Raw genomic sequence first — 115343 nt, forward strand, 5'->3', positions numbered from 1 at the left:
GAGTTAATTTCATAATCCCGAGCCCTTGGGGCTCAAGGCTTTCAAGACGTAAAAAAATAGGCACCTCCCCAAATCCTGTATAATGTAAGTTACCACACAAACATAACAGACTGGAGAGATGCCCTATGTCCATTATACGTCAACCAAGCCTATTTGACATGCATGAATTATATGAGTTGGAACCTACCCACCACTTTGAGGCTGTTTTTTCGACAATCGATCTGAATCCTTTTTGGAATCTTTTCGATAAACCAAAAAAAGTAGGTGCCCCAAGAGAACTGAATTATGGTGCCATGGTCTATTCACTTATCGCTCGTGTGGTGGAGCGTATCGTGACAATCAAGGACCTAATCAAACGGTTAAAACGTGACCCGGTTTTTCGATATGACTGTGGGTTTCTTCACTCGGACCAAATTCCATCTGAAGCCTCCTATTCAAGGATGATTACTGTCATCAGCGAATCAAATGTGATGACACATATCCATGATGAACTGATTCTACTTGCCATCAACGAGGGGCATATCAGCGATGAAAACATCGCCTTCGATGCCACGCATTTTGAGGCAAGAGATCGTGCGCAAGCCTCCAAAAAGAAAGAAAAGCAGACACCGAAAAAGCGCGGACGCAAGCCGAAGGTGGAACGAGAGCAATGGTTAAAGGAAAAACAGGCTGCCGAAAACGCACGCCCGATTTATGAGAAAGAGATTGTTCACCAGCTATCCGAATCAGTGGAAACGTTGTATAAAGAAGCTCCCATCGAACCAAAATGGGGAATCAAGAAAAACAGTGATGGGAAAAATACCTTCTGGTTTGGTTATAAAGGACATTTAGCCGTCAGCACAAAGAGTCAATACATTCTAACGGGTATAATGACGTCAGGAAATCTCAATGATGGGAAGGCAGCCATCCCATTATTGAAGAAAATTGATCGGGATCTTCCAGCTTTATTTACCGCCGGTCTTTTCGATGCAGGTTATGATTATGAGCCCATATATCAGCAATTAATCAATCAGAATCTACAGGCTGTCATCCCATATAACCAGCGCAATGAAAGGGAAGTAGTTGGATACGATGAACATTTCGCACCTACATGCGTCCGGGAACATTCTTATCGTTACGACAGCTTCGACCAGAAGTACAAGACACTGAAATACACACGTCCAAAAGAATGTACAGTTTGCCCATTGCGACTCGATTCCCTTTGTCAAATGACCTTTAAGATCAGGCAATCGACGGATATCCGCAAGTACACACATCCAGCTAGAGGTTCGAAAAAGTGGAATGAACTTTACAAGGAACGCACAGCTGTTGAACGGGTTAATGCGTACTTAAAGGAATTCTTTGGACTCAATAATGTCCGTCATCGGACCGGTAAGAAAGCCAGGCTTCACTTCCAATTGGTGACGCTTGTTTACAATGCCTCAAAATTAGCCGCAGACCGGATCAGACTAGAAATGGAGCAACATTCGTTAAAAACAGCGTGATTAAATCGCAATACCTTTTTAAAAAAACATTAAAAAACATCGTAGGGTAACTCAACCCATTTTCAAAAACGTCAATTATGAAATCGATTCACACAACTGAATATTAACAGTTGGGTAGAATCATTTATAATATTTAATATAAAGGACCAAAAGAAGAAATACTTTAAATGTCAAACTCTATTTTATTACAATTCCATAAAAACTGATCGAACAAAATAATGAATAATACAAAAATAAAGTTTTTTAAAGTCATTTCTTATCTGTTAAACGTAATTAAACATGAAAGGTCCAGCTAAATAAAATAGTAAGAACATAAAAAGGGAGGCTTGGGAACATGTTAGACAAAACATAGATCAAGGAGTTGTAGTAGACTTAAAGCTTGACAGTTATTACTTCACTAATAAGGTACAATTTGCTGGTCATTATGTGGCAATGTATGGATATGACGACAGTTTTGCCTACCTGATTGATACAAAGCAACAGGGGGGAATGGTAAAAACAAGTCTTGAAAATTTGGCATTGGCAAGAAACGAAAAAGGTCCAATGTCTCAAAAAATCTGTCTTATACCATTAAGAAAAAAGAGGATATGCCAAATTTAAAGGATGTGATTATAACAGCAATCAAAAATAACGCTTTAGATTATAAGAATCCTCCTATCAAAAATTTGGGCTATAAAGGTATTAAGAAAACAATTGTAGAGATTAAGAAGTGGTTTGAGAGAAGTGAAAGTATTGAGGATGATTTAGTTTTAGCAGCCACACTAATGGAGCGAGGGGGAACTGGAGAATCCCTATTTAGAAATATGTATAGAGATTTCTTAAAAGAATGTTTGAGTATAGTTGATTATACTCCTTTACAAAATGGATATATTCTATTTACTAAAATCGCACCTATGTGGGAGGAGGTATCTAAGCTTATTAATAAGGCTGGAGAGACTCATGAATTACTATTCCTAAATCAGGCTTCTGATATTCTTTTAGAGTTATCAAACAAAGAATATGAAGCAATGAATCAACTATCAAGAATCTGTTGACTGCGATGCTTTCAAAAAATGAGTTTTAGAAAAGTGGATTCATGATTCTTGTTCCATTGGGGGGGATTGGGAACGGCTTCATACTGCCTTTGTTGCACCTCCTTTGGGCTCCCGTACATCTTTCGCAGCGGCCGGATGCGGCTTCTTACCGTATTTTCCCCAACTTCAATTTCCGGATCGTGCTCCTTTAGCCAGTCCCATATTTGAGTAGCGGAGAGGTCGGGGTATTCCCTCTGATTCTGGCAATGTATTGTTAAGGTATGAGTTGAAAAAAAGATATAGAAAATATCGACTACTTGCTGTGCTAACAGGTTATGAAAATTGACTAATTCGTTTGGTTTATGTTGGTATGATTTATTACGTAAAGGCAACTGTCTGGATCGAGCGCAAAATGACAGGATTTAGAGAAGTTAATAAGGTAACATGCCATTAAAGGAGTGAACCATATGGCACTGGTAGAATCATTACAAAAGACAATCGAATACATGGAAGCTCATCTGCTGGATGACATCACGATCAAAGACATTGCTGAACAAGCTCATCTATCTCCCGAGCACTGTACTAGAACTGGTGCAGTCAGGGCGTTTTCAAAGAGGCAAATGGTTTAAAAGGTTAGATAAAGAAGATAAAGGGCATGTTCGTCGTTCCCTTGAATCAGTGGGAATGTGGGAGATGCGTCATAAAAAGATAGGGGAATTATCAGGTGGATAAAAGCAGCGGATATCAATTGCTCGTGTGTTCTCAACAGATCCAGATTTGTTTATATTAGATGAACCTACAATTGGAATGGATGTACGTTCACGTAATGAATTTTATAAATTATTGAAGCACCAATAGTACAGAGCATGACAAGGGTATCTTAATGGTTACACACGATCATGAAGAGATTCGTCACTACGCTAATAAACACATTGAGTTGATACGGAAGGAGGACTCACCTTGGAGATGTTTTTCTATGGATTGATGCAAAGAGCTTTCCAAGCTTCATTTTTAATCTCATTAATCACTCCAATATTAGGATTGTTTTTGGTATTGCGTAGGCAATCACTAATGGCAGATACTTTATCCCATGTCTCGTTATCAGGGGTAGCGCTTGGTCTGTTAATTGGCATCAATCCGACATGGACCAATATTCTCGTGGTAATCATTATCGCAACTCTGCTTGCATTTTTGCGTCAAATTTATCGCACATATTCTGAAATTTCGATTGCCATATTAATGTCTGTCGGAATGGCAGTAGCGCTTGTCCTGATGGAAATAAGTGCTGGTGGAATTACATTAAGTGTAACGCAATTTCTATTCGGTTCTATTGTTACTATTCACAAAGAACAAATATGGATGTTACTAGGATTAACGATAATTATCGGATTATTATATTTAATATATCGAAAACCTATGTATGTTCTTACATTTGATGAGGAAACAGCTTTTAAAGCTGGCCTGCCTATTAAAACGATGTCGATTTTGTTTAATGTGTTAACAGGGGTCACAATAGCAGTAATAATGCCGATTGTCGGGGCTTTACTTGTCTCAGCCATTATCATTTTACCTGCAGCTATATCGCTTCGTTTAAGCAAAAGCTTCTACGGTGTCATATTAAATGAAATGGTCATTGCACTTGTCGGCATGTTAAGTGGTTTAGTCACTTCTTATGAATTGGGTACACCACCAGGCGCTTCCATCACAATAATTTTAATGTTGATTTTTGCAATCATAACACTTGCAAAGTACATGTTACATTACTTGAAATTTGATAGACTATTTAATAAAAGTCAAGGCTAGAATGAAATAAGCAGAAAAGACAAATCGAGTTTACATCGTAGAATTGTTATTTCAAATAATAAATTCCAAAACTCTACTTAATTCACAATGTATGAAAATCATTGAAGCCTTCAAACCAAATATATAAATAATTATAAAAAAGAACTAAAAGAATATTTCTACAAGCTATTATTAGAAAGAAGGATAGGTTATAAGCTGTTATATTAAGTTGGGGGCATAGATTGACAATATCGTAGTAATGTGTCTGCATAATAATATATAAGAGAAGCATTACCATTCATAACGAGAGAAATGGGGTTTTATAGTCACGATTAGAGCATTTTCAAGAAGTTCGACTAGCTGCTATAATATAATAGCCCATGCATTATACTTGGAGTTTAACAACATTCAAGTTATTATAGATAAATAAAATCCTTAATTAGGGTGATGATGAATGAAGTTTTCAAAGGCTACAGATTATGCTCTACATACGATGCTTTTTCTTACTGCAGCGACTCCGGATAAACCTGTGGGCGTTCAGCTGCTTGCTGAGAAGCAAAAGGTGTCACCAACTTATCTGTCCAAGATACTGACCAAGCTAGTAAAGGCTGGTATGATTGAATCCATAACAGGAGTGAATGGTGGATATAGACTGAAACGAAATTGGGAGGATATTTCGTTTCTTGACATTATTCATGCGATTGAGGGATCTGCCTCTTTGTTTGATTGTAGTTTCGATCACGGACCAGATTGTCCGATTCAAAGAGTAGTATTGGAAGCAGAGGAAAAAATGGAAGAGCATTTGAGAAATAAAAAAATGTCCGATCTTGTGCGGGAAATGAACATCGTTTTCTAGCACATATTCTTTCAACCAATTATAGATAATAAGTGTCTCTATAGTCTTTAATGAAATTATAATAAAAAATTAGGAGAATCCAAAAATGAACATGTATAAAAGGACCGTATAAGTTGATTCAAGATACAGCGATTTTTAATCCGGTATTGTGAAACGATGTCCCCGGAAGATTATAGGAAAGAGATCGAAAGTTAAGGAAGAGTTTCTGTACGTAGTCTGCATATTCATATCGCTGACTGTCATCGAATTTTACTAGGGATTTATGACTGAAAAATCTATATACAGAGTAAAATCAGCGCCTATCGATGATGTTTCAAAGATGTGCAAATTATTTAAAAGTCGAATGAGCTAGTGGATAAGTTCTTATGTAAGGAGGTGATGCCAACATGTAACATCGTAGCAGAGTGAGAATACAGTATTTCAGTAGTACTGGTTAGGTCTTAACTACATATGAGATGTACAGAGTAATTATTGGGCGTATACACATTTGGAAAGTTAAACTAATAAGAGGAAGGGAGTTAATCATGAAGGAAGTTGATGTTGTTATTATTGGAGGAGGTCCTGCTGGTTTAAGCGCTGGACTTATACTAGGACGGGCTAGGAAGAAGACGTTGATTATCGATGAGGGGCAACCGCGTAATGCAGTGACTAGAGAGGCTCATGCCTTTTTAACACGTGATGGCATTAGCCCACATGAATTTAGAAATATTGCTAAATCGCAGCTTCACACTTATCCGTCAGTTTCACATTTGGAAGATACTATCGAGTTGATAGAAGGTGAAGATGGTCAATTTTTGTTGGAAACTGCTTCAGGGTTGAAGATAGCCACTAGAAAACTGTTGTTTGCTATCGGAATGAAGGATCGCGATCTTGGCATACCAGGGTTGGCGGAGGTCTATGGTAAGAGCGCATTTGTATGCCCGTATTGTGATGGCTGGGAACTAAGAGATCAGCAATTAGTTGTCATAAACAGAGGAGCAGCGCTAATGCATTTTGTCCCATTGATTTACGGGTGGACAAAGCAGTTTGTAGTTTGTACAAATGGTCCCAATGAATTAAGTGAAGCAGAACGTGAAGAATTGCGTGCGCATAATATCCCGTTATTTCATTCACCAATTCATTCCATCCAATCAAATCAAGGCATGGTAAGGCATGTTAAGCTTGAGGATGGAACAGAAATTCCATGCACAGGAATTTTCTTCAAGGCAGAATTGGTACTTGGATCGGAATTACCTGTCGCACTTGGTTGCCGGATGTTGGATACTGGAATAATTGAAGTCGATGAGTTTGGAAAAACAAGTGTACCTGGTGTTTATGCAGCTGGGGATGCAACTACACACTTGCACCAATCTATTGTTGCAGCTGCTTCAGGAGCTGTATCCGCAGCCGCAATAAACGGAGAATTAAATCGAGAAGAATGGCATAAGAACAACGTTTGATTCAAATTCTAAATATATTTATAAAGAGGACTTTAAATTTATAATGTACCCTTTATAAAAGACACTTTTATAAGGCCAAGCTACTTGAAGAAAGTGATTCCAGTACTATGAAATACTCCTCATTACCATTTATGAATCAACTCTTTAGAAAAGGTGGCAGGGTCACTCCTGCACGATTTGCCACTGTGCAAAATGGTCCTAAAACAGGTCTGTCAATAAATTTGTGGAATTGACCATAAAAATATTTAGTCGGTGTGGAGGATAATCCTGTCCACGAAGCGGATAGACAACCAGAGGTGCGATTATTTCCACAAAAAAGGAGCCATTCCTTCTTTAAACTGTACCCTTTGTAAAGGACAATCATAAAAAAGCTAGGCAGACTTAAGAAGGTGATCTCTGTATTGAATAGGGGTCATCTTTTTTAGGTTCCATTGATATCTGTAACGGTTATAGTAAATCATGTATTTTAAACATGACTTTTGATACACTGTTTCAGGAGGTGTTTTTATATGACTGCCAAGGGCAAAATAACATTGCCACAAAAAAGTACAGTTATTTTTACCGTAACTATTCTTTATACTATTTTGATACTATATTTTATTTTTTTCGCTTTCGGCAGAATAGGTGCATCTACAAGCACGACTGGGGTCACCTTTATTTTTTTTCCGATTGAGTTCTACCATTTGCCAAAGATTTCTGATTTTCTGCATCCTACTCTGATGGATTTCGTAGATCTAGGAAATGTGGCAGCCTTTATTCCATTCGGCATATTGATTCCATTGTTATTCCGTGTGAAGTTTATTCGTTTCTTTTCATTGTTCTTCCTGTCTATTCTCGTGATCGAAACCATACAGGCACTAACTTTGCTCGGAAGCTTTGATATTAACGATGCCATTCAAAACTCTCTAGGCGCAAGCATCGGATTCGGAGCGTACAAACTAGGGTATCGAACAAAAAACTTTTGGCTAAATATGGCTATTACCGGTATCACGTGTATTGTTATTCTAATCGGGGTATTAGCAATTTGCGGAATTGTGGAGAAAACGTTCACCAAAGCAGAGGGTCCCTTTATAGCTTTAAATGAACTGAAAAATAGTTCCGGGCATACAACAGCGGGAACAAAACCGTACAGCTTTAAAGTTAGCGGTCAAAACGTCGAACCTGGATATAATATATTTGGCGCCAAAGGCAAAGGAAGTGAAACCTACACTTATACGTCCAAGAAGGAGATTATTTTTTCATTTTATTATGGAATACCGGACTTAATGGATAGTGATGGAAGTATACGAGTTTTAGTCGATGGTCGTGAGGTATTATCCGGCTCTGGAACGGAGCAACTGAATTATCCGGAATTGTTTCCACAAATGTTTGAAATTCCACTTGAACGTGCAAGTAAGATTACGATAATCGTTAAGGGGAATGAAAAGCTTTGGGATGTAGGGTTTAGGGAAATGAAATATTTCTGGAAATGATCCAAACGTTTTGTTCAAGATAATGGTCTTTTTTCTTTTTCCCACCCCAAACATGTGGTGCTAGTATATTTTCATGGACACATCCTAGTTAGTTTCATAATTTTTGAGGAATAAGATTAAGAAGAGGTGTGTCCAATGAAAGGCCATAATAAAAACCAAAATAAATTTAATGAAGATTTCAAAAGGATGGTTGTGGAATTATATCAATCTGGCACTCCAGTCAAGCAATTAACCAGCGAATATGGCGTATCTGATGTCTCCATTTATAATTGGGTCAAAAAGTTTTCTCCCGTCAAATTTGAAGATGGAACCGTGGCAACGGCGGATGACTATACCAAGATTCAAAAGGAGCTTCGCCGGCTGCAGGAAGAAAATGAAATCTTAAAAAAGGCTATGGCCATATTCGCGAAAAGGTAAGCCAATCTGCAGTAGCTTCCGTGATTGATCAACATAAAGACCAACATCCCATCCAAACTATGTGCGAAGTCTTGGAATTGCCGCGAAGCTCCTACTACCTAACACTCCAAGAAACCGAATCCAAGCGTGAGCGGGAAAACAAGGAGCTGACAAAAAGGATCAAAGAGATCCACGAAGAAAGCAAAGGGCGTTATGGAGCCCCAAAAATTCACCAATATCTCTGTGCGGAAGGATATAGAGTAAGTCTGAAACGTGTACAGAGACTGATGAAAAAAGAGGGCATCCGTTCCATCGTCATTAAAAAATATCGGCCAACACCAAGCAAAGAAACAGTTATCGAACGCGAGAATATCCTGGCCAGGGACTTTTCTACGACCACCATCAATGAAAAATGGGTGGCCGATATTACGTATATCCATACATTAAAGGATGGCTGGTGCTACCTTGCTTCTGTGATGGACCTGCATTCAAAGAAAATCGTAGGCTATTCCTTTTCTTGTACAATGACAACAGACCTGGTGATTAAAGCATTGGATAACGCCTATGCCACGCAGCTACCACCAGAGGAGTTAATTCTGCACAGTGACTTGGGTTCCCAATATACGAGTGAGGCTTTCATGGAAGAGGCTGAGTCAAAAAAGATCAGACAATCATTCAGTCGAAAGGGCTGCCCGTACGATAACGCCTGTATTGAATCCTTCCATGCTATTTTGAAGAAGGAAGAAATACATCACGTAACTTATCTGGATTACGCCTCTGCAAAGATTCATCTCTTCCAATACATTGAAGGCTGGTATAATCGAAAGCGAATGCATGGCAGCCTTCAATATAAGACCCCACAACAGGTTGAAGATGAAATCCGGGTGGCGGCTTAGTCACTGCATCATGTCTGAGCACGGCGCTTTACATGGAGGGGGGCATGTTAGGCTCGTCCGCCTGCGAAAGGATTGTTTGACCCTTTCGCCCTTCGCAAGACACCCATGCCCATAGAGGCTCCATGTCAAGCGACATAGACCAACCCACTCTTATGAAATGGAGCTCTGTCCAATCCACCATCTATTTTGTGTCCAGAATATTGGCGTAGATCCAATTATACGATTTACAGTGCTATGAATATTAATTTATTTAATAGGGTTTTTCAACACTATAATCCGAATACCCAAAAGAAAAAGAAATTCAAAGAAGTTGAAGCTACTTTCATAAAATTGTTACCTGATCAATTCCCGAATTGGGGTCAAATAGGCTATGAATGGGTTTATGAAGAAATCTATGGTGCTGACTTTTCACCACTGACTAAAGCAATGGAGGAGGGTTATTTTTAACCCTCTTTCTACACTATTTTCCGATTACCCCATAAAAATATAACCAAATAAAAATCTTAAATAAAGTGTTTGAGCCTCAATTGATTTTCAAAAGTCATTGCATATGCATGTTAAAACCATGGATAATATTTCCCATACTTGGAACTGGAGATAAAAAGAGGACATATAACGTTGATTTATCGTGGTATTAATAAAACCATATTTGAAAAGTTCGATTAAAATATAATAAAAACCTGGTTATAGCTATTTTCAAGTACTTATTTTTTTATCAATTAATTCACTTACTATTGGCTATATTATTTAATATTTCTTAAGCCTTACGATAAACATTATTCTACTTGAACACCTTTAATTTGATACTATTTTCCGATTAACCAATTTCTTTAACCCCACCATTATACTTATAGATGATAATAATTTCTGATTTTTGGAAAGTGGATGATGACCTTCGTATATTTCCCATCTTCTGAATGAATGGAAAGGTCATGTCCTAATTTAAGAGCCATTTCTTTTGCAAGGTAGAGACCTAAACCGGTAGATTTGGTATGACTTCTCCCAATAGATCCTGTAAATCCTTTTTCAAATACGCGGCTGATATCCTCTGGCTTAATTCCAATGCCTGTATCTTGAATCTGTAGCCGCTTTTCTTTTAGATCTTCCTCAAATTGTACGGAGATTTCCCCGCCTTCACCTGTATATTTTAAAGAATTTGAAAAAACTTGATCCATAATAAAACCAAGCCATTTACTGTCGGTATGGACAACCTGTTCAATATTGTCCATATGAAAACGAATTTGCTTGTTAATAAAAGATTTGGCAAATTTCTTTACACTGTTTTTAGCAACTTGATCCAACACTACCTCGGAAATAAAATAATCTTTGGAAAAAGAATCAATGCGAGAATAATAAAGAGCCTGCTCCACGTAATTTTCGATTCTATCCAACTCATCTTCAAACTTGTCCACAAGGTATTCAACAGTTCTTCCATTACTGTTTTCCATAAGCAAGCGACCTGCCGCAATCGGAACCTTGACTTCATGAATCCAAGATGTAATAAAGTCTTGATGATCCATTTTTTCGTTATACAACTTTTGTAATTGATCGCCATGCACACTATTTACTTTTTTTAATAACTCAAGATATAACAGTTGTTCATCGTTTCGCGGTTTAGGCAGAGTTGCGAGAAATTCTTCATGATTACTTTCAACCAAATCATTTAATTCCCGATAAAATTCTCTATTGTAATAGTATTCGATGATTACGTATATAGCTACAATAAAAAAGATAACCACATTGGTATATACGATATTACTTACAGTGTTTCTGGAATCTGTGCTCACAATCGTCATCAAAGAAACAAAGAACATAATGATCACGTTTAATATAAAGAAATTCCGTTTATCTTTTAGATATTGAAAGAAACTCATTGGATAATATAACCTTGTCCTTTCTTAGTCATAATGAAGTGTTCTTTTCCAAGTTCAGCAAGCTTTTTACGCAGACGAGCAATATTAACCGTCAATGTATTTTCGTCTACGAAATTTTCATTCTTCCAAAGGCTACGCATCATTTTCGTACGACTGACGATGGTTCCTTTATTTTTCATCAGGATTTTCAAAATAAGAAATTCTGTTTTCGTGAGTTCCGACTTTCGATCTCCATGTAAGGCCTCTCCGTTCTCAAGGTTTAATATAATTCCATCATGTTCGATTGTCTTAGACTGTGTTTCCATGTAGGAATACGTTCTGCGGAGGAGTGCATTAATTTTTGCAATCAATACATCCATATGGAAAGGTTTTTGAATATAATCATCTCCTCCCATGTTTATCGACATCACTATATCCATTGGTGTATCACGGGAAGAGAGAAAGATCATAGGGACCTTTGAAATTTCTCTGATTTTATTACACCAGTAAAATCCGTCAAACGATGGCAAATTGATATCCATGATGACTAGGTGAGGATCATGATTAAGAAATACCTGCATGATTTGGTCAAAGTCTTCGATCTTAACGGTTTCAAAACCCCACTTTTCTAATGTTTCCCCTACCATATCACGAATGGTCAAATCATCTTCCACAATCATGATTTTCATTCCTCTTCCCTCCAAACAATCATCCTTCTTTAACATCATATTAATTGAATATCGACCAACATACAAAGAAAATATCGTGTTTAAACATATTTTTTATCAATGTGACGAAAATGTAAGGTTACGAGATCAAGCTGTAAGTTTATATAAAGGGCACCTATTGTAAAATAAAAACGTAAAACAAAACAACTCTGAATGGAGGATTTAAATATGAAAACTATTGTCGAAGCAAAACAAATAAAAAAAGTCTATGGTGCAAAGGGAAATGTATTTTCAGCTTTGGAGGATATAGACTTAACCGTCATGGAAGGTGAATTCGTCGGTATTATGGGTCCCTCGGGTGCTGGTAAATCAACTTTACTAAATATATTGGCAACAATTGACGAGCCGACTGCTGGTGACATCGTGGTTGACGGAATCAATTTGACAAAGATGAATGAAGAGCAATTATCTGCCTTTCGCCGTGACAAACTTGGTTTCCTTTTCCAAGACTATAATTTATTAGATACTCTAACTGTGAAAGAAAATATTATCTTGCCGTTAGCCTTGGCAAAATTGAACGTTAAGGAATTGGAACGAAGAGCAGATGAAGTGGCAGATAAGTTTGGCATTCGCGACATTTTAAATAAGTACCCGTATCAAATTTCTGGGGGACAAAAGCAACGCACGGCAGCATCACGCGCGATTATTTCAAAGCCAAACCTAATATTGGCAGATGAACCAACAGGTGCGTTGGATTCGAAATCAGCAACAGACTTATTAGAAAGTTTAAAGGATCTTAATGAACAAGACAAGGCAACAATTTTAATGGTTACCCATGATGCTTATGCGGCAAGTTATTGTAATCGCGTCTTATTTATTAAAGACGGTAAAATCTTCACAGAACTTGTGAAAGGGAAAAGATCCCGCAAAGAATTTTTCAACAAGGTGTTGGATGTTCTATCCGCACTGGGGGGTGGAGCAAATGACGTTATTTAGTTTAGCAAGGAAAAATATTAAAGGTAACTTCAATAATTATTTTGTCTATTTTGTTACGCTCGTCTTCAGCATGGTTATTTATTATACGTTCACTTCCTTGCAATATAGCGAAAAAATTCAGGAAAGCATTGAATTGTCGGATACAATGAGTTTCATGTTTGGGGTATCATCAATTATCTTAATTTTATTCGTAGCAATCTTTATTTTGTACTCCAATTCATTCTTCACAAGAAAAAGGAAGAAAGAAGTCGGATTGTACGCCATACTTGGTTTACGCAAGAAAACCATTGCAAAAATGTTATTTTATGAAAATTTGATTATGGGAATCATTGCAATAGTTATTGGAATTATTCTTGGAACCTTACTTTCCAAATTATTTGCAATGATTTTAATAAAACTTATGGGTTCAATTGCCGAGGTGGACTTCGGTATTTCCATTCTAGCGATTACCCAAACAGTCATAGTCTTTATGGTCATTATTTTATTCACTTCCGTTCAAGGTTACCGTTTGATTTATCGTTTTACATTAATCGAATTATTCTATGATGAGAAAAAAGGTGAACAAATTCCAAAGGTTTCACTTATATCGGCTGTTATCGGAGTTATATTGCTTGTCGTTAGTTACTGGCTGATATTAAAACCATTTCCTGACGAATTTACTACGGAATATTTAATGAAAAATTATGGTATTGCTTTTGTTGCTCTCGTCATTGGCACCCATTTATTTTTTCGATCTGTAACGGTCTATTTATTAAGATTATCACAAAAAAATAAGTCGCGTTATTACAGAGGAACTAGAATAATTGAAACATCTCGCTTACTGTTTCGTATTAGAGGGAATGCACGTACCTTTACAGTCATTGCATTGTTGAGTTCTGCAACGATCTGTTTCTTAGGTGCAACTTACAGTGGGTATTACAGCAACGAAAAAAGAGCTGAGGAAGTTGTTCCGTTCAGCTATTCGCATTTGTCAAAAGGTCCAGAATTTGATTCGCAGGTGGAGAGAATAATAAAAGCAGATCATCGACATCCAATAAAAGCCCAACTAGACATACCCGTCATTCAGGTAAAAGGAATACTCTCATTTCAACTGGATTATGACATAAATCCTGTGCAATTAATCTCAGAAAGTACATTTAATAAAGCAGCGAATGCTTTAAATAAGGATGAAACAGTCTTACTATCAAGAAATCAAGCAGCAGTAATCCAGCCAAGGTTTACTGAATATACGAAGTCGGTTTTTAAAGGAGAAAATATAACGATTCAATTGCCTCAAGGAAGCAGCGAACTGCCATTTGTTCATATGGTTGAAAGTAATGTGCTACCTTTCGATTATCCCGATTTCTTTCTCGTAGTCAGTAACGAAATGTTTGCTGAGATAGCCAAAAAAGAGGCTCCATTAACTTATAAAGTATATGAAGTGGAAAATGAAGTAACGGCACAAGCCACATCAAAGAAAGTAAATAAACTGGTTGGAAACGATTTTCAAGTTTCTTCATCATTTTATACGGAGTATAAGCAAGGTAAAGAAGGAAACGCAATTACTCTTTTTATTTTTGGATTTTTGGGGCTTGTATTTTTAGCGGCAAGTGGAAGTATCATTTATTTCAAACAGTTAACAGAAGCGAATGAGGCGAAAGGACAGTATGAAATCCTTAGAAAAATCGGTGTCAATAAAAAGGATATACGTAAATCAATCAAAAGGCAGTCATTATTTGTGTTTGGATTGCCACTAACCGTAGGAATATTGCACAGTTGTGTGGCATTGTACTTTACTAGCAACTTTATTTCTAATCTCATTGGAATCAATCTTATCTTCCCTATTCTAATGGCTATAGTCTTCTTTGTTATCATCTATGCAGTCTATTACGTATTAACTGTTAATACGTACAATCGCATTGTAAACAAATAAGAGCGAAACATCTCTCGAATGTTCGGTTCGGGGGGTGTTTTGTCATGTATTCCTTTGTTAAAAAAATCCTCATTACTCTGGAATCTAGATCGATTATATTATTGAAGATCAAATTGAACATCCTTAAATCTTCTAACAACAAAAAATGATAACTCCTATACAAAATGTATCGCCAATAGAAACACAATTCAGTCTGTAATATCAGAAATGATGCCATATTCTTTCATTAATTTATTTTTAACCATGTAATATTCTTTCTTGGTAATCAATTTACGGGTTAGCAGTTGTTTTAACATAGCAATTTGCATACTATAAGGAATCAAGTTCTGTTTCAAAAAACACGCCCCCTTATAATTAATCAATTAAGACGGCTGTTGGTACAGCTCCACGGGAATTTCACCCCTGCTGCAAGTATTCCTTCCAGCTCTACTCATAGCTTGCGACGCTTTGAACGCTCGAACCATGACGGTAGAGGAGTATCATTATCTATACTGATGGGTTATCGCCAACAATCCACCACGATTGCATTAGATTCATAGATTATCGCTCGTTTCTAACGAAAGTCATGGCGTATGAATCAAGTGGCTCGTCATCAGTAGAATGTATCTGATTTTTTAGTTTATACTGCACAGCGTTATCTTCCGTGCTTTCTTTGTCAAAGAACAAATATATGATTAATGAAAGGGAAAACCTAACCATTCTGTATTCAAATTTTGAAAGCTAAAACAGATTGCATAAGCTTCGCTCGTAAGCGTTCGCGTGTATCTTCATCGATACCCCAATAAGTGTTTCCTTGTTCATCACGGAGCTTACGCATGGATAGGCTTGTCATATAGCTACCATAATGTAGAACAACTACTTTCATTGCTTCTGGCTCACCCTTATTTGCAGCTAAAATAATTGGGTACGGCAATAAACCACGCTCGTTGTTTCCAACATTAGAATTAATCACTCCGCTCATCTGCATGTTCCTCCAAAAATCGTCTTAACCTCTTGAAAGAGCTTGTCCTCCTATACTGAACAGTACTACGTGGAATACCGAGTAGTTCAGCTATTTCTACATCTGATTTGTCAAAAAAGTAGTATAAAAGGACAGTCTTACGCTTTTCTTTTGGCAAAGTACGCAACGCTTCAGCGAGTAATTTCGGAGTTATTTTCTTTCCAGCCACTTGAAAACTTTGTCCTTCTTCTCCTTCATATTGCTTATCTAAGGTATAGAGTTGATTTTCTTCTTGTGGTGTGAGATAAGAAAATGTCATCTCCTTTGCTTGTCGTTGTTGTCTTTCATTGAAAATATTAATTGCTTCATTCTTCAATACACGTTTACAAAAAGCATTAAATGCACAGCGAACTTGCCACTCGGTACGATCTGGTTCTATCATGCATTTCCTCTCCCTTCGCAACTGCAAAGGTGGGTGATGATTTCCCCTTTCATAACCTTCAACAAGATTTTTTATGAAATGCCAAAAATAAAAGCAATATTTTTAAAAAAAATATTTAATAAATACAAAAAAGCCCAACTGAACATAAGCCAGGTGGGAGTAAAAATTTATACATATTATTAAATGGAAAATTCTATTTAAAAAGTTGAAATCCTTAGTTCAAGAAGAAAACAAATTACGACAAAACAAAAAGTAAAAGTAGTATATGAGCTAAGGCACGATTATCCTGTGAAGGCATTACTCAAACTTGCCGGTATTCCACGTAACACTTATTATTATAAAATTAATACTTTTACGCACTCAGATAAAAATCCAAAGTAGAAAAGGCTCATTAGTTCTATTTTTGAGAAGCATAAGGGCAGATATGGTTATCGTCGTATTCTCTTTTTTTCTTTAAAACTCACCATCCCTAAAGAATCTTTGACACAAAGGGAATCTGCCTAATTATATAACCTAACAAGAAGCAAAGTGGTATCGTGATCAGAATCGTAGCTAGAAATATGAAGGATGGTGGAAAGTGGATGACCTTCAATCCAGCCATAACAATAGCGATAATCGGTATATGAATGATATAAATCACGAAGGAATGGGCTGACAAGAAGCTCCAACCTTTTCCTTGATGAAAACCTCTTTTGCGAAAGAATATGATTAATCCGAGAATGATGCCAACACAAAATAGAGCTTCCCAAATAGAATAAACCAAAGATGTCCAGTTCCAGCCGCCAGAAAACTGTAATCCGTCTAATCCAAATATCAAAACTAAGGGAAGGAGAAGAATCGATGCTCCAATTGCAATTCCAAAACCCGCCCTACCCATAGAATCAGGAATATTTCGAAACCAATTGCGTTGGTAAGCGATGATGCCCAAAATGAATAGCCCGACATATTGTGGGAGATCATAGCCGCTTGCTGTAAAAAGTCCAACGAATGATTGAACCCCGGGAGATCCACCGGGTAAATCAAGAGCAGGGACCCACAGTCTTATGATGAAGTATCCTACCGCTAATATCATGACAAAGACTGTAAACATCCTGTAGGTGGGTGGCGTACTCTGACGAACTACTGATAGCTTATTTTTACTCATAAACTTCGCCCAGACTGCGTATAAACAAACGAATACGAAAAGTAGCTCGACGTACCACATCGGGCCATAGGTTAAATGTGAAAAATAGGTTTGCCATGTAAATGGCTCCTGGTTAAACATATAGACTTCAATTGATTGAACTTGGCTAAGAATGAGAACGTAGAAGATAAACGGGACTAGGAACCGGATGAATCTATCTTTGATAAATCGGATCGCTCCATTACGTTCAAAAGATGAAGGAACAAAATATCCGGAAATAAGAAAAAACATCCCCATGAAAAAAGTCTGATTAAAAGCAAGGAATAGAAGGCCCATAACAACCCCATTAGATCCTTGTTTTAATACCTCGTTATAGATGGAAAAATACACTAAATGATGTAGTACTACTAACATTGTAAGAGCTGCCCTTAGGTTATCAATAAAGTATAACCGACCTTCCTTTTGGAGAGACGAGCTCCCTATATGTCTTGAATTCATAATAATTCTTATGTTCCCCCTATTAATATTTAAAAATATATCTCAACGGAGCATCAGCCAAGCTGGACGGCTATGTATAATCCGTCCTATTTGCTCTATATTTTAATTTTCACTTTTAGTTGATCCGCCTATTTTCCAAGAGGCTAAACCTATGATCCCGCCAACTACAATAAATATAATGTCCATAACAATTTCAAATCCCTGAAACGCATCAATATAATTTACCAAAAACCAACTTTTTCCACCATTAGTCAAATGATTGATTAATCCGCCTACTCCCTGTATAACGAAAAGTAGACCAAGTCCACTGATAATTTCTTTCATGATGAACACCTCATTAATAATTTTTTAATTTAATATGCCTCTAAGACCGATGTTGAAAAAAACCGCACCTACGACTCCTATCGCTACCAAGAGTGAGGAAATCGGAGCTTCATTTAATTTTGATCTAATTTTATTTAGAAATTGTTGCAGTCTCTCTTTAAACATAATATTAACCCCTAACAAAAGAAGAGAAGGAAGCACCATTACAAGATTGTAGCCAATTATAATAAAGATAGAAGAGGAAGGCTCAATTGTTAGGTGATTCATTAACAAAATTGAATAAAAGTAAGGCAAAGCAGTTACAAATTCAATTAGAAAAACAATGATACCTAACATGATCATCCCTTTCATCGTTGTTTTTTGGGGTATAAATGAAATTAAACGTTTTTTTGTAGTATCATTTGGTTTACTGAAGCTAATTAGAACAATAACTGCTCCAAAAAGGATATAAAACCAATTGATAAAGTCAAATTCAGATAACTTTCCGATTCCTTTCAATAGTGAATCTCCACCAAAGTATAGTAATAAGCCCACTATGAAGTAGCCAAACTGCGTAATAAACAAAAAAACAAGCAAGCGAGAAGATAATTGATTAGGCTGTGTCAATAATAAATAGGCTGTTACAGCAAGTACACCAGGACTTAATATATCAATTAATGCGCAAATAGAAATAATTAGCAAAGCTATCGATGTGTCTGTTGATGAAGAAGGCATTAATGCTTCAATACTTTCGATCAAATATAGAGTCCCTCCTTTTTATATGTTATAATTTAAATAACACAGTGTGTTAAAATTATAATAACACACTGTGTTAAGAAAAAGGAAGTGATTTTTTATGCCAAGGATTGTTAATCATGAAAAAAAGAGGAAGTCAATTGCTGAAGCCGCTTGGAATATTATTAAGAAAGAGGGAATCGAAAATGCATCTATAAGAAGAGTTGCTATTGAAGCAGGCATGTCTGCTGGAGCGTTAAGACATTATTTTTCAACTAAGGATGAAATGTTATTATTTATCATGGATTATTACCTGGAAGAAGGGAAAAAACGTTCTCAAAGTAAAATTTGGTCAGACAATCCATTGCAGGCAGTCGCAGAAGTTTTATTGGAGCTTGTACCAATTGATGAAGAAAAGAAAATCGAAACGAGCGTTTGGTTGATCCTTGCACTTCAGTCACTTACAAGTGATACATTAAAAGAAAAAAAAGATGAAATGACTAACGGTATGTATGAATTAGCAAATTCAATGATCGAGATATTAGTCCTACAAGGGATTTTATCTGATTCAACTAATGTAAAATTAGAAAAAAGTAGGCTAGCGGCATTAATTGATGGATTGTCCATTCATGCTCTTTTAAGACCTGATGTCTACACTCCAGAAAAGGTGAAGGAAGTAATCCGTTATCATTTAGAAACACTCTGCGATGAAAGTAAATTGAGTTAATTGATCATGTATCTGAAGTTATAGTCCATTTGTGTTATAACGAGATGCACTTCAAAGGGGCATTTTGTTGAACAGTTGCATGAAGTAGGCTTTAGTATATTACAGCTTTTCCTTCCATTACAGGTATAGCCGTCATATTTTTAGTAAAAATACAGTTCACGGATAAGCTTGTAACTAAGTTAAAAATAAATTATTTTAGAATGGCAGTAAATTAGATGAAAAATTCACATTTTTAATCATAGGTTTAAAAAATAGTTACTTTTCAATAAAAATCTGATAGGAAGTGTGAAAATATGTTGGATACTATATGTTTTTTCTGCAAAAATAAATTTACGATTAATCATTCTGATTCACAATATTATAAAATCAAAAAAGGAGAAAATAAATATTATATATGTAAAAGTTGCAATAATTCATTTCAACAAGAAGCGATTAATAAAACTGGAATAAGTCCGGATCAAATTGATGATTATGATAAGTTTTTCCGGTATAAATAAAACTCTCTTTAATATCGCGTAAATGTCAATTTTCTCATCATTCTTACAAAACTTCCTGTAGAATATTCTCAATGAGGGGATCGGAACGAAAGCGATTAATCGTGCGATAGCTTAGTTCGTAACCCTGCACTAGCCACATCATGCGAACACTGTGGAGCAAGTGTTGGTGTTATGGGAGCAGTTGCGGATGCTGTCTTAGATGAAGGTAGACAAGTTATTGGAATTATGCCTAGTTTTTTAGAGCAGAGAGAAATATCGCATAAAAGATTATCCAAGCTGATAGTTGTCGAATCTATGCATGAGAGAAAGGCTAAAATGGAAGAGCTTGTAGATGGCTTTGTCGCTTTGCCAGGTGGACCAGGAACATTAGAATGTCACTTTAGGAGATATATTGCACACCATTTAAACGCTATTTTGCATTAAGTAAATATAAAAGCCTAATTTCTCAACATTAAAATTGAGAAATTAGGCTCATAGAAGGACATTAAGCCCTTTCGATCATGATGCATAATGTCCCAGGTTTTTCTAAACTTCATATTCCTCTTTGCTCTGGTTAAATAAACAAATAATAATTTACTCTAGAAGTTTTAGGTGACTGATTATTCACAAAGTAGCCTGTTTGTTGAACTAAGATCAATAATTAGGACTGTGAATTTATGATACCATCCAAACACAGAAATGTTGAATGGTTGTTTTAAGATTCCCTTTTTTTCGTGGACATTACCGTTTTTCTCATCTAACTCGATAAGATGAGACTTGGTCGTTCCAAGAAGTAGTACCAGACATTCCCCAAGAAGTTAAATTGGTGGTAAAGTATTTGTTTGGATAACCTACAAGAGTTAAATAACGACCACCATAATAACGATTTTGATAGAGCCTAATCCAAGAACCAGGAGCTACAGATACAGCAGATATTCTGTTATCCCATGCAGTACTCAGAGAAGTGACCTGAGTTCCAGGATACGCAATTAATGATCTTCCATATCCATGACCCGAAGTATGTTCATATAAATAAGTTGGTCTTGCCATTATACCTATTGACTGACTAGATAATCGCTCTGTAACTTTTTGATGATATGCTTCATATTTTTCTGGAGTTGAGAAGCCATGTACCTTTTCTCCTTGATCAGTTGCTTCAACTACCATTCCAACAATTTTTTTATGTTTACCTGGTGCATATTTTATTCCATCTACTGTGTCAACTTTTAGATCCTGATCTGGATTCGATGTTAAACTAGCTGCATTTGTTCTACCTTCAAAACTAAAAACTAAAGAGAAAACTCCTACTAGGGCTATTAAAGCTAAAGACAGATTACGTATCATTTTTCTTTTCATCAAAGTTCCTCCTTAAATTAAAAGTCAATCTATTGTAGTGCAACTTTTTTCAAAACGGTTAAACTTTATTTTAAATCCACAACACGATATTCTTTAACTTTTTCCGCTTGAACCTCACCTTCCTTTTTGTAATAATATGACTTAATTTTCACCTCCTTAATAATTGACTGACTCTTCTGGTAAGATATGATATTTACATAGACCTGCATCTACTTGTCCCATGTTTTTAAAAGTGATTTCAACATATGAATGGCATGTTTCTGCTTTTTAGGATCCAACGGTTTCTGCCATCGAAGTTGCCCTTCTAATAAAAGCATCATTTGGAAAGCAATGTCTTCACATTGCATAAGGACCTCTTCGATTAGTTGTTCCTTTGATGTAAAGTGGTTTTGTATAACATCATAGTAGCTACATTTGCTTCCTCAATAATTTTCTTTATTCCAACAGCATGAAAACCGTGATAGTTTCGAGCAATCATAAACACTCCTTATTAATAGGAAATCCTTTAATCTCTTTTAATGTATAAAAAAGAAACAGTGGTGCCACTGGCTCTAGTCATGCTGTTTGAGAATAGCCATTACTTTTGTCATTTAATTTCTCACCAACTGATATAAAGACGTGAAGGTGTCATAAGTTATCAATATTCTTTAGGTGGAGACAGCCCCATGGATTCATTGACTGGAACAGGGGTAACATGGCACTCTATTTTATTGAGTATGATAAAAATTTTAAAAACTTCAATGAAGAAAATATAAAAATCATAGATATACTTAATGAAAATACAGAATCAGGTAAATGGAAAACCTTAGATTTTGCTAGTTTTGACGCAAGTGGTTTAGAATTATTTGTCTATGGTGATAAGATGTCATTTCTGATTACCATTCTGGTAACCTCAAAAAAAGACTGATATGGTCGGAAACCTCCTTAGGGTGGGTCAAAGTGATGATGTGATTAGCACCAGGTATACGCACAAAGTTAATATTGGGAACTTCCTTATATAATTGTGCGATTTTAAAGAGATCTCCTGAGTCCTTCTCGCCTATGATAAAAAGTGTCTTCGTTTTAATTTCTCCCAATCTTTCCATCGCTGAATTGGAGGAAACAGTTTCGAATGTTTTCCAATCAAAGGTTTTTTGAATATTGTGTATCATCATTTCGCGCAATAAATCGTATGCTTTTCCAAAAGAAACGCTCCAGGAAGGCTCGCTTAATATTATATTAGTCATTTTCTCGACATCTGGTGCAGCTTTAGAAACTCGGCTCTCTAATTCCGCATGTTCGGAAGAAAATTTAAACCCCGACAGGCCTGGAGCGACCAATACCAGTTGAGACACCCTTTTTGGATAGGTCAGAGTAAAATCAGTTGCAATTTGTCCACCTAGGGAATGTCCAACGAGGGCACCTTTCTTAATTTTAAGATGATCCAAGAGTTTTCTAAGATCCTTAACATAATCAATGGGTTCATTCGGAACAGGTGACTTCCCTGCACCCCGGACATCAAGAGTGATTACTTTGAACGATTTTGAAAGATGTGGTGTGATGAATTCCCAGTCACGTGAATCCATAGCTCCACTATGAAGTAGTATAACTGGCTTTCCTCTTCCTTTAATTTCGTAATGAAGATCCATCTATTTCAATCTCCTTTCCCTGAAAAAAGTAGGCATTGCCCATGACTATCTTCGTTTCATTTCTAAGGTTCCTTTTCTTATCTCCCAAACTGTTCACAAAACCATTTAATAAACTTGTTCGGTTAAAAAGAAAGTTTAATGTACCATTACAAATGATTTAATTGTTCAAGAAGGTCCTATTTCACCACTTTTATAATGCCCATCCGCTTTAATGTTCCAATAAGTGATTTCAAGAATTTAAACATCCCCCCTTATTTATTTCACACACTGTGATGAAATGATAATAACACAGTGTGCGAAATAAAAGCAAGAGGTGATTTGAGTGCCGAAAATAGTTGATCATGATCACAAAAGAAAAATGATCGCTGAAACAGCTTGGAAAATAATTGAAACGGAAGGCATTGAAAAAGCATCTATCCGAAGAATTGCATCTGAAGCTGGAATGTCTACCGGAGCAATTGATCAAACCTTTATTCTAAAGCTACAGTAAATAAACTAAATCATTTTTACTCGACAATCATCCAATTTGTATCTTTTTCTAACGTGAGTATATATTGCGAATACTGTGTGGCTTTTGTTGCTTCGTCAATATATTTAACAGTAACCCATACTTTTATTTGGTTCTCTATTGTCTGGAATACTGGCTTGACTAACCCTGAAAATAGATAATCCTTACCAATCGGTGGTAAAGCATTATTTTTCACATAATAATCAAGTTCCTGTTCTGTTGCAGTCGGATAAAATGTAAAGAATGTCTCCAAAAACTCTGTCACTTCTTGCACCGTATCAGAGTCAACTGTTCCATTACTTTCAGGTTGTTGTGGCTCATAATCTGATTTATTCGGTAAGCTCCACAAGGTAGGGCTTTGTATAATTACTAAGTTTCCTACATTATCTTGATGTAATAAGATTCGATAGGTGGATCGGACCATTTTGCTATTTTTATCTTCCATAATTTTTTGATCTACCGAATAAACAACCGCATAGGTATTATCATTTTCTGGTGACACTGACCAGATATCAATATTACCTACGCTGGAACTAGTAGGAATATCGTCTCTTACGGTATCGGTATTTAATGCTTGTAATTCCTCTGTCAAATAGTGACTGATCTTTTCCACCCGTTGTTCAGTGGAATCTTTTTCATTTTGCCATGTGTAGTAATCTTTCACAAAGTTTTTCGTAAAGCTCTCAATCGCATTCATATCCATGATCTTGGTTTCAATGATTTCTCTTTCATGAACGGTATGTTGATCAATTGCTGTAAAGTTTTTATAGATTCCAAAGGCTAGGCTACCAATAAGTAATATCCATAAAAGAGTTACTGTTTTTTTACGTGTACCGACAGTCCGTACTTTCATTTTTCTGGATTTTGTTTCGGTCGTTTGTTTTTCTTTTCTTTTAAAAAATCTTCTCATCTGATTCAAACCTTTCTATTGTTTAATACGTCCAGCTCCAATTAAGTGCTTTTGCCAGTAGGCAGTAGTTAAATCTGCATAACCGATTGGATCGCCAGCATTATACATTTGGTTGTTCCCAGTGTAGATACCAACGTGAGTGACATAAGTTCCTGCATTATATGTTGAGTGAAAAAACACTAAATCCCCAGGTTTTGCTTCCGATAAAGGAATCGACTCGGTTGCGTCATATTGCTGCTGTGCTGTACGTGGTAAGTTAATCCCAGCTTTCCGATAACTCCATTGTGTTAATCCACTACAATCAAAAGATGTATTCGGATTCGCACCACCAAAAACATAGGGGAAACCTTCATACTTTAGGGCTTCATCCATAACAATCTGAACCATTTCATCATCAAACTGAGGGGAAATAAAATACTGACTCACTAAATCGACATAAAACATATTTCCGTAAAGATAACGCCAGCCACCGTTTTTCTTTACGGCTATCGGATTGGAATAAGTGATTTTACTGCCGCCTGACCGTTCCTTTGCAAAGCTTTCAGCTAGTTCAAAAGAGTAAGAGCTTCCTCGTTTTGCGACATAATCAATAAAAGCACCGCCATAGTTGTAGCCTTGAATAGCTGTATTGCCATCAACACCATTTCTTTCTGCGGAGTGTAATAAATCAGAAAAGTATTTTGTTCCTTGTTTAATAGAAGCTTCGGTATCTAAAGAATTGGGCGGAAGCCCCAACGATTCACTACTCTGCATCACATCTTTTAACTTTCCACCACTTTCTACTTGGATAATGGCAAGTAGGGTAGAGACATATTCACTAATTCCGTATTCTTGTGCATATTTTTCTACCATTGGCTGATGTTTTAACACATCTTCGGAGACCGATACATTACCTATATCATGAATGAAATCCCCGCTATCTGATGAATGTTCTTCATTTGATATAAAAATAGCTACAAATGCTAATAGCCCTAAAAAAGCAAGAAAGCCTAATCCCCCAGCAATTAACATGATTTTTATTCTCATAACCTTCATTGGCGTTTCCTCCTAGTTGCATGGATTGGACGCTTACTAATTTGTTTCCGATTTGTACGTTTTAAAGGTTTAGAGAGACGCCTAATGATTTTCCGACTATTTTTTGGTAGAGAACGTTCTTCATTGAGAGATCGGTTTTCTTTTTTAACAGGTTGTTTGGGATTATCTGTAAAATGCTTTTTTCTGTCTGGACTCGATAACTGTCGTTGTAATTTGAATTGCTTCATATGCTCGCTTTTTGTGACAGGTCTTGTCTTTTCTTTTTGTTGAACAGTTGGGTTCTTTAATCTATCTTGATGTGCAGATTCATTGACATCATGTGTGACTGGTCGTTCATAATTAGCAGTCTTTCGAGAAGGGGTACGTTTTTTATCCAATGCTTGCCGCCTATCTGCAATGGTTTGACGATGTTTTGCTTGACGGTCTGCATCTTTTTTTTGTCTCTTTTCCTTTGCTTGCTTCATGCCTTCTTTAAAATCACGGGCGGGTTTTGTAAGCTGTTCTTTTCCTTGCATCACCGCATATTGAGCAGTAGTAGGTAAATCATGTAGTTGTTCTTTACGATGATCTATATTTGCACGGAACTGACTTTTCGCACCAAGCACTTTTCCTGTGACTTGACCTACTTTCTGACTTAAAGATGTTGATTTCGTGCGATCAGTTGGCCGTTCTTTGTTATTTTTTGTAGTCGATGTTAACTGTTGCAATGGACGTAGGGGAGAGAACGAAACTTTTGTTTGCTTTGATTTTCCAACCATTGCCCCGACCGTTGCTCCAGCTGTTGCCCCTGCAAGGGTACGTCCGATTGTTCGCTGTAATCGCCGGCTGCCACGAGTAAACATTCGGTAAGGGCGACGCATAACTTGACGTCCAACTTGTTGCGAGTCACTACTTTGCAGTTTAAACATGCTCATAATGTCACCAAGTTTCATGTAAATGCCTGCAAACGTCACGATCTGCAAAAAGGCAATCAAGAAAAATGGATAACTTGTTGTTAAGCTGTAAAGCATGGATAAAACACTAAAGGCAACTGTAATAATGAGCGTAATACCAGCCCGAAGCATAATCACATTAAATAGTTTCATAATCGCCTGTTTTCCCATGTTTTCAAAAGTCGGTATCATCGACAGTAAAAAACTGATGGGTAAAAACATCGCATAGATAATAAACAGAATTTGCGAGAAGATCATAATTCCCGATAGAAGAAACACAAAAATTGAAATCCCAATATTGAATAGAAATAAAAAGAAGACCATTCCTAAGCGAGTGGTCGTTTTCGTAATCGTTAAGTTTTTATTGTCATGGTCTTCAATTTCTGCTTTGACAGCATCTTCACGATCTTTCCCGTTATTCGTATCAGGATTGATAGAAACTAAGGTTTCGACACGTTCTTCGCCAATCGTTTCTTTATCCGAATCACCAAATTGTAATAACATCCAAGGCTGTTCCACTTGAATGGAAAAGAGGTTATTCCGTATCAGATCAACGCTGTCTTTTCCTTGACTTGTAGAGTTAGGCATCAAAATTTTAGTTCCTAAATCTAAACTTGCTTGACTAATATCTGCTGAAAAATCATTGATTTTAGCAATATATGTTGGAGCGTAAGCGATAAAAGAAGCTGACAAAATAAACACGACTAAAAAGTTTAGGATTGCCCGAATCGCTTTCGTCGTTTCCCGTTTCATTAATCCTGTATATGCCACGTAAATCCCAATCACTAAAATGAAAAGAAGCAAAAAACCTACATAAAATCCAGAACTACTGAACCCACTTGCTGTAATTCCAGCTAATGTTTGCATGTTTTTCCCGATAGCGTCTGCTGTTTGGGAAATGAAGTCGAGAGAATAAGCTTGTTGGATTAAGTAGCCTGTCGCATTTGATAAATACAGGCTAATAATCCAAATGAAATTCGTGATTGTGTATAGCCCATACATCACTTGTTTTCCAATGCCATCATTCCAATTCCATGGCAGCCAATCCCAACCTGTGTCTACGTAAAAATCGAGTTGGTAATGATTAAGCGGATATTTAGAATACAGATTGTCTTCCGATACCGTATCATCAACCAATCCAGCAGCTTGGGCAAATGTTCCAAGTAAAAGAAGGCATAGAAAAACGGCAGTACCAATAAGTACCACCGTTAAGACAATCTTTTTCCATTTTTGTTTGTTCAAATTAATCGCCACCTTTCTTCTCCCGTGAAGGTGGACGCGTGTCAAAAGCATAAAATAAATCTTCAAAGACAGGATGGACTTGAATAATCCCCACACGTCCATATAAGTCTTGAATTAAACATTGTCCATTTTCTAATTCTCGTAAGCGTCGTTGATTCGATTCATCTTCCGAATCCACACCAAAGAATTGAAGAGTTTTCTTAATTTCTGTCATATCCCTGGAACGGAAAGCAAACTTCACACCGATATTATTTTTTAATTTTTCGTCGGTTAGATCATCTGCATTCTGGGTAACAAAGTAGACACCAGCATTCATGGCACGTCCTGCACGAACCAATTTATTAGAAAGTGTTTTCCCTTGTGCAACTTGCAGGAAGGACCAGGCTTCATCCAAATCCACGATTTTAAAAATACTGCGATCCGAATGAATAAAATCTAACGCAAAAGTAGAAATGACAATCAACATGGCGACACTTAATAATTCCATAGTTGTATATTCTTCAAAACTTGTTTCTGCGTCTGGTAATACTAAATCTGCCACTTGAATGATATTCAACTGTTTTTCTAAACTAATCGAATTTTCCACAGTACCATCCGAAAACAGAAGGTGGGCAAAGTCATAATCCGTAAAACTTTCGATATGGTCAGCGATGGGACCAGCTAATGGATTGGGATCACTTCTTAATTCATGAATCACAAGGAGTAAACCACGTTCTTCCTGTTGACCAACAGCTCGTATCGCTCGTCGTAATACAGGGAATTTATCTCCATCCCGACTTGATATTCCTGTAAGAAAGGCAAGAATATCAATCGCAAGACTTTCTGAATCCTTTTTCTTTTTCATGATGACAAAAGGATCAAGAAGTCCTTTATTGCTTTCTTCACTCGTTAAATTGACAATATTTATTTCATGAGCAATTTCGGGCAATGTTTCTTTCCAGTTTCCTCGTTCCGCCTTGGGATCAACAATGAGTGCTTGACCACCAAATAATACCGAATAATAGACAAGAAGGTTATTACTAAAGGATTTCCCACCACCAAGTGAACCTAAGAATGCAGAAGCTAACGCATTGGTGATAGAACCTTTCACGCCTTGACTGGCTAGACTTGGATTGAGATAGACATTTCTTCCTGTGTCCAAGTTATAGCCAAAATAAATCCCTTCCGTTTCTCCTAACATTTGTGTTGCACCAAACCCAAGTCCTGCTAAAAAGTCAGAAGTCACGTATTGGATATAATCATTCATATACCGTTTACTGGCTGGGATAAATTCACTGTGTAAACCAATCATATCTCCAAATGGACGAACCAGTTTTACGTTCAAATCATCATAAAAATCTTTGACTTCATTACAACGCTGTTTGAGTTCGTCTTCATTAGAAGCAGATACGCGAATAACGTAGCTTAACTTATACATCGATTCTTTACTTTGATCGAGCACATCTTCTAATTCATTGACCTGTTCCAACGCGTCGATGACATTGCTGCCTGTTTCATTATCAGATTCCCAGGCATGATTATCTAAGTCTTTGAGTTCCTTTTTCTTATTTCGTACGGTAGATAAAGCTTTTTTGTTCGTTACAATTTCTACGTTCATGGAGGTATCAATTGGAAAATCAAATTGTTGTTGTTGATAATAAAAAATTTCATCCGATGGAAACTCAAGATCACCGACAATGGAATTAATCGTAAAGTATGCCACATACGTTGTTTGTTCTTCCTGTTCGATTTTTAAATAACGTTGGTTTTCCTCAATCAAACAACGAGTCGGTTTAATCAGATCATAACGCTTCACCAAAGTTTCTCTTTTTAATTTCTTTAGAGGGAGGACATAATCATATTCGTCATAAGCAATTCCTGACTGTCCATGAAGATGTTCAATTAGATAGCCAAAGTCATTTTTATCTAGAGGGCGTACTTTAAAACGCCTAGATATTTTGTTTTGTAATAAAGATTCCATTTTAGAAAAACGTCTAATTTCTTCATGTGGCATCGAGACAAAATCTCCCATCAGATGGTGGTTTACATCACGGACAAATGAAGATAGTGAGTTTTTAATATTTTTCCCCATTGATTTCATATTGACTTCTTCTTCATTCAACAAAAGTTTAAAACCGATAAAAAAACGATAGTCTACTTGATGTTCCCCGATCATGGAGACTAGAGCTTCCGTTTGGTCGTCGATACGTTCATAAGCGATGTCTTGTAAACGCCCCGACACTAACTCTTTACTACGTTCTTGTACCGAACGAATACTGCTTGCGGTACTAATCTGTAAGGCATGAATTTTGCCGTCTTGATTTTGTGCAATTAATTGACGGAAGTGGTCATGCACCTGTATTTTTTCATCCTCCGATAAAAACGAATAATTATATGGCAACAGCTCATAATACGCAAAACATTCGCCGTCATGATTGAAAACAAGATTGTTTTCAAGATATTTAATCGGATAACGCATGGATTTCACTCCTAACAGCCGTTAAGCTTTCATTTACCTTTACATGTTGTAGTTTGATAGGTTTTCCTGCATACGTAACTTTAGGTCGAAACCAATAGGTCGATGCAGACTTGAGAAAACTATACGGTTTTTTGCCATCAAATGTTTTCTGACTCATAAACCATGTCAAACCAACTGGTATTCCGACATATTTTAATAATGCACCATTAATCAAAGATAACGGGGGAAGATTTCCTAACAACATGACAACTAAGAGCGAAAGTACAAACCATGACATTTGATTGAATGTGACGGGAAAAGGTAAACGAAAATCATTAATGGCATAAATCACTTTTTCGACTGACCAAATACGAGTGTAGCTCTTTAATTTTTTCAAATAGGATCATCCTTTCACACATAGAAAAAACAGCCTGTCCAATAACAAGCTGCTTCTCCATCTATTGAACATATTCAAATACACCATGTGACGTCACAAGAAAGCTGCCTTCAATTTCAAGGTCACGTCCAAAAGCTCTATAATCAATATAATTCTGTAAGTTAGCAGGGACTTCCCCAAGTACGCCTGTTTCTTCTATCAAATATCTCGCAACATCTTCCATATCTTCACAATCAGAATAACAAATGATGTCATCTTGATGCTCCAGTAATTCTTCCAAACTATCAAACCAATAGCCTTGTACTTCTGATAGTGCATCATATAAAGGAGAGCCTTCGATTTCTTGCACCATTGCACATAACCGGTTGATTTCGGATATTGGCGTATATTCATCAACCTCAAATGGCAACTCGTAATCATGTATCGCATATTCTTCATACTCACCATTTAAACCAATACGCTCTTTCACGTCTTCCATATCAATAGGTGGTGTAAACCACGCACCAACAAGTTCGCCTTCATTGTACTTGCCGAGGTTAGCAATGTAGACTTGCATATCCATTGGTTATCACATCCTTTTCATTAAAAATAGCCATAAAAAAAGCAGCAGCTTATTATCTGCTGATACACAAAATAGGCTTGTTAATCCCTACCGCACTACCGTTTGGTCCACCATTTTTTTGTAGAACATAAGAAGACCACTTATCTTCCACAAAAAAAACGGTACAATTTAAGACCCTATGATTCGATTAAATAGGTTTAACAACACGTCTTTCACACCAGCCGCATTAAAGACTAATCCTACTGCAACCAAAGCAATAATTAAAAAGCCAATCAGTTTGGAAAACTTAAATAAATTCCAATTACGACGATCGCCATTAATACTAAAGATTGTGCATTACTTAAAAACCAATTGTATAAATTCTGGCCAAAGTTCATTTGAATTTCTCCCTTCATAAGTTAATTATTCGTTATCTGACTGTGGTTGGATCACTTTCTCTAAAGGAATAGTTTGTTGCATGAGTATTTTTTGATGGCGTTTGGATAACTCTGTCTGTTCCAACATATCCTTAATGACACTTGTTTGATTGAGTTCATCTATCTTTGTCGCTAGTTTCCAAGTGGGAGCGACTTGATGAGCTAGCCATCTGAGTGTCTTATCAAACGTATATGGTTCAGGTTTTGTTGTTAATGAAATTTTTCTATTCACACCTAAATCAATAAACCGTTGCCATTCTTTATTTATTTTCCAACTGCTGCGACGTTTTTCCTCGTCTTTATCGACAAAACGAATATATCGATTAATAATAGAAAAGGCGGTTCGTCCAGCATCTTCATATATCATTAAATCCACAACTGCATGGTATGCACGATCGTTCTTTAAACGAATTTCAAAACGGTTTTTCACATCTGTATCTTCGAGCGATGTGCCATGCTTCACGTATTGTTCATAATCCTTTTCATACGCACAAAAGTACACGTCACTTTTTAAAGAGCCGATATATAACGTATTTCCCATGTCAGGCTTTTCTTCACTCTGTACGAGCTCACCAGAACGGTAACTTTTAAAACTACGAAAAACAGAGATACATTCTTCATTACGGCATTTGTTCGTTAAAAACGGAATATCTAATACGCTTGTTTTATCGTTTATCGCAAGATCAATTCGTTTAAAAACCCCACCTACTCGAAACACTTCCATAAAAAAATCAAACCATGTTCGTTGCTGGGCTAATAAAAAGTTTTCAAATTGCCTGCATCCTTTCCCTTTAAGCTCAAGTAAACAACCTTTGTCTTCATCGGGAGAAACCATCACCACAATATCGCCAAAAACATATTGTTCCATATAGGAGTAAAACGCATAATCTTCGTGTAACATATACTCCATTTTGAGTTTTAAAATATCTTCAATGACAGGCTTCGGGTTTGTCGTTAAAAATCGAATCCGCACATAATCAAACAAGATTTCCAAAGGAGCGTCTGGATTAAATTGTTCTAAAATATCAAACAAGGTATTTTTTAGTGAATCGGAAGGAGTTACTTTTCCTGTTTCGATTTCACTCATATATTGTCTTGAAATTCCAATATGAACAGCCAGTTTATTTTGCGACACACCGTATTCCAATCGTCTTTCCTTTAATTGTTGATACCAAGGTACTTGGTTCATGTGCATTCCTCCAAACTAAAAAAAGATGTCAACTAAATAGTAAAAGCTGACATCTTCTTCATATGCTCCAAACCATTGTGCCATCAGGTGTTATTGGCTTTTGGAACAGTTTCTTATTGTTTTTCTACCCCCCTGTTAGATACGGGGGGTTAAGGCGTGGCTGTCGCCACGCAGACTTCGCCCAGCACAGCGGCTTTCGCTTCGCACGCCGCCGCACTGGGCAGCCTTTATTGGGCTAGTTTAGCAATTTCCTTTAGAAAATCATGTTCTTTAGGGACAAGTGGTGTATAAAATTCAGAAATAACACTATCTCCTTTGTCAACGTATCCACGCCCTTTGATTGGTTTCAAGAAAAATTGTTTCTGTACATCTGAACCGAAAAGCATGCCGTATCCGAGTTCACTCATTCTGCCTAATCCTAATCGAAAGTTAAATTGATCCCTTATTCCGTCCCCAAGGTATTTTGCATCTGGACGTTGACAGGCGAGGATAAGGAAGAAACCTGATTGTCTACCTAACATGACGATTTGTTTCAGTTTACTCATGACTTTCACGCTTTCTTTACCAATCATCTCCATAAACGAGGTGTACTCGTCAAAAATCAAAAAGTGGGCGGGCAAACCTAAATAAGCATAGTTTTCTCCTGTCTTGTAGTTCGGCATTTGCTTCATTTCTTCATTTCGTTTCATCATGTCCTCATAAAATTGATCAATACAAGTCATCATATCTTCCTTTTTGTAGTACACATCGGGCATGACCGTGGCTAAGTCCGATAAATCGGCATTTTTGGGATCTAAAACATACAATTTCGCATTTGTTTTTAATAGTGCTTCAATGAGTGTAAGAATAAAATATGTCTTTCCACCACCAGTTCCACCGGCAATCAACATATGCGGAAGTTTATCGTATTCCCAATACATCGAGTCCATAAGCCTTAAACTACCATTTTGTACAATGACTTCATTAATAGAAATACGACTATTAATTGTGTCATAGAGCAAGATGTATTCTACATAGGAATCATGTAACTCTTTTGACACTAACTCACAATACAAACCACTTTCTAATTTGGTTTCTAAATTTAAAAGGGGTTCTTGATACTTACCGAGTGTAATTTCCACTTGAGTATGAAGCAATCCTTTTTCAAACCGATAATATATCTTTGGAAAATGGCTGATTTTTTCCTTCGTTTTATTGGATAAAATATCCTTAAAAAAGCCTTCTTGTGTAATTTGTTTAGTTTCATACCAGCCATTTTCTAATATCATTTTGGCAAGCTTTTGACGGTGAATGACTTGCTTTATTTTGTCATACCGATAGCGATAATAGAGATACGCACAGCCTGCTGTTATAGTAATACTGATAAGCAATGTTACCAATCCATAGGTGCTGATAAAGTGTGCTTGAAACACATCCAATTGCCATGTGGTAGAGAGTAAAAAGTACAGATGAAAAGGGATAAAGGTAACGAGCCATACACCAACCAGCCCAAAGAATACAAATTGAAAAACGAGGGAAGCATCTTTTTCCTTAATGCGTTTCCCTCGTCCTTTGAAAATCTTCATTATTTATCCTTCGTTGGCGTAGCTTTTGAAACATTACTAGTCGATGTTGTTGCTTTTCCCTTTAAGACTAAATCATCTGCTTTAATGTACCAATCAACATCTGCGCCACGAAATGTTGCATTTGCAACGGTATCTGCGACAGGGTTAATAATTTCTACTTCAGCATTATAATCAAATTCTTTTAAGGGAACGGAAGCAGGAATACTCACTTGAATCATACGGCCTTGTTCACGAGACTTTAAGTCATACGTGCGTTCCTTTACCTCGGTTGATACCGTTCCATCTTCGTTTTGCAGGAACACTTCACGTCGTAAAGCAGAAAACTTTAATAATCCAAATGTCTTTTCTTTATCAATGACAATGCCTTGTGCTAATCTCATCTTTTTTCCTCCTTATGCTTTTACCATGTCATCTGCATGTAAAATATAATTTGTAAAACCACGTTCTCCAATTTTATAACCCTCTGCGGTGATTCTTGCATTGACTAATTTTACTTTTTCTTCATGTTCAAAGAATTTTTCTCCTGCTTCTTGTGGGAGAACCACCTCAATATCATCTGCACGTTGAATATCGGAATATAGATTATAGCTTCTAGAAAGAGTGGTCATACGTCCATTAATCCGTCGCTGTTCAACTTTTCCTTCTCCTGCATATTCTAAATTTCCAAAGGTCTTTTCCATGTTCGGAATGACATATTTTAATTCCATGATACATACCTCTTTTCTTATTTTAATTCTTGCTTAACCGTCCATATGGGAAGCAAAAAGAGTGGGGGGAGAGCGAGAATAAAAAGCATTCATAGAGACATCACTCCCTCTGCAAATTCTCTAAAGAAAGGCTATTTTCTACTTCATTTCCCCAAGCGTCCCATCCAGCGGCACGTTGTCTAGCAAATAATTCAATCCGTGGTACATCACCCATTAATTCAACAATTTTATCTCTAGCCATATCAGGTTTTTTACTGTGTCCTTCCACTGGACTAACTATGAGTTGATGAACCTTCTTTGATACTCTTTTGGGACGTCCTTTTACTGCTAATAAACAAATTTCCGCATTCGATCGTGTCCAGTGACCCAAACCAAAGAAAAAGCCATTTCCTGACTTGTTTTGTTTCACCCAGACAAAGGCAACCGTTTTAAATGTATATCCCCACGCAATTATCACTTGTAATGCTTCTTGTAGCATAGGGAAGGTCGTCCATAAAAATAAAACACTATCTTTGTGAGAGATAGTATCAATAGGTAAACTACATATATCATTTAAACTCATGGTCGGATAGTGATTTTCTGCCACACCTTTTCCTTTACTTTGTTTATACCGCCATGGAGGATCTCCGTATACAATGGAATATTTCATTCGTTTATCCCTCCAAACATTAGCCGCAACTAAAAAAGCAACCTTTTATATAGAAGAAAGCCTTCAAAGGTCGCTTGGATGTGCTAATAAATTTATTAATATTGTATTTTTGTCCCAAAAAGGATTCATTGTCTCACGCTTCTTGAAAACGATAATCCACATGTCCATAAATGACACACCAAAATACAACCATCGTTTCACCGTGTTTGTCACGTACCAATTTCCCGCAAGGGAAAAACGGAAAATCCTCAATCTCAATTTCATTCATAACAAAATGATCGTCAATCCATTCCATCACCTTTTCGTCATTTCCTTCCAAAAAAACCACTCTCCCTCATTGATCTAGCCAATAAAAAAAGCATGACAGATGGAAGTTGTAACACGTTAGTTTGCTATCTATAAAACTTCTGCAATACCAGCCATTATATATTCTGCACATGGTACGGCAATCGCATTTCCAATCGCCTTGTACCTTGCATAATCACTAATCACTTCATCTTTGTGTCCTAAAGCTGTCCAGCCCTCTGGTAATCCCATTAAACGTTCACATTCCAGTGGTGTAAGTTGTCGGATATAACCTTCTTTTTCGTTCCCTTCATACCAAAAAGAAAAGATATTGACCGAACCAGCTAACAAAGTGGGGAAAGGGTCATTTGTCCGTCCAAAACTTCCAATGAATCCTGATTTGTTTTTATCTTTTGCTGTACTTCGCATACGTCGTTTTTGAAAGGGGCGGATGACGGGTATTTTCCTCCTTGTTTTTTCAGAAGATCTTCGACTGGCCGCGGTGGAGGGCAACCTGTCTTCTCCGCAAGACGCAGGAAATGATTGCAATTCGCGGGTTTTAAATAATATTTCTCTGGCACGTTTTCCTCCAAAATCTGCCACGAGGAAGATACGTCTTCTTCTTTGAGGAAGCGTGGGCTTTCCCCAATATCGGGCATCCAACACGCGCCAGCACACATCAACTTCATTCCCTCGGACCATTCCCGCTTTTGCCCAGACTCCAGAAGTAGGCATTGGAATTTCGGTATTTGTGAACGACTCCAGCACGGCTTTAAAATCCAACCTGTTATTTGATGAAAAAGCTCCCATGACGTTTTCCCAAACAGCGATAGCTGGATATGCTCCATTCGTTGCACACCTCATTTCTTCGATAATTCGTATCGCATGATAAAATAAACTGGATTGACTTCCTGTAAGACCTTCTCGTTTACCGATATTCGATAAGTTTTGACAGGGTGAACCAAAGGTAATGATATGGACAGGTGGTATTTTCCCACCATCTATTTTTGTAATATCTCCAAAATGAAGCATAGTTGGAAAATAGCGTTTCGTAATGGAAACAGGTGCTTTCTCTATCTCACTTGCCCATGTTGGTGTAATTCCATAGCGAGAAGCGGAGAGGGGGAAGACACCGATTCCATCAAAGAGACTTCCTAATTTTAAATTTGTGCTATAATTATTTTTAGGCATGTCATCTATCAAATATTTCACCCCTAATCTCAAAACCTAAAAAAGTCATTTGTAGGTGAAAACCATTCAAATGACGTTAAATATAATTATTGAAATGATAAAAGTGTAAGACGAAACTTTAAGCTTTATCACTAATTTTCCCAAAAAAAAAGACGCTTCAATATGAAACGTCTCTTGTTTAAGATATCAAATATTTTAGTGATAACCCTAAGCAGTGATTTGCATTTATTGCATTAAAATTGCATTATTTTAATTTTTTTTATCATATTATAAGCATTGATACTTCCTAAAAATCCTTTAAAATCAATGATATTGCTCTATATCAAGCACCGTGAAAGTAGAGTGGGAATAACGCTCATACAAGATGTACTAAAAGGCGGTTAACCAATCTGGTCAACAGCCTTTGTGAGTGTTTTGTTAAAAATCATATTAAATGATCAAAGCTTTATTCCCTATTTTAATCTCTCTACCAGTACGTCTAAATTATTCCAAGTTTGCGTGATCCCTTCCAACACTCCCATGTCCAAAACAGCTTGCAGGGAATCCGCTGAATCGAATTCAGAACGACTGACCAATTTTGTTTGGCTGCCTAAATCGATGAATTCCATCGTGACCTCTGGAGAAGGCATAGACTCATTGATATTACCTTCTGCATCTGAAAAATAATCGTTATAGACAATCTTTTCTGGCTCAATAATTTCTTTATAAATGGTTTTGTTCCAAGATTCCATTCCATATTCTTCTTGATTCTTATCAACACATTTCATGCAATAATGCCATACACCCCCTGGGCGAAAGTCCACGTTGCAGACAGGTAGTTCCCAACCGTCCGTACTCCACCAACGCTTTAAATGCTCTGGTTCTTTAAATAATTGAAATAGTTGATTACGCGGCATATCATAAACGCGCTCTAATACTAGAAACCTTTCATTCTCTACTCTTGAAACCATTTTGTTATTTGACATAATTTTCCCTCCTTATTTTTCACTCGTCTCTTTTTCGTTTGCTTTTCAATTCTTGTACATAGTCGTCCAAGTTGTCGAGTCTCTTTTCCATATGCTTTTGAAAGGAAGTCGCCCAATATTCTATTACTTGGAAGGGCTCAGGTCGTAGCTTGTAATATCGACGATTAGCTTCTGGCTTTACTTCTACAATTCCATTGTCACTCAGCACTTTTAAATGCTTTGAGGCATGCGGTTGGCTCAGTTCCAGCCGATTAGCGATTTCTCCCACCGTTAGAGGTCCATCGCGCAGCAACTCAACGATTGCCATCCGATTAGGTTCAGCCAATGCACTCAGCATAGACGTATCTATGCTTTTAAATTTACCCAACAATGCTGTTCACCTCATTAATTCAATTTCTATTTTCATCGCATCCCCTTTCTGATGTTTGACATATTGTTACAATTGAATATAACACAATTGGAATATAACTTAAAGGTTATATTGTAATTTAATATATTTTTTTTGTATGAAGTCACTAAAGGCCTTACCAATGTGTTTCGCATCGCACAAGGTTGCATTGGACAGTCTTTATGAAGCAAATTACCATAATAACTTGAAGGTGCGATAAACGTTGGTATAACAGCGTTTCAGTATCAACTGCAAACTTGGAGTGGGAGTAATAACAGGCGCTTTGTTTAATTTGTCACATTGTAACTTCATTCTGGTTTGCAGTTGTACTTTTGGGATTGACTCCACAATGCCGGATTTTAGTGGGAGGAGAGAATAGAAAGGGATTATTTCCATACGACCTCGGCTTTTTTTCGTTCCCTCATCTTCTTTATTTGAATTCATGGTTAATTCGGGCAGGATCAATATGGATTCTGCCTTTTCAGGTTCCATATTGAATTCGCTTAAACAATTTCCAATACAAAAATAGTCGTTTCTATTTGTACCTATTCAAGGGAATTTTCTCATTAGCAAAATATCTTATACACTTAAAAGCCTTGGTTTGAATGACTAACAGTTGTTTTAGGAGAAAGCTCATCCCACTTCTTGAAGCTTTGGGTTTAGATGAGAAAGAATTTTTAATAGATAGTATAATTGTGAAAAGTGATCGCGGTGCTTATATAGCAATGGAGGATTTTGTATAAATGAAGAAAACGTATTTTATTTGGCTCGGTGTCCAGTTTGTTGTCTGGGCTATAGCCCTTGTAGGCTTTCCATCAGTTTTAAACGAAGGGCGGATTGCAGGTATTTGCTTATTTTTTATCATCTTGTTTATCCATCCGCTTTTTACAGAAAAACCGAGGATACAAAGCATATTATTCTATGTACAAGCAATGGCCATATTAATCATTTTTTATCCTTTAGAGCATGCATTTAATCCATTTTTACTGCTCATTCAAGCGCTCATAATGGCGGAAGCCGTTTTTTACCTTAATCGGTTGAGAAGTTTGGTTGTGATTGGAGTTCAACTTGGTATTGCTGCCTGGATTGTTATGGAAGCAAACCTTACTGCCTCACAATTGACCTGGTGTGGACTATTTTACTTTTTATTAGTGATCGCAATGTTGCATTATCAGGTCGTTCGTAAACGAAAATTAGATGTACGGAAAAAGAATGATGTCTTATTAAGTGAATATAGAAAGATAAGAAGGCTTCTTTTGACGGAGGAAGAGCAGGCAAGACAGGATGAGCGGATGTTGATTGGTCATGAAATACATGATTCTGTTGGACATAAACTCACAGCTCTGCTAATGCAATTGGAGGTTTTCCGATTAGCGGCAGCGGAAGAGGACAAAGAAAAAATCAAAAATCTAAAAGAACTTGCTGAACAAAGCTTAAAGGAAACAAGAAGAGCAGTGAGATCTTTTAAACAAAAAGAAGTAGGCGGGTTGCAAGGTGTCATACGATTGATTCGTAAATTAGAATTAGAAAGCTTTATGAAAATTAATTTTTCTGTTAAGCATGGAGCGTTCGCTGCACCATTAACAGGAGAGCAATCCTTTGCGATATATCGTGCCGTACAAGAGGCACTGACCAATATTATGAAACATAGTTCCACAAGGGAAGCTCAAGTACTGTTTGAATCCCCTGGCGGAAGTATTTTTCGGTTTGAAGTGATCAATCTAACAGCCCTTAATCCCTTTTTTCAAGAGGGATTTGGTTTGAGAGCGATGCGTGATCGATTAGAAAAAGTAGGCGGTTCTTTGGAAATTCAGCATGATGAGCGCCAATTTGTAGTAAGAGGCATTATAAGATTGATAGAAAGGAGTGAGTAAAATTATTAGAGTATTGTTAGCGGAGGATCAAGTAATGGTTCGCCAAGGCATAAAGGCAATGATAGAAACGGATAAAGAAATTGAAGTAACAGGAGAAGCTGACAATGGCAAGGAAGCAGTCAGTTTATGCGATAAACAGCTTTTTGATGTGGCGGTTTTGGATATTCGTATGCCCAAAATGGATGGGATTGAAGCAGCGAAGGTCATACGTTCACGTTTTCCTCATATAAAAATTTTAATGCTAACCACTTTTGACGATAATCAATATGTGATGGACGCCTTAAAATTAGGCGTGAATGGATATATGCTGAAAACAGGGGATACGGAATCATTGATTCGGGCAATAAAAAGTACATTAAGCGGGGGGCTCTCATTGGAGGATCAAGTTGCGGCGAAGGTGATGCCTGTTTTACTTCAAAAACAAGAGGAGGAGTCGATTGATCCGACGTTAACACCAAGGGAAAGAGCCATTTTAAAGTGCATTGGAGAAGGGCTGAATAATAAGGAAGTAGCTGAACGATTAGGCTTGTCAGTGGGAACAGTCAAGAATCAAACTAGTCATATCTTAGATAAATTGGGATTAAGGGATCGGACGCAATTAGCGATTTATGCGATTCGCAAAAGATTGGTATGACCTGAAATAAAGTGACTAAAGTAATAAGAGTCTGTTTTTCGAGTGACCAGAGTCAGTAGTGGCTTTGGTCTTTTTGTTTTAAGATTCAATTATAAAGCAAAACGGATTAATTAAAGAGGAGGAAAGTCCATGCTTGAAGCAATTCATTTGAGCAAGTCTTATAAAGGGAAAAAGGCAGTTCAAGATGTCAATATATATTTGAACAGCGGAGAATCAGTCGGACTTTTAGGACCAAATGGGGCTGGTAAATCTACGACGATTTCGATGATATCAACTTTGATAAAGCCAACAAGCGGTGAAATCAAGTTAAATGGCATAAACACGATCGAGAGACCAGGGGAAATTAGAAAAATTTTAGGTGTAGTACCACAGGAATTAGCTCTTTATCAGGAACTTTCAGCATATGAAAACCTTAAATTTTTTGGATCCATTTATAAAATGAAAGGCAAGGAACTGGAAAAAAGCATTGACAAAGCTTTGGAAATTGTAGGGTTAGAAGATCGTCAAAAAGATTTAGTGAAAACTTTCTCTGGGGGCATGAAGCGTAGGGTAAACATTGCGGCTGCATTATTACATCGACCCAAAATCCTCATTTTAGATGAGCCTACTGTTGGCATTGACCCGCAATCGAGAAATCACATTTTGGAAACCGTACGTATGTTAAATGAAAAAAAGGGAACAACGATTCTTTACACAAGTCATTATATGGAGGAAGTAGAACAGCTCTGTGATCGATTGTACATTATGGACCATGGTGAAATTATTGCGGCAGGTACAAAAGCGGAGTTACTTAGCATTTTATCGACGGAGGATACAATAAAATTACAGTTAAGCAGGACTGACGAAACTTTTATTGATCATGTAAAGACAATTGCGGGTGTTCGTAAAGTAGAAGCTTCTCATTTGCAAATGAAAGTCATAGCGAAAAAAGGCAGTAATTTGATCAGTGAGCTTGTCGACCTAGCCAATCAGCATCATATACAAATCATTAATTTTCATACAGAGACCCCTAGCTTGGAAGATGTATTTCTTCATCTAACAGGGCGTACTTTACGTAATTAAGGAGGTGTGATGATGCGAAGTTTTATCAAGAAGGATTTGTTATTATTTTGGCGTGATCGCAAGGAGCTTATTACAGTACTTGTACTTCCTATCCTTCTAGTAGTCGTGTTAAACTTTGCTTTTGCCGGGTTGCTGGGAAATGATAAGGAGTCGTCGATGAATTTACAATTAGGGGTGGTAAATCAAGACGATGACAAAGATGCAAAGGCACAGTTGAAGGAAAAATTGATTGAAGAAGCTTCCTTTAGTGAAGCTGAAGCGACAAGGTTAATGGAACAAGTCTACGTAAATCCAATTCAAATGATTTTAGATTATCTTGGCAGCAGGGATTTGAAGGGATGGGTAACAGTTCATGAACTTAAAGAAAATGAGGCAGTAGAAAAGGTTAAAGCAGGTGATTTGGATGGAATTCTGATCATTCCAAAAGGGTTTACTGCAGATAGCTTATATGCTGCTTTTGTAAAAGAACCTCCAACAACCTCATTGAAATATAAAATGGAAAAAGAAACGAATAACAATCGAACGTTATACAATATTATCCATGGTTTTATTGATAACTTGAACTTTCAGTTTGCGCTGCAGGGAATTGAAGGTGCTGAAGATGCGGAAGTGATGCTGCCTAGAGGAGGGTTTGAGGAAGTAGGTTCAGTGAAAAGTTTCACATTAACTCAATATTTCACCATTTCGATGGGAGCATTGTTTGCCTTGTTCTTAGCTGCTACGGTAGGAACTAAAACTGGAGTGGAAATCAGGCAACAGGTGTTCAATCGGATCTTATTGACAAACAGTCATCCGATGCTCTTTTTAATAGGAAAAATGATCTCAACGTTTTGTTTGGTTTGGCTTCAAATAATGTTTGTATTTATGATGTCCCACTTTATATTTAATGTATTTCCTGATCGTTCCATAACTTTTTGGATGGGTATTGTGGGAATTGTTACCTTACTTTCTTTGTCAATTGCCGGTCTAGCAGCTGTTTTTACCACCATTTCACTGAGAATGGCGAATGTTGATGCAGCAAATGGAATTTTTATGTTAGTTATTTTACTGCTTGGTGTACTGGGAGGGAACTTTGTTCCCATTTATGTATTACCTGACTGGCTGCAACGAATGGGCGAATGGACACCGAACGGTCTTTCTTTAGTAATATTTACGGAATGGATCAAATTCGAGGAGTTTTCATCCATTGCTTCTTCATGCGTCCTATTGGTAGGCTTCTTTTTACTATGTACGTTGATTGCTTCAGCCTTGTATCCGAATAGGGGGAAAGCGTAGTGATTTCAGTAGTATGGGCTCAATTTGCGAAGGATAAACGAAACCCGTTACTTATTCTGTTATATATAACCGGAAGCATTCTCGCTACCCTTTTATTTGGCGGAGGTGTTTATTCACAGACAACAGTAGCGATTTTTAGTGAGGAAGAAAATGCGGAGAAAATTGAAAAAAAGTGGAAAGAATTACTGAGTGTTGATGATTCCATTCGCTTTGAAATAGTCGACCCTGATCAAGCTCGTGAAAATGTAAGGGTAGGGGAAGCCGATGTAGCTGTGAAGTTAATGGAGATGGATTACAGATTAGTTGCCACGAGTGAACTTCCGAGCGTATCTTATGTTCAACAACATGTAGAAAAGGTATTTCATCGTGAAGCACAAATGAATGCAATTGCCAGATCAGGCGGGAATGAAAATGTTCGGGATGAAATGGAGAGCTACTTAGCAAAAGCACCTTTCCAGATGGAAGCTCAAGGGATTGACAATGAAGAACTCCCTGCTTATAACATGAGTACACAATTATTATTTGCTTTTACTTTTTTGGTTTCAATGTTTCTTCTTGGTTTTAAAGTTAACAACGTGACACATGACATGGTTTCAGGTATTTGGAATCGGATGATTCTGTCGCCTGTGAGTAAAACGGGAATGTATTGCGGATACATTTTTTATAGTTTTCTGATTACGCTGTTTCAAGTCGTCGTCGTGCTGGTTGTATTTAAATATGTCATGAATTATGAGGTTGGAGACAATCTGTGGATCATTTTTCTCATTTCCGCGTTCTTTATTTTTAGCATGATTAGCGTTGCCATGTTAATTACCGGTTTTGTCAGGACTCCAGAGCAATTTTATGCAATTTATCCATCATTAATTCCGCTTATTCCACTTATGAGTGGTGCTTATATGATGCCTGGAACGATTACAAATCCTGTACTCCTGTTCATTGCTGATCTATTTCCAATGGCCCATGCCATGGAGGCGATATTATCTGTCATATTTTACGATGCTGGTTTACAAGATGTAATTAAGTCACTGCTGATGATGTTATTGATAGGAGTAGTGGGAATGGGTATAGGGATTAACCTTATTGAGCGAAGAAGTCATTAGTTTTTATGAACGATGAGTAGATAACAAATTGATTGAGAGGGGGCTCTTGAGCCATGTAGAGAAAGCTATGAGAGCCTCTCTTACTTTTAAAATAAACGTTGAATGATTCGTTATACGAATATAAATAACAATACTGATCCTTAAAAATAGTTGAATCAAAGAAAAGTTGGCTTTTTAAAACATTTCCCGTAACCATCTATCCTTCAAGTTGATAGGTGGTAACTGCGTTTCCAGGATGGTTTAGGTTGATATAAATTAAAGATGCGAAGCTTTACTCCTTTAGATATGATTGACTAAAGGGATGAATATAAGCTGAAAAGTAAGAAAATATCATTGGAGGATATGATGGAAAAGTTACTGAAGGAATATTATGGGATAGAGATTACTACAATTTTATCGCAAAAGGGTGGTTGGGCATCACTTGCCTATAAAGTAATTAATCATGATCAGAGCTATTTTTTAAAAGTCTATGAAAAAAGTAGAGCGTCCACACCGAAATTGACTGAACGGATAGATGAATATGTTCCAATAATGGAATGGCTTATACGTAACGGTGGACTGAATGGAAAGACTTCCACCCCTATATTGACTAAGGGTGGAGATTATAAGTGTGAAGATGATAATGGTGTTTACCTGCTTTATGATTATATTGAGGGAGACACTATTGGTCACCAAGAGCTAACTGAGAACCAAATCTACCAACTTTCGGACATCATAGCAAATTTACATTTATATGGAGAAGAAATCCCCGTTAACACAGATTCCATTAAGGAAGATTTTCATGTTCCGTTTTTGCCGTTGTTAAGAAGAATATCTAATCAAGAGAGTAAGAATTTGCCGGATGATTTGAGAAAGGTTGTATGCCCTTACATTGATCAAATAAATGATCTGGTTGATACCGTTGTAAGTCTGGCGCAACACTTGAAAAGTAGTCATATAAGAATGGCCCTATGCCATACGGACTTGCACAATTGGAATTTGATGCAGTCAAAACAACAATTGATGTTGATTGATTGGGAAGGTTTGAAAATAGCCCCTGTTGAAGCAGATCTGATGTTTTTAGTAGATAAGCCATACTACGATATATTTTTAAGAATCTATAAGGAAGTACATGGAAACTTTAAACTCAACCCCGATGCTTTGCATTTTTATCAAGGCAGACGCAAATTGGAAGATATCGGTGAGTTTATAGAGCAGCTTTTGTTTGATTCATTAAGTCAGGAAGAAAGGGTAGTTGCAATAAATTATTTAAAGGAGGAGCTAAGAAACATAATCCGATAATTTGTTTGGTCTACAAGGGTTTGCTTTTCATCAACTCCGGATCGGCGTTATCTGAAAGCCAGACTCTTTTTCAATGAATGAATTCTTTAAAGCAAAGTAGCTAAATTTTGGTGGATGGAGAAAAATGTCTCTCAAGAAAATAACATGTCTCATTCTTCTAATCTGTACTTTGACTTGGCGTGATGATAATCCGTATTGTTTTGGTTAAAGAAAGGGAGGACAGCGTTATGACAAGGAAATACCGTTTATACCAGGTTGATTCGTTTACTACAGACAAGTTTTGCGGCAATCCTGCAGGAGTTATCACAAATGCGGATGGATTGACCGAAGCCGAAATGAAGAAGATCGCAAGAGAACTTAATAATTCAGAAACCGCGTTTGTTTTTTCTCCTAACGACCTTACTCACGATGTTCAAGTTCGCTTTTTTACGCCAACCACTGAAGTGCCGATCTGTGGTCATGCAACAATCGCTGCACATTATGCCCGTGCTGTCGAACAACAACTCGATACAATAAGAGTAATGCAAAAAACGGGGGCAGGTATATTGCCAGTGGATATCATCCGGGAAGAGAACGATTATCAAGTCTTGATGAGGCAAGGAGAAATAGAGTATGGTATGGTCATTGAAGGAGAGAACAAAGATTTCCTCCTGAGCGCTTTAGAGATTACAGAAGAAGACTTATTGGCGGGTTGCCCGATTCAAGTTGTGTCAACGGGCCATTCGAAAATGATGATTGGAATAAAAAGCAGATTATTGTTAAATCAATTAAAGCCAAATTTTGATGCTTTTACTCAATTGAGTAAACGCATTTCATGCAATGGATATTATGTTTTCACGATGGATTCCGAAGAGGAAGATATTTTGATAAAAGGAAGGATGTTTGCTCCGGCAATCGGGGTATATGAGGACCCAGTAACTGGAAATGCGAATGGTCCTCTCGGAGCATACTTGATTCATCATAAATTAGTAAAACATAACGGAACTTCATTCCGATTTCAGGCAAAACAGGGGGAAGCCATGGGACGAACAGGAAAGCTTGAAGTTGAAGTTAAACTTAAAAACGGAGAACCTGCAGAAATTAGTGTTTTAGGGAAAGCGGTAATTGCATTTCAATCTGAACTGATTTTATGAGCTAACTTAAAAGAGCGATACAAAGCCATCATTTAGAATTGAGTGAAGCAGATTTTTGACCCTTTGGATTTGTACCCAAAGGGTGTTTTGATATGGAAATGAACAAAAGCATCTTAAATAGATAAACCATTACAATATTTAGAATGAAGGGACTTAAAGGAAAAAAGATCTCAATCATTGCATACAGAAGAAAAACAGTTTATTATGGATATTGCAGGTCTATAATAGATAATTGAGAAGGGAGGTAATCATCATACAGTTTTCCAAAAGCACCGATTACGCCCTGCACGCTTTAATGCATTTGGCTTATTCTGAACGGAGCCACAACATCGGCATCAAAGAGTTATCTGCAATGCTCAGTGTTTCAGAAAGTTACTTGTCCAAAATTATGTCCAAGCTTAGACAGGATGGAATTGTACACGCTGTGCCAGGAGTGAAGGGCGGTTATGAGCTTGCACGGCCGGCAGGAGAGATTACGTTTCTTGAGGTCATTCAGACGATCGAAGGAAGACAGCGGATGTTCGATTGCTCGAATGTGAATTCACAGCAGCATCAATTGTTAACTGAAGTAAAAGATGACGAACGGATCCCGAATGGTCCGGGCAAAGATGAATGCGTGGTTAAAAAGGTGATGGACGGCGCTGAACAACATTTGCATCAATATTTAAAAGACCATACAATTCAGACTGTGCTGGATGCGGTTGCTAAGAATTGCCACAACAAGGCAAACAAGAAGTGATACACTTCTTGTATTTTAATTATGGATATCAAAGATCTATGGAGGTTTAAATTGAAATGGAAAAACAAATTTTTGATGTAGTGATTATTGGTGGCGGCCCAGCAGGTTTAAACGCAGCTCTTGTTTTAGGGAGAGCAAGGAAAAATGTGATGGTGATCGACGAAGGACGTCCCCGTAACATAGTGACTCAGGAGTCACACGGCTTTCTTACCCGTGATGGAATAAGTCCTGGTGAATTTAGACGAATTGCAAAAGAAGAGATCAGTGCCTATCCGTCGGTCTCTTTCGTAGTGGATAGAGCAGTCTCGATTGCGGAAACGAACGGAGAGTTCCAAATCTCGACAAGGCAAGGACTTATTTTTCAAAGCAAAAAGCTGCTTTTTACAATCGGAATGACGGATCGGCCGCTGAGTATTCCTGGGCTGAAGGAGGTTTATGGGAAAAGCGCCTTTGTCTGCCCGTATTGTGATGGATGGGAATTAAGGGATGAACCGTTAGTCATCATAAACAAAGGACCTGAAGTCATGCATTTTGCTCCACTCATCTCTGGATGGACAGACCATTTTACCATCTGCACGAATGGTCCTGATCAGCTGACCGATGCTCAGCGTGAGGAGCTCAAACAGCATCAAGTGCCAATATTTGAATCACCGATTCAGAGCATCGATTCTAACGATGGAATGGTCCGGCAAATAATTCTTGAAGACGGAACAGTCATTCCATGCAAGGGGATCTTTTTTAAACCGGAGCTAGTTACAGGATCGGACTTGCCGCGAAAAATCGGATGCCAAATGACGGAGGAGGGAATGGTTGTTGTCGATGATTTCGGGAAAACGAATATACCGGGTGTCTATAGTGCCGGTGATGTGACGTCAAGGCTTCATCAGGTCATTGCTGCCGCCTCTAGGGGAGCCTTTGTTGCCGCTGCCATTAACAATGAACTGAATGAGGAAGATTGGAGGCGAAGGGGACTTTAATGGCTAAATGAAATGATGTCCTTCATAATATTATTAGTCTCGGGAAAACCTGTTTTTGCAGCTTCGAATATCTCAAAACCTTTTTATGTCTCTGTTCACTAGCAGCATTAATAATACTAAATCAGAATCTGGATTATCGTTTTTAGCATCTATTTCGAAACTTTTTCCATGGAACTTTTCTTTACTCTTCCGAGAAGCAGGTATAATAATAGGGCAGAAGATTGAACAAACTCTGCCTTACATAAATTTAGCGTTTTGAAGTACGCTGACATAGACAGGGGCGTGCTTACTTCACTTCGACTAAATTAAATGAGATAAGAAATACAATTTGTAAGCAGGATGAATCAGGATATTTGTATATGTGGTTTTGATGAAGAAGATGCTCATTTTTAGTCTACCGGAAAGAGGGAATTGAAAGCCCAATTAATTGAGTTCATGAATCAGGTTTGAAAGGGTGTTATAAAAATCTACAATGAGTTCAGTATCCAGTTTGAATTGGCGAATTTCTTAAGAACTACTCTGCCACAAGAATACAAAGGTCAATTGAAACGGGATATTCATTATTTTGGATTAAATAAACAGGGTTTTCTTAAAATGGAATGGGAAAGGCTGATTACTCCGCCTTTCCTTTTTTATTTTGTGAGATCATTTTTCTTCTATATGAAAAAAGTTATTTTTAATAGAATCATGAATAATTTCAAAATGAGGTGAAAAAATACCACTTATATTCATTTTTAAATTGGAGGTTATAAGTGAATGGTCAAATTGTCTCGTGGTTTATTTTCTTAGCTCCCTGGCTTTTACTGCTTCCCTTAGATTCTCAACGTGTAAAGCGCTTCATGCCAGTAAGCTTATTTATGGCTGTTTTATATACAATACTTTTCCAAATGGCTGAAGTATGGAATTGGTGGGATGTTCACGAAACAAACAACATATTTTTCCTTACCAGTATTTCATCTTTTGTATATGGCTTCCTGATCGTAGTAACCCTCTATATGTTTTATTTTACCTACCCAAATTTATGGCTGTTCCTAATTAGCAATTGGATTATCGATTTGATTCAGGCTTTAATTATAAGTCCTTTTATCTTTCAAAGGGTCGGGCTATATTCAATGAAGAGTATGTCTAATTTTGGACTCTTTGTTATGATTGCCGTTACTGTACCTATTGTTTATTTATATCAAAGGTGGCAAGAAGGCGCTTTTGAAGAAAAAAATGAGGTCCCCTTAGCGGAACTTCTGTTAAAACGGATTTTTCGACACAAAAATGCCGTCCCACGTCGCCAACGGTAACCCGCTGACAATAAAAGGGGATGAATGTCCATTTATTCATAAACAATTGTTATTCTAACGGCTTATTTTTTAGAGGTGTGATTTTATATTAAACACGTCTTATATTATGTATTGTATTGACAAGTACATTTAAGATTGAACACATGATCAAACGATTGTTCACATGTAAATCAATATAAAAATCAAATGATATAACATATAAGAAATATAAAGATAAAGTGACTTTTTCCCAATGACTGTCTTGTATACCTAGTTTAGTTTTGAGCAAAAGTGGTCACCAGTTATAATTTAAAGTACTTATTTGATACTGCCTGCCTACTTATGAAAGGATGCTTCAATAAATCTCCGCATAAATTACCAGAACGTTTTTAACCCTCCTACCCTACTAAACACTCATATAAAAACCAAAATATTGACAGAATCGCTCGCAGTATGTATATTATTAATTTATTAAATGCACTAAAACGATAGGAATTATTCGTTTTTCGGTTGCACAGTAATTTCCGCGGCGCATAAGATGCAAAAAATAAAAGGCGAGAGGGGGAGCAAAATGGATATATTTTTAATTATCGTGAATATCGTTGTTTTATTAGTAATTATTGGTCTTCTTATTTTTATGCAAAAGAAACATGTTTCGTTTACAAAACGCGTATTTACGGGGTTGGGCGCCGGTATTGTACTTGGTGCACTTTTACAGGCAATATATGGGGTAGACTCGGAGGTTTTAACGAATACAGCGGATTGGTATGGTATTGTCGGAAGCGGGTATATCCGACTATTGATGATGATTGTTGTACCGCTTGTCATGGTGTCCATCACTCAGTCCATCATTAATTTGGAAAAATCAGCAGACCTTGGAAAAATGTCTGCATGGATTATCGGTTTCTTAGTTTCTACCGCTATGGTTGCCGCTTTAATCGGGATTGGTGCGGCTGGATTATTTGATTTGAATGCAGATCAGATTGAAGCAGGGCAGGCGGAAATGGAGCGCGGGGATATGCTTCAGGAGAAGCTTGGAGATGTGCAGGATCTCTCAACACCGCAAAAAATCCTCGATTTTATTCCGTCCAACATTTTTTTGGATATGACAGGAGAACGACCAACTTCGGTCATTGCGGTGGTCATATTCTCAATCATTGTCGGGATCGCCGTTCTCGGGTTGCGGAGGAAAAATCCCGAACAAGCGGAAATGTTCACGAAAATCATTAATGCACTTTATGCGGTTGTGATGAGGATCGTAACATTGATTCTGCGTCTGACGCCATTTGGGATTTTGGCATTGATGGCTAATACGGTGGCTAAAACAGATGTTGCCGGTATTGTTCAGCTTGGGAAATTTGTGATTGCCTCTTATGTTGGATTATTTGTCATCATGATATTCCATCTAATATTAGTCGGGGTTTTTGGTTTGAATCCAATAACTTATTTAAGAAAGGCTATGCCTGTACTGGGATTTGCTTTTACATCACGCTCAAGTGCCGGTACGATTCCACTGAATATCCAGGCACAAAAAAATTCCCTTGGTGTTGACTCGGGGATTGCCAATATGTCTGCTTCATTTGGAGCGACAATCGGGCAGAATGGTTGCGCAGGTATGTATCCTGCTATGCTGGCAGTCATGATTGCACCGACAGTCGGAATTGATCCTTTTACACCAGCATTCATCATCAAATTGGTATTGATTATTGGAATCAGTTCTTTTGGTGTTGCCGGTGTTGGTGGCGGGGCTACCTTTGCTGCATTGATTGTCTTGTCGTCAATGGGCCTCCCGGTTGCTTTGGCTGGTTTGCTCATTTCAATCGAGGCGCTAATTGACATGGGTCGTACAGCTGTAAATGTAAATGATAGCATGGTTGCCGGGACCTTGACAGCACGAATCTTGAGAAAGCTGAATTTGAAAACATTTAATGATAAAACAGCTATTGAAGACAGTTCGTCTTTCTAATAAAGAAACTAATCACCCATAATGTTGGTGGTTAGTTTTTTTTTTACGGTCAGCCTATATACCATAAGGTTATGAGTTGGAGGAAGAACACCTTGGAAAGGTTCTTGCAGTTGACATACAATATAGGAAAGCGAATTCGTATTCTTTACGATTCTATCTATCCTAAAAGGGGTTCGCCGCTTAAGCTTTTCAAAAGATGAAACTGGTATCAGAAATTAATTACTATAAATAAGAAGGGACGATTTCTAATGGAACAGGTTACACCGTTTTTAATGTTCCAAGATGGCAAGGCGGAGGAAGCGATGAATTATTATACATCACTTATTGAGGATTCAGAAATTAAAAGTGTTGTTAGATATGGAGCGAATGAAGATGGAGAAGAAGGAACTGTGATGCATGCTGTTTTTTCCTTGAAAGGACAAGAATTTATGTGCATTGACAGCAATATTAAACATCAATTTTCATTTACCCCTTCGTTTTCGATCTATCTTACTTGTAGTTCTGAAGAGGAACTTGACAATCTATATGAAAAGCTCATCGAAGGCGGCAAAGCACTTATGCCGTTGGATGATTATGGGTTCAGCATTAAGTTTGGATGGATAAATGATCGGTACGGTGTCTCTTGGCAACTTAATCTTCCTGAATGAAAGGGCATGGCCACCAACAAAACAATTTGTTACATAATCAAAAAGCTTTACAGCAATACGAGGGAAAAACCGGATGCTCATCCGATTTTTCCCTCCTTCTAATCTGAAGAAAATTATAAGTATAAAAGGATCAGAGTGCTGATTGGATTTCAACGATTCAGGATCTGAAGGAAGAGAGGCAGACAGTAGGATCATTGGAGAAGGGAGACCTCATTCTATTCTAAAAAACGAAATCTAGTATAGGCAAATAAATAATTATAACCGGAGAGAATTGACTATATACATTATTTGGGAGGATGGACTCAATAGAGAGTCTATTTTTTTTCTACCCGATTTCATATGATTTCCCTTGGTAAAACAGGCTTTTTCCTTTGATTTGTTAGCATTGCAATACATCAGATAGAACACCTATTTTTTTACCCCCAAAACTTTAGATTAAAATAGTTTCTTTAAAAAAACCAATCATTTTAATTTATTCTTTCCAGCAGGCACCAGTTTTTTGAACACTTTGTTACTAATATGCATAATGATTCAAGGACATTTTGTGACATAAATCACAAACTATTGTTTTTAAATTTTGATGGTAATAAGATATTTGTAAATTGATCAATCCACAAACGATTGCCTTTTGCAATTAAGCTTTTAATTTAAGAAAGGGGTCCCTCAATGAAAATAAAATGGGCTATATTATGTATGGTGATCACGATACTGCCAATGCTGACAGGTTGCGAATCATTAATGGTTTTGGATCCTAAAGGGCCTCAGGCTGAATTGACGGCCAATGTTATATGGATATCGATTGCAACGATGGCCATCATAGTTATTTCTGTATTCGTTCTTTTGATAGTTGTATTAGTAAAATATCGTGCATCAAAACAAAGTGAGGATTATGAACCACCTCATATTGAAGGTAATCCGGTGGTGGAATCGATTATTGTTGGGATACCGGTTTTAATTATTATTTTCCTTTCAATTATTACGGTTAAATCCACTTATGCCGTTGAAGCAACACCAAAACAACATGAAGGTCAGGAACCTTTGGTCGTTTATGCTTCGTCTTCCAACTGGAAGTGGCATTTTAGTTATCCAGAGGAAGACATTGAAACGGTAAACTACTTGTACATCCCAACAGATCGTCCGTTGGAATTTAAGCTTTATTCATACGGGCCGATCACAAGCTTCTGGATTCCACAGCTTGGCGGACAAAAATATGCCATGGCTGACATGGTAACCACGTTGCACTTGGCAGCCGACGTTCCTGGTGAATATATGGGAAGAAATGCAAACTTTAGCGGAAAAGGCTTCGCCGAAAATACTTTCCAAGTTAAAGCAATGCCAGAGGATGAATTTGAAGATTGGGTTAAAGAAGTGAAATCAACTGCTGAACCTCTTACTGAAGAGAAATTCGAAAAGTTATTAGAGCCTGGTCATCTTGGCCAATTAACTTTCAGCGGGACACATTTAGGATTCTTGCCTGCGCCGGAAGGAGAATACAGTGGGCACAATCACGGATCCACCGGGTCTCATGAAGAATCAAATAAGGATCATTCAGATCACAACAATCATGAATGATAGCTTCAAAGTGTCGAAAACCAGTTTTCAATGCTGATAACTTATCTGGAAGGAGTTATTAAAGGATGAACTATTTTGACCGATTTGCCATTCCTCATCCAAGTCCTGCAATTTATGCATCAATGGTAGCCATTGGTCTTACAGTTATCGCGATTATCGCCGGTTTAACCTACTTTAAAAAATGGGGTTATTTATGGCGAGAATGGTTAACAACCGTTGACCACAAACGAATTGGGATAATGTATTTAATCTCTGCATTGCTCATGCTATTCCGCGGTGGTGTAGATGCGATTATGATGCGGGCACAGACTGCTGTGCCTGAAAATACGCTCTTGGATGCACAACATTATAATGAGGTTTTTACTACCCATGGGGTAGTCATGATTATTTTTATGGCGATGCCATTTATTTATGCTCTGATGAACTTTGTTGTTCCATTACAAATAGGGGCACGTGACGTCGCATTCCCGCGCCTGAATGCGTTAAGTTTCTGGTTATTCTTTATGGGTGCAATGTTATTCAACATTTCATTTGTCATTGGAGGATCTCCTGATGCAGGGTGGACTTCTTATTTTCCGCTCGCAGGAAATGACTTTAGTCAATCGGTCGGAACCAATTATTATATGTTGGCGATCCAAATTGCTGGTATCGGTACATTAATATCCGGGATTAACTTCATCACAACCATACTAAGAATGAGAGCACCTGGTATGACTTTAATGAAGATGCCAATGTTCACATGGACTGCTTTTATCACGAATGCTATTGTCGTTTTCGCGTTTCCGGTATTAACTATCGCGCTTCTGCTGGGAACAATGGACCGGCTGTTTGGTTCAAATTTCTTTACAACGACAAATGGCGGTATGGATATGCTATGGGCAAACCTTTTCTGGGTTTGGGGGCATCCGGAAGTTTACATTTTAATCTTACCGGCATTTGGTGTATATAGTGAGGTTATCTCTACTTTTGCACGACGAAATCTCTACGGATATAAATCAATGGTTGGGTCTATAGTGATCATTTCGTTCTTCTCTTTCTTGGTCTGGACTCACCACTTCTTTACAATGGGGCAAGGGCCGCTGACGAATAGTATTTTCTCGATTACGACAATGGCTATTGCGATCCCGACCGGAATCAAGATCTTTAACTGGATTCTGACGATGTGGAAAGGGAAGATTACATTTACCGTTCCAATGCTTTATGCTGTAGGCTTCATTCCGATCTTTACGATTGGCGGTGTAACCGGAGTAATGCTCGGTATGGCAAGTGCAGATTATCAATATCATAATACCATGTTCTTAGTTGCCCACTTTCACTACACCATCATACCTGGAGTTGTATTCGCAATGCTAGCAGGGCTCACTTACTGGTGGCCAAAAATGTTTGGTTTTATGCTTAATGAAAGAATCGGGAAATGGGCGTTCTGGTTTATCGCGATTAGCTTTAACGTCACCTTCTTTCCAATGTTCTTCACCGGTTTGGACGGGCAGGCACGGCGGATGTACACATACTCGGAAGCAACCGGGTTTGGACCGCTTAATCTCCTTTCATTTATCGGAGCAGCTGGGCTAGCCATCGGGTTTGCTTTGATTGTATACAATGTTTACTACAGTACGCGTTATGCTTCAAGAAATATTAGTTCAGATCCATGGGATGCACGTACGCTTGAATGGGCAACACACAGTCCAGTACCAGCCTATAATTTTGCGACGATACCGGAAGTTCATTCGATCGAAGCATTTTGGGATCATAAGAAAAAAGGTCATCCATTATTCAAAGAGAATATTGAAAAGATTCATATGCCAAATAGCACCGGCGGTCCGTTTATCATGAGTTGCATATTCTTCTTATGGGGCTTCTCATTGGTATTCAGTATGTGGATTCCGGCTATTCTTACAACCATAGGGATCTTCGTTTGTATGGCATATCGTTCATTTGAAAAAGACGACGGATATTACATTTCTGTAAAAGAAGTGGAAGAAACAGAAAAAAAGTTGCGAGGTGCTAGCTGATGAATGTAGATCACTCGCTGCCAATGGAATACAGCACAGAACAAAATCAAATGAATATTTTAGGGTTCTGGGTTTTTCTCGGAGCTGAAATAATGCTCTTTGCAACGCTTTTTGCAACTTATTTCACGTTGGTCGACCGCACGGGAAGCGGACCTTCCGGAGCAGAGATTTTTGAAATCACACCAGTGCTCATTGAAACATTCGTGCTTTTGACAAGTAGTTTTACGATCGGCCTAGGCGTTCATGCAATGCGTATCGGCAATAAGAAAGCGATGATGGCGTTCTTTGGCATTACACTGCTTTTGGGGCTCACTTTCCTAGGTGTGGAAATTTATGAGTTTATCCATTATGTCCATATTGGAGCAGGGCTGCAAACGAGTGCGTTTACGGCCATCCTGTTAACAACTTTAGGTACACATGGAGCCCACGTAACGCTTGGTTTATTCTGGGGATTATTCATTATCCTGCAGGTTAAAAAGCGGGGATTAACACCAGGAACAGCCAATAAAGCGTTTATCTTTTCACTTTACTGGCATTTTCTGGATGTCGTGTGGATCTTTATTTTCAGCTTCGTCTACTTGAAAGGATTGATGTAGCATGAGCGAATTATTTCCACGGAAACAAGTCGCAGGCTTTGTATTTTCATTAATACTCACAGCCATAGCTCTTGCCGTTTACTTCTTTGATCTATCGTTTACAGCTGGAATGACAATACTTTTGGTCACAGCATTCGTGCAAGCTGCCGTTCAACTTGTAGTCTTTATGCACGCTGGTGAAACGAAAGATAAAGGCTTGATTTTAACAAACATCTATTATGCATTTGCCATAGCCCTGGTCACCATCTTTGGTACATTGCTAATTTTGATTTGGGATATGTAATTCATTAAAAGGAGTGTCTAAATGGCGCTCCTTTTTCATTTGAAAATCTAATCCCTTTAGCTGTTTTTTTCTCCATCTCTTCAGTCGCTACAAAAAACACACCGATCAGAAAAATGAAAATAGCCCCCATCACAGTGCCAATGCCTATACTTGTAGCTACACTGGTATCGCTTACAAAAAAGCCGTATAAAAAAATGATAATTCCGATTGAAAGAACTGTGTATCCAATTGATTTTGTAGCATTTAGTATTTTGTAAGTGGATTCCATCGTATAATTCCCCCTTCATTTAATATCTATATATCTATTATTCAACCGGTTCACAAATTTGTCAAATGTTTTCTTTATAATGATTTTTGCACATGAAAAAGAGAGATATCAGGGGTTGGTTTTTGAGAATATTAGTAAAATATTCTTTACTTAGAGTTCGTGTGAAAAAATGAGTATTGTAATCATTTTTAGACTGAAAAAGGTTGGGGTTTTAAATAAGATATTTACGGTATGATCGGATGATCTCCCATACTTTAGAGTAAACAATGAAAACATAGGATCTAAAAGAAATTGCAAGCTGAAATTATCATCATTTTACTTTGCATTTTTTGAATTAGTGACAAAGTAAACAAACACAAATCTCTGTTAAAACCGGTAATAAATTTTTCAAGCAGCGATGATTGGTTTCACTGCAAGTATTTCAGATTGTGCCGTACCAGGATTTTAAAAGCTGGATTATCATACATCACTAGTAGAAAGATCCTGACCTCTATAGGGACTCGATGAACTTAAAAAATTTACTATTGACAACTTTAAATTCTCAATATATCATTGCATATAATTAAATTACATTACATGCAAAGATTGGAAACAGTAAAAGGAAGATAAGCTTTTCAGAGAGCTGATGGGTGGTGAGAATCGGCAGTTATCCCCTTTGAACTCCTCCAAGAGCTGCTCCCTGAACAAAATTAAGTAGGGGATGCCGGGATTCTGCCGTTAAAAGGATAGGTGGTGTTGGCCGCCGAAAATGAGTGGGTTAATCATATATCATTTAACCAATTAGAGTGGTACCGCGAGCAAAGCCTCGTCTCTATTTTTATAGAGACGAGGCTTTTTTTATATTTATATGATAAAGGAGTGTTTTCAAATGTCGCGAAAAATTTGGGTGTTTGATACAACGTTAAGAGATGGAGAGCAGGTTCCGGGTGCTAAACTGAATCAATATGAAAAGTTAGAAGTGGCTTACCAGCTTAAAAAGCTGGGAGTCGATATAATCGAAGCGGGTTTTCCTTCGTCTTCTGCCGGTGATTTTAATGCTGTCAAAGAAATTGCCAACAAAGTGGGAAATACAGATGACATTATGATAACAGCATTGGCAAGAGCAGTGAAATCTGATATTGATGCTGTATATAACAGTGTAAAATACGCAGAAAAACCATTAATTCATATTGTTTTAGGGACTTCTGACATTCACGTGGAAAAGAAATTTGGCAAATCAAAAAACCAAATATTAGACATCGGTGTTGAAGCGGTAAGATATGCAAAAAGTCTTTTGCCAAATGTACAGTATTCCACGGAAGACGCCTCTCGTTCCGATTTTGAATATTTATGGAAAACCATTGAAGCTGTTGTCAAGGCTGGAGCTACAATGATCAATGTGCCTGATACAGTTGGCTTTGCTGAACCGGAAGAGTTTGGGGAGCTGATCTTCAAATTAAATGACCGATTGAAGAATTTGAATGATCAAGTACTTTTAAGTGTCCATTGTCATAATGACTTAGGAATGGCGACAGCCAATACTTTAGCTGCTATCAAATACGGAGCGGATAAAGTGGAATGTACGATTAATGGGATAGGTGAACGTGCCGGTAATGCTGCGCTTGAAGAGGTTGTGATGGCCATGAATACTCGTTCATCTGTTTATCAAGCATATACGGATATTCATACAAAGGAAATAATGAATACATCCAGGATGGTCAGCAATTTTATGGGACTTGATGTTCAAGTGAATAAAGCCATAACGGGGGAAAATGCCTTTGCACATTCATCCGGTATACATCAAGATGGATTATTGAAATCAAGGGATGCATATGAAATCATCAGCCCGCTTGAGGTTGGATTAGATGATATGGAGCTTGTACTAACTGCCCGGTCTGGTCGCCATGCAGTAAAAAACGCTCTTACTAAATTAGGGTTTGATAGGTTGACAGATGAGCAATTTGAAGAGATTTTTGCAGACTTCCTTGAAATGGCCGATGAGAAAAAAGAAGTATACAACCATGATTTATTTATTATTGTTGAAAATTATTTCACTGAAAAAAATATTCCCAATCAAGCTCATGTTAGCGACAACTTCTTTGAATTGATGGATTTACAAGTGATCAGTAACACGAGCTTTCCATCAGCAAGTGTAAAAATGAAGAAGGGAAATCAAATTTTGGAAGGCAGCGCAGTCGGTTCAGGCCCAATAGATGCACTTTACTCCGCTATAATGGATATAAGCCAGCTGGACATTCATCTCCTTGAATATAATATCAGCAGTGTTTCAAGAGGGAAAGAGGCAGTGGGAAAAGTAAAAATTCAAATCGAGTTCAGAGGGGAAAAGTATACTGCGAAAGCAACAGATACAGATATTATGAAAGCAAGCGCGTGGGCGTTTATTAATGCAATTAATAATGTAGTTGTTGAACATTTGTTGCCTGTCAATTAGAAATAAATGTTGAAATGGCTATTAAGAAGTTGCTTACAATATAGGCAGTCAAATAAAAGGGTGTCATGATTCTGGCAAGTACTGTTTTTCGATACCGGGCGTTAAACAAGACAATCATAAGGGACTATTTCAAGGTATTTAAAGAGGGGTTTCTTCTGCAAAACACCATTTTTTTAGCTGTTGAATTTAAAAATAGCTTTTTGCAAGAAGGAACTAGTCCTCTTTTTGTTGAATGAAAGTTGAATATAAGTAGATAATGAGAAGCGAGATGATCCCGGATGATAATCAAAAGTAAATGGATTCGCATGTATAAAGTACTGTCTATGTTTATGGTTTTTTTCATTCAGATCTATTGGTACAAAATTACAAAGAAACCTGAAACCGAATGGGAAAAACTGTGGGCGAATATTGGAAAAAGATTTAGACGAACACTCTTTGAACTTGAAGGCCTCCTTATCAAAGTGGGGCAGATTATTAGCAGCAGAGCTGATCTTCTCCCACAGCCATTGATCCGTGAAATAGAAGACCTTACTGACAAGGTTCCGCCTTCTGATTGGAATGACATTCAGGAGATTCTTGATAAGGAATGGGGAAGCAGTCATAAAGAATTACTGATATCCGTAGAAAAAGAGGCGATTGCCTCCGCTTCAATTGGAGAAGTTTATAAAGGTGTTCTTCAAGATGGATCAAAAGTAGCCATTAAAGTGCAACGCCCGCATATAGATTCCGTTGTTCAGACTGATTTTCGCACACTGGGCATTGCCATTTGGTTTGCAACCTATTTTTTACCTATTCCTAAGGGATTTATTAATCTTAAAGTTTTATTGACAGAATTAAAGCAAGTGATTGAACGAGAGCTTGATTTTACAAAGGAGAAGGAAACTCTTCTATATTTTCAAGATAGATTCAAAGATAGTGATATTGTTCTTATACCACATGTGTATGCTGAATTATGTACATCCAAAGTGTTGGTGATGGAATGGGTGGATGGAATAAAAATCAATGATTTCTTGGCTATAAATCAGTTGGATGTAACTCGAAAGGAATTGGCTCAGCGACTCATCAAAGTGTTCCTGCCACAATGGCTCGAGCCTGGGATATTTCATGCTGATCCACACCCAGGAAACATACTTGTATCCGAGAAAGGGCATATCATCTTGCTTGATTTTGGTATGGCTGGTGAAATTTCAAAAAATGATTCGCTATCTTTTCAAAGGCTGATTGAAAGTTTTCTGGCTAAAAATTATTCCGCGGCAGTAGAATGTCTGTCACGTTTGGGGTTCTTGCTTCCGGAAGCTGACTCCAAAATGATAGAAAGATTACTGGCGGAATGGATGACTTTCCAGCCTGCTCAAATGAATGAAGTCGATTTGATCGCCTTTAAACGTGAACTTACCGACATGATTCAGGCGCTTCCTGTCCAAGTACCGACACGCTTTGTTTTTCTGGGCCGATCTTTTGTAACGATTGAAGGCATTGTCACTCATTTGTTGCCGGAAGAGGACATCCTTGATATAGGTAAACCCGTTTTTATGGAATGGTCATTGTCCCAAGGGAATAAATGGTCCTTTGCTTGGCAATGGATCCAATCACAGCCATTATTCAAGATCTTTCACTCCATGAAGGAGTTTTTGAATGCACCGGAAAAGCTGGAACACCTAAAGGAAACCGAACAAAGAAGACAGTTCCAATTTTGGGTATACGAAAATCATAAAAAACAGTTATTTCAATTGACGCTGTTTGCGTTAACAGGAATTGGTGCTGGGATCTACCTAGCCAATACGATAATGTTGAAACTATCAATTGTTTTGTCCGCCTTTTCGGTTGTGGGTTATTCGATTATCAGTTATAAATTGAAAAAATGGATGAAGTACATGCATAAAATACGGTGATGAATTTGCTGGTTTTTATGGCAATAGGCAATATCAGGATTAAGAAAGGGAGAGCATATTGAAGGCAGCATTTTCATTAGCCCTGGTGCTAGGCCTATTTATGTTGGCGGGTTGTGGATCGCAACAAGCGGAAACAATGGTCCTTTTCGGTGATATGAATGAAGATCCTTTCCTAATCTTGAAGGATAAGGACTCTTTGAACCTATTGGAATAAGCAATAACATCTGCCGTAAAGCAATCGGAAAAAGTTGATACAACTGATTCCGACTATGATGTAATCGTGGAATTCGAGTCAAATAAAGGGGATCTTCCCACACATGGGCTCCATTTATGGTTAGGAAAAGAAAATGAACAAAGTATGTTCATGTATTTGACCGACGATTCTGTTTATCTTACCTCAGCAGCGATGACTCAAAAATTAAGGGAGTTGCTCGAAAATTAATAAATATGAGGAATTTTGGAAGATACCTGTATTCTTTAATAGCTGGGAACCTATATAAGTTGAACTGGTCGAGGCACCTTCAATTTTCCGCTTTTCAGTCCTCTTTAAATGTTTCTTTTTGATGATTGAATGGCTGATGAAGATATGGTCTGAAAGGGGAGGCGTTGATAGTCGATGGTCGTAAATTCGTGCGCGGTTAATGGCAATCAAAGCCGTTACCCTTCTACTCGGCATTACAGTAAAAGAAGGACGGGGTTGACATCAGGGAAGGGAAAAGTTGGGTCTACTTTATAAAGCAGACCCTATAATAAACTGAAACCATAATAACTTCTAAAACAGATCCACCCTAGCATCTTCTATAAATTTGCCATCCAATTAATTTATGCTATAATCAGTATAATTACTACGCTTGTAGTTTTTTGATAAATTAAATACTACAAATGTAGTATTAATTGGAAGAAAAGAAGGTAAGGACAATGAGAAGCAGGGTTAAAAGCAAAAAAGCAAGAGTCAAAACTTATTCCATCGTTCTATTGATCATTTTAGCGGGAGTCGGTGGTTTTGGGCTATTCCTAATGATACATAGTAATGACACCAGACAGATGGAGGAAACAGCAAACAACTTTATTGATATTTTAGAGAATAAAGAGTATGAAAAACTGGGTAGTGTGCTAAAAAAACAATCTTATACTTCAGCAGATTATACTTTGGAAGATGTGATAGATAAATACGATGCTATTTTTAACGGTGTGGATATTGATAACATCCAAGCTTCCAAGATTAAATTTGAAAAAGTGAATGACAAAAAGCTAGAATTTTCCTTTCGATTGAATTTCACTACCCCATTGGGATCTTTGGAAAATTTAGAATACCATACACAGATGATAAAGACGGACGATGATTATAAGGTGAAATGGGATCCTTCATTAATTTTTCCTGGAATGGAGGGAAAAGATAAGGTTGTATTTCATTATTGGAAAGCAGAACGTGGGGAGATTACAGATCATCTTGGCAACGGATTAGCAATAAATGAAGAATTTAAAGAGGCGGGGATTGTACCGAAAGATTTACCCCAAGAGAGTAAAAATGAGAAAAGCTTCCAAGAAATTAGCCAACAATTTAATATTCCAGTGAAAGAAATACATCAAAAACTAAATCAAGGTTGGGTAGATGATGATTTATTTGTTCCTTTAAAAATTATTGAATCTGATGAAGCAAAAGTAATTCCCGGTATTTCCTATCGGAATGTAAAACTTCGATATTATCCTTTAAAGGAAGCCGCTGCTCATTTAATCGGATATGTAGGAAAGGTGACGAAGGAAGACTTGGATAGAAATCCACATTTTGCGGAAGGAGACATAATTGGCAAAGCTGGATTGGAAAGAGCCCTGGATAAAGAGCTGCGGGGTAAAGATGGTGGAGAAATCCTAATTGTTGATGAGAATGGAGAAAAGAAACAAGAAATTCAAACGCTGGAGAAAATGGACGGAAAAACGATCAAACTGACAATCGATAACTATATACAAGTGGAGGCTTTCAAACACTTGAAAGGAAAACCAGGTGCTACCGTTGTTATGGACCCCAAAGAAGGGGGACTCTATGCAGTAGTCAGTTCCCCTTCGTTTGATCCGAATCAAATGGCTCAAGGCATTTCCCAGCATGATTATGATAAGTATACCAACGATGAGAATAAGCCATTTATTTCAAGATTTGCTACAGGTTATGCACCCGGTTCCACATTTAAAACGATTACCTCCAGCATTGGTCTAGATGCTAAAGTGACATATCCTAATAAGGTTAGGAAAATAAATGGTTTAAGCTGGAAGAAAGATAAAACTTGGGGCGGGTATTCAGTTACCCGTGTTTCTGATGTACAAAATGTAGATATGAGAAAAGCACTCATATACTCTGACAATATTTACTTTGCTCAAGAAACGATAGAAATGGGAGAAAAAACTTTTAAAAATGGTCTGAAAAAGTTTATCTTTGGAGAGAAATTAGATTTGCCGATTTCAATGAAACCTGCGCAAATTTCTAATCAACCAACATTTAATTCAGAAATTCTCTTGGCTGATACAGCGTATGGACAAGGAGAATTATTAATTTCTCCCATTCAGCAAGCCTCTATGTATTCTGTTTTTCAGAACGCAGGAAAGGTTGTCTATCCAAGATTATTAGATGATCAAGGCAAGCGGAAAAGAAAATCAGCCATCACTAGTTCAACAGCAAATGAAATGAAAGACCGGTTGGAAGAGGTGGTAAGTGACCCAAATGGAACAGCCCATCTATTATACAACCACCAGTTTCGGTTAGCTGCTAAAACGGGTACAGCAGAATTAAAAATGCAGCAAGGAGAAAAAGGGGATGAAAATAGTTTTTTACTTGCTTTTGATGTAGGGGATGATCATTTTCTTCTCCTTTCACTCGTAGAGCATTACTCCGCCGGCAGTTCTGCAACCCAGTTGAATAAATCATTCATAGAAGAATTATATGAATACTTTCAAATGAGATGATTGAACGCAGGAAAAAAAAGGATTCTAACCTCCTATACATTTACGCTTTAAGCATTTGTACCGGCTTGCTATAATTAATACTACAAATGTAAAATCAGGAGGGCCACGATGAAAGAGATTCCACAAATATCAGAAGCAGAATATGAAGTGATGAAAGTAGTATGGAAAAATGAGCCTATCTCAACTCCTGAAGTAGTGGAGATTGTATCTAAGAAAGTTGACTGGAAACCGAACACCATTCAAACGATGCTTTCACGACTGGTGAAGAAAAAAGCTCTGAAAACTAGAAAACAAGGGAGAGTATTTATATACACATCGCTGATTGAAGAGCATGAGTATGTAGGGCAAAAAACTAAGTTATTTCTTAAACAATTTTTCGGCGGAGCATTAAATTCAATGGTATTGAATTTTATTGAAAATGATCAGCTTTCAAAGGAAGATATTTCCGAACTGAGGAAAATATTATCTGAAAAGGATATGAAAGAAGGGAAAAAATGATGGATACCTTTATACTGCGGTTTATGTTAAGTACGATAGTGGTATCCTTTCTTGTTTTAACTATCCTTTTAACCAAAAAATTATTTCATAGACATATATCCAAGAAAACACATTATCAAATTTGGTATTTTCTTTTTATCCCATTTATTACTGTCTTTTTACCTTGGGATTTTTTCCGGCTCGGAGAAATTTACCAACAAATTAAGGGGCTGTTTTTCCTCAATATCGGTACCACATTGAATAATGAACGGATAAACGGACCTGAGGTACCCCAAGAATCCAATGCCGATTTATTACATGATTTCGCGGTATCCGTGAATAAATCGGCACCAGAGTTCTTCCATTATTCCTTTATCGCTGTTTGGGTGATTGGAATGATCTTTTTCATTGGTGTGGCGATATATGCAAACTATCAGCTCCATCAATTAAAAAAATCTGCTATTTCGATTAAGAATCAAAAAATACATGAAATGTTAGAGGAATGCAAAGAGGTTGTCGGAGTGAAGAAGAAGATAATATTAAAAGAAACCTCACTTATTACCTCCCCTGTCACGCTTGGAATTTTTAAACCTTATATACTTTTGCCCAAGAATACACGGGAAGCATTCTCATTAAATGAAATAAAATATGTTTTTTTACACGAATTAAGCCATCAAAAAAATAGAGATGTGTTTGTTAATTATATAATGTGGTTGTTACAGATCATATACTGGTTTAACCCATTTGTATGGTATGCTCTAAAAAACATGCGAATAGACCGGGAGTTGGCTTGTGATGCTTCTGTTCTAAATAAATTGGATCAGAATGGTTATATGGAATATGGACACACCATCATCCGTTTTGCTGATAAGCAATTTGGCCGCACATATGGACAGTTTTCCTCCGGAATTGGGGGAACCAAAGAACAAATCAAACGGAGGATCCAGAGTATTGCTGACTATTCAGGAGATTCGCGAGTGCTGAAATGGAAAAGCAAGGGGATCTGCACACTAGTAGGGATTTTTGTATTATGTACTAGCCCGCTTACTGCTGCTATAGCCGATTCAAATGATGCGTATCACTTTAGTGGGAAAAACACAGTGTATGAAGATTTAAGTTCATATTTCAAAGGGTACAGCGGCAGCTTTGTTTTGTATGATGCGACTACAAAAAACTATCGGATATATAATCAGGAAATGAGTGAAAAGAGGGTCTCTCCCAACAGCACATATAAAATTTATTCCGCTTTATTTGCGTTGGAAGAAAATGTTATTTCTGTAAAAAACGATGAACAAATTTGGGATGGAACAGTTTATCCGTTTAAAGAGTGGAATAAAAATCACAACCTATCTACTGCATTAAGCAACTCGGTCAATTGGTATTTTCAAAATTTGGATCAAGAAATGGGAAAAAAGCAATTACAATACTATTTTCATAAAATAAAATATGGGAATGAGAATCTGTCGGGAAAATTGGGCAGTTATTGGATGCAGTCTTCATTAAAAATATCGCCGATTGAGCAAGTGCAGCTATTGCAGGCATTAGAGGAGAATACACTTGGCTTTAAAGAGGAAAACGTTCGAGCGGTGAAAAATGCTATCTTTATTGATGAGCAAAAATATGGTCAATTATATGGAAAAACCGGCACAGGCAAGGTTAATGGGAAAGATGTAAATGGTTGGTTTGTCGGCTTTGTGAAAAATGGCGACAACACTTATTATTTTGCAATCAATATCCAAAGTAAAAAAGGACTAGCAGGCGGAAGCAAAGCAGCGAATATTGCAACTCAGATCTTACGTGATAAACATATTTATTAAATGCTAACCCAAAAAGGATTCTACCTTTTTGGGTATTTTCCACCTTAAATACTACAATTGTAGTATTTAAGGTGGAAATGGAACACATACATACAGTTAAGACAGAAGGTGTTATGAGGATGAATGAAAAAATGAAGAATGCAACTGCATTTCGAATGAATTTCCTGTTTTTTATCATCTTTTTGATTTTTTGTTTGCTGGTTATTCGACTGGGTTATCTTCAAATCGCACACGGCAAGCAATTTAATAATGAAATCAATAGTTCGAAAGCAGTTGTTGTGAAAAAGCCAGCTCCAAGAGGATTGATTTATGATAGAAAACATCGCTTGCTAGTAGGGAATAAAGGGGTAAAGGCTATTACCTATTTTCGCTGGAATAATAGTACCCCGGATTCTATGTTGGATTTAGCTGAAGAGCTGACGAAGTATATTGACGTAGATATCGATAATTTAAAAAAGCGTGATTTAGAAGACTATATTATCGCCAAGTATCCCGATAAGATCAACAAAAGGCTTGATGCAAAGGAACAGGAATTACAAGGAGGTGAACTGTATCAAGCTCAAATGAAGAAGGTGAGCGGTAAGGATATAGCTTTTTTGAGCCGGAAAGAAAAAATGGTTGCCATTCTATATAAAAAAATGAACAGTGCTCCTGAATTTACTACCGTCATGCTTAAAAATAATCATGTAACGGATGAAGAAGTTGCTAAGGTAAGTGAACATTTGCAAGAATTACCGGGAATAGACGTTACAATGGACTGGGAAAGAGATTATAAGGAAGGAACCATGTTAAAAAGTGTTTTTGGTTCAGTAACCTCTGAGAAAACGGGCTTGCCTAGTGATCAAAAAGAACTCCTCCTGGCAAAAGGATATGCGCTGGATGACAGGGTCGGAAAAAGTTACCTGGAAAGAGGTTATGAAGGCATACTTAAAGGTAGAAAAGAACAATATGAATTAATTATAAACAAAGGAGAATTGACAAAATCAATTCTTAAAACAGAAGGGAAAAAAGGAGATAACCTCGTATTAACGATAGATATTGATTTTCAGAAGAAATTAGATGAAATTGCGACAGACGCATTAATTCAACAGAAAGGCAAATTGGCAGATCGACTTTATATTAGTGCTATGAATCCGCAAAATGGTGAAATTCTCGGGATGACCGGGAAGAGGATAAATATGGAAACAGGAGAAATAGAAGATGATACATTAGGTGTTTTTAACACACAATATACAATGGGATCAAGTATAAAAGCGGCTTCCGTACTTGCGGGTTATATGGATGAAGTAATTTCCCTTGAAGACAATGTAATGATAGATAAACCACTCAAATTTGCTGAGACGAAGTCAAAAAGCTCATGGTTTAACCGGAACGGGAGTATGGCGTTAAATGATATTACTGCATTAGAAGTCTCTTCAAATTCCTATATGATGCAATTGGCAATGCGGATGGGCGGAAAGTATCACTATACACCTGGAGAAAGCTTGAAGATGAATAGTGAGGCGGTATTTAGAAAACTGAGATATTATTATTCTCAATTTGGTCTTGGCGTCCCGACTGGAATTGATATTCCAGGTGAAACTGCAGGTTTAAAAGGCGTAGAAAACAATCCTGGTCTTGCACTCGACCTTTCTTTCGGCCAATTTGACACCTATACAACACTGCAATTGAATCAATATATATCGACCATAGCAAATGGCGGCAACCGAATGGCCCCAAGGATTGTAAAAGAAATCAGAGGCAGTAATGAGCAGGGAGAATTAGGTGAACTGAAAAAGGATTTTACTCCCAAAGTATTAAATCATATAGAGATTGAAGATAAATATATCAATAGAATTAAAACGGGATTATACAATGTTGTCCATGGAGACCATCAATATGCGACGGGAAAAAAGCTTGCGAATTCACCCTATGATATCTCAGGAAAAACCGGAACAGCACAAGCTTTTTACAGTGGTCCTATTGAATCGGCAAATATGATGGCTGTATGGAACTTAACTTTTGTTGGTTATGCACCGTCAGAAAACCCGCAAATTGCTATTTCCGTTGCTCTCCCTTTTATGGATACTGATAAAGAAGATGCTATTTTAGATATCCCCAAAAAGGTATTTGAAGCTTATTTTGAAGCTGAATCTTGATTTAAATCAAAATAAGCAGATGAGAACTATAAAATTTCCGACGGCATTCAAAGCAGGAACGGGCCTTTTAATTATACTCGTGAAGTAATGAAGCACCTTTTGGAAGGAAATGCAGCAAATCCTACTGAATTATTTGGTTAAAAAGAGCGTACTGCCTGCTCAGTAGTCGCTACTATGATAGTACAATGAATGACCATCAAAAAAGGTGGTCTTTTTTATTTTGTATAACAATTGTAAATCCACTTGACGTGTTGTTACCTCAATATTATAATTCAAAAGGTTGGTACCAGAAAATAAAAAGGGGTACCAAATAGCAAGGAGGTTTTTTTGTGAAAAAGCAAATACAAGAAACCGTTCTTGAACTGATTGTTCAAAAAGGATTGAAATTTACAATGAATGATGTCGCTGAAAAACAAGGGATCAGCAAAAGGACCATTTATGAACATTTTGAATCGAAACAACATATGATCGAGACAATTGTGGATGATGCGATCGAAGAAGTGAAACAGCGTGAGCAGGAGATATTTCAAAGTAAAGAATTGAGTTATAAACAGAAGTTGGCTAAAGTACTGTCGATTGTTCCCAGCGGGTTGAGCTTTGGGGATACTGCGTTACTCGAACAAATGAAACGATTTGCACCCAATGAATGGGTCAAAGTTGATCAACTTCTTCAGAATGGATGGGACATTGTCCAACAAATAATTGAACTCGGGATTGAAAATGGAGAATTTCGTCCTCTTGATGTTCCAAGTGTCATTCAACTGTTGCGCGGAGCATCAACGGCCATTTTCGATCCCGATTTTCATGCTTACAATGTACATTCCTTGGAGAAAGTAGTAGAAACAATGGTGGATATCGTCACGCATGGATTGATGAATGAGAAGGAGTGAGGAGAATGTCTTGGCTTTATTTAGTTGCAGCCATCATATTTGAAATAGCGGGAACTGTTTCTATGAAACTGTCAGATGGATTTACAAAAGCAATACCATCGATACTCATGATTTTATTTTATCTGTTTGCTTTCGCCAGCTTAAATTTTTCCTTAAAAACAATTCCAGTCAGTGTCGCTTACGCCATTTGGTCCGCGATTGGTACAGCAGCTATTGCGGTTATCGGTTATCTTGTTTTCAAAGAGACTTTAACAGTCATGAAGGTTAGCGCAATTCTATTGATTATTGTCGGAGTCGTCCTTCTAAACATTGACTCTGAATCTAGTGAGCAAGACAAACCTCGTTTGAATGAGCAGCATAAAATAGAGGTGTAATCATATGGAAAGCACTCAAAAAGAGCCGTCAATGCATGTGCTAATGTATTTTTTTCTCGTTGTGGATATTTCTTTTATTTTGTATTTCAGTGCGACAGCAATGAGATTGATTCCGATTGAATACGCCTATTCAGATTATACTAATCCGATTTTGGTTTCTTGGAACTGGTCTTTCTTCCCGCTCGATATGGTGATCTCCCTGACAGGTTTAAGTTCCATTTACTTACATCGAAAGGGGCGTGCTGCATGGAAATCGATTGCTTTGATTTCACTTGTACTCACATTCTGTTCTGGGTTGATAGCAATATCATACTGGGCGATTCGTCTGGAATTTGATCCCTTATGGTGGATTCCTAATTTAGCGTTGATGCTTTACCCTCTGTTTTTCATTCCACGCTTTATAAAGGTGTGATGAAAGGGGGATACTTGCCTCCGCTATGTGTAAAAGGTCATCGCGTAATCGAAACCTAGGAAACCTCAAAAGAATCCTACTTTCTTTTAAATACTCTTTTAAAATAGGAGGACGGCTATGAAGGGATATTTGTTGGCAATATTGTGGGGCTTAGTAGTCTGGTTTTTTGCTATTTTGTTTTTTGTCATTTTTGGTAAACAGGTTCTGTTTACCCCGGGTTCACATTTATTTATCGTAAGTACTGTTATTTTGTTAGCAGGAACTGCCATATTATTATTAGTCATTACCTTTTTATATGTTATGTTTGATAGGTCGGAAAACTCAGCGCTGAAATTTGGAGTGATCGGCACAATTGTCGGTCTGATATTAGACACTTTCTCCTTAGCCAATCACCGCTTTATTTTTCCGCAATTAAGTGAATCTCAAATCATTGCCTTTACCGTATGGATGTCATTTGCATATGCTCTGTATTTAATCATACCTGTGTTGGTGAATGAGCAAAGACGCAAGGTGTAGCTATATAAAACATTTTGAGATCAGCAACGCTTTGGAAATAATGGATTTGAAAAAGGGGGCGGCCGGATGATTTTGGTGAGTTCTTGCTTGGCAGGTTTGGAAGTTAGATATGACGGGAAACATAGTCTGCATGATCAAATAAAAAGATTGGTAGCGGAAAAGAAAGCAATCACGATATGTCCGGAATTGAGCGGCGGATTTCCAATTCCGAGAGAACCTGCAGAGATAGTAGGTGGAGATGGATATGATGTGCTGGATGGGAAAGTCAAGGTAATAGATAAGTCTGGTAAAGATGTAACGGATTTGTACATAAAAGGTGCTCACGCGACGCTGAAAATAGCAAGTGAAATAAAGGCGTCTCTTGTGGTATTGAAGGAGAATAGCCCATCCTGCGGCAGCTCTATGATTTACGATGGAACATTTATGGGGAATAAGATTGCCGGTGATGGCGTTACGTCTGCCTTATTAAAAAGAAGCGGTTTTCGGGTCATTTCGGAAGAACAACTTGATGGAAAAATCCTGGAATCCTTATCTTAGCTTATAATTGGCAGTGCTGTAAGGTAACTTTAGGCAATGGGGGAGGGGACCCCCAAATGGAGCTGAACAAACCGAATTATTTGCTTTGATCACCGAATGCAAAGATTAACTCCAACTCACAGACTAATTCTCCATCAACTGAAGCTGTCCCTTTTCCCTTGCCAATAGAACCTTTTAACCGATTAATTTCAACTTCGAGACGAAGCTGATCACCCGGTCTTACCTGCTTTTTAAAACGACAATGATCTATTCCCGCCAATAACCCCAACCGTCCTTGGTTTCCTTCTTTAGATAGCATTGCAATTGCGCTAACTTGAGCCAATGCTTCGACAATCAATACTCCCGGCATAACCGGATAATCGGGAAAATGGCCATCAAAGTATTTCTCGTTCATCGTTACATTTTTTATCCCGACAGCCCTTTTGCCTTCTTCCATCTCTATTACTTTATCTATTAGAAGAAATGGATACCGATGTTTTATAGTGTCTTTAATTTGTTGAACGTCTAACATCATCAGTCCCCCATGTGATGATCAGCCCTGCATGTGTTAGGCCTCCCCCAAAACCATAAACTAACAGAGTATCCCCATTTTTTAACTTTCCTTCGTTTATACCTTTCTGTAAGGCCAATGGGATTGAAACAGAAGATGTGTTTCCCATATATTCAACACTTGTTAATGTTTTCCCTATTGAAAAGCCTGTTCTTTCGCATATGGATTCAATCATTCGTAAATTCGCACTATGTGGAACAAACCAATCAATGTCATCAAAATCCAATCCCGCTTGTTGCAATAATTCCTCTATCCCTGTTGGGAGCGTACGAGATGCCCATTTATATATTTCTCGTCCATTTTGAACAATTTTTCCAGATGTATTTAAGGAGTGCTCCTCCATGGTAGTTGATAAATTGGTTCGATATAAATGTACGCCGCCTTCCCCGAAGGTTCCCATATGGCTGGCGATAAAACTTGGTGTTTCTTCATCTCTTTCCACTAAAACAGCGGCAGCCGCATCTCCAAATAAGATGCATGTCGTACGGTCTGTGTAATCCGTGATTTTGGATAGGGTTTCTGTGGCAACAAATAATATTTTTTGATGAAGTCCAGACGAGATTAGCCCGTTGGCTACGTGTAATCCATACGTAAAACCGGCACAAGCTGCATTTAGATCCATTGCGCCGGCCTGTTTTATTTGAAAGTGCTTTTGGATTTGGCTGGCAACACTAGGGAATGTATAGTCGGGCGTTGAGGTAGATACAATGATGCAATCAACATCAGAAACATCTTTTTGGGATTGTTTGATTAAATTCTCTATTGCTTTGAATGCCAATGTCGATGCAAATTCGTTTTCTGCGGAAATCCTTCTTTCTTTCATGCCGGTTCTTTGGACGATCCAATCATCGCTTGTATCCACCATCTTCTCTAAATCTTCATTTGTCAGTCTTTTTTCAGGGACATGGGTTACCAGCGCAGTGATTCTGGCTTTGGATTGAATATTGTTCATATATGATCTCCTTTTTTATATCAAGTTCTATTACCTGGTGCTGATTCAAGGGTATAAAAAGCTCATATCTGTTTCATTAGATAGTTTTCAGCTTATTTATTTCTTCTGATAAGTGATCGGTAAACTCAACTATCTCATCTTTACTATTTGTATTTACAAAGAAAGGTTCTCCAAAAATAATGGTTGCTTTTCTTGCTTTCCATAACTCTTTTAGATTTGCCGGACCCTCATAAACAGCTGGGACGATCGGAACTTTTGCCAAGTTTGCCAGAGTAACGGCTCCACGCTTTAATGAAACATCTTCAGTCGTTCTAGTTCCGCCTGGAAAAATTCCAACAACTTCACCTGACTTTAATAGCTTGATAGGCATCTTTATACTGCTTAGTGAAGGACTATCGCGATTGACAGGAAATGCTTTAATTTTAGTAAGAAAGTGGGAAGTCAGCTTATTATTAAACAGTTCCTTCTTTGCCATAAAATGAATCGGGCGAGGTGTACAAATTCCCAAAATCACAACATCCAGCCACCCTTTATGTGTGCAAGTCAAAATAAAACCACCTTCCGATGGAAGGATATCTTTATTTTTGACCTCGACTTTACCCAGGATCCGAAAAATGATGGTGGCCAAGATTACAATAAATTTATACATGAAATCACCTGGTTTAATATCAAGTTATAGTACCTGGTGCTAATTATAAAGAAAGTGAAAACAATATTCAACATAGAATTTTAGAAACTCCAATAATTATAATGGAATTAGATTTTACGATGCAGCTAAAACGGGATATGATTAAATAGATCCAACTTTATCGAAGGAGACTCTCGTTTTGAAAGCTAAATGTATAAAATTTTATGAGTTTGGCAGTCCTAAAGACGTTTTAAAAGTTGAATATAAAAGTATTCTGCCGCCTGAAGTTGACGAAATTCTTGTGCGTATGTTGGTTCGTCCAATTAATCCTTCTGACTTAATCCCAATAAGGGGTTCCTATTCTCATCGAATTTCTTTGCCAGATATTCCTGGTTATGAAGGAGTTGGAATCGTAGAAGATGTAGGTTCTTCGATCTCTAAAAGCCTAATTGGAAAGAGGGTTTTACCTTTACGGGGGGAAGGTACTTGGCAAGAATTTGTTAAAACATCGGCAGATTTTGCGGTTCGCATCCCTGACTCTATCAACGATTTCACTGCTTCTCAAATGTATATCAATCCAATTACAGCATGGGTTATTTGCACCGAAGAGTTAGGATTAAGCCAGAATGATACACTATTGGTAAATGCGTGTGGTTCTTCAATCGGACATATTTTTGCCCAATTATCAAAAGTGTTGGGTTTTCGGTTAATCGCAATAACTAGAAATGATCATTATACAAAAAAGTTGCTACAACTAGGTGCTTCCCATGTTATCAATACATCCAAGAATCCATTATATGAAACAGTCCTGGAATTGACGAATGGACGGGGTGCTTCCGTTGCTATTGATTCAGTGGGAGGGCAATCCGGTACCGAACTAGCTTATTGTGTACATCCTCACGGTACGTTTTTAAGTATAGGGCTTTTGTCAGGAAAGCAAGTCAATTGGGCAGAAATTACGAATAAAGCAATGGTTAATGCTAAAATATTTCATTTGCGTCATTGGAACAAAAGAGTATCTACAAAAGCTTGGCATAGCACGTTCAATCGTTTGTTGGCATTAATCAATCATAATCAATTACGCTTTATGAAGCCTGATATCCAATATGACTTATCAGAAATAAAAAAAGCGATAGATTCCGTTGAGGCTATGAAAGCAAAGAGAGGGAAAGTATTTTTAACAAGCGGGGAAAATTAAAAGGATACTGTAAAAATTAGCATGTAGACTTTTACACAAGCGTTGGACATACCTGATTATCTTGGTCAGACGAATTGTGTGATCCTCTTTTATAACCAATGAACACCCCTGCAATGATTGATTTGTCAGAGGTGCGAATAGTAAGATGTCTTAAATTAAACCAATCACAAGGTAGATGGCAGTTCCCCAAATAAATAAAGCAGAACACTTGTTGAAAATGTTCATGATGCCCCCCTTGCCATCCAGTTTCTTCAGGGCCATACCCGCAATCGTTAATCCTAAAAACCAGAGCCAGGAGACAGTTATACAGGCGATTGTGAAAAAGGCTTGTTCTGTTCCAGCATATTTTAGTGCGCTTGTCCCGATAACACCGACGGTATCGAGGATGGCATGCGGGTTTAATAAAGAGACGGATAGTGCAAAGAGGATTTGTTGTCGGATGGGCATTGCTTTATTCGTTTCAGTCGTTACAGGTTCGGCCTTCCAAATGACGTACCCCATATAAAGTAAAAATAATATCCCGGCAATCATCAGGCTAAGCCTCAGCCATTCAAATTGTAAAACGATGACGGATACGCCAAGCACAGCCAATAGGATTAAAAATGTATCACATAATCCTGCTGTAATTGTGGCGGGAAGTGCCCGAATTAATTTGGGCTGCGTTGCTCCTTGTGAAAACACAAATACATTTTGCACACCTAGAGGTAATATGAGTCCGAATGCCAAAACGATTCCGTGTACAATACTTTCCAAATGATCAGCTCCCTTTCAATTACTATCGTACTATGATACAACTAAAAGAAAACGGCCAATTGGATGGTTTTTCATCCATCCAATTTAGGGGGGATTGGATGAATTGGAAACCAAATCGGGACTCCAATCTGACTATTCATGAGCAAATTGTAGATTGGGTAAAGTCCCGCATCGAGCGAAGTGATTGGACGGTTGGTACTAAGCTCCCAACGCAGCGTCAACTGGCGGATCGGTTTAATGTGAACCGAAGTACCATCCAGCTTGCCCTTGATGAATTGAAAGCGGACGGCTTAATCGAGTCAAAAGTGGGGTCAGGTGTGTTCGTGGCCAATAATTCCTGGAATATGCTTTTGGACAAGGCCCAACTGAATTGGCAGCAACACATTGAATCCAGTATTCATAAGCCTAATTATCATACCATTCAATTAATCAATGAACATGAGCAAATGGATCATATCATCCGCCTGGGAACAGGTGAACTATCGCCTGAACTGCTTCCTACGAAACAACTCGAACAGTCTTTGAAAGAGATATCCCTTGAACCAAAGGCGATAGGCTACTCACCGCCGCAAGGAAGTGAAAAACTTCGCGGGGTTTTATGTAAGTATTTAAAAAATAAGGGAATTGAAACTTCATTGGATAATATATTAATAGTTTCTGGATCCCTTCAAGCTCTTCAATTAATTGCCATCGGTTTGTTGGAGGAAGGCTCGGTTGTCTTCCATGAACAGCCATCTTATTTAAATTCGATACATTCTTTTCAATCCGTCGGGATGCGCATGATTTCGATTCCTCGAGATTCGCTGTTAACGGATAGTTTACGGGAAAACAAAAAGAAAAGACAATCTGTCTTGTATTGCATACCGACTTTACACAATCCTACAGGGAAAAGTTGGTCTATGAAAGAAAAGAAAACTCTTTACGATACATGCAAGGAGTTGCAGATTCCGATTATTGAGGATGATGTATACCATGAATTGTTATTTGAGGAAACTTCACCACCAATCAAATCATTGGACACATCTGGACAAGTGCTGTATATCGGCAGTGTCTCCAAAACCCTAAGTCCCGGACTCAGGATTGGATGGATTGTTGCTCCATCACCTGTCATTGGGCGATTAGCTGATATCAAAATGCAAACGGACTATGGTTCGAGTGCATTTTCTCAAGAGATCGTCGCCCAATGGATTTCATCCGGCAGATACGAAAGGCATTTGGCCACACTCCGCGAACAATTAAAAAGAAGGGCAGAATATGTTGAAGAGATATTAGAGCAACATTTTCGAAAAATCGCTACTTGGAAAAAATCTGAAGGCGGCTTTTATATCTGGCTCAGGTTTCATGAGCCGATTGTGAATAAAGCCTTATTTTTAAAATTGCTTCATCATAACGTTTTAATAAACCCAGGCTATATCTATGAACCAAAAGATCTGCATCATATTCGGCTTTCCTATGCTTATGCTTCAATGCGAGCACTAGAGGAAGGCTTGCATACTTTGCTTAAATTAATAAAGTGAGTGTACATTGATATCCAATATTAGGGGGAATAAAAAATGAAGGTCGGGCAGATCAAGGAAATTGTTCGTCATCCTGTCAAATCTTTTTACGGAGAGAGTGTTCATAAAACGCAGGTGATGGAGTATGGCATATATGGAGACCGCAGCCACGCTTTTTTAGATGAAAAAAGACCAGGGAAATTTTTGACGATCACTCAATTTCCGGAAATGGCTCAGTATAAAGCAAGGTTCGCTGGGGAAGAATCGATGCAAGAATATCCAAAAGTCGAAATCATTACACCGGAAGGAAAGGTTATTGATTGGAAAGATGAATCCCTGATTAAAGAAATCGAACAAAAATCTAAACGTAATATTTCTCCCATTACATATTCACCTTCTCATGTACCTTTAGGGGCGATTGAAGAAGAACATATTCAATTGGTAACGGATGCCTCGGTGGAAAAATTGAAAGAGATATGGGGAAAGTCGGTGAATTACCATCGCTTTCGTCCTAACTTGCTAATCTCTTTAAAAGACAAAGTCCCTTTTGCAGAAGAAGAGTGGATTGGGAAAAGAATAAAAATCGGAAACCAAGTTGAAATAGAATTAAAAAGGCACTGTGAAAGGTGTATGATTATCACTGTGAACCCCGAAAATGCAAAGAGGGACCCCAGTTTGCTCAAAACAGTTGTAAAGTTAAGAAATAACCACTTTGGAATTTATGCATCTGTCATAAAAACAGGTGAAATAAACGTAGGGGATGAAGTGGTTCTTTTAGATTAAGGAAGTTTAAACTACGAAGAATATAAAGCAATGAACATGAAAAGGGGAGACCGTAATGAACCCAGGTCAACAGAAATTTAAGTTGTTTATTTTGGAAAGAGTCAAAGATGATGAACAGGATAGGGCAGAGGCATTGCTTTCTGAAAGCTTTCAAAAGCTGGATGAAAGGAGTTTTGATCAAGAGTATCTGATGAGCTTCATGCCCAGGATGAAAAGTTTATTAAAACCGGAACATGTCGAAGAGGTTGAAGCAACCATGAAAGATTTTGGGGCGAAATTTTCTAGGTAATATACAAGGACAGGGGGGGCCTGTTTTTAATTGGAAGTTAAAAAAACAAATTGTTTCCCCTAAGGGAAGATGATTAGTGAAGACCTAGAGAGGAAATCGTAATCTTGTTCCCCATGAATGTTCATGGGAACCGTCCAGGTGAAAAAGCGGTAAGCCCGGTCCTTATGAAGGTTATAGTACCTTAACGAGAAGCTAAATTGAAAAACGATTATCTTTCATTTTTTTAGTACATCACTTTGTGGGTTGTTTAATATTTTCAATATTCCGTCATAAATTCGGTGAAGTCTCAAAGAAATCAATAAGGCATTCTTTCGCACATATTGAGGAATAATGATATTTAGAGTTGATGATGGAGGAAAAAACAATGCCCGAATTGCCGGAGATGGAAACGTATAGAATCATGCTGCAGCAACTGGTAGCTGGGCATACAATTACAGGAGTTATCATCACCAGGGAAAAATCAATTAATGTTCCAATCGAGCAATTTTCAGATCAGGTTATGAATCAAAAGATCGAATCCATCGATAGGAAAGCTAAACATTTAATTTTTCGACTGAAAAATGGTGTATGCTTACTTTTGCACTTGATGCTGGGAGGATCGATGTTTTATGGGACAAAAGGAGAAAAACCTGATCGGACGGTTCAGGTGCAGTTATCCTTTGAAGATCGGCACCTTTATTTCATCGGACTGCGTTTAGGATATCTGCATCTTTTTTCACCTGAAGAGTTAAAGAGTAAACTTCAAAATATCGGGCCGGAGCCAATTGATCCGAATTTTTCTCTAGATGCATTTCTAACCATTATGAAAAATAAAAGAGGAGGGTTAAAAACAACCCTTATGAACCAGGAGGTCATTGCTGGAATCGGCAACCGGTATTCGGATGAAATACTTTGGCATGCACAGCTTTTGCCGGATAAAAAAATAAATGAATTGGAACAGGAAGATGTCGTTCGTTTATACAATTCCATCAGATTTATATTGCAAAAGGCAATTCAAAGCGGAGGCTATATGGGACCGCTTTTTAAAGGAGATTATAAAACGGGCGGCTATAATATGTATGTTCATGGGCTTGAAGGGAAAGCTTGCAGCAGGTGTGGCCATCCAATTTTGAAGGAAGAGCTTTCTTCTCGCAAAACCTATTTTTGTCAAAATTGTCAGCTTTCATAAGGAGAGAGAATGTATGAAATTTGGTTGTCATCTTTCCATTCGGGACGGCTACCTTGGAGCTGCCAAAAAAGCTTACGCTATGAATGCTGGTTCCTTTCAGTATTTTCCAAAAAACCCCCGGAGCTTATCCGTGAAAGACTATAGCGAGGAGGATGCAGCTTTATGCAGAGTATTTTGCAAAGAAAAAGGTATATTATCAGTCAGCCATTCTCCTTATCCTACCAGTTTGACTCCTCACAGCGATGAAAAGAAAATTCAAGTGATCGATTCTTTATTGAATGATCTGGAGATTACAGAGGCTTGCGGTTCAATTGGGGTTGTCGTTCACTTCGGTAAGCATGCTTCTCACCTCACCCTGCTTGAAAGCTATCAACTCATGATCGAATTGCTTGATGAAACTCTTTCAGAATGGGAAGGAGACGCTAAAATATTACTGGAAAATTCAGCTGGGATACCAGGGACAATGGGGACCACTTTAGAAGAACTTGTACAAATTCGCAGGTTATGTGAGTTTCCTGAGAAAATAGGTTTTTGTCTAGATACGTGCCATGCCTTTTCTTGCGGTTTATGGAATGGAAGCAACTGGAACGACGTTTTGGAGAAAGGAGTTGCATTAGGTTACTTCGATCAGTTGGAAGTGATTCATTTCAATAATTCAAAGTATCCTACCGGACAAGGAAAGGATCGTCATGCACCCATTTTTGGTAAAGGGTGCATAACAGAAGATCAATTTGACCAATTGGTACAAACGCCCGAACTTGCAAAACTCCCATTCATTTTGGAAACACCAAAAGAGGAAATCCCTCACGAAAAAGAAATACAGATGCTGCAAGAAAAATGGGGGATTTAGTTTTTACTTATCGTGTCACTGGGATGTAGTAGATAATTGGTAAATTAGGTAATCGGTTATTTATGGGGGGATATAGCAAAAACCCCGTTATTTATGTTGGAAAGGGTAAAACATAGGACTCATTCTGAGAAAGTAAAAAAGTTTTGAGCAAGGATATTTGAGGGGGTTTATAACGATAATCCAAAGTTTGTTAAAACCCGAACATGCGGAAGAAGTAGTAGCAGTTATAAATAAATTTAGCTTGAAATTTTCAATGGAATAGGGGCAGGAATTTGACCTTCTTCTTTGTCTTGTATGTGGATGCTGGAAATCCATATTTATCAATGCTCGTGAACCATAAATCACTGAAATCCGTTATCTTGCTTTTCTATAATGACGATTATGCAAAAATTTGTCCCCCGTTTACATGAAGTACTTGACCAGTAACGAAGCGTGAATCATTTGATGCAAGGTAAACGAACGTAGGAGCAACTTCAAATGGCTGGCCCTGGCGATCCATCGGATTGTCCACCGTCGCCACTTGATCGGCCGAAAAGCTTGATGGAATAAGCGGCGTCCAAATTCGCCCTGGTGCTATTGCATTGACTCTGATTCCTTTGTTTACTAAGTTTCTTGCCAAAGCTCTGGTGAAGCCAACATTTGCTGCTTTCGTTGCTGTATAATCGATTAACTGATCGTTCCCTTCAAAAGCAACAACAGAAGCAGTATTAATAATTGAACTTCCTGCCTTTAAGTATTTTAGTGCAGCACGTGTAGTATAAAAGTGAGAGTAAATATTTACTTTAAAAGTGTCATCGAATTGTTCATCTGTAATGTCCAAAAGGCTTAATTGCTGGAACTGTATCCCCACATGATTACATAAGACGTCCAAGTGTCCAAAAGTTTCAACCGTTTTTTCAACTATATTTTCACAATGGTCTTTGTCCCTTAAATCACCTGGGAGCAAAAGACAACGCCTGCCCAATTCTTCGATTCTATTTTTGGTTCGCATGGCATCTTCGTGTTCATCCAAATAAGCAATAGAAACATCTGCACCTTCTTTGGCAAAAGCTATGGCAGCAGCAGCCCCCATTCCGCTGTCGCCTCCTGTAATCAAAGTAATTTTTCCTTCCAGTTTCCCACTACCCTTATAGTACGGATTTTCAATAATGGGTCTTGGCACCATTAAACTTTCCAAACCCGGCTGGCGAAACTGGCGTTGCTCGGGGACAGTGATGGCAACCTCTTCATACCTCGTAATTTTTCCGTAATTAGGATACAACGGATATTTTTCTTTAGACACCCTAAGTCAAACCTCCTCCATAAAGGATTATCAGCATTACCTTATGTTAAATGGGCGGCAAATGTGTTTGATGGTGGTGGCGAAGGATAGTGTACAGGCTCGTTTAATGAGCGGCAGCATACGTTAAAAAGAAAAACTTTAGGTGGAATAGGTAAATGAAATATTATTACAATCCAGAAGTAAGGTTGTTGTTGATTCCGCAGTCTCGTGAAAAAGAAGAAATGGTTTATGATCATAATGTCCAAACATGGAAGGTACCTAAAATAGGGCCAAGACCCCCTTATTATGCTAATCCAAGGTATGTACAGTTTTATCCGGTCATTTAATTTTCGGATAACACAAGCGATTTTTCAAAAATCTTTAAATGGAGATTCCATCCGTAAAAACTTTTTTGTCTTTGTAATATGAATTCCTCTAACAGGGGACAACTTCAGTAATGACGCTTTTTTGGGGGGTAAACCACTCTAAAAAGCTTCGGTATTCTAATCGTATGGATTGTCCGGAACGTTTGACAATTTATGAAATACAATATAAAGTGTCAGTAAATACATGAACGGAAGGGTGAACCAACTAGATGAAGTACTAATCCTATTTTCGAAAACCTTTAATTGAAGGCATTTTTAAACAGAAGATTTCTGTCTTCTTATTGTTGCCTTCATTCGGAGTTTTCAGAATAGGATTGGTTTCTAAGTTGAGTGCAAAGGGAGGGGTTTCTCTCTTTTTGCTGTTCACCTTTATTCACGCCTCCTATTCTGAATTAAGATAGGGGGCATTTTATGTCCCCGGACTATAGAGAATGGGGATGATTGGATGGCTTTATTGGAAGCAACTCACATCAAGCACTACATTAAAGATCGTTTATTGTTTGATATTGAACATTTGCAAATTGATAAAAATGACCGGATTGGTTTGGTTGGTCGTAACGGCAGCGGGAAGACAACGCTTCTGCATATTCTGTCGGGTAAGTCAAAACCTGAACAAGGGACAGTCATAAAGCATGTGACGACTGAGCTTTTGCCGCAGTTGAAAAGGAATGATACAACAAAAAGCGGCGGTGAGTTGACACAGGAATATATTAATGAGGCGCTTATAAAGAATCCTGAAATCCTGTTTGCTGACGAACCTACGACAAATTTGGATACAGTGCATATTGAATGGGTTGAAAAGAAACTGGATGGATGGAAAGGTGCTTTTGTGATTGTTTCCCATGACCGGGCGTTTTTGGATGCTCTATGTACGAAAATTTGGGAAATCAATGATGGGGAAATAGTTGAATATAAAGGGAATTATAGCGATTATGCAGAACAAAAAGAATTGGAACAACGTAAAAAGCAATGGGCTTATGAAAAATATGAAATGAAGAAAAGACAGTTGGAAGAAGCGCTGAAAGCAAAAGAGGTCAAAGCCGAAAGAGCGACAAAAGCACCGAAAAAGGTGAGTCGATCAGAGGCGAAAATAACAGGTGCGAAACCGTACTTCGCAAAAAAACAAAAAAAGTTGCAAAAGACAGCAAAAGCAATTGAGACGAGGCTGGAAAAACTGGAAAAAGTGGAGAAGGTAAAGGAAGTTCCTCCGCTCAGGATGAATCTGCCTCATGAAGATACAATTAAGGGTCGGATTATTCTTCGTGCTGAAAATGTAGCGGGTATTATCGGGGACCGCAGACTATGGAACAAAGCGAGTTTTCATATTCGCGGAGGGGATAAACTTGCCATTATCGGCCCAAATGGAAGCGGAAAAACAACGCTCGTTAAAATGTTGGTCAATGGAGCTGAAGGCATCCAGATTTCTCCGGCAATGAAAATAGGCTACTTTAGCCAGAATTTAAATATATTGGATGTCAAAAGGTCAATATTGGAAAATGTAAGTTCTACTTCAAAGCAGGATGAAACATTTATTCGAACTGTATTGGCCAGGCTGCATTTTTTTCGGAATGATGTTCATAAACCGGTTGATGTACTAAGCGGTGGGGAACGTGTAAAAGCTGCTCTTGCTAAAATATTTTTAAGTGATGTCAATACGCTGATTTTAGATGAGCCGACTAATTACCTTGATATAGCAGCTGTTAGTGCATTGGAGTTGCTTTTAAAAGAATATGAAGGGACTGTCATGTTCGTTTCACACGACCGACGGCTGATTGAAAGTGTCGCCACTCGGATTATGTCTATACAAAATGAAAAGATTGAACTGTTTGATGGAACGTATAAACAATTAGAACAGTTTAAACACAAAGAAAACCGAGATTTCCAGGAAGATCGCCGACTTGTGCTTGAAACGAGAATAACGGAAATATTAAGCCGGTTAAGCGTCGAGCCAAGTTCAGAGCTTGAAAAGGAGTTTCAAAGACTTTTGGAGGAAAAAAGGAGACTGGACGCGGTCGAGTAACTGGCTGGGCATTCTATAAATCAAATAGAGTCCAATTTGCTCCATATTGTTGCAAATTGGACTCTGTTTGAATTCATTTTATGTTAGCACCGAAGATCATAACCCCAACAATCCATCAGGTAATGGAACAATCAATACGTATCGAAACAATACATATAAGGCAGAGCTTAATATGATGGAAATAAATAATGAATGAATTAGTAATAAGCGGTTGCTTTTAATACTTCTCCCTTTTTGTAGAATCCAGATGGATGCTGTAAGATATATGATACTTGCGGGCAAAAAACCAATGAAACTGATGAGGATAACGTAACCGGCCATGCCTGAAGCAATCAGGATGACCTTACGCTTGCGTACATTTTTAAAATATTCCATGCCTTCTTTTTCAACAAGGCTTTTAAAAAAATAGACAAGGCTCAATATGAACAAAATGATACACACGGTTCTAGGAAAAATATAACTCATCTCGGATAAGCCTCTAGTTTCCCAAAGAGCAACAATGGAGATGACAAGAAGTAAGAATGAACTTATCAGATCAATCTTTGATTTATTGGTTATCACCTTGCGCCACTCGCCTTCTTTTCCGGATAGGGCTCACTTGATTTTTTCTTTCGTTTGGTATTTGCTATCGAAGTAAGCAGGGGGCCTAAGACGGAAATGATACATAAAATAATCAAAACGACAGAGATGGGGCGGGAAAGAAACAAGGAATAGATATTGCCAGAAGCTTTACCCAATAGAAGGGATTGAGTAAGGCCTCTTTCCGCAATAGGTCCGAGAATAAAACCGAGTACAATCGGGGCAGGATGGAAACCGAAATGTTTCAAGAAAAATGCCAGTATGCCAAATCCTATTAACAGGGCTATATCCAATAGGCTGTTTCTGATTGAGTAGGCCCCGATGATTGTCATAAAAACAATTGAGGGGGCCAGAATGTAATTAGGCACGGATAGAATCTTTCCGATATATTTCGATCCGATTAATCCGAAAATGAACATGATCACGTTAGCAATAATAAACCCGATTAAAAAAGTATAGACCAAGCCTGATTGCTCTTTCATCAGATTCGGCCCCGGCATAATACCTTGCATCATTAAAGCGCCAAGAATGATAGCAGCCGGCGGAGACCCCGGAATCCCCAATGATAGAAGAGGGACTAAAGAACCGCCGACTTCTGCATTATTGGATGTTTCCGCCGCCATCACCCCATCGATATTCCCCTTTCCAAACGATTGTTTGTCTTTTGAGAATTGACAGCTGCATCATAAGATAATAAAGCGGCTACATTTCCACCGGCTCCGGGGATGATTCCGACAATAATTCCTATAATGGAGGAACGTAGAATAAAGAACGGCTTTTTTACAAGGTAGAAAAAGATCTTCTTGATTACAGCTTTCTCTTTTTTTACAGATTGCCGGGTTTTCACTTCATTTTCGATCATGGAAATGACTTCAGGTATGCAAAAGAAGGCAATTAAAATGACAACCATATCCAATCCTGACTGTAGGCTTGAAAAACCGAAGGTAAATCTTGATTCTCCTCCGACAGGTGATATTCCGATTGTACCCAAAAGCAGTCCTATGCATCCTCCAATTAATCCCTTTAATAATGTACCGGAGGAAAGGGTAGAAATCATGGTTAAGCCAAGCATAGCCACCCAAAAATATTCCGAAGGGCCAAAGTTCAGAGCCCACTTTGCCAATATGGGTGTCATGAATAAGAGAGCGAAACCGCCAATAATCCCCCCAACTCCCGAACTCATAGCCGCCATGATTAATGCATGGGAGGCTTTCCCTTTTTGCGCTAAAGGGTAGCCATCGAAGGTCGTCGCAATTGCCGAAGGAGTTCCAGGAGTATTGATTAGAATCGCTGAAATGCACCCTCCATAGATTCCACCAACATACAAACCTCCCATTGTAATGAGGGAAGTTTCAGGCTGCATGGTAAATGTAAAGGGCAATAGGAGAGCAAGTGCCATTGTTGCAGTCAAGCCGGGTAAAGCCCCCACTATGATACCGATAAGCACACCGAGACATAACAGAAGGATATTCATTGGCTCTGTTAATGAGCTGATAATATATGGAAAAGAGTCCATTCATTTGCCTCCTTATTTAGGGGCACTTCACTTCAAAGGTATTTACTATTGATACATGCTTTTGTATTCTTCAGTTTTCATTTCAATATATTTTAAAGATTCCTTGTGTCCCATCATTTTGGGCTCAAATCCTTCTTTATACATTTGATCCTTTACACCCGGTTCTTCCAATATGTCCAAAAAGGCCCTTTCTAAAGCTTTGATTACCTTTGGATCAGTTCCGGAGGGGACGGCTATTCCGCGGTCTATGGAAGCAGTCATATGATATCCGGCTTCTTTAAATGTCGGGATGTCAGGCATAGGCTCAAATGTTTCTTCAGATCCGATCGCCAGGATTTTCATATCTTCCGTGTAGGTTAATAAATCACTTGAGTTTGCCAAAATTGCCTCTGTATTTCCACCAAGAAAAGCTTGCACAGAGGGACCTGCACCATCAAAAGGAACATATTGCATCTCGATTCCCGCTAATTCCTGTAATCGTAAAAATGCCATATGATGACCTGTATGATTCCCGGAGCCAGCTACTGTAATTTTTCCGGGCGAAGCCTTTGCTTTCTGTACCAGTTGTTCCAAAGTCTGAATATCACTGTCTTTGGAAACCGCGATGGCAATGGGCGTTGCTTGGAAAATCGCTATTGGAATAATCTCCTCTGTTTTATAACCGGTGTCTTTGTTGGCCAATGGCTGAAGAATGATATGTGGAATATTGATCCCTGCAAGAAAATATCCGTCTGGTTTTTTGTTGACTAATTCGCTCCAACCCACTGAGCCCCCGCCGCCCGGTTTATATTGTATGACGATTTTTTGACCCAACTGCTTTTCAAGATAGGGCTGCTGGCGCCGGGCTTCAACATCCGATTGTCCACCCGGTTCAAATGGAATACTGTATGTGATGGATTTATCAGGATAAGAATTTGATTGTTCTTTAGCAGGAGCGGAACATGACGCCAACATGAGCACAATAAAAACCGCTGACATAAAGATGGAAATTTTTCTTTTCACAAGCTTCCCTCCTGTTATTGGCCTGAAGAAAAATAGACTGGCGGTAAGTCTTACTTATTGTATTCAGCTCGATCTTTGTCCCATTACACCGGAAAAAAGAGATTGGGCCATCGTATAAAAATCATTATTAAAAAAGGAAACATGATGATGAGTTTAAACAAGAAGACATCTTTTTGGCATGGGGAGAAGCAAAAAACTTGCTGAGTATGAAGCTTACATTCAAATCGTGAAGAACTGGACAAGAACCGCAAAGTCCAAAGTAACTGTGGCAAAGCGCCGGTGAAGGAGGGGCGGGGTCCGGGAATTAGATGAAGACAAATTTTGGAACATATTCAAATAAATTGGAACTCGAAGAACCATCAGGGGGCTGGAGGAAGCTTTCCTGTAAAAAAATTAATGGTCTCATAAGAAAAAGTTATATTAAGAACTCATGCGAACCTACTTCCGAAAAATGTCAGGGGAAAGTACGAGGCTTCATTTAATGGTATCCTTTTCTCAGTTGGTAGTTAATGTCTCTTATCACGTTCTCAAATTCTCAAATTCTCAAATTCGTTATCTAGTATCTATGAATTTGAGATTGAGTAAGAACTTTTTGCCGTGTGGAGCATTTTTTGTATAATGAATTCCATTTTAGCACCCCATTCATCTTTGATGTCTATATCACTTATATTAGAATATAGGAACGCAAGGGTTGATATGAATGGAGGGAGCCTTGGAACTTATTGTTGAGGGACACTTGTCTTAAATATTTTTTTTTCAGTATAATCGAAAGAAGATTAAAAAATGTTGAGTGAAATGTGCGGATTATAGCCATTTTGGAGGAGAACGGGAATAAAAAATAGCAAAGGAGAATGGTATGATTATTAGGAAAGTCCAAAAGCGAGATGTCGGTAAGTTGGAGACATTTTTTAAAATTTGCTTAGCGGATTTGGTGAAAAGGGAAAGCAAAGAGCTTGACCTGATTGAAGAAGAGGTTGATCAATTAAATCGCATTGTAAAGGAAAGTCTGGCTGACTCAAAAATCGCTTTTTTTTTGTTGGGGAGTTAAATGGCCAAATTGTCGGAACGATAGCATTGACAAAGCCCAATCGTGTAATCTCTGAAAATATAAGAACTGAGTCTGATGTATTTGAGATTTCCAGTGTTTATGTACACCCTGATTATCAACGTCAAGGTATTGGACAATACTTGTATCAACATATAAAAACAGAACTTATACGGATGGGAAAGGTGAAATATTACTTGGATGCAGGATTTTCAAGCTCCCAACAATATTGGGTTCAGCAATTGGGAAACCCTTCGTTTAGATTGAAAGATTATTGGGGTGAAGGGGAGGATCATTTTATTTGGATTAGAAGTGTACAGGATGGGAACGGAAATGAAAAATCCTGAATAAAAAACATCTAACTGTTGACAATTATTTGAAAAGGGTGATAATATGCAATAACACTGAATATTTTTGCAGTAAAACAATGGCAGCTTGAAAGGGCGCCGATGTTTAAAGGAGAATTGGATAATGCTTTTCCGCACTACGTACATAGTTTCGTCTAATTTCATACATTGTCCATGCCTGTTAACTGCATACTTTTGATTTACAACATTATAAAAGGTATGGGTATACTTCTATACCCGATTTAAGATGCATACTCATGGAGGGTATGCGTTTTTTACTGGTATTTTTTAGTGAATTTGACAAAAAGGAGTAGATGAATATGACCAAAAGTCAAATGAGAAAGTTATTTAGAAATAAACTCTATGATAGCGGGTAGCCATTATTCAGAATCGAAGAAAGAAGGTTGAACCATGTTTGATGTTTTGGGTAAGTTGGGGTGGTTTTTTGGACGGTATTGGAAGCAGTATACATTGGCAATCGTCTTATTGATTCTAGCCAGTGCACTAGAAGTGGTTCCTCCATATTTACTTGGCAATATTATCGATATTTTGACAGCCGGCAATATGACGGAAGCGCTATTAGGCCAATATATCCTTATCTTTGTTGTGATTATTATCGGAGGCTACTTTTTAAACTTTGTTTGGCAATATCGCTTATTTGAAGGGGCGATTAATCTTGAAAAGATTATGCGCCGCAAATTGATGCTTCATTTTTTAAAAATGACACCTACATTTTATGAAAAAAATCGTACCGGCGATTTGATGGCACGTGCGACAAATGATTTGAATGCTGTTTCACTGACAGCTGGGTTCGGTATCATGACTCTCATTGATTCCACTCTGTACCTTGGTGCAATCATATTTGCAATGGGTTTTATGATCTCATCGAAATTGACGTTATTTGCGATGGTGCCAGTTCCGGTTATGGCAGTGTTGATCCAATACTATGGAAAGCTTGTGCACGAACGTTATATGAAAGCCCAGGATGCATTCGGTGAAATGAATGACAGTGTATTGGAATCAGTGGCAGGAGTACGTGTGATTCGGGCATATGTTCAGGAGGCAAAAGACGAAGCTGCATTTGCTGAAATGAGCGAAGAAGTATATGACAAAAACATGCAGACTGCTAAAATCAATGCTTTATTTGGACCGATCACGAAATTTGGAACGGGAATCAGTTATGTCATTTCGCTTGGATACGGTGCATATTTGGTTTCAAATGGCGAAATGACGGTCGGCCAGCTTGTCACGTTTAATGTATATTTGGGCCTTGCCGTGTGGCCTATTTTTGCAATCGGTGAATTGATCAATGTTATGCAGCAAGGGAACGCTTCACTGGATCGTGTTCAGGAAACTCTTAGTTACAGAGCGGATGTGCAAAATGTTCAAAATCCAATAGTGCTTAAACAACCGAATGAGATTGGGTTTAATGATTTGGACTTTCAATATCCTACCAGTCAAGTGAAAAATTTACAGGAAATCTCTTTATCACTTAGTAGAGGGGAGACACTGGGCATTGTTGGAAAAACAGGGGCGGGTAAAACGACTTTTTTAAGACAACTGCTGAGAGAATATCCCCTGGATAAAGGCAGGTTAACGATTGATGGGATAGAAATAACCTCACAATCAAAGGAGAAGATTCTCGATTGGATTGGATATGTCCCTCAAGATCATGTGTTATTTTCAAGAACGATAAGAGAGAATATATTATTCGGGAAAGAAGATGCAGACGATGCTGATTTAAAGGAGGCCATCCGCCTTGCATCCTTTGAAAAGGATTTGGAAAATCTGCCGATGGGACTTGAAACACTTGTAGGTGAAAAAGGTGTTTCTTTATCTGGAGGCCAAAAGCAGCGCGTATCCATTGCACGCGCACTTATTAAAGATCCGGAAATATTGATTCTAGATGATTCTCTTTCAGCCGTTGATGCAAATACGGAGGCGAATATTATCAAAAATATTCAGAATGAAAGAAAAGGAAAGACGACAATCATCACCACACACCGCTTATCTAGTATAAAGCATGCAGACCAAATTATCGTGCTGGATGAAGGAAGGATTGCAGAGCGGGGAACGCATGAGGAGCTAATCCAACAAAAAGGCTGGTATAAGGAGCAATTTGATCGTCAGCAGGTAGGTGAAGGTTCATGAGTACGAGCAAACGGTTGGCAAAATATGCCTTGTATTTTAAACGGCCCATATTTCTTGGATTGTTCTTCTTGACCGGAGCGGTTATTGCAGAACTTTCTGGTCCGTTTATTGCAAAACATTTCATTGACAACCATATGACCATAGGGAATATTGAAGTGAAGCCGATTGCCTGGCTGCTGTGTATATATTTGATTTTAGCAATGGTTACAGCCGTTTTGCGTTATTTTATGTTTCTTTACTTGCAAATGGGTGCAAACCGTGTTGTACAAAAGCTGCGCCAAGACGTTTTTGGTCACATTCAAACATTGCCCATACAGTATTTTGATAACCTTCCTGGAGGAAAAGTTGTCGCACGTGTTACGAATGATACGGAGGCAGTCAGAAATTTATATGTTCAGGTCCTTTCAAATATGGCTATCAGTCTCATTTCGATTGTCGGAGTGTATATCGCGCTATTTATTTTAAATTGGAAGATGGCTGTCATTGCTTTGGTCATGCTTCCTATAGTTTATCTTTGGATGATTCTGTATAGAAAGTATGCTGCGGAATATAATGGGGTTATACGTACTAAAATCGCTGATCTTAATGCAATGATTAATGAATCCATTCAGGGGATGGGCATAATTCAGGCTTTTCGGCGTGAAAAACAAATGACGGAAGAATTCGACAAGATGAACGAGGAACATTATGATTTTCAAAGAAAGTTATTGTTCTTGGATTCCGCGACATCCTTCAATCTGGTGAATACGATTCGCTTGATCATGTTTGCGATTTTTATACTTTACTTTGGTACCAGATCAATATCAACAGGAACATTTGTAACTGCCGGTACTTTATACGCATTTGTGGATTATTTAACGAAGTTATTCAATCCCATTACGACTATTGTCAATCAGTTTTCGCAGCTTGAGCGCTCACTCGTTGCCGGGAGCCGTGTATTTGAAGTGTTGGATATAACTGGTGAAAAGGTCTTGCAGGGAATAATGCCAAGATACGAAGGGCATGTTGTTTTCAAAGATGTATCTTTTGCCTATAAGGAAAATGATTATGTCTTGAAAAATATATCCTTCGAGGCGAAACGGGGTGAGACGGTAGCGCTCGTTGGGCATACTGGCTCCGGAAAGAGCTCCATCATGAATTTATTATTTCGCTTCTATGATCCGCAAAAGGGAAAAATTTATATTGATGGGGTAGACATAACATCGGTGCCAAGACAGGCGATCCGTCAACATATGGGAATTGTTTTACAGGATCCGTACTTATTTACAGGTACAGTTTTCTCAAATGTGAGTTTAAATGAACCGGGAATTACACGGGAAAAAGCGGAAAAAGCATTAAAAGCGGTAGGCGCGGAACAAGTACTCGGAGATCTGGAAAAAGGTATTGATGAGCCTGTCGTTGAGAAAGGCAGCACTTTATCTTCCGGTCAGCGGCAGCTCATTTCATTTGCAAGAGCACTTGCTTTCGATCCTGCCATATTGATTTTGGATGAGGCAACCTCCAATATAGACACTGAAACAGAAGAGATCATCCAGAATGCAATGGATGTCCTGAAGAAGGGACGCACAACATTCATCATTGCGCACCGTCTCTCCACGGTTAAAAAGGCAGATCGCATTCTCGTATTGGATCGCGGTATTATTAAAGAGCAAGGGACCCATGATGAGTTATTGGAGTTAGGTGGAATATACGACCAAATGTATCAAATGCAGGCCAAATCACTTAATAGAAAGTTAAGCGTGTAAATAGATAGAGTGGCAGAATAAATTATGAATGATGGTAAGTAGATCCACATTACTTCGTGTTTACTTACTTCACTTCCTCAAAATAGACCCATTTCGGAGATAACTGAAATGGGTCTATTCATAGTACATTTAATGGCAAATCATCCAGTTAATTGTTTGGAAGATCACCAGTTTCTTTTTCTGGTACTGCCCGATAAACAATAAACGCCAAGATGACCGCTGCCAGGGACATCGCAAAAGCAATAAAATATACGAGTTCAACTCCTGCCACCATTGCCAAATTGATTGTTGCAGGATCCTGCGGGGTCTTTACATTTTGTAGAAAATGCAGTTGTCTTGCGTTCATAATACTAATAAACACCGAAACGCCAATTGCACCAGCAACCGGCTGTAATGTTGTCATAACTGCGGTTCCATGAGGGTACAACCGTTTTGGAAGTTGATTTAACCCATTCGTTTCTGCAGGCATCATGATTGCCGAAACAGTTAACATTAACAGGATATACCCAACAATGATAACCCATAAAGAGGTGTCAACGCTTAGTCTGCTCATCATAAACATCGTTCCGCTCAAAATAATTGTAGCAGGAATCATTAAAAATCGCGGGCCGAACTTATCGAAAAGATGTCCCATAAATGGTGACATGATTCCGTTTAAAATACTTCCGGGCAACAAAACTAACCCTGCTGTTGCGGCCGTTAAAGCTAATGGCCCCTGCATATAAATCGGCAAAATGATCTCGGACGCGAACATCGCCATCATGATGATTAAAAACATCAAAACCGCATGTGTATACATCGGATATTTAAATACTCTAAGATCCATCACTGGTTGTTCAAGCTTTAGCTGCCTGAATGAAAATAAAACGACCCCTATGACTCCAACAGAAATCGAGATATAAACATTTGGACTTAGAAAGCCTGAAGCACTTTCCCCGACAGCACTGAACCCGTATACAACAGATCCAAACCCAACCGTTGAAAAAATAATTGATAAGATATCAATTTTGGGTTTTGTCACTTCTGAGACATTTATCAGGTATTTATAAGCAAATGCGATTGAGAAGACAGCGAACGGTATAACGGTAATAAATAAATAACGCCATCCTAAATATTCAACGATAATACCCGAGAGGGTTGGGCCGATAGCAGGAGCGAACATGATTACCAGACCAACTATCCCCATGATTTTACCTCGTTTTTCAGGCGGGAAAATCAATAAAAATACATTAAATATAATAGGCATTAGCAACCCGGTTCCAATTGCTTGGATTAATCTCCCGATTAATAAAATGGGGAAATTGGGGGAAACGGCACTTATTGATGTCCCGATGGTAAAAATGACCATAGTCCCCAAAAACAACTGTCTTGTAGTGAACCATTGTAATAACAAGGCAGAAACCGGTATGACAACACCCATGACCAGCATAAAACCTGTAGCCATCCATTGTACCGTCGTTAATGAAATATTAAATTCATCCATTAATGTAGTGAGAGCGATATTTAATAAAGTCTCATTTAATATCGCAAAAAAAGCACCGATGATTAATGAAATCATAATCGGCATCACTTTTATATCAGGATTGTCAGCAAGGTACTCGTATCTCTTTGTTTGATTATTATTGTTATCTTTCATCAGAAAACTCCTTATAAATTAAGATTAAAATTGAATGTTGGCCGAGTAACAAGGTTTCACTAAAAAAAGCATTCAAATCATCTCCTTATGTAAACGATGTAATGGAGACAAAAAATGCCTCCTATTCAAATTCAGAATAGGAGGCATAAGGATACCATGAATAAGGGACATTTCCCTTTAGGAACCCAGTCCATCAAAGCCAATCCTATTCTGAAAACACCTCTTAAAGGCATGACAAATAAATGCAGAATGACTGCAAATAAATCGCCTTCAATTGGTTCGCTTTCGTAAATAGGATTAGTTCTTCATGTAATTGGGTCACCCTTCCGTTTTTTTACTAAAGCAATAATAAGATATTCAGTTTGCTTTGTCAATGATTAGTGACTTGCACTTTTTAATCTTACTGAGTTTAATTATTATGCTCGACAGCACCAATCTTTAAAAAAGCCCACTTTACAAGTTCCAAATTGTTCAAAAGGAGATGAATTATTCAATTTCAAGGGGTACATGATTTCAGTGACACATCATCATTGAAAAATAACAAGAATCAGCACAACCTTCATGAAATACAATTATTTTTTATCATCTTGCTTTACTACGAGTATTGGCCCAACTGTAAGCCCAGGTTGAGAAAAATGATTGAAAAGTATTGACATTTCAAATTGAAGCATGTTAAGTTAATTATAGACCGACTGTCGGTCTATAATAATAGAGGTATATGATGAGAATTTCAAAAAAACCTGAAAATCGAAAAACTGAAATACTAAACACAGCTGAGATACTTTTCACTACAAAAGAAAATTCGGAAACAACTATAAATGATATTCTCCGAGAAGTTGGCATTGCAAAGGGTACCTTTTATTATTATTTTCAATCAAAAGAAGAGGTAATGGACGCTATTGTCTTACGCTTTATTGACAAAGGTGTTGAAGCTGCAAAAGTCATTGCTGCTGATCCCGACCTGAAAGCACCTGAGAAGTTATTGAAATCATTAAGGGGCAAAGGGCAGAAGAAGATGGTCAAAAGGAACTGATGATTGAAGAACTCCACCATGTTAATAACGCGGAGATGCACCAAAAAAGCCTTGTGGAATCGATCCTTCAACCTGACTCCCGTTTTGACGGAAGTGATTGAACAGGGGATTCAGGAGGGTGTTTTCCAAACACCTTACCCAAAAGAAACGGTTGAATTTTTATTGGTGTCTTCTCAATTTTTGCTTAATGAAGGGATTTTTCAATGGGAACCTTAGGAACTTAAAAATAAGGTAATGGCTTTAACACACCTGGTTGAAACAGCACTAGGTGCTCAAAAGGGCAGCTTCGCCTATATTCTTGATATGTCCATAACGAAAAGGAGGAAAAGTCCGATGAATCATGCAGATATGATTGCTAAAGTTTCGGAAAAATCGGGTGTAAATTCTGCTGACTGTCAAAAGGTTCTAAAGTCTTTCGAAGATGTTCTAAGTGACGAAATATCGAATTCAAAAGATATAAGCGGTGCATTGGATAAAGCTTATAAGGTATTAAGTTTTTTAAAAAACAAAAAAAGGTGATCATCATGGAAACTATGATCGTTGTCAAAGATTTTGTGAAACAGTATAGCAATTATACGGCAGTTGACCATGTTTCCTTCGAAGTCGAAAGCGGCAGCATATTTGCGTTTTTAGGGCCGAACGGAGCAGGAAAAAGCACAACCATTAATACGTTATGTACGATTCTTGAAAAAACCTCAGGGACTCTCCTGATTGATGGAAAAGATGTAAGTGGCCAAAAAGATGATGTCAGGCATCTCATAGGAGTTGTCTTTCAAGAACCCACTCTTGATCAAAAAATGACTGTTGAAGAGAATCTGAAAATGCACTGTCATTTTTACGGTTTGCCAACATCCCAGTTTAATGAGCGGATCCAGTTTGTACTGGAGATCGTTGATTTAAATGAATGGAAAAGGGCAATGGTCAGCAGTTTATCAGGAGGAATGAAAAGACGTGTAGAAATCGCGAGAAGTCTTTTGCATTTTCCGAAAGTATTATTTTTAGATGAGCCAACCACTGGACTGGATCCACAAACAAGAGCGAAAATATGGGAATATATCATCAAGCTGCAAAAAGAAAAAAATATAACGATCTTTTTAACGACCCATTATATGGATGAGGCAGAAATCTGTAATAAGGTCGCTATCATGGATCATGGTAAAATCATCGCCCTTGACAGTCCTCACGCATTGAAACAGCAGTACACAAAGGACAAAGCCCATATAAAAAGCGCTGATGCGCAAGCCCTGGAGACTCTGTTGAAACAGCATCGCCTGACTTTTAAAAGAGAGGAGAATCATTTTTCCATCGAATTTGATGAACTGACGAACCTATTAGACACATTGGCAGCACATCAACCATTCATTAAAGAATTAGAAATTAAAAAAGGGACACTGAATGATGTATTTCTTGAAATAACAGGAAGGGACATAAGGGGGGATTGACGGTGCGCATTGTTTTTGCATTATGGATGAGGAATATAAAATTGTTTATCAGGAATCGAGTACAGTTGATATTGATTCTGGTCATGCCATTTTTCTATTTGTATTTACTGAGTACTATATTTAAAAAAGCCTATATAAGTAACTCTGTAAATTACGTGTTGGCCGGAATCGTCATCATCGTCGTATTTCAAACATCTTTGAATATCGCTACGTCCACAATTGAAGATATTGTTTCGGGGTATATGAAAGAAGTCCTTGTCAGTCCGGTGAAAAGGATTCAGATCGCAGCCGGGCAAATATTGTCTTCAACTACAGTGGCGACCATTCAAGGGGGGCTGATTCTGATTGTCGGTTATTTTATTGGTTTGAAATACACCTCTGTTCTTACTCCTATCGCTGTAATTGCTTCCATGATTTTTGTAGGGCTTGTATTCTCTTCTTTTGGATTATTTTTAGCGGCATCCGTTAAAAATTCCCAGACATTTCAAATTCTCACTATGGCTGTTACGACACCCATCACTTTTTTATGTGGGGTCTATGTGCCGCTCAGCTTGCTACCCAATGGTCTTCAATATATCGCTCTCATAAATCCGATGACTTATGCTGCCGCGTTTTTTAGATCGTTGACATTAGAAAAAATGTCACTTCCAACAGATGAACTGATTGCGGAACAGCTTGCATTCCATGTCGGCGGGGTTGTGATCACCCCTCAGATCAGCTTCGTCATAACTTTGATATTTGGAACACTGTTTTTGATTCTTTCAAGCGCAGTTTTTACTAAAGTTGATTTTTCAATGATGAACCGTACGGGAGTCCAAAAGGATATATTTCAGCAGTAGGTTCCTGACGGATCTAAAAGGAAAGAGGAATATCTGATCAAAATGATGGGAAGTGATCTTCGCAAAAACAAGGTGATCAAACATGGAGGTTATCTTTCAGCGGCTTCATCTGCAAAATTTGACAATATTGTTTTGTCGGGTTATGCGGATAAAAGTACTGAACGAAAGACGTCAATAATAGAGCGTTAAATTGGATTTTTAACTTTTTGGATAAGACGGCCGGCAATAATGATACCATTGCCGGCCGTCTTATTTAATGGGCAAATAACTCGTTTATCTTTAAGCGATATCCGATCTATGATCTACTTTAATGTTTCTGCTGTCTTCTTTACTGACACCATTTAATATGAGATTTAAGGCGACAGCTGTGAAGCCGCCTGTAACAATCCCGTTTTCAAAGAGGATCCGAATACTTTGTGGTACATTGGCAAATACTTCAGGAGCAATCGATACCCCTAATCCGAGTCCGACTGATAATGCGACAACTAGTTGATTCTCTGTCCGGCGAAAGTCAACAGCCGACAACTGACGGATTCCAGATGCCATCACCATTCCAAACATGGCAATCATTGCTCCTCCAAGCACCGGATCCGGAATAATCAAAGTCAGTGCTGCCACTTTCGGTAAAAGGCCAAGAGTTACAAGGATAAAACCGGATGCAACAACGACCCTTCTTTGTTTAACCCCTGTCAAAGCAATCAGACCGACATTTTGAGAAAATGTCGTATAAGGGAAGGCCTGAAAAATTCCGCCGATGATCTGTGCAAGACCTTCGGCACGCAATCCTTTCTTTATATCATTCCCAGTAAGTTTTTTATCAATGACTTCTGCAAGTGCAAAATAAACACCTGTCGCTTCCATCATACTGACAATCCCTACCAAGGTCATACTAAGGATCGCACTTAAATGGAACTCGGGGGGGCCAAATCGAAACGGCGTAATCATATGAAACCATGAAGCTTCCCCTACGCTCGAAAAGTCTACAAGGCCCATAAATGCAGCGATTACGGTACCTATCACCAAAGACGCCAAAATTGAAATTGCCCTCATGAAACCTTGGAAGAAACGATTTAACAAGACGATGATTACCAGTGTAAGTCCAGCTAATAGCAAATTAGTCAGACTTCCATAATCAGGTGAATCAGGTTGTCCGGTAATATTGCCCATTGCGGCACCTATCAGGGAGGTACCGATAATAACAACTACTGTACCTGTAACGACTGGAGGAAAGAAAGGAATGATCCTGTCCATAAATTGAGCTAAAAATATGACGATGGCGCCAGCAGCAATTATCGCTCCAAATATAGCCGGTACCCCTTGCATCGTTCCGATTGCTATCATAGGTCCAACGGCTTGAAAGGCAACTCCCATAATGATCGGCATTTGGATGCCGAAAAATTTATTTCCGAGGACTTGTAAAAATGTTGCAAGTCCACAAGTAAATAAATCAATTGAAATCAAATAAGCGACTTCTGCTTCGTTTAAACCGATTGCAGGACCGACAATCAATGGAACAACGACTGCGCCGCCGTACATGGCCAGCACATGCTGCATACCAAATGTTCCCAGCTTCCAAATTCCCAATTGTTTATTCATATGATCCTCCCCCTAGAAATTGTTATTGAGATCCATCAGGGAGAAAGGAGAACCGCGAATGTAGAGTATGGGCAGATAAGCTTTACGAAGAGTAGGCGATAGGAATTCGTTAAATATTTCTTGAAAAACTCTTGGCTCCATGGTGTAATTTCACCTCTTTAAAATTCATGAGAATACGAAACTTTCTAATACTTTGAGCCGAAAAAAGTAAAAAGCCGCAATTAAAAGAGGCACAATGTACCTTTTTAATTGCGGCTTCTTCAACCCCGGTCAACAAGGTATAATGAAGGGCAATAACTGGTTCGGAATCTTACTGAGTTAACGGTCAATATTCCGATTTTCAGTATTTCATTCTATTGTAGCTCCCATCCCCAAGGAATGGTCTTTCCTGACGGAAAATTAAGTATTGAGTAAAAATTCCATATGTAAGCGCTTTTAATTCATTACTATCGTACATTAATAATTTGAAAAAATCAACACCTTTTGATATTTGTAAAAATTATTTTGACATTTTCCGATAATGTTCCCTAACACATCCTCCATAAAATGTGGAAAGGTAAAAATGGAATAATCTAAAGTTAAAGCATCTCATCATAATACCTGCAGCATGCCTTAGATGGGTACTGCAGGTGGATTATCTGCATTGTGTGTCCCAAGCAGGGTGATCGGACTTGAGAGAATGCCGTTCGCCTGTTGTTGTCCATCGTGCATGTGTGAAGAATTCTGTTTTTTCGATTCCCAGGAAAAGAAGGGACCTTTGAAATGAATGATTATTGTTAATCCAAAAACAGATACTATATCATTACTTTTTTCATCAAAACTTGTTTTAAAGGAACCTTTTGATCCGTATACTCTTCTTTAAATCCAGCTCTTTTTAAAATGTCTAAGAGAAGCTGATTCTTTCCGGGCAAATTATAGGTGGAAATAGTGTGAGGTTCTGTTTTAATCAAATGATCTATTATAGATTGAAAGAGTTCCAGCTTGTTTGGAAGCCTTTCGTCAACCGAACATTGATAGATAATGGTTTTTCCACCGCTTTTTTGATATAAAGCATATGCTACAGGCTCCCCGTTACAATTCTTCATGATGATTGACTCTCCATGGCGAATGAAATTCCATTGTGTTTTCCATGGGGCATCATGTTGATAAAAAGATAGATCGCGAACTTCATGGGGGAGTCCGCGATGCAATGAAAACCCTGGCAAATCCAGAAAATTGACTCTGGTCTTTTCGTTACTCCCAGTTTTTTTCAAAAACATCAAATGGTCCACAACATGGTATCCGCAACTTTCATAGAGACGGATAGCACCATGATTGATACTGAAAGCTTCGAGGCTCGCAATGTCAACATTTTCTTGGTCGTATAATTCCATGGTTGATTCCATCAGTTTTCTTGCAATCCCTTTGCCTCTGAAAGTAACGGCTACTGCTGTTCCTCCGTTCCAGGCAACCCTTTTTCCGTTGGAGGTCATGATTCCGTTTAAAATAATACCTGCAGGATGGCTGTTAAAGTAAGCGATAAAAGAATAGTCTGGAGACAACTCGTCCCAGCCCAATCTGTAAGCGAATTGGCTGTTGGTCATTTGCATATTTACATAATAATCAATGAATCCTTTATTCCAGGCTTCGCAAGCATCCTTTATGGGAACATCACTCAGCTTTTTGATTGTAAGCATAACAAATCCCTCTGAATGTGTATTTTTTTAAAGTCATTGGCAGTAGGGGAGTTAAGAAGTAGTCTTATGTTTGATCTTCCTGTAAATAAGTTTTAATTTTGGGCGGTACATATGTTGAAAACTGATTTAAAAGGCCGTCGATTTCATCATCAACAAGCGCCATGTGCCGAAATTTTTCATCCAGGAACTTTTCTTTCAGCATATGTTGAAACAGGGAAATAAGAGGGTCATAATAACGGTTGATGTTTAAAATGCCGCATGGTTTTTGATGGAGCCCCAGTTGTGCCCATGTATAGATTTCAAAGAATTCTTCGAGCGTTCCAGGACCCCCGGGGAGAGCGATGAATCCATCAGCGAGATCAGCCATCTTCGCTTTTCTTTCATGCATGGAATCCACAATGATAAGCTCTGATAGTCCGGGATGAACAATTTCCTTCCTTTTTAGAAATTCCGGCATGACGCCGACTACATGTCCGCCATTTTCGAGCACTGAATCTGCTACAGCACCCATGACACCGACACTTGCTGCGCCATATATAAGTGTTATATTACGCTTGGCCAATTCCTGACCAACAGCTTTGGCATCTTCTATATAAACGTCGGATGCACCAGTTCTTGATCCACAAAAAATTGCAACTGATTTGATCAATAGAAAACCCTCCTTTTAATAAAATTATATAAAATAAGCAATATTTTGTTAAACTTAAGTTATTATTATAGAGGATGCTCAAAAAGTCCCCAAATGATAAGCGGCGAACTTCATCGTTGGCTTTTTTCTTTTTTGGAAACGTTTGAACATGCTCTTATACTAACAATTTATTCGGATGTTTGGATGGTCATGACTCCATTGTTCGGATGCATGATCATCAATCCTGAATAAAAATGAATATAGTTGATCGATTTTGGGGAGTGAAGTAATGCAGCAAAAGAAAGACAAGCAGACGATCGGTATTTATTTGTTATTATTATTGGTTCCTTTATTTTGGGGCGGAGCTTTCGGTGCAGCCAAGCATATCATTACAGAGGTGCCGCCCATAACTACTGCGGCATTCCGCTTTGGGCTGGCAGGGCTGATTTTGTATGCAGCGGCCCGATTCAGTTCGGAATGGGACATCCAAAAAATAAAAGTGCATTGGTTGAGTTTGCTTTTGATGGCTTTAACCGGTATTTTTGGATATAATCTGTTCTTCTTCATGGGGCTGGAATACACTTCTGCTGTCAATGGATCATTGATTGTTGCAACAACCCCTGTGTTCGTTACGCTCGGTGCTGTACTATTTCTTGGAGAGACATGGAGCCCCCGGTTGGGGACGGGCCTTATTTTATCATTGACTGGGGTATTCCTGGTCATTATTAAAGGTTCTTTACAAACAATTAAGACATTAACGTTCAATGAGGGGGATGTACTTTTTATTGCTGCCCTTATTTGCTGGATCGCACATGGTTTAATTGGAAAAGTCGTTTTGCAAAAAGTCTCTCCTTTTCTGACGACAACCGTTACAACCATTGTTGGATCTGTCTGCCTGGCATTGCTCTCCTTTTTTGAAAGAGGGTGGGGAAACATTTTAAGGATGTCAAACCAAGCTTGGTTGGAAATGGCATTTATGGTCTTTTTTGCATCGATTGTCGGTTTTATTTTATGGAATAAAGGGATACAGAAAATTGGTGCAAGCAAGGCAAGCATGTATATGAATCTCGTACCGATAAATGCTGCATGGATCGCTTTTTTTCTTTACGATGCACCCATAAGTTGGCTGCAAATCGCCGGAATGTTTATGGTCATCATAGGTGTCTATGTGTCTACGACGGGCCATCATAAGAAAAATAAGAAACTGAAGAAAGCAACTAAAAGAGTTATTTAACATACGTACGCTTCGACTGGATATTTACCATTAGATTTGAAGTTTTTCGAGATAAGAGGTTTGAGCTGATAGCTTGCTGCTGTTCTTACCGGACTATATCAACACCAATCGGAACAATACGTTGCACGGTTATAGATACTTTGTTTTTGAGGGCTCGTTTTGATTTTTCACTGATGATTACATGAACCTAGTTTTGTTGATTTTCTATGATTGAAAGAGTTTTAATATGATAGGAAGCAATTGAAAGGATTTGGTTACTGGTGAATATCCCAATTTTATTTGAAGATAACCACCTTCTCGTAGTGGAGAAGCCGGTGAATGTGCCGGTTCAGGAAGATAACAGCGGTGACAGGGATTTGCTTACAGCTTTAAAAGAAGATATTAAGTTTCGCTATCAAAAACCGGGTAATGTGTACCTCGGGCTTGTCCACCGGCTGGATCGTCCCGTTGGCGGTGTGATGGTATTTGCCAAAACTTCCAAAGCTGCATCCAGGTTATCCGATGCGATCAGAAGAAAAAAGTTCGAGAGGACATACCTTGCTGTAGTCAGAGGTATTCCTCAAGAAGAAGCGCGGCTTGAACATTTCTTATATAAAGATCAGCGGAAAAATATTGTTCGGACGGTCCCGTCCAATCATAAGCATGGAAAAAAATCAATTTTGGAATATAAGGTTATTAGCAAGGCGGAGAATCTCAGCCTTTTGACTGTCAGGCTTCTTACGGGCCGATCCCACCAGATTCGGGTACAGCTTTCATCTGAAAGCCATCCCTTGTATGGTGATCAAAAATATGGGAAAAACGTCAACCGTCCGGGGCAGCAGATTGCCTTGTGGGCGAACACTCTGGAATTTGAGCATCCGACCAAAAAGGAAACGGTCAGATTTGAATCGAGACCGCCTAAAGAGTATCCGTGGACTCTATGGCAATAAACAAGGGAATATCGGATCCGGTACTGTTACATTGTAACGAGGGCCATCCATTATTAACATTACATATAATCAGCGGCTAGTCGCCCTTTTGGACCATCTCGATCTCATTGTTAATTTTATCAAAAAGAGAGGAATTATTATGCAGGATCAAACGGTGTTAATTACCGGTTCATCGAACGGATTCGGCTTATTGACTGCAGTCGAATTGGCCAAGCGGGGGTTCACTGTCATAGCATCGATGAGAGATTTGGATCGGAGCGCTGACTTAAGGCGATTAAGCAAAAAGTATCATATAGGAGATCGTATGATCTATATTCAGCTTGATGTGGCATCCCAGACATCAGTAAGTAATTTCACCGATCGACTGCGGGATCTTCCGCCTATAGATATATTAGTAAACAACGCCGGGTTTGCGCTGGGGGGCTTTTGTGAAGAAACAAGTTTAATAGAATATAAAGAACAATTTGAAACAAATTTCTTCGGTGCAGTTTCTGTAACGCAAGCTGTTCTACCTTATATGAGAGAACGAAAAAGGGGCAAGATCATTAACATGAGCAGCATTTCGGGAAAAATGGGATTTCCGGGTTTGTCACCATATGTCGCTTCCAAGTATGCATTGGAAGGTTGGACTGAATGCCTGCGTTTGGAAGTAAAACCATTTGGGATAGATGTTGCTTTAATTGAACCGGGGTCATATAAAACTTCGATATGGTCTACCGGTAAAAAAATAGCCGCAAATTCAACATTGGGCAGTTCCCCGTATAGCCCTTATCTAAAAGCCATAGAAAACCAGCTGGAAAAAGGGAAAAGCAAATACGGAGATCCCCGTGATGTCGCCTTGCTAATAGCAGATCTATGCATGCAAACAGAATTGCAAGCGTTACGGAATCCAATCGGCAGGGGTGTAAAAACCGCATTGAACTTGAAAAATATCATCCCATGGAAATTGTGGGAAAAAGCGTTTTTCCATAAATTGAAAATAAAGAAGTAAACGGATTTACTTGTTCTTGTCGATCGCTTGGAAATTTTGGTTTGAAATGAACGCCGTCCAGTTTTGAACGGTGTTTTTGGACATATAAACATGGGTCAATACTCAAAGTTGTTTGTTTTTTAATATATGTAATAATGTTTATAGATGCTGGAATGGTAACAATGTTAGAAAAAGAGGAGATTATATGGAACAGGTTATTTCTTCAAATGTATCAAGAACTATTCAGACAAAACTTGTGTTGCCGCCTGATACAAATCATTTAGGTACTATTTTTGGAGGCACCATTTTAGCTTACATCGATGAGATTGCCGCAATTGCAGCAATGAAGCATTCAAAGAAAGTGGTGGTTACTGCCGCGATTGATACGGTTAATTTTGTATCATCGGCAAAAAGTGGAGATATATTGACACTGGAGGCGTTTGTTCTGTCTACAGGCAATACATCCATGAAAGTGTATGTCAAGGTTGAATGCCATCAATTGGATACTGATGAAAAGAAGCTTACAACTACTTCCACGCTGACTATGGTTGCACTTGATGATAATGGAAAGCCCACACCGGTACCAAAGGTGAAATTGGAATCAGACTGGGAAAAAGAATTATTGAATATCTGAAGCTCTGCCGTTTGGCAGAGCTTTTTTGTAATACACCAGATTATTTTATTCCCACATAGAGCTGCGACAGAAAAGCGGTTTTGCTGGTGCAGGCAAAGCGCATGGACATCAATTCCAGAGCCTGTGGCGGATTGGAAGTCCTTGATGTGAGTTTTAGCCAATCGATACTGTCTTGAGCAAAAATTGAATCAATGGCGTCTGGGGTGTAAACTACGCCTTCAGCAGTACCGTTCAGGTTTGTGCAGATATGTTGGTCCCTCGTACATCCTTATCTTTCGTTAAAGGACTCAAGTCTATTGTTTATGGATTGGTGCTTTCGCTTTCGTTCTATATGACTTCATTGAAGATCATTTGGTCTTTCGCTAAATCAATCACTTTTAGGCGGTTGTCATGTTTGATATAAATGCTTTTAAAAAGTTTATTATGATTTTGATCTTCAAACAGAATCACTCTTTTATTTGCATTGTCAGTTTTAACAATTTCCTCATATTCATCATTGCCGATTTTCTCCAACACAACTGGCAGCTCCGTATAATCTGATTGATCCTCGTTCGCAGCTGAAGAGTCTGCGGATTTTTCCTCATGAACTTCATTGTTGCCGGTCCCGTCTGGTTGATTATTTTCAGGTTTTGTTGTTTGTGCAGTACTTCCATCATTGCTGTTATTGGCATCTTGTGTTTGTTCATCCTTTCCCGTACAAGCTGTCAATAAAAGTACACTTAAACATAAGATAAATGTTTTTCTCATATATGACACTCCAATCTATAAAAATATCTTTTGACCTGTACATTATATTTTTGCTTTTGTCCTAATGCAAAAATAACAGCTTAAACTGGAAGAATAAAAAATATTGGAAATTTGATAAAGGCACTTGAAAAAAACCACCAAATCCGTACAATGTTTTATGTGAGTTGTTAAATGTTCGTGTTTTTTGGAAAAATAATGGAATGGAGTGTATTATGGATATCATCAAAGACATATTAGCAGCATTAAGCGTTGTACTTAACGGACTTCCACAGGGACTTCTTGCATTAACCTTCGGCTTTGCTTCAGTACCGACTGCCTTCGCGTTTATAGTAGGTGCAGGAGGTAATGCAATGATGGGCTCCGTTCCGGTTATTTCCTATCAGGCTGAAACAATCACGCTGGCAGGAACAATGGGAAAAAATATGCGTGAACGCCTTTCAATGATCTTTTTTGGTGCGTTGATTATGGTGCCGATCGGGTTATTCGGTCTTCTGGAAAGAATCGTTGATTGGATTGGGCCTGTCATCACAAGCGGGATGATGGCCGGGGTTGGCATCATGTTATCTAAGGTAGCTTGGGAAATGGCTAAAAACGATAAATGGGTCGGTATTACATCTTTTGCCAGCGCGCTTATTGTATATATAGCAACAAAAGATCTTGTCTATACAATCACCATATCTGTCATTCTCTCAAGCGTAGTCTATTACTTTTTAACAAAAAACAACAAAGCTGAATTTCAGGCGCCACAAAAGGAAAAAATTACCCGTCAAAAGCTGATCCTTAATCCTATGGTAATTCGCGGGGCATTGGCAATGGTATGTTTGAACATAGGAGCAAACATTGCTTTCGGAAAAATTAATGGGGATATAGCGAAAACAGATGTAAATGTCGATGTTTTGACAGTGATCAGCAGCTTGGCAGATATGGTATCTTCCTTTTTTGGAGGTGCGCCGGTAGAGGTTGTCATTTCGGCAACTGCCAGTGCCCCTCATCCGGTCTGGTCTGGAGTGCTGATGATGGTGATTATGGCTGTTATCCTATTTGCCGGGCTTCTTCCAAAGATTGGACGATATGTGCCAAGTGCTTCCATAGCAGGATTTTTATTCGTGTTGGGGGCGATTGTCACATTGCCTGGAAACGCCGCTGCTTCATTTTCTACTGGTGAACCGGCTTCGGGCTTGATCGGGGGCATCACAATGGTTGTTACTGCGATTACCGATCCGTTTCTTGGAATGCTCGCTGGTTTGATCATACAATTTTTGATTGGATTATTTGGTTTTTAAGGAGGGGTTCAGATGGAGACTTACACATTGAGAATTGGTGATATCGAAAGGAAGCTGCCGATTGTGGCTGTATCGGAAGAGCTGAGCATAGCAAGTTTTGTCATTTTGGGAGATACAGAGCTCGTATCTTACACAGCACCCATCCTAGCAAGTAAACTGCCGGAAGTGGATGTTTTAGTCACTGCAGAAGCAAAAGGAATCCCGCTTGTGTATGAATTATCCAAGCAGCTTGGGATGAAACAGTATGTGGTTGCTCGAAAAAGTATTAAACCTTATATGGAATCACCTTTAATAAACGAAGTGGTATCAATAACCACACAGAAAAAGCAGATCCTATGCTTGGACAGTGACGATGTCCAACAGATCAAAGGAAAAAGGGTGGCCATTATCGATGATGTAATCAGCACTGGACAGTCTGTCCGCGGATTGGAAGAGCTGGTTATTCAGGCGGGCGGTATAGTTGCAGCAAAAGCCGCCATTTTAGCTGAAGGGAACGCAGCAGAAAGAGAAGATATCGTTTTTCTGGAGAAGCTTCCACTTTTTAGAAAATAAGATAAGTGAAAAGGAGTCACCTACTCCAAGTGGAAAGGTGACTCTTATTTTTCAAGATATTCTTATTCCTCTTCCTTGTAAAATCGCTTTCCGGTTTCAGGATTATAATAAACAATCAATTTCTTATTGGTTGTCGGGTCTATGGATATTTCATTCGTACGATGAAATCCGTTAGGGACTTCCCTCCCATGTTTCTTTTTGAAGCGTTTGTCCCATATGAACCAGGATATAATAATTAATAATATGAATAGAATTATCTGCAGGCCATAAAAGCCAATGATCCACTTCAATTAACTAGACCTCTTCTACAATCACCGCTGTTCCATAAGCAATGATTTCACTCATATTTTGACCGATTTCTCCCGAATCGAATCTCATCATTGTTACTGCGTTGGCTCCCATCGCCCGAGCATTCTCGACCATGCGGTCAATTGCCTGTTTCCTAGCATCTTCAAGCATTTCAGTGTACTGGCTGATTTCCCCGCCAAGTAAACCTTTGAAAGACGCCACTATATCTTTACCTACCCCTCTGGCTCTTACTGTGATCCCGAAAACAGGACCCTTTGTTTCAATAATCTTATGGTTAACAATATTTTCAGTCGTTACAATCAGCATAATTCTCTTCCTTTCGGTATGGTATTATCCTTTTCTACGAATAAACATTGGGAAAGTTTCAAATATCTTAAGAAGATTATGAGGGCCGAAGGTAGGGTATAGTAACAAATATCAACAATAGAAAAGGGAAATCTTATGAACAAAATTTTACATATCTTTAAAAAAGACCTTAAAAATATTAGTACAAATTGGGCTGCCGCTATTATCGCCGGTGGTCTTGTCTTGCTGCCATCCTTATATGCGTGGTTGAATATTGCGGCTATGTGGGACCCTTATTCCCACACCAATCAAATCCCGGTAGGTCTAGTTAATGAAGACAAAGGAGCTAACGTAAGGGACAAACACATTGATGCCGGAAAAGAATTGGTGGATGAGCTGACAGAGAACAAGGATTTGGACTGGCATTTTACCAATCGAAAACGGGCCATGGAAAAATTACGAAATGGAGAGTATTTTGCCGTTATCGTTGTACCCGAAAATTTCTCGGAAAGATTAGGGACTGTTATTTCAGATCACCCTAAAAAGGCAAAAATGGAATATTACGTGAATGAAAAAATAAACTCCATCTCCCCCAAAATTACACAAAAGGGGGCCTCCACGATTGTTGAGCAAGTCAGCAGTAAATTCATTGCTACTGTTAATGGAGTCATTTTTGAATTGTTCAATGAAATAGGGGTTGAATTGCAGCGCGACCTCCCTGATATCGAACGATTTGAACAATATGTGTTCACATTGGAAAAAGATTTGCCAGACATTAATAAATTAATCAATGATTCATTGCAAGATGCGTCATCGGCAGAGGAAATGATCCATAAAGCACAAGGAAAGATTCCTGAAGCAAGGCAATTAACGAGCAGTGGCCTGGAAACGATTAATAAGACATCCGCTTTTTTATCAGATGCAGAAACAAGGCTTGCGGAGATGGGCCCAAAAATACATGAAGATTTACAGAAAGTGCAGAAGATCGCTTCAGATGTCAATGAATTTCTCGGAAAGGTCAAAGATAAGGATATTGATTTAAGTAAAGGAGACCAGATTAACAATCAGCTTCAATCCCAGCTTAATGAAGTAATTGGGACTCTCGGTACCATCCAGGGGGTACTGGAGGAGGCGAAAAAAATGAACGAGACGCAAGGAGGGCCAATGCCAAATGAAGTTGAAAATGAAAATCAGAGCCAGACTCCTGCTCAGCCTCCTGATAATCAATCCAAGATAGATCAGGCCATTGAAAAGACAACTCAATTAAAGAGCGACCTGCAACAAGTACAGAACAAGGCTTCCGAAATAAACACGCTGCTTGAGGATAAAAAGAGGGAACTCAATGAAACTTTGGGTACTCTTCAACAAATGGCCGGAAATACTTCAGTCAAAATTGATGCCTTTGCTAAAGAGTATAAAGAAAATATTGAGCCGACGGTCATGAAGGAAATTTCAAAAGCAAAGAATACGCTAGCTGGGGCAAGAAATATGCTGACTGAAATACAGGATTCCTTGCCTGAAGTTGAAAAAATATTAAACAGGACGGATAAGAACCTGAAAAAAGGAAAAGACGCCCTTGAATATGCACATGGGGAACTTCCTTATATTAATGAAAAGGTGAGGGAACTCGCAGATAAAATCAGAAAGTTACAAGGAAAAACAAATCTGAATGATATCATCCAACTGCTGCTGAATGATCCAAATGCCGAAAGAAGTTTTTTCGAAGAACCTGTTCTATTAAATGAAAATAAAGTTTTCCCGATTAAAAACTACGGGACTGGCATGACCCCTTTTTATACCGTTTTATCCATTTGGGTAGGAGCGCTACTCTTAATATCGCTGCTGTCAACGGATTTGAAAGACCATGAGAAATACACGGGAAAACAAATATATTTTGGCAGGCTCTTCACATTTTTAAGCATTGGGTTTTTGCAGACACTGATCGTGGTATGTGGAGATTTATTTATCCTCGGGGTTCCTGTCAAACATCCATTTTGGATGATTCTTTTCGGTCTTTTTATCAGCCTTGTATTTATGTTGATTGTTTACACGCTGGTTTCCGTTTTCGGCAATATTGGAAAAGCGCTGGCGATTGTAATGCTTGTTTTGCAAATAGCCGGTTCGGGCGGAACTTATCCCGTTGTTTTGTTACCTGAATTCTTCCAATTCATTAGCCCGTTATTGCCTTTTACTTATGGAGTTGATTTGATGAGGGAGGCAGTCGGAGGTATTGTTTGGCAATCTGTTTCGCGGGATTTGCTATTTTTGGCACTTTTCGGTTTGGCAGCCCTGTTATTTGGTACCTTCCTGAAAGAACCTGTTAATAAAAAGACGAGAGCATTCCTTGAGAAGTCAAGAGAAGCCGACATTTTTCATTAAGACTTGCAAGCCGTTGAGAAGGGAATCTTTGTATGGATTCAGGATGTATATGAATATTTCACTTAGCCTATAACAATCATAAGTACAACACTTCAAGTTAGTTGAGGAGGAAGTAGGATGCCGCTGAACATTACAGAAAAGCTGATTGAATCCCATCTGGTTTCAGGTGAAATGGTGCCTGGAAAAGAAATCGGATTGAAAATTGACCAAACGCTGACACAGGATGCAACTGGAACGATGGTCATGTTGGAGCTAGAGGCAATGGGAGTGGAGCGTGCGCAAACAGAAGCCTCGGCGCAATACGTGGACCATAATATCATTCAGGTAGACAATAAGAATGCAGACGATCACTTGTTTTTACAAAGCGCCACCCGACGCTTCGGTCTGTATTACAGCCGGCCGGGAAATGGAGTAAGTCATCCGGTGCATATGCAGCGTTTGGCAAAGCCGGGTAAAACCCTGCTTGGATCCGATAGTCATACTTGTGCAAACGGCTGCATGGGAATGCTCGCCATGGGTGCCGGCGGAATGGACGTGGCATTGGCCATTGCAGGAGAACCCATTTATATTAAGATGCCGAAAGTATGGGGAATCAAGTTAACAGGGGAGCTGCCTGACTGGGTCAGTGCCAAAGATATTATTTTGGAGCTTCTTCGCAGGCATGATGTCAAAGGCGGCGTCGGAAAAGTGATTGAATATTACGGCCCAGGGTTGGAACACCTAAGCGCGATGGATCGACATGTGATAGCGAACATGGGGGCTGAGCTCGGGGCAACAGGAACAGTATTTCCTTCCGATGGAGAAATAAAGCGCTTTTTAAAGGAACAGGGGCGAGAAGAGGATTGGGTTGAGCTTGTCGCAGACCAAGGAGCTTCATACGACATTGATGAGGAAATCAATCTGTCCGAATTGGAGCCTCTGATCGCAAAGCCGTCCAGCCCAGGGAATGTTGTACCGGTTTCTGAAATGACGGGGACACCCATCTATCAATCTTATGTTGGTTCTTCAGCAAATCCGGGTTTCCGGGACTTTGCTGTAGCAGCTGAAATTGTGAAAGGTAAGTTGGTCGCAAGTGGCGTTTCGTTCGATATCAATCCTACATCACGACAGATGTTGACGGATCTTGTAAAAGAAGGACATATTGCCAGTCTTCTTCAAGCAGGAGCGAGACTTCACCAAGCTGGCTGCAATGGATGTATCGGGATGGGGCAGGCACCGGCTACAGGGAGAAATAGTTTAAGAACGACTCCGCGTAATTTTCCTGGACGTTCGGGAACGCAGGAAGACAGCGTATTTTTGTGCAGTCCGGAAACTGCGGCAGCTTCCGCTTTAAAAGGTGAAATTACCGATCCACGGACGCTTGATATGCCGTATCCGAAGATAAAGGAACCGAAAAATCCGACAGTTGATACCACTTTGTTGGATGAGCCGCTGCCGCATGAGGAAGCTAAGGAAATTGAGCTTTACAAAGGTCCGAATATCGCTTCCATACCGCCTATGGATCCATTGCCTGACGAAATGGAATTGCCGATCTTATTAAAAATGGGTGATAATATTTCAACCGATGAAATTCTTGCAGGTGGAGCGCGGGTGCTCCCGTACCGCAGCAATCTTCCGGAAATTAGCAAATTTGCTTTTGAAATTGTAGATAAAACGTATTATGCAAGAGGTATGGAAAGTGTCGTGAAAGGCGGACATGCCATTGTCGCGGGTTTTAATTATGGACAAGGGTCAAGCAGGGAGCATGCTGCTTTGGCACCGAGATATCTAGGGCTGCGCGTTGCTCTTGTAAAGGACTTTGCACGCATCCACTGGCAAAACCTAGTCAATTTTGGCGTTCTGCCTTTAACCTTCGTAAACGCCGATGATTATGCTCAGATAGAGCAGGGAGATATCCTCCAACTGTCCGATTTACGAAATAAAGTGAAACAGGGGAATGAGTTTACAATTAATGTAAAAGGGAAAAATACATCCATAATGGTTACTCATGCACTATCAGAGAGGCAAGTCGAAGTGATGCTTAAGGGCGGTTTGATTAACTTGGTAAAAGAGCGGATAAGGGAAGAATCGCCATTTGAAAAATAAAAGGAGGGAATCTTAATGGATATACGGGACAATCCTTGCAAAGCTTGTCATGGAACGGGAATGCTGGCTGATGATGAAGGGTGGCAATATAAATGCAGTGTCTGCAGGGGGGCAGGTTTTATAGGCAGAGAAACTCCCGACACAAAAATCATGGAAGTAGATGAAAATAACCGACTATTGGATTAGGCAAGAAATTAAAATTGACAAAAGGACGGATTCATTTCCGTCCTTTTTGGATTAAACAGAGCATTATCACTTTTATGGTAAGATGTCAAAGCCATTCCTTGAAATCGTTGAAAGAATGGCTTCGTGCGAAAGTTCTTTTTCACTAAATGTAATTTTTACTTCACCATCATCTATATCCACTAAAGCTCTTTCCACTCCATTTAACTGCAGCAGGATTTCCTCAAGTTTTTCGATTGCTTGCTTGTTATTTGCTACATCGATATATACAGTCATGCTGTCCAAACACTTTCCAACACCTTTCTCTTTAAGGAGTTCATATACGGGAAAGCCGGGGAACCGACTACTAGCTTCCCGGTGTTCTTAATTTAAAAATTTTCCGTAATCCGGTATGGCAATTTTATCGAAATCGCTTGCCAGTTTTTCAAGATTCCTGGACAATTCTTCCCCTTCCATTGGAATGCCGTGACCTGTAACAACCACTTCGGGTTTCAAAGATTCAAGCTTCTTTACGGATTCCCAGGCTGTATCCCAGTCCGGAGTCAAGTATCTGGGTGGTCCGCTAATTTCTTTTTCCTGAGTAAAAACTCTATATAAATATTCTTGCTTAACTGTTACAAAGGCGTCTCCTGCGATTAATACTCCATCATTGTCCCGGAAAAGGGAGACATGTCCGATGCTGTGGCCTGGTGTATGAAACCAGTGAAATTCAGGTAGGTTGGGCACCGTTCCATCTGAAGGAAGCTTTTTCACTTGATCACCCAAATTTATGGGTTCAACAGGGAATATTGGTGACATTTTGGCCACCATTCCACCTTCTACTGTCATGTCAGGCTTAGGATAGCTTTTTTTTCCGGTAAGATATGGCAGTTCAAGCTCATGTGCAAATACAGGAACATCCCACTGTTCAACAAGCTCAATCAAGGCGCCGACATGGTCGAAGTGGCCGTGAGTAAGGATAATAGCATCGGGCCTTGCGTCAGAACCAAATCTATTCTCCGCGAGTGAAATGATTTGATCGGCAGAATGCGGCATTCCAGCATCGATAAGTACAAAGCCGGAGCCTGGATGGCCAATAAGGGCTATATTCACAATTTGGATTGTATGGTAATAAACATCCGGACGGACTTCATCTCCCCTTCCACTTTTTATCGAAGTTGCGGGAATGTATTTATAATCACTTCCGTATGACATGCTTTTTTCCATGTTGATGCCCTCCTTGGAAACAATTTAATATTGTCCGGCACGTGTCTCTTTAAATTGGGTACGCAGCAGCCAAAGATGAAAAAAGTATTCGCCTGTACAAATGATCACTAGAGCTAATACGGCTTTCGCGAATGCGTGGTCGTATCCTAAAACGTTTAATCCGCCCCATATGATGACCAATGAAAGAACAAAGTCCCCGACCATTGCGGCGCGATTGCCCATCTTAGGCAAGATAAACATATCTCCTGTAAAATAGGAAAGGAGCAAAAGCGTTATGCCGAGCAGTGTTGAGTGCATAAACGTTACATTGTTGAGCAGTGATAATATGACCCATGCGACAGCAAATACCATCAGGGCCTTCATACAAATAGCTTTTCCGTGATTGACTCTTTCATCCATATAAAATCCTCCTATCGTTATGGCCATTATGGCTATACCCGAAAAACCAAAAGGTTTAACATCTGGGAAGAAGTGTATGTTTTTTTTAAGATGAAGCGGAAAAGCTATAGATGCTCTTGTGAGCACAAAAAAATAAAGCGGGTGAACTGGGATGCGAAACAACAAAATTCAAATATTACCCATTGTTGCTTCTGTAGGAATCGGAGCTGCTGCATACAGTATGATGACAGGTCGGGGCGGACAGCTTTCAAACATGGTTCCGCAGCTATCAAATATGGGACAGGGAAAAGGCGGTAACCAAACCAAATCAATGGGATAAAACAAAAGCCAAGAAACGACTTGAAAGTCGTCTCTTGGCTTTTTTTAAAATATGCCTGACAAATATCTTTCAGGCAAGCTCATATTTAGTATCCTCCGTAACCATAGAAAGTTCCAACAATAATCAAGAGGATAAACAATACGACAATTAAGGCAAAGCCTGTGCCGTAACCGCCTGAGTAGCCCATAAAAAGCACCTCCTTGTCTTTTGGCTTCATTATAGAATATGGGAAAAACCGACACTGGTTAAGACAAGAATCCTAAAATCATGAAAATATACGAATGAATCATCTATGAGTGTTAAACGAAATGCCAATGACCATTTTCCATTGCTTGAATAGGATGGTTGTTATAGAAAGCAGATGGAGGTAACGTCATGTCCCTTGATAATAACCGGAATACTTTAGCTTGGCACGAAACATTGGAGGTGCATGAACTTGTCGCCAGTCAGGCGATAGGGTTGATGAAGTTGAAAGCGGGAATAAAAAACGTAAGGGATTCTCAGTTAAAAAGGATATACAGAAAATCAATCCAGGAGTTGGAACACAATATCAGGGAATTGGTCCAATATTACCCGTCCGCGCCCATTCAGCCCCAACGAGAGGAACCCCGCCAGGACCAATCCGGCTTTCAAGCAGGAGAATTGCTCAGCTTCTGCAAGGCATCGGTTCGGAATTACGCGATTGCTATAACCGAAACAGCTACACCAGTACTAAGGCAAACATTAACAAATCATCTCAATCGGGCTATAAAAAGCCA

Annotated in this window: 112 protein-coding genes, 7 pseudogenes and 1 other annotated feature (1 of these 120 running past the window's edge); of the genes and pseudogenes, 72 read left to right on the forward strand and 47 right to left on the reverse strand. The window is 38.5% G+C overall.

Features of this window, described 5'->3' with window-relative positions; all coding sequences use genetic code 11:
• Nucleotides 1-125 precede the first annotated feature (125 nt).
• The 8 genes and pseudogenes from C509_RS0103870 to C509_RS0103895 all read left to right on the forward strand — a co-directional run bounded on the left by C509_RS0103870 (nucleotide 126) and on the right by C509_RS0103895 (nucleotide 6574).
• Complete coding sequence (locus C509_RS0103870) at nucleotides 126-1484, forward strand: IS1182 family transposase (RefSeq protein WP_018705594.1); 1359 nt, start codon at nucleotides 126-128, stop codon at nucleotides 1482-1484.
• Nucleotides 1485-1796: 312 nt separating this feature from the next.
• Nucleotides 1797-2084 (forward strand): BtrH N-terminal domain-containing protein, encoded by a 288-nt coding sequence (locus C509_RS27430; RefSeq protein WP_077735397.1) that lies wholly within the window; start codon nucleotides 1797-1799, stop codon nucleotides 2082-2084.
• Complete coding sequence (locus C509_RS25000) at nucleotides 2042-2518, forward strand: DUF4872 domain-containing protein (protein ID WP_281168054.1); 477 nt, start codon at nucleotides 2042-2044, stop codon at nucleotides 2516-2518. Before C509_RS27430 ends, C509_RS25000 begins: the two co-directional genes overlap by 43 nt.
• A 446-nt stretch (nucleotides 2519-2964) precedes the next feature.
• A complete protein-coding gene (locus C509_RS25335) occupies nucleotides 2965-3126 on the forward strand; it encodes a helix-turn-helix transcriptional regulator (RefSeq protein WP_018705595.1) in 162 nt (53 codons plus the stop codon).
• Nucleotides 3068-3482: pseudogene (locus C509_RS26870) on the forward strand (metal ABC transporter ATP-binding protein); the annotation flags it as partial. The gene C509_RS25335 and the pseudogene C509_RS26870, both read left to right, overlap by 59 nt.
• Entirely contained in the window at nucleotides 3458-4300 is an 843-nt protein-coding gene (locus C509_RS0103885) for a metal ABC transporter permease (protein WP_018705596.1), read from the forward strand. The pseudogene C509_RS26870 and the gene C509_RS0103885, both read left to right, overlap by 25 nt.
• A 433-nt stretch (nucleotides 4301-4733) precedes the next feature.
• Nucleotides 4734-5135 (forward strand): RrF2 family transcriptional regulator, encoded by a 402-nt coding sequence (locus C509_RS0103890; RefSeq protein ID WP_018705597.1) that lies wholly within the window; start codon nucleotides 4734-4736, stop codon nucleotides 5133-5135.
• A 524-nt stretch (nucleotides 5136-5659) separates the two neighbouring features.
• Nucleotides 5660-6574 (forward strand): NAD(P)/FAD-dependent oxidoreductase, encoded by a 915-nt coding sequence (locus C509_RS0103895; protein ID WP_018705598.1) that lies wholly within the window; start codon nucleotides 5660-5662, stop codon nucleotides 6572-6574.
• A gap of 371 nt (nucleotides 6575-6945) precedes the next feature.
• Here the strand turns inward: C509_RS0103895 and C509_RS27620 are convergent.
• A pseudogene (locus C509_RS27620) lies at nucleotides 6946-7041 on the reverse strand (hypothetical protein); the annotation flags it as partial.
• 42 nt (nucleotides 7042-7083) lie between these two features.
• Here C509_RS27620 and C509_RS0103900 point away from each other — a divergent pair.
• The 3 genes from C509_RS0103900 to C509_RS0103915 all read left to right on the forward strand — a co-directional run bounded on the left by C509_RS0103900 (nucleotide 7084) and on the right by C509_RS0103915 (nucleotide 9785).
• The gene (locus C509_RS0103900) at nucleotides 7084-8046 is read left to right on the forward strand and encodes a VanZ family protein (protein WP_018705599.1); all 963 of its coding nucleotides are present in this window, start codon (nucleotides 7084-7086) and stop codon (nucleotides 8044-8046) included.
• Nucleotides 8047-8181: 135 nt separating this feature from the next.
• Nucleotides 8182-9338, forward strand: a protein-coding gene (locus tag C509_RS0103910; RefSeq protein ID WP_099098546.1) for an IS3 family transposase whose coding sequence is annotated in 2 segments (ribosomal slippage) — nucleotides 8182-8425 and nucleotides 8425-9338 — 1158 coding nt in all. Because the reading frame shifts where the segments join, the coding sequence is not laid out codon by codon here.
• A 234-nt stretch (nucleotides 9339-9572) separates the two neighbouring features.
• Nucleotides 9573-9785, forward strand: a complete 213-nt coding sequence (locus tag C509_RS0103915) for a hypothetical protein (RefSeq protein WP_033369738.1) — start codon at nucleotides 9573-9575, stop codon at nucleotides 9783-9785.
• A 401-nt stretch (nucleotides 9786-10186) separates the two neighbouring features.
• Here C509_RS0103915 and drcS read toward each other — a convergent pair whose 3' ends face one another.
• Together drcS and drcR are read right to left on the reverse strand one after the other, a co-directional pair.
• On the reverse strand, nucleotides 10187-11212 hold the full coding sequence (drcS, locus tag C509_RS0103920; protein ID WP_018705603.1) for a daptomycin efflux sensor histidine kinase DrcS: 1026 nt from the start codon (nucleotides 11210-11212) through the stop codon (nucleotides 10187-10189).
• Nucleotides 11209-11880 carry a daptomycin efflux response regulator transcription factor DrcR gene (drcR, locus tag C509_RS0103925; protein WP_018705604.1) on the reverse strand — a complete coding sequence of 224 codons (672 nt, stop codon included), beginning with the start codon at nucleotides 11878-11880 and terminating at the stop codon, nucleotides 11209-11211. Before drcR ends, drcS begins: the two co-directional genes overlap by 4 nt.
• Before the next feature lie 207 nt (nucleotides 11881-12087).
• Here drcR and drcA point away from each other — a divergent pair, with 207 nt between their 5' ends.
• The gene (gene drcA, locus C509_RS0103930; protein ID WP_018705605.1) at nucleotides 12088-12855 is read left to right on the forward strand and encodes a daptomycin efflux ABC transporter ATP-binding protein DrcA; all 768 of its coding nucleotides are present in this window, start codon (nucleotides 12088-12090) and stop codon (nucleotides 12853-12855) included.
• Complete coding sequence (locus C509_RS0103935; RefSeq protein WP_018705606.1) at nucleotides 12842-14767, forward strand: ABC transporter permease; 1926 nt, start codon at nucleotides 12842-12844, stop codon at nucleotides 14765-14767. The genes drcA and C509_RS0103935 overlap by 14 nt, the downstream gene beginning before the upstream one ends.
• 188 nt (nucleotides 14768-14955) lie before the next feature.
• Here the strand turns inward: C509_RS0103935 and C509_RS0103940 are convergent, their stop codons facing one another.
• From C509_RS0103940 to C509_RS0103970, 6 genes are all read right to left on the reverse strand, one after another.
• Nucleotides 14956-15102, reverse strand: a complete 147-nt coding sequence (locus C509_RS0103940; protein ID WP_018705607.1) for a hypothetical protein — start codon at nucleotides 15100-15102, stop codon at nucleotides 14956-14958.
• 371 nt (nucleotides 15103-15473) lie between these two features.
• A complete protein-coding gene (locus tag C509_RS0103945) occupies nucleotides 15474-15728 on the reverse strand; it encodes a helix-turn-helix domain-containing protein (protein WP_018705608.1) in 255 nt (84 codons plus the stop codon).
• Nucleotides 15712-16149, reverse strand: coding sequence for an RNA polymerase sigma factor (locus C509_RS0103950; RefSeq protein WP_018705609.1), 438 nt, complete (start codon nucleotides 16147-16149; stop codon nucleotides 15712-15714). Before C509_RS0103950 ends, C509_RS0103945 begins: the two co-directional genes overlap by 17 nt.
• A 469-nt stretch (nucleotides 16150-16618) precedes the next feature.
• Nucleotides 16619-17770, reverse strand: coding sequence for an acyltransferase family protein (locus C509_RS0103960; protein ID WP_018705611.1), 1152 nt, complete (start codon nucleotides 17768-17770; stop codon nucleotides 16619-16621).
• 102 nt (nucleotides 17771-17872) lie between these two features.
• A complete protein-coding gene (locus tag C509_RS0103965; protein ID WP_018705612.1) occupies nucleotides 17873-18094 on the reverse strand; it encodes a hypothetical protein in 222 nt (73 codons plus the stop codon).
• 24 nt (nucleotides 18095-18118) lie between these two features.
• Complete coding sequence (locus tag C509_RS0103970; RefSeq protein ID WP_018705613.1) at nucleotides 18119-18832, reverse strand: GAP family protein; 714 nt, start codon at nucleotides 18830-18832, stop codon at nucleotides 18119-18121.
• A 97-nt stretch (nucleotides 18833-18929) separates the two neighbouring features.
• Between C509_RS0103970 and C509_RS0103975 the strand changes: the two genes are divergently transcribed.
• Nucleotides 18930-19535 (forward strand): TetR/AcrR family transcriptional regulator, encoded by a 606-nt coding sequence (locus C509_RS0103975; protein WP_018705614.1) that lies wholly within the window; start codon nucleotides 18930-18932, stop codon nucleotides 19533-19535.
• 650 nt (nucleotides 19536-20185) lie between these two features.
• Nucleotides 20186-20413, forward strand: a pseudogene (locus tag C509_RS23315) (LOG family protein); the annotation flags it as partial.
• Nucleotides 20414-20764: 351 nt separating this feature from the next.
• Here C509_RS23315 and C509_RS0103990 read toward each other — a convergent pair.
• Complete coding sequence (locus tag C509_RS0103990; protein ID WP_018705617.1) at nucleotides 20765-21367, reverse strand: hypothetical protein; 603 nt, start codon at nucleotides 21365-21367, stop codon at nucleotides 20765-20767.
• Between the two features lie 694 nt (nucleotides 21368-22061).
• Between C509_RS0103990 and C509_RS0104010 the strand changes: the two genes are divergently transcribed.
• Nucleotides 22062-22274, forward strand: a complete 213-nt coding sequence (locus C509_RS0104010; RefSeq protein WP_018705621.1) for a hypothetical protein — start codon at nucleotides 22062-22064, stop codon at nucleotides 22272-22274.
• Here the strand turns inward: C509_RS0104010 and C509_RS0104015 are convergent.
• Nucleotides 22243-22995 (reverse strand): alpha/beta fold hydrolase, encoded by a 753-nt coding sequence (locus tag C509_RS0104015; protein WP_018705622.1) that lies wholly within the window; start codon nucleotides 22993-22995, stop codon nucleotides 22243-22245. The two genes, C509_RS0104010 and C509_RS0104015, sit on opposite strands and share 32 nt — an antisense overlap.
• A gap of 322 nt (nucleotides 22996-23317) precedes the next feature.
• Between C509_RS0104015 and C509_RS25350 the strand changes: the two are divergent.
• Nucleotides 23318-23467 (forward strand): annotated as a pseudogene (locus C509_RS25350) (TetR family transcriptional regulator); the annotation flags it as partial.
• 34 nt (nucleotides 23468-23501) lie between these two features.
• Here the strand turns inward: C509_RS25350 and C509_RS0104025 are convergent.
• The 16 genes and pseudogenes from C509_RS0104025 to C509_RS0104095 all read right to left on the reverse strand — a co-directional run bounded on the left by C509_RS0104025 (nucleotide 23502) and on the right by C509_RS0104095 (nucleotide 38355).
• Nucleotides 23502-24413 carry a conjugal transfer protein gene (locus tag C509_RS0104025; RefSeq protein ID WP_018705624.1) on the reverse strand — a complete coding sequence of 304 codons (912 nt, stop codon included), beginning with the start codon at nucleotides 24411-24413 and terminating at the stop codon, nucleotides 23502-23504.
• 15 nt (nucleotides 24414-24428) lie between these two features.
• Nucleotides 24429-25439, reverse strand: a complete 1011-nt coding sequence (locus C509_RS0104030; protein ID WP_026319668.1) for a bifunctional lytic transglycosylase/C40 family peptidase — start codon at nucleotides 25437-25439, stop codon at nucleotides 24429-24431.
• Between the two features lie 5 nt (nucleotides 25440-25444).
• On the reverse strand, nucleotides 25445-27673 hold the full coding sequence (locus tag C509_RS0104035; protein WP_425423157.1) for a CD3337/EF1877 family mobilome membrane protein: 2229 nt from the start codon (nucleotides 27671-27673) through the stop codon (nucleotides 25445-25447).
• A complete protein-coding gene (tcpF, locus tag C509_RS0104040) occupies nucleotides 27624-30080 on the reverse strand; it encodes a conjugal transfer ATPase TcpF (RefSeq protein WP_018705627.1) in 2457 nt (818 codons plus the stop codon). Before tcpF ends, C509_RS0104035 begins: the two co-directional genes overlap by 50 nt.
• On the reverse strand, nucleotides 30064-30456 hold the full coding sequence (locus C509_RS0104045) for a conjugal transfer protein (RefSeq protein WP_018705628.1): 393 nt from the start codon (nucleotides 30454-30456) through the stop codon (nucleotides 30064-30066). The genes tcpF and C509_RS0104045 overlap by 17 nt, the downstream gene beginning before the upstream one ends.
• 61 nt (nucleotides 30457-30517) lie before the next feature.
• Nucleotides 30518-31018 (reverse strand): antirestriction protein ArdA, encoded by a 501-nt coding sequence (locus C509_RS0104050; protein WP_018705629.1) that lies wholly within the window; start codon nucleotides 31016-31018, stop codon nucleotides 30518-30520.
• Between the two features lie 168 nt (nucleotides 31019-31186).
• A pseudogene (locus C509_RS25355) lies at nucleotides 31187-31395 on the reverse strand (hypothetical protein).
• 25 nt (nucleotides 31396-31420) lie between these two features.
• Nucleotides 31421-32623 (reverse strand): MobT family relaxase, encoded by a 1203-nt coding sequence (gene mobT / locus C509_RS0104055; protein WP_018705630.1) that lies wholly within the window; start codon nucleotides 32621-32623, stop codon nucleotides 31421-31423.
• Nucleotides 32624-32850: 227 nt separating this feature from the next.
• On the reverse strand, nucleotides 32851-34188 hold the full coding sequence (locus C509_RS0104060) for an FtsK/SpoIIIE domain-containing protein (protein WP_018705631.1): 1338 nt from the start codon (nucleotides 34186-34188) through the stop codon (nucleotides 32851-32853).
• The gene (locus tag C509_RS0104065; RefSeq protein ID WP_018705632.1) at nucleotides 34188-34568 is read right to left on the reverse strand and encodes a YdcP family protein; all 381 of its coding nucleotides are present in this window, start codon (nucleotides 34566-34568) and stop codon (nucleotides 34188-34190) included. Before C509_RS0104065 ends, C509_RS0104060 begins: the two co-directional genes overlap by 1 nt.
• Before the next feature lie 12 nt (nucleotides 34569-34580).
• A complete protein-coding gene (locus C509_RS0104070; protein WP_018705633.1) occupies nucleotides 34581-34895 on the reverse strand; it encodes a YdcP family protein in 315 nt (104 codons plus the stop codon).
• A gap of 100 nt (nucleotides 34896-34995) precedes the next feature.
• Entirely contained in the window at nucleotides 34996-35544 is a 549-nt protein-coding gene (locus C509_RS0104075) for an MT-A70 family methyltransferase (RefSeq protein WP_018705634.1), read from the reverse strand.
• A 133-nt stretch (nucleotides 35545-35677) separates the two neighbouring features.
• On the reverse strand, nucleotides 35678-35863 hold the full coding sequence (locus C509_RS0104080; protein WP_018705635.1) for a hypothetical protein: 186 nt from the start codon (nucleotides 35861-35863) through the stop codon (nucleotides 35678-35680).
• Nucleotides 35864-35940: 77 nt separating this feature from the next.
• Nucleotides 35941-37032, reverse strand: a complete 1092-nt coding sequence (locus C509_RS0104085) for a DNA cytosine methyltransferase (protein WP_018705636.1) — start codon at nucleotides 37030-37032, stop codon at nucleotides 35941-35943.
• 440 nt (nucleotides 37033-37472) lie between these two features.
• Nucleotides 37473-37985, reverse strand: coding sequence for an SRPBCC family protein (locus C509_RS0104090; protein ID WP_018705637.1), 513 nt, complete (start codon nucleotides 37983-37985; stop codon nucleotides 37473-37475).
• A gap of 19 nt (nucleotides 37986-38004) precedes the next feature.
• On the reverse strand, nucleotides 38005-38355 hold the full coding sequence (locus tag C509_RS0104095) for an ArsR/SmtB family transcription factor (protein WP_018705638.1): 351 nt from the start codon (nucleotides 38353-38355) through the stop codon (nucleotides 38005-38007).
• Between the two features lie 761 nt (nucleotides 38356-39116).
• Here C509_RS0104095 and C509_RS0104105 point away from each other — a divergent pair.
• The 16 genes from C509_RS0104105 to qoxD all read left to right on the forward strand — a co-directional run bounded on the left by C509_RS0104105 (nucleotide 39117) and on the right by qoxD (nucleotide 56795).
• Complete coding sequence (locus C509_RS0104105) at nucleotides 39117-40247, forward strand: sensor histidine kinase (protein ID WP_018705640.1); 1131 nt, start codon at nucleotides 39117-39119, stop codon at nucleotides 40245-40247.
• A 1-nt stretch (nucleotide 40248) separates the two neighbouring features.
• On the forward strand, nucleotides 40249-40881 hold the full coding sequence (locus C509_RS0104110; protein WP_026319670.1) for a response regulator transcription factor: 633 nt from the start codon (nucleotides 40249-40251) through the stop codon (nucleotides 40879-40881).
• A 129-nt stretch (nucleotides 40882-41010) separates the two neighbouring features.
• Complete coding sequence (locus C509_RS0104115; protein WP_018705642.1) at nucleotides 41011-41943, forward strand: ABC transporter ATP-binding protein; 933 nt, start codon at nucleotides 41011-41013, stop codon at nucleotides 41941-41943.
• Nucleotides 41944-41955: 12 nt separating this feature from the next.
• Entirely contained in the window at nucleotides 41956-43218 is a 1263-nt protein-coding gene (locus C509_RS0104120) for an ABC transporter permease (protein WP_018705643.1), read from the forward strand.
• The gene (locus C509_RS0104125) at nucleotides 43218-44318 is read left to right on the forward strand and encodes an ABC transporter permease (protein ID WP_018705644.1); all 1101 of its coding nucleotides are present in this window, start codon (nucleotides 43218-43220) and stop codon (nucleotides 44316-44318) included. Before C509_RS0104120 ends, C509_RS0104125 begins: the two co-directional genes overlap by 1 nt.
• Nucleotides 44319-44663: 345 nt before the next feature.
• A complete protein-coding gene (locus tag C509_RS0104130) occupies nucleotides 44664-45599 on the forward strand; it encodes an aminoglycoside phosphotransferase family protein (protein WP_018705645.1) in 936 nt (311 codons plus the stop codon).
• A 227-nt stretch (nucleotides 45600-45826) separates the two neighbouring features.
• Nucleotides 45827-46732, forward strand: a complete 906-nt coding sequence (locus C509_RS0104135; RefSeq protein ID WP_018705646.1) for a PhzF family isomerase — start codon at nucleotides 45827-45829, stop codon at nucleotides 46730-46732.
• A 253-nt stretch (nucleotides 46733-46985) separates the two neighbouring features.
• Entirely contained in the window at nucleotides 46986-47471 is a 486-nt protein-coding gene (locus tag C509_RS0104140) for an RrF2 family transcriptional regulator (RefSeq protein WP_026319671.1), read from the forward strand.
• 56 nt (nucleotides 47472-47527) lie between these two features.
• On the forward strand, nucleotides 47528-48448 hold the full coding sequence (locus tag C509_RS0104145; protein WP_018705648.1) for an NAD(P)/FAD-dependent oxidoreductase: 921 nt from the start codon (nucleotides 47528-47530) through the stop codon (nucleotides 48446-48448).
• Between the two features lie 752 nt (nucleotides 48449-49200).
• Complete coding sequence (locus C509_RS0104150; protein ID WP_018705649.1) at nucleotides 49201-49740, forward strand: hypothetical protein; 540 nt, start codon at nucleotides 49201-49203, stop codon at nucleotides 49738-49740.
• Between the two features lie 550 nt (nucleotides 49741-50290).
• Nucleotides 50291-51685, forward strand: a complete 1395-nt coding sequence (locus tag C509_RS0104155; protein WP_018705650.1) for an L-cystine transporter — start codon at nucleotides 50291-50293, stop codon at nucleotides 51683-51685.
• A gap of 248 nt (nucleotides 51686-51933) precedes the next feature.
• Nucleotides 51934-52332, forward strand: a complete 399-nt coding sequence (locus C509_RS0104160; protein ID WP_018705651.1) for a VOC family protein — start codon at nucleotides 51934-51936, stop codon at nucleotides 52330-52332.
• Nucleotides 52333-52998: 666 nt separating this feature from the next.
• Nucleotides 52999-53904: a cytochrome aa3 quinol oxidase subunit II gene (qoxA, locus tag C509_RS0104165; protein WP_018705652.1), complete on the forward strand. Its 906-nt coding sequence runs from the start codon at nucleotides 52999-53001 to the stop codon at nucleotides 53902-53904.
• A 65-nt stretch (nucleotides 53905-53969) separates the two neighbouring features.
• Nucleotides 53970-55916, forward strand: a complete 1947-nt coding sequence (gene qoxB, locus C509_RS0104170) for a cytochrome aa3 quinol oxidase subunit I (protein ID WP_018705653.1) — start codon at nucleotides 53970-53972, stop codon at nucleotides 55914-55916.
• The gene (gene qoxC / locus C509_RS0104175) at nucleotides 55916-56512 is read left to right on the forward strand and encodes a cytochrome aa3 quinol oxidase subunit III (RefSeq protein ID WP_018705654.1); all 597 of its coding nucleotides are present in this window, start codon (nucleotides 55916-55918) and stop codon (nucleotides 56510-56512) included. The genes qoxB and qoxC overlap by 1 nt, the downstream gene beginning before the upstream one ends.
• A gap of 1 nt (nucleotide 56513) precedes the next feature.
• Nucleotides 56514-56795 carry a cytochrome aa3 quinol oxidase subunit IV gene (gene qoxD, locus C509_RS0104180; RefSeq protein WP_018705655.1) on the forward strand — a complete coding sequence of 94 codons (282 nt, stop codon included), beginning with the start codon at nucleotides 56514-56516 and terminating at the stop codon, nucleotides 56793-56795.
• Nucleotides 56796-56799: 4 nt separating this feature from the next.
• On the opposite strand, the gene C509_RS0104185 is transcribed toward qoxD, so the two are convergent.
• Nucleotides 56800-57063, reverse strand: a complete 264-nt coding sequence (locus C509_RS0104185) for a hypothetical protein (RefSeq protein ID WP_018705656.1) — start codon at nucleotides 57061-57063, stop codon at nucleotides 56800-56802.
• 572 nt (nucleotides 57064-57635) lie between these two features.
• Nucleotides 57636-57879: a binding site (T-box leader), on the forward strand.
• Between the two features lie 52 nt (nucleotides 57880-57931).
• Here C509_RS0104185 and C509_RS0104190 point away from each other — a divergent pair.
• The 12 genes from C509_RS0104190 to C509_RS0104255 all read left to right on the forward strand — a co-directional run bounded on the left by C509_RS0104190 (nucleotide 57932) and on the right by C509_RS0104255 (nucleotide 71502).
• Nucleotides 57932-59494, forward strand: a complete 1563-nt coding sequence (locus C509_RS0104190) for a 2-isopropylmalate synthase (protein ID WP_018705657.1) — start codon at nucleotides 57932-57934, stop codon at nucleotides 59492-59494.
• Nucleotides 59495-59799: 305 nt separating this feature from the next.
• Complete coding sequence (locus C509_RS0104200) at nucleotides 59800-61386, forward strand: ABC1 kinase family protein (RefSeq protein ID WP_245542428.1); 1587 nt, start codon at nucleotides 59800-59802, stop codon at nucleotides 61384-61386.
• Between the two features lie 217 nt (nucleotides 61387-61603).
• The gene (locus C509_RS26880; protein WP_483852522.1) at nucleotides 61604-61828 is read left to right on the forward strand and encodes a YhfM domain-containing protein; all 225 of its coding nucleotides are present in this window, start codon (nucleotides 61604-61606) and stop codon (nucleotides 61826-61828) included.
• Between the two features lie 476 nt (nucleotides 61829-62304).
• Nucleotides 62305-64341, forward strand: coding sequence for a penicillin-binding protein PBP4(5) (gene pbp4, locus C509_RS0104215; protein WP_018705661.1), 2037 nt, complete (start codon nucleotides 62305-62307; stop codon nucleotides 64339-64341).
• A gap of 108 nt (nucleotides 64342-64449) precedes the next feature.
• Nucleotides 64450-64839: a BlaI/MecI/CopY family transcriptional regulator gene (locus tag C509_RS0104220; protein ID WP_018705662.1), complete on the forward strand. Its 390-nt coding sequence runs from the start codon at nucleotides 64450-64452 to the stop codon at nucleotides 64837-64839.
• Nucleotides 64839-66635, forward strand: a complete 1797-nt coding sequence (locus C509_RS0104225; RefSeq protein ID WP_051088665.1) for a BlaR1 family beta-lactam sensor/signal transducer — start codon at nucleotides 64839-64841, stop codon at nucleotides 66633-66635. Before C509_RS0104220 ends, C509_RS0104225 begins: the two co-directional genes overlap by 1 nt.
• A gap of 77 nt (nucleotides 66636-66712) precedes the next feature.
• Nucleotides 66713-68773, forward strand: a complete 2061-nt coding sequence (locus tag C509_RS0104230; protein WP_018705664.1) for a peptidoglycan D,D-transpeptidase FtsI family protein — start codon at nucleotides 66713-66715, stop codon at nucleotides 68771-68773.
• A 329-nt stretch (nucleotides 68774-69102) separates the two neighbouring features.
• Entirely contained in the window at nucleotides 69103-69663 is a 561-nt protein-coding gene (locus tag C509_RS0104235) for a TetR/AcrR family transcriptional regulator (RefSeq protein ID WP_018705665.1), read from the forward strand.
• A gap of 5 nt (nucleotides 69664-69668) precedes the next feature.
• Nucleotides 69669-70037, forward strand: a complete 369-nt coding sequence (locus C509_RS0104240; RefSeq protein ID WP_018705666.1) for a DMT family transporter — start codon at nucleotides 69669-69671, stop codon at nucleotides 70035-70037.
• A gap of 31 nt (nucleotides 70038-70068) precedes the next feature.
• Nucleotides 70069-70449: a DUF5360 family protein gene (locus tag C509_RS0104245; protein WP_026319674.1), complete on the forward strand. Its 381-nt coding sequence runs from the start codon at nucleotides 70069-70071 to the stop codon at nucleotides 70447-70449.
• 117 nt (nucleotides 70450-70566) lie between these two features.
• Nucleotides 70567-70965, forward strand: coding sequence for a DUF5367 family protein (locus C509_RS0104250; RefSeq protein WP_018705668.1), 399 nt, complete (start codon nucleotides 70567-70569; stop codon nucleotides 70963-70965).
• A 66-nt stretch (nucleotides 70966-71031) separates the two neighbouring features.
• Nucleotides 71032-71502: a 2-thiouracil desulfurase family protein gene (locus tag C509_RS0104255; RefSeq protein WP_018705669.1), complete on the forward strand. Its 471-nt coding sequence runs from the start codon at nucleotides 71032-71034 to the stop codon at nucleotides 71500-71502.
• 76 nt (nucleotides 71503-71578) lie between these two features.
• Here the strand turns inward: C509_RS0104255 and fabZ are convergent, their stop codons facing one another.
• From fabZ to C509_RS0104270, 3 genes are all read right to left on the reverse strand, one after another.
• The gene (gene fabZ / locus C509_RS0104260; protein WP_018705670.1) at nucleotides 71579-72013 is read right to left on the reverse strand and encodes a 3-hydroxyacyl-ACP dehydratase FabZ; all 435 of its coding nucleotides are present in this window, start codon (nucleotides 72011-72013) and stop codon (nucleotides 71579-71581) included.
• The gene (locus C509_RS0104265; protein ID WP_026319675.1) at nucleotides 71991-72995 is read right to left on the reverse strand and encodes a ketoacyl-ACP synthase III; all 1005 of its coding nucleotides are present in this window, start codon (nucleotides 72993-72995) and stop codon (nucleotides 71991-71993) included. The genes fabZ and C509_RS0104265 overlap by 23 nt, the downstream gene beginning before the upstream one ends.
• Before the next feature lie 85 nt (nucleotides 72996-73080).
• Complete coding sequence (locus tag C509_RS0104270; protein ID WP_018705672.1) at nucleotides 73081-73653, reverse strand: lysophospholipid acyltransferase family protein; 573 nt, start codon at nucleotides 73651-73653, stop codon at nucleotides 73081-73083.
• A 178-nt stretch (nucleotides 73654-73831) separates the two neighbouring features.
• Here C509_RS0104270 and C509_RS0104275 point away from each other — a divergent pair, with 178 nt between their 5' ends.
• The gene (locus C509_RS0104275; RefSeq protein WP_018705673.1) at nucleotides 73832-74830 is read left to right on the forward strand and encodes a zinc-dependent alcohol dehydrogenase family protein; all 999 of its coding nucleotides are present in this window, start codon (nucleotides 73832-73834) and stop codon (nucleotides 74828-74830) included.
• 150 nt (nucleotides 74831-74980) lie between these two features.
• Here C509_RS0104275 and C509_RS0104280 read toward each other — a convergent pair whose 3' ends face one another.
• Nucleotides 74981-75583 (reverse strand): LysE/ArgO family amino acid transporter, encoded by a 603-nt coding sequence (locus C509_RS0104280; protein ID WP_018705674.1) that lies wholly within the window; start codon nucleotides 75581-75583, stop codon nucleotides 74981-74983.
• Between the two features lie 98 nt (nucleotides 75584-75681).
• On the opposite strand from C509_RS0104280, the gene C509_RS0104285 reads away from it, so the two are divergent.
• From C509_RS0104285 to C509_RS0104305, 5 genes are all read left to right on the forward strand, one after another.
• Complete coding sequence (locus C509_RS0104285) at nucleotides 75682-77100, forward strand: aminotransferase-like domain-containing protein (RefSeq protein WP_018705675.1); 1419 nt, start codon at nucleotides 75682-75684, stop codon at nucleotides 77098-77100.
• Between the two features lie 36 nt (nucleotides 77101-77136).
• On the forward strand, nucleotides 77137-77862 hold the full coding sequence (locus C509_RS0104290) for an MOSC domain-containing protein (protein ID WP_018705676.1): 726 nt from the start codon (nucleotides 77137-77139) through the stop codon (nucleotides 77860-77862).
• 55 nt (nucleotides 77863-77917) lie between these two features.
• Entirely contained in the window at nucleotides 77918-78151 is a 234-nt protein-coding gene (locus tag C509_RS0104295; protein ID WP_018705677.1) for a hypothetical protein, read from the forward strand.
• A 364-nt stretch (nucleotides 78152-78515) separates the two neighbouring features.
• The gene (gene mutM, locus C509_RS0104300; protein WP_018705678.1) at nucleotides 78516-79319 is read left to right on the forward strand and encodes a DNA-formamidopyrimidine glycosylase; all 804 of its coding nucleotides are present in this window, start codon (nucleotides 78516-78518) and stop codon (nucleotides 79317-79319) included.
• 13 nt (nucleotides 79320-79332) lie between these two features.
• Nucleotides 79333-80169: a deoxyribonuclease IV gene (locus tag C509_RS0104305; RefSeq protein ID WP_018705679.1), complete on the forward strand. Its 837-nt coding sequence runs from the start codon at nucleotides 79333-79335 to the stop codon at nucleotides 80167-80169.
• 379 nt (nucleotides 80170-80548) lie between these two features.
• On the opposite strand, the gene C509_RS0104310 is transcribed toward C509_RS0104305, so the two are convergent.
• The gene (locus C509_RS0104310) at nucleotides 80549-81451 is read right to left on the reverse strand and encodes an SDR family oxidoreductase (protein WP_018705680.1); all 903 of its coding nucleotides are present in this window, start codon (nucleotides 81449-81451) and stop codon (nucleotides 80549-80551) included.
• A 155-nt stretch (nucleotides 81452-81606) separates the two neighbouring features.
• Here C509_RS0104310 and C509_RS26375 point away from each other — a divergent pair, with 155 nt between their 5' ends.
• Nucleotides 81607-81777: a hypothetical protein gene (locus C509_RS26375; protein WP_018705681.1), complete on the forward strand. Its 171-nt coding sequence runs from the start codon at nucleotides 81607-81609 to the stop codon at nucleotides 81775-81777.
• Nucleotides 81778-82261: 484 nt separating this feature from the next.
• Complete coding sequence (locus C509_RS0104325; RefSeq protein ID WP_018705683.1) at nucleotides 82262-83836, forward strand: Vga family ABC-F type ribosomal protection protein; 1575 nt, start codon at nucleotides 82262-82264, stop codon at nucleotides 83834-83836.
• 96 nt (nucleotides 83837-83932) lie between these two features.
• Here the strand turns inward: C509_RS0104325 and C509_RS0104330 are convergent, their stop codons facing one another.
• The 3 genes and pseudogenes from C509_RS0104330 to C509_RS0104340 all read right to left on the reverse strand — a co-directional run bounded on the left by C509_RS0104330 (nucleotide 83933) and on the right by C509_RS0104340 (nucleotide 86933).
• Nucleotides 83933-84397, reverse strand: coding sequence for a tripartite tricarboxylate transporter TctB family protein (locus tag C509_RS0104330; RefSeq protein ID WP_018705684.1), 465 nt, complete (start codon nucleotides 84395-84397; stop codon nucleotides 83933-83935).
• Nucleotides 84394-85931: pseudogene (locus C509_RS27440) on the reverse strand (tripartite tricarboxylate transporter permease). The gene C509_RS0104330 and the pseudogene C509_RS27440 overlap by 4 nt, the downstream one beginning before the upstream one ends.
• Before the next feature lie 45 nt (nucleotides 85932-85976).
• Entirely contained in the window at nucleotides 85977-86933 is a 957-nt protein-coding gene (locus C509_RS0104340) for a tripartite tricarboxylate transporter substrate binding protein (RefSeq protein WP_018705685.1), read from the reverse strand.
• A gap of 856 nt (nucleotides 86934-87789) precedes the next feature.
• On the opposite strand from C509_RS0104340, the gene C509_RS0104350 reads away from it, so the two are divergent.
• The 4 genes from C509_RS0104350 to C509_RS0104365 all read left to right on the forward strand — a co-directional run bounded on the left by C509_RS0104350 (nucleotide 87790) and on the right by C509_RS0104365 (nucleotide 92221).
• The gene (locus tag C509_RS0104350; protein ID WP_018705687.1) at nucleotides 87790-87981 is read left to right on the forward strand and encodes a hypothetical protein; all 192 of its coding nucleotides are present in this window, start codon (nucleotides 87790-87792) and stop codon (nucleotides 87979-87981) included.
• 26 nt (nucleotides 87982-88007) lie between these two features.
• Nucleotides 88008-88325: a GNAT family N-acetyltransferase gene (locus C509_RS0104355; RefSeq protein ID WP_018705688.1), complete on the forward strand. Its 318-nt coding sequence runs from the start codon at nucleotides 88008-88010 to the stop codon at nucleotides 88323-88325.
• A 411-nt stretch (nucleotides 88326-88736) separates the two neighbouring features.
• Complete coding sequence (locus C509_RS0104360; protein ID WP_018705689.1) at nucleotides 88737-90476, forward strand: ABC transporter ATP-binding protein; 1740 nt, start codon at nucleotides 88737-88739, stop codon at nucleotides 90474-90476.
• Complete coding sequence (locus tag C509_RS0104365) at nucleotides 90473-92221, forward strand: ABC transporter ATP-binding protein (protein ID WP_018705690.1); 1749 nt, start codon at nucleotides 90473-90475, stop codon at nucleotides 92219-92221. The genes C509_RS0104360 and C509_RS0104365 overlap by 4 nt, the downstream gene beginning before the upstream one ends.
• A gap of 148 nt (nucleotides 92222-92369) precedes the next feature.
• On the opposite strand, the gene C509_RS0104370 is transcribed toward C509_RS0104365, so the two are convergent.
• The gene (locus C509_RS0104370; protein ID WP_373315261.1) at nucleotides 92370-93788 is read right to left on the reverse strand and encodes an MDR family MFS transporter; all 1419 of its coding nucleotides are present in this window, start codon (nucleotides 93786-93788) and stop codon (nucleotides 92370-92372) included.
• A gap of 790 nt (nucleotides 93789-94578) precedes the next feature.
• Here C509_RS0104370 and C509_RS24640 point away from each other — a divergent pair.
• The 4 genes and pseudogenes from C509_RS24640 to C509_RS0104395 form a co-directional block, all read left to right on the forward strand.
• Nucleotides 94579-95211: pseudogene (locus C509_RS24640) on the forward strand (TetR/AcrR family transcriptional regulator); the annotation flags it as partial.
• A gap of 12 nt (nucleotides 95212-95223) precedes the next feature.
• Entirely contained in the window at nucleotides 95224-95409 is a 186-nt protein-coding gene (locus C509_RS23330) for an HU family DNA-binding protein (RefSeq protein WP_018705693.1), read from the forward strand.
• A gap of 5 nt (nucleotides 95410-95414) precedes the next feature.
• Nucleotides 95415-96332, forward strand: coding sequence for an ABC transporter ATP-binding protein (locus C509_RS0104390; RefSeq protein WP_018705694.1), 918 nt, complete (start codon nucleotides 95415-95417; stop codon nucleotides 96330-96332).
• Between the two features lie 2 nt (nucleotides 96333-96334).
• The gene (locus tag C509_RS0104395; protein WP_018705695.1) at nucleotides 96335-97171 is read left to right on the forward strand and encodes an ABC transporter permease; all 837 of its coding nucleotides are present in this window, start codon (nucleotides 96335-96337) and stop codon (nucleotides 97169-97171) included.
• Nucleotides 97172-97450: 279 nt separating this feature from the next.
• On the opposite strand, the gene C509_RS0104405 is transcribed toward C509_RS0104395, so the two are convergent.
• The 3 genes from C509_RS0104405 to C509_RS0104415 form a co-directional block, all read right to left on the reverse strand.
• Complete coding sequence (locus C509_RS0104405) at nucleotides 97451-98767, reverse strand: nucleobase:cation symporter-2 family protein (RefSeq protein ID WP_018705697.1); 1317 nt, start codon at nucleotides 98765-98767, stop codon at nucleotides 97451-97453.
• Between the two features lie 794 nt (nucleotides 98768-99561).
• Nucleotides 99562-100443 carry a GNAT family N-acetyltransferase gene (locus tag C509_RS0104410; RefSeq protein WP_018705698.1) on the reverse strand — a complete coding sequence of 294 codons (882 nt, stop codon included), beginning with the start codon at nucleotides 100441-100443 and terminating at the stop codon, nucleotides 99562-99564.
• A 64-nt stretch (nucleotides 100444-100507) separates the two neighbouring features.
• Entirely contained in the window at nucleotides 100508-101089 is a 582-nt protein-coding gene (locus C509_RS0104415; protein WP_026319676.1) for an LOG family protein, read from the reverse strand.
• Between the two features lie 271 nt (nucleotides 101090-101360).
• On the opposite strand from C509_RS0104415, the gene C509_RS0104425 reads away from it, so the two are divergent.
• From C509_RS0104425 to C509_RS0104440, 4 genes are all read left to right on the forward strand, one after another.
• Complete coding sequence (locus C509_RS0104425) at nucleotides 101361-102305, forward strand: DMT family transporter (RefSeq protein ID WP_018705701.1); 945 nt, start codon at nucleotides 101361-101363, stop codon at nucleotides 102303-102305.
• Between the two features lie 260 nt (nucleotides 102306-102565).
• Complete coding sequence (locus C509_RS0104430) at nucleotides 102566-103234, forward strand: RluA family pseudouridine synthase (RefSeq protein WP_018705702.1); 669 nt, start codon at nucleotides 102566-102568, stop codon at nucleotides 103232-103234.
• Nucleotides 103235-103373: 139 nt separating this feature from the next.
• The gene (locus tag C509_RS23335) at nucleotides 103374-104225 is read left to right on the forward strand and encodes an SDR family oxidoreductase (protein ID WP_018705703.1); all 852 of its coding nucleotides are present in this window, start codon (nucleotides 103374-103376) and stop codon (nucleotides 104223-104225) included.
• Between the two features lie 184 nt (nucleotides 104226-104409).
• Nucleotides 104410-104838, forward strand: a complete 429-nt coding sequence (locus C509_RS0104440; RefSeq protein ID WP_018705704.1) for an acyl-CoA thioesterase — start codon at nucleotides 104410-104412, stop codon at nucleotides 104836-104838.
• Nucleotides 104839-105165: 327 nt separating this feature from the next.
• Here C509_RS0104440 and C509_RS23340 read toward each other — a convergent pair whose 3' ends face one another.
• The gene (locus C509_RS23340) at nucleotides 105166-105585 is read right to left on the reverse strand and encodes a hypothetical protein (RefSeq protein WP_018705705.1); all 420 of its coding nucleotides are present in this window, start codon (nucleotides 105583-105585) and stop codon (nucleotides 105166-105168) included.
• Nucleotides 105586-105797: 212 nt separating this feature from the next.
• On the opposite strand from C509_RS23340, the gene C509_RS0104450 reads away from it, so the two are divergent.
• Complete coding sequence (locus C509_RS0104450; protein WP_018705706.1) at nucleotides 105798-106868, forward strand: hypothetical protein; 1071 nt, start codon at nucleotides 105798-105800, stop codon at nucleotides 106866-106868.
• A 12-nt stretch (nucleotides 106869-106880) separates the two neighbouring features.
• A complete protein-coding gene (locus C509_RS0104455) occupies nucleotides 106881-107420 on the forward strand; it encodes a phosphoribosyltransferase family protein (RefSeq protein WP_018705707.1) in 540 nt (179 codons plus the stop codon).
• Nucleotides 107421-107482: 62 nt separating this feature from the next.
• Here C509_RS0104455 and C509_RS0104460 read toward each other — a convergent pair whose 3' ends face one another.
• Together C509_RS0104460 and C509_RS0104465 are read right to left on the reverse strand one after the other, a co-directional pair.
• Nucleotides 107483-107710, reverse strand: coding sequence for a hypothetical protein (locus C509_RS0104460; protein ID WP_018705708.1), 228 nt, complete (start codon nucleotides 107708-107710; stop codon nucleotides 107483-107485).
• Between the two features lie 4 nt (nucleotides 107711-107714).
• Entirely contained in the window at nucleotides 107715-108035 is a 321-nt protein-coding gene (locus tag C509_RS0104465; protein WP_018705709.1) for a YbjQ family protein, read from the reverse strand.
• Nucleotides 108036-108170: 135 nt separating this feature from the next.
• On the opposite strand from C509_RS0104465, the gene C509_RS0104470 reads away from it, so the two are divergent.
• The 3 genes from C509_RS0104470 (at nucleotide 108171) to C509_RS26380 (ending at nucleotide 112664) form a co-directional block, all read left to right on the forward strand.
• Nucleotides 108171-110393: a YhgE/Pip domain-containing protein gene (locus C509_RS0104470; RefSeq protein ID WP_018705710.1), complete on the forward strand. Its 2223-nt coding sequence runs from the start codon at nucleotides 108171-108173 to the stop codon at nucleotides 110391-110393.
• Nucleotides 110394-110510: 117 nt separating this feature from the next.
• On the forward strand, nucleotides 110511-112478 hold the full coding sequence (locus C509_RS0104475; RefSeq protein ID WP_018705711.1) for an aconitate hydratase: 1968 nt from the start codon (nucleotides 110511-110513) through the stop codon (nucleotides 112476-112478).
• 15 nt (nucleotides 112479-112493) lie between these two features.
• Nucleotides 112494-112664, forward strand: coding sequence for a hypothetical protein (locus C509_RS26380; RefSeq protein ID WP_018705712.1), 171 nt, complete (start codon nucleotides 112494-112496; stop codon nucleotides 112662-112664).
• Nucleotides 112665-112736: 72 nt separating this feature from the next.
• Here the strand turns inward: C509_RS26380 and C509_RS0104485 are convergent, their stop codons facing one another.
• From C509_RS0104485 to C509_RS0104495, 3 genes are all read right to left on the reverse strand, one after another.
• Nucleotides 112737-112937 carry a heavy-metal-associated domain-containing protein gene (locus C509_RS0104485; protein ID WP_033369759.1) on the reverse strand — a complete coding sequence of 67 codons (201 nt, stop codon included), beginning with the start codon at nucleotides 112935-112937 and terminating at the stop codon, nucleotides 112737-112739.
• Nucleotides 112938-113024: 87 nt separating this feature from the next.
• Nucleotides 113025-113867, reverse strand: a complete 843-nt coding sequence (locus tag C509_RS0104490) for an MBL fold metallo-hydrolase (RefSeq protein ID WP_018705714.1) — start codon at nucleotides 113865-113867, stop codon at nucleotides 113025-113027.
• Between the two features lie 24 nt (nucleotides 113868-113891).
• The gene (locus tag C509_RS0104495; protein WP_018705715.1) at nucleotides 113892-114266 is read right to left on the reverse strand and encodes a DUF2512 family protein; all 375 of its coding nucleotides are present in this window, start codon (nucleotides 114264-114266) and stop codon (nucleotides 113892-113894) included.
• 151 nt (nucleotides 114267-114417) lie between these two features.
• Here C509_RS0104495 and C509_RS26385 point away from each other — a divergent pair, with 151 nt between their 5' ends.
• A complete protein-coding gene (locus C509_RS26385) occupies nucleotides 114418-114585 on the forward strand; it encodes a hypothetical protein (protein ID WP_018705716.1) in 168 nt (55 codons plus the stop codon).
• A gap of 85 nt (nucleotides 114586-114670) precedes the next feature.
• On the opposite strand, the gene C509_RS25365 is transcribed toward C509_RS26385, so the two are convergent.
• Nucleotides 114671-114772, reverse strand: a complete 102-nt coding sequence (locus C509_RS25365; protein WP_018705717.1) for a YjcZ family sporulation protein — start codon at nucleotides 114770-114772, stop codon at nucleotides 114671-114673.
• 188 nt (nucleotides 114773-114960) lie between these two features.
• Between C509_RS25365 and C509_RS0104510 the strand changes: the two genes are divergently transcribed.
• Nucleotides 114961-115343, forward strand: the 5' portion of a protein-coding gene (locus tag C509_RS0104510) for a spore coat protein (RefSeq protein WP_018705718.1). It continues 118 nt past the right edge of the window; 383 of the gene's 501 nt are visible here — the first part of the coding sequence; its start codon is at nucleotides 114961-114963; the stop codon falls past the right edge of the window.

It is taken from the genome of Siminovitchia fordii DSM 16014 = CIP 108821 (assembly GCF_000374565.1).
Lineage (GTDB): Bacteria > Bacillota > Bacilli > Bacillales > Bacillaceae_C > Siminovitchia > Siminovitchia fordii.

Bases quoted from the DNA above. Each gene is read 5' to 3' on its own strand.
- C509_RS0103870 (WP_018705594.1), top strand. From the start codon at position 126: ATGTCCATTATACGTCAACCAAGCCTATTTGACATGCATGAATTATAT.
- C509_RS25335 (WP_018705595.1), top strand. From the start codon at position 2,965: ATGGCACTGGTAGAATCATTACAAAAGACAATCGAATACATGGAAGCT.
- C509_RS0103890 (WP_018705597.1), top strand. From the start codon at position 4,734: ATGAAGTTTTCAAAGGCTACAGATTATGCTCTACATACGATGCTTTTT.
- C509_RS0103895 (WP_018705598.1), top strand. From the start codon at position 5,660: ATGAAGGAAGTTGATGTTGTTATTATTGGAGGAGGTCCTGCTGGTTTA.
- C509_RS0103900 (WP_018705599.1), top strand. From the start codon at position 7,084: ATGACTGCCAAGGGCAAAATAACATTGCCACAAAAAAGTACAGTTATT.
- C509_RS0103915 (WP_033369738.1), top strand. From the start codon at position 9,573: ATGAATATTAATTTATTTAATAGGGTTTTTCAACACTATAATCCGAAT.
- drcS (WP_018705603.1), bottom strand. From the start codon at position 11,212: ATGAGTTTCTTTCAATATCTAAAAGATAAACGGAATTTCTTTATATTA.
- drcR (WP_018705604.1), bottom strand. From the start codon at position 11,880: ATGAAAATCATGATTGTGGAAGATGATTTGACCATTCGTGATATGGTA.
- drcA (WP_018705605.1), top strand. From the start codon at position 12,088: ATGAAAACTATTGTCGAAGCAAAACAAATAAAAAAAGTCTATGGTGCA.
- C509_RS0103935 (WP_018705606.1), top strand. From the start codon at position 12,842: ATGACGTTATTTAGTTTAGCAAGGAAAAATATTAAAGGTAACTTCAAT.
- C509_RS0103945 (WP_018705608.1), bottom strand. From the start codon at position 15,728: ATGAGCGGAGTGATTAATTCTAATGTTGGAAACAACGAGCGTGGTTTA.
- C509_RS0103950 (WP_018705609.1), bottom strand. From the start codon at position 16,149: ATGATAGAACCAGATCGTACCGAGTGGCAAGTTCGCTGTGCATTTAAT.
- C509_RS0103960 (WP_018705611.1), bottom strand. From the start codon at position 17,770: ATGAATTCAAGACATATAGGGAGCTCGTCTCTCCAAAAGGAAGGTCGG.
- C509_RS0103965 (WP_018705612.1), bottom strand. From the start codon at position 18,094: ATGAAAGAAATTATCAGTGGACTTGGTCTACTTTTCGTTATACAGGGA.
- C509_RS0103975 (WP_018705614.1), top strand. From the start codon at position 18,930: ATGCCAAGGATTGTTAATCATGAAAAAAAGAGGAAGTCAATTGCTGAA.
- C509_RS0103990 (WP_018705617.1), bottom strand. From the start codon at position 21,367: ATGAAAAGAAAAATGATACGTAATCTGTCTTTAGCTTTAATAGCCCTA.
- C509_RS0104010 (WP_018705621.1), top strand. From the start codon at position 22,062: ATGGCACTCTATTTTATTGAGTATGATAAAAATTTTAAAAACTTCAAT.
- C509_RS0104015 (WP_018705622.1), bottom strand. From the start codon at position 22,995: ATGGATCTTCATTACGAAATTAAAGGAAGAGGAAAGCCAGTTATACTA.
- C509_RS0104025 (WP_018705624.1), bottom strand. From the start codon at position 24,413: ATGAGAAGATTTTTTAAAAGAAAAGAAAAACAAACGACCGAAACAAAA.
- C509_RS0104030 (WP_026319668.1), bottom strand. From the start codon at position 25,439: ATGAGAATAAAAATCATGTTAATTGCTGGGGGATTAGGCTTTCTTGCT.
- C509_RS0104035 (WP_425423157.1), bottom strand. From the start codon at position 27,673: ATGCTTTTGACACGCGTCCACCTTCACGGGAGAAGAAAGGTGGCGATT.
- tcpF (WP_018705627.1), bottom strand. From the start codon at position 30,080: ATGCGTTATCCGATTAAATATCTTGAAAACAATCTTGTTTTCAATCAT.
- C509_RS0104050 (WP_018705629.1), bottom strand. From the start codon at position 31,018: ATGGATATGCAAGTCTACATTGCTAACCTCGGCAAGTACAATGAAGGC.
- mobT (WP_018705630.1), bottom strand. From the start codon at position 32,623: ATGAACCAAGTACCTTGGTATCAACAATTAAAGGAAAGACGATTGGAA.
- C509_RS0104060 (WP_018705631.1), bottom strand. From the start codon at position 34,188: ATGAAGATTTTCAAAGGACGAGGGAAACGCATTAAGGAAAAAGATGCT.
- C509_RS0104065 (WP_018705632.1), bottom strand. From the start codon at position 34,568: ATGAGATTAGCACAAGGCATTGTCATTGATAAAGAAAAGACATTTGGA.
- C509_RS0104070 (WP_018705633.1), bottom strand. From the start codon at position 34,895: ATGGAATTAAAATATGTCATTCCGAACATGGAAAAGACCTTTGGAAAT.
- C509_RS0104075 (WP_018705634.1), bottom strand. From the start codon at position 35,544: ATGAAATATTCCATTGTATACGGAGATCCTCCATGGCGGTATAAACAA.
- C509_RS0104090 (WP_018705637.1), bottom strand. From the start codon at position 37,985: ATGTCAAATAACAAAATGGTTTCAAGAGTAGAGAATGAAAGGTTTCTA.
- C509_RS0104105 (WP_018705640.1), top strand. From the start codon at position 39,117: ATGAAGAAAACGTATTTTATTTGGCTCGGTGTCCAGTTTGTTGTCTGG.
- C509_RS0104115 (WP_018705642.1), top strand. From the start codon at position 41,011: ATGCTTGAAGCAATTCATTTGAGCAAGTCTTATAAAGGGAAAAAGGCA.
- C509_RS0104120 (WP_018705643.1), top strand. From the start codon at position 41,956: ATGCGAAGTTTTATCAAGAAGGATTTGTTATTATTTTGGCGTGATCGC.
- C509_RS0104130 (WP_018705645.1), top strand. From the start codon at position 44,664: ATGGAAAAGTTACTGAAGGAATATTATGGGATAGAGATTACTACAATT.
- C509_RS0104135 (WP_018705646.1), top strand. From the start codon at position 45,827: ATGACAAGGAAATACCGTTTATACCAGGTTGATTCGTTTACTACAGAC.
- C509_RS0104145 (WP_018705648.1), top strand. From the start codon at position 47,528: ATGGAAAAACAAATTTTTGATGTAGTGATTATTGGTGGCGGCCCAGCA.
- C509_RS0104155 (WP_018705650.1), top strand. From the start codon at position 50,291: ATGGATATATTTTTAATTATCGTGAATATCGTTGTTTTATTAGTAATT.
- C509_RS0104160 (WP_018705651.1), top strand. From the start codon at position 51,934: ATGGAACAGGTTACACCGTTTTTAATGTTCCAAGATGGCAAGGCGGAG.
- qoxA (WP_018705652.1), top strand. From the start codon at position 52,999: ATGAAAATAAAATGGGCTATATTATGTATGGTGATCACGATACTGCCA.
- qoxB (WP_018705653.1), top strand. From the start codon at position 53,970: ATGAACTATTTTGACCGATTTGCCATTCCTCATCCAAGTCCTGCAATT.
- qoxC (WP_018705654.1), top strand. From the start codon at position 55,916: ATGAATGTAGATCACTCGCTGCCAATGGAATACAGCACAGAACAAAAT.
- qoxD (WP_018705655.1), top strand. From the start codon at position 56,514: ATGAGCGAATTATTTCCACGGAAACAAGTCGCAGGCTTTGTATTTTCA.
- C509_RS0104185 (WP_018705656.1), bottom strand. From the start codon at position 57,063: ATGGAATCCACTTACAAAATACTAAATGCTACAAAATCAATTGGATAC.
- C509_RS0104190 (WP_018705657.1), top strand. From the start codon at position 57,932: ATGTCGCGAAAAATTTGGGTGTTTGATACAACGTTAAGAGATGGAGAG.
- C509_RS0104200 (WP_245542428.1), top strand. From the start codon at position 59,800: ATGTATAAAGTACTGTCTATGTTTATGGTTTTTTTCATTCAGATCTAT.
- pbp4 (WP_018705661.1), top strand. From the start codon at position 62,305: ATGAGAAGCAGGGTTAAAAGCAAAAAAGCAAGAGTCAAAACTTATTCC.
- C509_RS0104220 (WP_018705662.1), top strand. From the start codon at position 64,450: ATGAAAGAGATTCCACAAATATCAGAAGCAGAATATGAAGTGATGAAA.
- C509_RS0104225 (WP_051088665.1), top strand. From the start codon at position 64,839: ATGGATACCTTTATACTGCGGTTTATGTTAAGTACGATAGTGGTATCC.
- C509_RS0104230 (WP_018705664.1), top strand. From the start codon at position 66,713: ATGGAACACATACATACAGTTAAGACAGAAGGTGTTATGAGGATGAAT.
- C509_RS0104240 (WP_018705666.1), top strand. From the start codon at position 69,669: ATGTCTTGGCTTTATTTAGTTGCAGCCATCATATTTGAAATAGCGGGA.
- C509_RS0104245 (WP_026319674.1), top strand. From the start codon at position 70,069: ATGCATGTGCTAATGTATTTTTTTCTCGTTGTGGATATTTCTTTTATT.
- C509_RS0104250 (WP_018705668.1), top strand. From the start codon at position 70,567: ATGAAGGGATATTTGTTGGCAATATTGTGGGGCTTAGTAGTCTGGTTT.
- C509_RS0104255 (WP_018705669.1), top strand. From the start codon at position 71,032: ATGATTTTGGTGAGTTCTTGCTTGGCAGGTTTGGAAGTTAGATATGAC.
- fabZ (WP_018705670.1), bottom strand. From the start codon at position 72,013: ATGTTAGACGTTCAACAAATTAAAGACACTATAAAACATCGGTATCCA.
- C509_RS0104270 (WP_018705672.1), bottom strand. From the start codon at position 73,653: ATGTATAAATTTATTGTAATCTTGGCCACCATCATTTTTCGGATCCTG.
- C509_RS0104285 (WP_018705675.1), top strand. From the start codon at position 75,682: ATGAATTGGAAACCAAATCGGGACTCCAATCTGACTATTCATGAGCAA.
- C509_RS0104290 (WP_018705676.1), top strand. From the start codon at position 77,137: ATGAAGGTCGGGCAGATCAAGGAAATTGTTCGTCATCCTGTCAAATCT.
- C509_RS0104295 (WP_018705677.1), top strand. From the start codon at position 77,918: ATGAACCCAGGTCAACAGAAATTTAAGTTGTTTATTTTGGAAAGAGTC.
- mutM (WP_018705678.1), top strand. From the start codon at position 78,516: ATGCCCGAATTGCCGGAGATGGAAACGTATAGAATCATGCTGCAGCAA.
- C509_RS0104305 (WP_018705679.1), top strand. From the start codon at position 79,333: ATGAAATTTGGTTGTCATCTTTCCATTCGGGACGGCTACCTTGGAGCT.
- C509_RS26375 (WP_018705681.1), top strand. From the start codon at position 81,607: ATGAAATATTATTACAATCCAGAAGTAAGGTTGTTGTTGATTCCGCAG.
- C509_RS0104325 (WP_018705683.1), top strand. From the start codon at position 82,262: ATGGCTTTATTGGAAGCAACTCACATCAAGCACTACATTAAAGATCGT.
- C509_RS0104350 (WP_018705687.1), top strand. From the start codon at position 87,790: ATGATTATTAGGAAAGTCCAAAAGCGAGATGTCGGTAAGTTGGAGACA.
- C509_RS0104360 (WP_018705689.1), top strand. From the start codon at position 88,737: ATGTTTGATGTTTTGGGTAAGTTGGGGTGGTTTTTTGGACGGTATTGG.
- C509_RS0104365 (WP_018705690.1), top strand. From the start codon at position 90,473: ATGAGTACGAGCAAACGGTTGGCAAAATATGCCTTGTATTTTAAACGG.
- C509_RS0104370 (WP_373315261.1), bottom strand. From the start codon at position 93,788: ATGCCGATTATGATTTCATTAATCATCGGTGCTTTTTTTGCGATATTA.
- C509_RS23330 (WP_018705693.1), top strand. From the start codon at position 95,224: ATGAATCATGCAGATATGATTGCTAAAGTTTCGGAAAAATCGGGTGTA.
- C509_RS0104390 (WP_018705694.1), top strand. From the start codon at position 95,415: ATGGAAACTATGATCGTTGTCAAAGATTTTGTGAAACAGTATAGCAAT.
- C509_RS0104405 (WP_018705697.1), bottom strand. From the start codon at position 98,767: ATGAATAAACAATTGGGAATTTGGAAGCTGGGAACATTTGGTATGCAG.
- C509_RS0104410 (WP_018705698.1), bottom strand. From the start codon at position 100,443: ATGCTTACAATCAAAAAGCTGAGTGATGTTCCCATAAAGGATGCTTGC.
- C509_RS0104425 (WP_018705701.1), top strand. From the start codon at position 101,361: ATGCAGCAAAAGAAAGACAAGCAGACGATCGGTATTTATTTGTTATTA.
- C509_RS23335 (WP_018705703.1), top strand. From the start codon at position 103,374: ATGCAGGATCAAACGGTGTTAATTACCGGTTCATCGAACGGATTCGGC.
- C509_RS0104440 (WP_018705704.1), top strand. From the start codon at position 104,410: ATGGAACAGGTTATTTCTTCAAATGTATCAAGAACTATTCAGACAAAA.
- C509_RS23340 (WP_018705705.1), bottom strand. From the start codon at position 105,585: ATGAGAAAAACATTTATCTTATGTTTAAGTGTACTTTTATTGACAGCT.
- C509_RS0104450 (WP_018705706.1), top strand. From the start codon at position 105,798: ATGGATATCATCAAAGACATATTAGCAGCATTAAGCGTTGTACTTAAC.
- C509_RS0104455 (WP_018705707.1), top strand. From the start codon at position 106,881: ATGGAGACTTACACATTGAGAATTGGTGATATCGAAAGGAAGCTGCCG.
- C509_RS0104465 (WP_018705709.1), bottom strand. From the start codon at position 108,035: ATGCTGATTGTAACGACTGAAAATATTGTTAACCATAAGATTATTGAA.
- C509_RS0104470 (WP_018705710.1), top strand. From the start codon at position 108,171: ATGAACAAAATTTTACATATCTTTAAAAAAGACCTTAAAAATATTAGT.
- C509_RS0104475 (WP_018705711.1), top strand. From the start codon at position 110,511: ATGCCGCTGAACATTACAGAAAAGCTGATTGAATCCCATCTGGTTTCA.
- C509_RS26380 (WP_018705712.1), top strand. From the start codon at position 112,494: ATGGATATACGGGACAATCCTTGCAAAGCTTGTCATGGAACGGGAATG.
- C509_RS0104485 (WP_033369759.1), bottom strand. From the start codon at position 112,937: ATGACTGTATATATCGATGTAGCAAATAACAAGCAAGCAATCGAAAAA.
- C509_RS0104490 (WP_018705714.1), bottom strand. From the start codon at position 113,867: ATGGAAAAAAGCATGTCATACGGAAGTGATTATAAATACATTCCCGCA.
- C509_RS0104495 (WP_018705715.1), bottom strand. From the start codon at position 114,266: ATGGATGAAAGAGTCAATCACGGAAAAGCTATTTGTATGAAGGCCCTG.
- C509_RS26385 (WP_018705716.1), top strand. From the start codon at position 114,418: ATGCGAAACAACAAAATTCAAATATTACCCATTGTTGCTTCTGTAGGA.
- C509_RS25365 (WP_018705717.1), bottom strand. From the start codon at position 114,772: ATGGGCTACTCAGGCGGTTACGGCACAGGCTTTGCCTTAATTGTCGTA.